Origin of the sequence: Streptomyces sp. NBC_00726 (assembly GCF_045161735.1) — a bacterium.
Taxonomy (GTDB): domain Bacteria; phylum Actinomycetota; class Actinomycetes; order Streptomycetales; family Streptomycetaceae; genus Streptomyces.
In genome coordinates, this window is sequence record NZ_CP108983.1 from 4,330,159 (window position 1) to 4,444,033 (window position 113,875).

The 113,875-nt window shown below is 71.0% G+C and carries 103 protein-coding genes and 1 pseudogene (2 of these 104 running past the window's edge); 65 read left to right on the forward strand and 39 right to left on the reverse strand.

Going from position 1 to position 113,875, the window contains the following annotated elements:
- The 3 genes from OG338_RS19515 to OG338_RS19525 all read left to right on the forward strand — a co-directional run.
- On the forward strand, positions 1-371 hold the 3' end of the coding sequence (locus tag OG338_RS19515) for an arginine deiminase family protein (protein ID WP_405938543.1). The gene continues 745 nt to the left of window position 1, outside the view; the window shows 371 of its 1,116 coding nt (coding positions 746-1,116); its start codon lies off the left edge, out of view; its stop codon occupies positions 369-371.
- Positions 368-1,345: a DMT family transporter gene (locus OG338_RS19520; protein ID WP_405938544.1), complete on the forward strand. Its 978-nt coding sequence runs from the start codon at positions 368-370 to the stop codon at positions 1,343-1,345. The genes OG338_RS19515 and OG338_RS19520 overlap by 4 nt, the downstream gene beginning before the upstream one ends.
- Positions 1,346-1,471: 126 nt before the next feature.
- A complete protein-coding gene (locus OG338_RS19525; RefSeq protein WP_405938545.1) occupies positions 1,472-3,499 on the forward strand; it encodes a thioredoxin domain-containing protein in 2,028 nt (675 codons plus the stop codon).
- A gap of 55 nt (positions 3,500-3,554) precedes the next feature.
- On the opposite strand, the gene trhA is transcribed toward OG338_RS19525, so the two are convergent.
- Positions 3,555-4,253: a PAQR family membrane homeostasis protein TrhA gene (trhA, locus tag OG338_RS19530; protein WP_405938546.1), complete on the reverse strand. Its 699-nt coding sequence runs from the start codon at positions 4,251-4,253 to the stop codon at positions 3,555-3,557.
- 229 nt (positions 4,254-4,482) lie between these two features.
- On the opposite strand from trhA, the gene OG338_RS19535 reads away from it, so the two are divergent.
- The 4 genes from OG338_RS19535 (at position 4,483) to OG338_RS19550 (ending at position 7,948) form a co-directional block, all read left to right on the forward strand.
- A complete protein-coding gene (locus OG338_RS19535) occupies positions 4,483-6,309 on the forward strand; it encodes a phosphoenolpyruvate carboxykinase (GTP) (RefSeq protein WP_405938547.1) in 1,827 nt (608 codons plus the stop codon).
- A 248-nt stretch (positions 6,310-6,557) separates the two neighbouring features.
- Positions 6,558-7,004, forward strand: coding sequence for a hypothetical protein (locus OG338_RS19540; RefSeq protein WP_405938548.1), 447 nt, complete (start codon positions 6,558-6,560; stop codon positions 7,002-7,004).
- Between the two features lie 292 nt (positions 7,005-7,296).
- Complete coding sequence (locus tag OG338_RS19545) at positions 7,297-7,632, forward strand: hypothetical protein (RefSeq protein ID WP_405938549.1); 336 nt, start codon at positions 7,297-7,299, stop codon at positions 7,630-7,632.
- Complete coding sequence (locus tag OG338_RS19550) at positions 7,586-7,948, forward strand: hypothetical protein (protein ID WP_405938550.1); 363 nt, start codon at positions 7,586-7,588, stop codon at positions 7,946-7,948. The genes OG338_RS19545 and OG338_RS19550 overlap by 47 nt, the downstream gene beginning before the upstream one ends.
- A 71-nt stretch (positions 7,949-8,019) precedes the next feature.
- Here OG338_RS19550 and OG338_RS19555 read toward each other — a convergent pair whose 3' ends face one another.
- From OG338_RS19555 to OG338_RS19565, 3 genes are all read right to left on the reverse strand, one after another.
- A complete protein-coding gene (locus OG338_RS19555) occupies positions 8,020-8,415 on the reverse strand; it encodes a hypothetical protein (protein ID WP_405938551.1) in 396 nt (131 codons plus the stop codon).
- Positions 8,416-8,521: 106 nt separating this feature from the next.
- On the reverse strand, positions 8,522-9,733 hold the full coding sequence (locus tag OG338_RS19560) for a pyridoxal phosphate-dependent aminotransferase (protein WP_405938552.1): 1,212 nt from the start codon (positions 9,731-9,733) through the stop codon (positions 8,522-8,524).
- A 547-nt stretch (positions 9,734-10,280) separates the two neighbouring features.
- On the reverse strand, positions 10,281-11,051 hold the full coding sequence (locus tag OG338_RS19565; protein WP_405938553.1) for a transposase family protein: 771 nt from the start codon (positions 11,049-11,051) through the stop codon (positions 10,281-10,283).
- A 199-nt stretch (positions 11,052-11,250) separates the two neighbouring features.
- Here OG338_RS19565 and OG338_RS19570 point away from each other — a divergent pair, with 199 nt between their 5' ends.
- The 4 genes from OG338_RS19570 to OG338_RS19585 all read left to right on the forward strand — a co-directional run bounded on the left by OG338_RS19570 (position 11,251) and on the right by OG338_RS19585 (position 14,959).
- A complete protein-coding gene (locus OG338_RS19570) occupies positions 11,251-12,090 on the forward strand; it encodes a CPBP family intramembrane glutamic endopeptidase (RefSeq protein WP_405938554.1) in 840 nt (279 codons plus the stop codon).
- Positions 12,087-13,277, forward strand: coding sequence for a sensor histidine kinase (locus OG338_RS19575; protein ID WP_405938555.1), 1,191 nt, complete (start codon positions 12,087-12,089; stop codon positions 13,275-13,277). Before OG338_RS19570 ends, OG338_RS19575 begins: the two co-directional genes overlap by 4 nt.
- A complete protein-coding gene (locus OG338_RS19580; protein WP_405938556.1) occupies positions 13,274-13,933 on the forward strand; it encodes a response regulator in 660 nt (219 codons plus the stop codon). Before OG338_RS19575 ends, OG338_RS19580 begins: the two co-directional genes overlap by 4 nt.
- Before the next feature lie 126 nt (positions 13,934-14,059).
- On the forward strand, positions 14,060-14,959 hold the full coding sequence (locus OG338_RS19585) for a serine protease (RefSeq protein ID WP_405938557.1): 900 nt from the start codon (positions 14,060-14,062) through the stop codon (positions 14,957-14,959).
- A gap of 44 nt (positions 14,960-15,003) precedes the next feature.
- Here OG338_RS19585 and OG338_RS19590 read toward each other — a convergent pair whose 3' ends face one another.
- On the reverse strand, positions 15,004-16,614 hold the full coding sequence (locus OG338_RS19590) for an amidohydrolase family protein (protein ID WP_405938558.1): 1,611 nt from the start codon (positions 16,612-16,614) through the stop codon (positions 15,004-15,006).
- Between the two features lie 34 nt (positions 16,615-16,648).
- Entirely contained in the window at positions 16,649-17,938 is a 1,290-nt protein-coding gene (locus tag OG338_RS19595) for an alanine racemase (RefSeq protein WP_405938559.1), read from the reverse strand.
- 146 nt (positions 17,939-18,084) lie between these two features.
- Here OG338_RS19595 and OG338_RS19600 point away from each other — a divergent pair, with 146 nt between their 5' ends.
- From OG338_RS19600 to OG338_RS19615, 4 genes are all read left to right on the forward strand, one after another.
- Entirely contained in the window at positions 18,085-19,206 is a 1,122-nt protein-coding gene (locus tag OG338_RS19600; protein ID WP_405938560.1) for a sugar kinase, read from the forward strand.
- Positions 19,203-19,961: an IclR family transcriptional regulator gene (locus OG338_RS19605; protein WP_365678151.1), complete on the forward strand. Its 759-nt coding sequence runs from the start codon at positions 19,203-19,205 to the stop codon at positions 19,959-19,961. Before OG338_RS19600 ends, OG338_RS19605 begins: the two co-directional genes overlap by 4 nt.
- A gap of 6 nt (positions 19,962-19,967) precedes the next feature.
- Positions 19,968-20,378, forward strand: coding sequence for a RidA family protein (locus tag OG338_RS19610; protein ID WP_405938561.1), 411 nt, complete (start codon positions 19,968-19,970; stop codon positions 20,376-20,378).
- A 106-nt stretch (positions 20,379-20,484) separates the two neighbouring features.
- The gene (locus OG338_RS19615) at positions 20,485-21,960 is read left to right on the forward strand and encodes a GntP family permease (RefSeq protein WP_405938562.1); all 1,476 of its coding nucleotides are present in this window, start codon (positions 20,485-20,487) and stop codon (positions 21,958-21,960) included.
- A 21-nt stretch (positions 21,961-21,981) separates the two neighbouring features.
- Here the strand turns inward: OG338_RS19615 and OG338_RS19620 are convergent, their stop codons facing one another.
- Positions 21,982-23,991 (reverse strand): serine/threonine-protein kinase, encoded by a 2,010-nt coding sequence (locus OG338_RS19620; protein WP_405938563.1) that lies wholly within the window; start codon positions 23,989-23,991, stop codon positions 21,982-21,984.
- Between the two features lie 213 nt (positions 23,992-24,204).
- A complete protein-coding gene (locus tag OG338_RS19625) occupies positions 24,205-25,872 on the reverse strand; it encodes a chitinase (protein ID WP_405940469.1) in 1,668 nt (555 codons plus the stop codon).
- A 395-nt stretch (positions 25,873-26,267) separates the two neighbouring features.
- Between OG338_RS19625 and OG338_RS19630 the strand changes: the two genes are divergently transcribed.
- The 12 genes from OG338_RS19630 (at position 26,268) to OG338_RS19685 (ending at position 35,551) form a co-directional block, all read left to right on the forward strand.
- Positions 26,268-27,104 carry a hypothetical protein gene (locus OG338_RS19630; RefSeq protein WP_405940470.1) on the forward strand — a complete coding sequence of 279 codons (837 nt, stop codon included), beginning with the start codon at positions 26,268-26,270 and terminating at the stop codon, positions 27,102-27,104.
- 57 nt (positions 27,105-27,161) lie between these two features.
- Positions 27,162-27,875, forward strand: coding sequence for a Flp pilus assembly protein CpaB (cpaB, locus tag OG338_RS19635; RefSeq protein WP_405938564.1), 714 nt, complete (start codon positions 27,162-27,164; stop codon positions 27,873-27,875).
- A gap of 7 nt (positions 27,876-27,882) precedes the next feature.
- Complete coding sequence (locus OG338_RS19640) at positions 27,883-29,130, forward strand: CpaE family protein (protein WP_405938565.1); 1,248 nt, start codon at positions 27,883-27,885, stop codon at positions 29,128-29,130.
- 23 nt (positions 29,131-29,153) lie between these two features.
- A complete protein-coding gene (locus OG338_RS19645) occupies positions 29,154-29,555 on the forward strand; it encodes a TadE/TadG family type IV pilus assembly protein (protein ID WP_405938566.1) in 402 nt (133 codons plus the stop codon).
- Positions 29,549-29,920 carry a TadE/TadG family type IV pilus assembly protein gene (locus OG338_RS19650; RefSeq protein WP_405938567.1) on the forward strand — a complete coding sequence of 124 codons (372 nt, stop codon included), beginning with the start codon at positions 29,549-29,551 and terminating at the stop codon, positions 29,918-29,920. The genes OG338_RS19645 and OG338_RS19650 overlap by 7 nt, the downstream gene beginning before the upstream one ends.
- A 55-nt stretch (positions 29,921-29,975) precedes the next feature.
- A complete protein-coding gene (locus tag OG338_RS19655; RefSeq protein ID WP_405938568.1) occupies positions 29,976-31,316 on the forward strand; it encodes a CpaF family protein in 1,341 nt (446 codons plus the stop codon).
- Between the two features lie 31 nt (positions 31,317-31,347).
- The gene (locus OG338_RS19660; protein WP_405938569.1) at positions 31,348-32,286 is read left to right on the forward strand and encodes a type II secretion system F family protein; all 939 of its coding nucleotides are present in this window, start codon (positions 31,348-31,350) and stop codon (positions 32,284-32,286) included.
- A gap of 18 nt (positions 32,287-32,304) precedes the next feature.
- A complete protein-coding gene (locus tag OG338_RS19665; protein ID WP_405938570.1) occupies positions 32,305-33,192 on the forward strand; it encodes a DUF5936 domain-containing protein in 888 nt (295 codons plus the stop codon).
- 232 nt (positions 33,193-33,424) lie between these two features.
- On the forward strand, positions 33,425-33,658 hold the full coding sequence (locus tag OG338_RS19670; RefSeq protein ID WP_405938571.1) for a hypothetical protein: 234 nt from the start codon (positions 33,425-33,427) through the stop codon (positions 33,656-33,658).
- Entirely contained in the window at positions 33,655-34,299 is a 645-nt protein-coding gene (locus OG338_RS19675) for a pilus assembly protein TadG-related protein (protein ID WP_405938572.1), read from the forward strand. Before OG338_RS19670 ends, OG338_RS19675 begins: the two co-directional genes overlap by 4 nt.
- A 29-nt stretch (positions 34,300-34,328) precedes the next feature.
- Positions 34,329-34,928, forward strand: a complete 600-nt coding sequence (locus OG338_RS19680; RefSeq protein ID WP_405938573.1) for a hypothetical protein — start codon at positions 34,329-34,331, stop codon at positions 34,926-34,928.
- Positions 34,925-35,551 (forward strand): OmpA family protein, encoded by a 627-nt coding sequence (locus OG338_RS19685; RefSeq protein ID WP_405938574.1) that lies wholly within the window; start codon positions 34,925-34,927, stop codon positions 35,549-35,551. The genes OG338_RS19680 and OG338_RS19685 overlap by 4 nt, the downstream gene beginning before the upstream one ends.
- 49 nt (positions 35,552-35,600) lie before the next feature.
- Here the strand turns inward: OG338_RS19685 and OG338_RS19690 are convergent, their stop codons facing one another.
- The 5 genes from OG338_RS19690 to OG338_RS19710 form a co-directional block, all read right to left on the reverse strand.
- Entirely contained in the window at positions 35,601-37,265 is a 1,665-nt protein-coding gene (locus OG338_RS19690) for an FG-GAP repeat domain-containing protein (RefSeq protein WP_405938575.1), read from the reverse strand.
- A 146-nt stretch (positions 37,266-37,411) separates the two neighbouring features.
- Positions 37,412-39,055: a TlrC/CarA/OleB/SrmB family ABC-F type ribosomal protection protein gene (locus OG338_RS19695; protein ID WP_405938576.1), complete on the reverse strand. Its 1,644-nt coding sequence runs from the start codon at positions 39,053-39,055 to the stop codon at positions 37,412-37,414.
- Between the two features lie 227 nt (positions 39,056-39,282).
- Positions 39,283-40,020, reverse strand: coding sequence for a YqjF family protein (locus OG338_RS19700; RefSeq protein ID WP_405938577.1), 738 nt, complete (start codon positions 40,018-40,020; stop codon positions 39,283-39,285).
- Entirely contained in the window at positions 40,017-40,445 is a 429-nt protein-coding gene (locus OG338_RS19705) for a hypothetical protein (protein ID WP_405938578.1), read from the reverse strand. Before OG338_RS19705 ends, OG338_RS19700 begins: the two co-directional genes overlap by 4 nt.
- An 85-nt stretch (positions 40,446-40,530) precedes the next feature.
- Positions 40,531-41,034 carry a DinB family protein gene (locus OG338_RS19710; protein WP_405938579.1) on the reverse strand — a complete coding sequence of 168 codons (504 nt, stop codon included), beginning with the start codon at positions 41,032-41,034 and terminating at the stop codon, positions 40,531-40,533.
- 195 nt (positions 41,035-41,229) lie between these two features.
- Here OG338_RS19710 and OG338_RS19715 point away from each other — a divergent pair, with 195 nt between their 5' ends.
- Complete coding sequence (locus OG338_RS19715; RefSeq protein ID WP_405938580.1) at positions 41,230-41,823, forward strand: hypothetical protein; 594 nt, start codon at positions 41,230-41,232, stop codon at positions 41,821-41,823.
- A 24-nt stretch (positions 41,824-41,847) separates the two neighbouring features.
- On the opposite strand, the gene OG338_RS19720 is transcribed toward OG338_RS19715, so the two are convergent.
- Entirely contained in the window at positions 41,848-42,219 is a 372-nt protein-coding gene (locus OG338_RS19720; RefSeq protein ID WP_405938581.1) for a DUF192 domain-containing protein, read from the reverse strand.
- Positions 42,220-42,306: 87 nt separating this feature from the next.
- On the opposite strand from OG338_RS19720, the gene OG338_RS19725 reads away from it, so the two are divergent.
- Positions 42,307-43,113: a prepilin peptidase gene (locus tag OG338_RS19725; protein WP_405938582.1), complete on the forward strand. Its 807-nt coding sequence runs from the start codon at positions 42,307-42,309 to the stop codon at positions 43,111-43,113.
- A 6-nt stretch (positions 43,114-43,119) separates the two neighbouring features.
- On the opposite strand, the gene OG338_RS19730 is transcribed toward OG338_RS19725, so the two are convergent.
- Positions 43,120-43,698 (reverse strand): CGNR zinc finger domain-containing protein, encoded by a 579-nt coding sequence (locus tag OG338_RS19730; RefSeq protein WP_405938583.1) that lies wholly within the window; start codon positions 43,696-43,698, stop codon positions 43,120-43,122.
- A gap of 294 nt (positions 43,699-43,992) precedes the next feature.
- Between OG338_RS19730 and OG338_RS19735 the strand changes: the two genes are divergently transcribed.
- The 8 genes from OG338_RS19735 to OG338_RS19770 all read left to right on the forward strand — a co-directional run bounded on the left by OG338_RS19735 (position 43,993) and on the right by OG338_RS19770 (position 52,620).
- The gene (locus OG338_RS19735; protein ID WP_405938584.1) at positions 43,993-44,421 is read left to right on the forward strand and encodes a cupin domain-containing protein; all 429 of its coding nucleotides are present in this window, start codon (positions 43,993-43,995) and stop codon (positions 44,419-44,421) included.
- A gap of 90 nt (positions 44,422-44,511) precedes the next feature.
- A complete protein-coding gene (locus OG338_RS19740) occupies positions 44,512-44,976 on the forward strand; it encodes a cobalamin B12-binding domain-containing protein (RefSeq protein WP_405938585.1) in 465 nt (154 codons plus the stop codon).
- Positions 44,973-48,146 (forward strand): FAD/NAD(P)-binding protein, encoded by a 3,174-nt coding sequence (locus OG338_RS19745; protein WP_405938586.1) that lies wholly within the window; start codon positions 44,973-44,975, stop codon positions 48,144-48,146. Before OG338_RS19740 ends, OG338_RS19745 begins: the two co-directional genes overlap by 4 nt.
- Positions 48,143-49,858, forward strand: a complete 1,716-nt coding sequence (locus OG338_RS19750; RefSeq protein ID WP_405938587.1) for an AMP-binding protein — start codon at positions 48,143-48,145, stop codon at positions 49,856-49,858. The genes OG338_RS19745 and OG338_RS19750 overlap by 4 nt, the downstream gene beginning before the upstream one ends.
- Before the next feature lie 131 nt (positions 49,859-49,989).
- Positions 49,990-50,520: an HPP family protein gene (locus OG338_RS19755; protein ID WP_405938588.1), complete on the forward strand. Its 531-nt coding sequence runs from the start codon at positions 49,990-49,992 to the stop codon at positions 50,518-50,520.
- 135 nt (positions 50,521-50,655) lie between these two features.
- On the forward strand, positions 50,656-51,456 hold the full coding sequence (locus OG338_RS19760) for a class I SAM-dependent methyltransferase (RefSeq protein ID WP_405938589.1): 801 nt from the start codon (positions 50,656-50,658) through the stop codon (positions 51,454-51,456).
- A gap of 65 nt (positions 51,457-51,521) precedes the next feature.
- Positions 51,522-51,980, forward strand: a complete 459-nt coding sequence (locus OG338_RS19765) for a hypothetical protein (protein ID WP_405938590.1) — start codon at positions 51,522-51,524, stop codon at positions 51,978-51,980.
- Between the two features lie 64 nt (positions 51,981-52,044).
- Entirely contained in the window at positions 52,045-52,620 is a 576-nt protein-coding gene (locus OG338_RS19770; protein ID WP_405938591.1) for a hypothetical protein, read from the forward strand.
- A gap of 274 nt (positions 52,621-52,894) precedes the next feature.
- Here the strand turns inward: OG338_RS19770 and mgrA are convergent, their stop codons facing one another.
- A complete protein-coding gene (mgrA, locus tag OG338_RS19775; protein WP_405938592.1) occupies positions 52,895-53,935 on the reverse strand; it encodes an L-glyceraldehyde 3-phosphate reductase in 1,041 nt (346 codons plus the stop codon).
- A gap of 199 nt (positions 53,936-54,134) precedes the next feature.
- Between mgrA and OG338_RS19780 the strand changes: the two genes are divergently transcribed.
- The 4 genes from OG338_RS19780 to OG338_RS19795 all read left to right on the forward strand — a co-directional run bounded on the left by OG338_RS19780 (position 54,135) and on the right by OG338_RS19795 (position 59,022).
- Positions 54,135-54,896, forward strand: coding sequence for an isoprenyl transferase (locus tag OG338_RS19780; protein ID WP_018100938.1), 762 nt, complete (start codon positions 54,135-54,137; stop codon positions 54,894-54,896).
- 185 nt (positions 54,897-55,081) lie between these two features.
- Positions 55,082-56,404, forward strand: a complete 1,323-nt coding sequence (locus OG338_RS19785) for a PhoH family protein (protein ID WP_405938593.1) — start codon at positions 55,082-55,084, stop codon at positions 56,402-56,404.
- Positions 56,405-56,794: 390 nt separating this feature from the next.
- Positions 56,795-57,502 (forward strand): transglycosylase SLT domain-containing protein, encoded by a 708-nt coding sequence (locus OG338_RS19790; RefSeq protein ID WP_405938594.1) that lies wholly within the window; start codon positions 56,795-56,797, stop codon positions 57,500-57,502.
- A 131-nt stretch (positions 57,503-57,633) separates the two neighbouring features.
- Positions 57,634-59,022: an AI-2E family transporter gene (locus OG338_RS19795; RefSeq protein ID WP_405938595.1), complete on the forward strand. Its 1,389-nt coding sequence runs from the start codon at positions 57,634-57,636 to the stop codon at positions 59,020-59,022.
- Positions 59,023-59,098: 76 nt separating this feature from the next.
- Here OG338_RS19795 and OG338_RS19800 read toward each other — a convergent pair whose 3' ends face one another.
- Positions 59,099-59,632, reverse strand: coding sequence for an alkyl hydroperoxide reductase (locus OG338_RS19800; RefSeq protein ID WP_405938596.1), 534 nt, complete (start codon positions 59,630-59,632; stop codon positions 59,099-59,101).
- A gap of 12 nt (positions 59,633-59,644) precedes the next feature.
- On the reverse strand, positions 59,645-60,199 hold the full coding sequence (locus OG338_RS19805) for a peroxiredoxin (protein WP_014154322.1): 555 nt from the start codon (positions 60,197-60,199) through the stop codon (positions 59,645-59,647).
- Positions 60,200-60,331: 132 nt separating this feature from the next.
- Between OG338_RS19805 and OG338_RS19810 the strand changes: the two genes are divergently transcribed.
- Complete coding sequence (locus OG338_RS19810) at positions 60,332-61,294, forward strand: hydrogen peroxide-inducible genes activator (RefSeq protein WP_405938597.1); 963 nt, start codon at positions 60,332-60,334, stop codon at positions 61,292-61,294.
- 46 nt (positions 61,295-61,340) lie between these two features.
- Here the strand turns inward: OG338_RS19810 and OG338_RS19815 are convergent, their stop codons facing one another.
- The 5 genes from OG338_RS19815 to OG338_RS19835 all read right to left on the reverse strand — a co-directional run bounded on the left by OG338_RS19815 (position 61,341) and on the right by OG338_RS19835 (position 66,325).
- Positions 61,341-63,740 carry an ABC transporter permease gene (locus OG338_RS19815; RefSeq protein ID WP_405938598.1) on the reverse strand — a complete coding sequence of 800 codons (2,400 nt, stop codon included), beginning with the start codon at positions 63,738-63,740 and terminating at the stop codon, positions 61,341-61,343.
- A complete protein-coding gene (locus OG338_RS19820; protein WP_405938599.1) occupies positions 63,737-64,423 on the reverse strand; it encodes an ABC transporter ATP-binding protein in 687 nt (228 codons plus the stop codon). The genes OG338_RS19815 and OG338_RS19820 overlap by 4 nt, the downstream gene beginning before the upstream one ends.
- Positions 64,420-64,944, reverse strand: a complete 525-nt coding sequence (locus tag OG338_RS19825) for a PadR family transcriptional regulator (RefSeq protein WP_073964203.1) — start codon at positions 64,942-64,944, stop codon at positions 64,420-64,422. Before OG338_RS19825 ends, OG338_RS19820 begins: the two co-directional genes overlap by 4 nt.
- A 134-nt stretch (positions 64,945-65,078) precedes the next feature.
- Positions 65,079-65,357 carry a hypothetical protein gene (locus OG338_RS19830; protein WP_405938600.1) on the reverse strand — a complete coding sequence of 93 codons (279 nt, stop codon included), beginning with the start codon at positions 65,355-65,357 and terminating at the stop codon, positions 65,079-65,081.
- Positions 65,354-66,325 carry an SPFH domain-containing protein gene (locus OG338_RS19835; protein WP_405938601.1) on the reverse strand — a complete coding sequence of 324 codons (972 nt, stop codon included), beginning with the start codon at positions 66,323-66,325 and terminating at the stop codon, positions 65,354-65,356. The genes OG338_RS19830 and OG338_RS19835 overlap by 4 nt, the downstream gene beginning before the upstream one ends.
- A 227-nt stretch (positions 66,326-66,552) precedes the next feature.
- On the opposite strand from OG338_RS19835, the gene OG338_RS19840 reads away from it, so the two are divergent.
- Entirely contained in the window at positions 66,553-68,838 is a 2,286-nt protein-coding gene (locus OG338_RS19840; protein WP_405938602.1) for a transglycosylase domain-containing protein, read from the forward strand.
- A gap of 15 nt (positions 68,839-68,853) precedes the next feature.
- The gene (locus OG338_RS19845; protein ID WP_405938603.1) at positions 68,854-69,615 is read left to right on the forward strand and encodes a hypothetical protein; all 762 of its coding nucleotides are present in this window, start codon (positions 68,854-68,856) and stop codon (positions 69,613-69,615) included.
- A 9-nt stretch (positions 69,616-69,624) separates the two neighbouring features.
- On the opposite strand, the gene OG338_RS19850 is transcribed toward OG338_RS19845, so the two are convergent.
- The 3 genes from OG338_RS19850 to OG338_RS19860 all read right to left on the reverse strand — a co-directional run bounded on the left by OG338_RS19850 (position 69,625) and on the right by OG338_RS19860 (position 74,049).
- A complete protein-coding gene (locus OG338_RS19850; protein ID WP_405938604.1) occupies positions 69,625-71,508 on the reverse strand; it encodes a SpoIIE family protein phosphatase in 1,884 nt (627 codons plus the stop codon).
- A 385-nt stretch (positions 71,509-71,893) separates the two neighbouring features.
- Entirely contained in the window at positions 71,894-72,601 is a 708-nt protein-coding gene (locus tag OG338_RS19855; RefSeq protein ID WP_405938605.1) for a DUF402 domain-containing protein, read from the reverse strand.
- Between the two features lie 44 nt (positions 72,602-72,645).
- On the reverse strand, positions 72,646-74,049 hold the full coding sequence (locus tag OG338_RS19860) for a class II fumarate hydratase (RefSeq protein WP_405938606.1): 1,404 nt from the start codon (positions 74,047-74,049) through the stop codon (positions 72,646-72,648).
- 114 nt (positions 74,050-74,163) lie between these two features.
- Here OG338_RS19860 and OG338_RS19865 point away from each other — a divergent pair, with 114 nt between their 5' ends.
- Positions 74,164-75,687: a ricin-type beta-trefoil lectin domain protein gene (locus tag OG338_RS19865; RefSeq protein WP_405938607.1), complete on the forward strand. Its 1,524-nt coding sequence runs from the start codon at positions 74,164-74,166 to the stop codon at positions 75,685-75,687.
- Between the two features lie 82 nt (positions 75,688-75,769).
- Here OG338_RS19865 and OG338_RS19870 read toward each other — a convergent pair whose 3' ends face one another.
- The 3 genes from OG338_RS19870 to OG338_RS19880 all read right to left on the reverse strand — a co-directional run bounded on the left by OG338_RS19870 (position 75,770) and on the right by OG338_RS19880 (position 80,461).
- Positions 75,770-77,071 carry a M18 family aminopeptidase gene (locus tag OG338_RS19870; RefSeq protein WP_405938608.1) on the reverse strand — a complete coding sequence of 434 codons (1,302 nt, stop codon included), beginning with the start codon at positions 77,069-77,071 and terminating at the stop codon, positions 75,770-75,772.
- A 433-nt stretch (positions 77,072-77,504) separates the two neighbouring features.
- Complete coding sequence (locus OG338_RS19875) at positions 77,505-78,704, reverse strand: MFS transporter (RefSeq protein WP_405940471.1); 1,200 nt, start codon at positions 78,702-78,704, stop codon at positions 77,505-77,507.
- Positions 78,705-78,784: 80 nt separating this feature from the next.
- Positions 78,785-80,461: a fumarate hydratase gene (locus OG338_RS19880; protein WP_405938609.1), complete on the reverse strand. Its 1,677-nt coding sequence runs from the start codon at positions 80,459-80,461 to the stop codon at positions 78,785-78,787.
- A gap of 148 nt (positions 80,462-80,609) precedes the next feature.
- Here OG338_RS19880 and OG338_RS19885 point away from each other — a divergent pair, with 148 nt between their 5' ends.
- Together OG338_RS19885 and OG338_RS19890 are read left to right on the forward strand one after the other, a co-directional pair.
- On the forward strand, positions 80,610-81,278 hold the full coding sequence (locus tag OG338_RS19885; RefSeq protein WP_405938610.1) for a DUF1707 domain-containing protein: 669 nt from the start codon (positions 80,610-80,612) through the stop codon (positions 81,276-81,278).
- Positions 81,279-81,434: 156 nt separating this feature from the next.
- Complete coding sequence (locus tag OG338_RS19890) at positions 81,435-81,806, forward strand: WhiB family transcriptional regulator (RefSeq protein ID WP_405938611.1); 372 nt, start codon at positions 81,435-81,437, stop codon at positions 81,804-81,806.
- A gap of 85 nt (positions 81,807-81,891) precedes the next feature.
- Here the strand turns inward: OG338_RS19890 and glpX are convergent, their stop codons facing one another.
- A complete protein-coding gene (gene glpX / locus OG338_RS19895; protein WP_161209672.1) occupies positions 81,892-82,923 on the reverse strand; it encodes a class II fructose-bisphosphatase in 1,032 nt (343 codons plus the stop codon).
- A 143-nt stretch (positions 82,924-83,066) separates the two neighbouring features.
- Here glpX and OG338_RS19900 point away from each other — a divergent pair, with 143 nt between their 5' ends.
- Positions 83,067-83,585 carry a DUF4245 domain-containing protein gene (locus OG338_RS19900; protein WP_405938612.1) on the forward strand — a complete coding sequence of 173 codons (519 nt, stop codon included), beginning with the start codon at positions 83,067-83,069 and terminating at the stop codon, positions 83,583-83,585.
- Between the two features lie 91 nt (positions 83,586-83,676).
- Here OG338_RS19900 and OG338_RS19905 read toward each other — a convergent pair whose 3' ends face one another.
- The 4 genes from OG338_RS19905 to OG338_RS19920 all read right to left on the reverse strand — a co-directional run bounded on the left by OG338_RS19905 (position 83,677) and on the right by OG338_RS19920 (position 87,393).
- Positions 83,677-84,267, reverse strand: a complete 591-nt coding sequence (locus tag OG338_RS19905) for a malonic semialdehyde reductase (protein ID WP_405938613.1) — start codon at positions 84,265-84,267, stop codon at positions 83,677-83,679.
- A 184-nt stretch (positions 84,268-84,451) separates the two neighbouring features.
- Positions 84,452-84,688 carry an exodeoxyribonuclease VII small subunit gene (locus tag OG338_RS19910; protein WP_405938614.1) on the reverse strand — a complete coding sequence of 79 codons (237 nt, stop codon included), beginning with the start codon at positions 84,686-84,688 and terminating at the stop codon, positions 84,452-84,454.
- Positions 84,689-84,761: 73 nt separating this feature from the next.
- Positions 84,762-85,973 carry an exodeoxyribonuclease VII large subunit gene (xseA, locus tag OG338_RS19915; RefSeq protein WP_405938615.1) on the reverse strand — a complete coding sequence of 404 codons (1,212 nt, stop codon included), beginning with the start codon at positions 85,971-85,973 and terminating at the stop codon, positions 84,762-84,764.
- 46 nt (positions 85,974-86,019) lie between these two features.
- Positions 86,020-87,393, reverse strand: coding sequence for an APC family permease (locus tag OG338_RS19920; protein WP_405938616.1), 1,374 nt, complete (start codon positions 87,391-87,393; stop codon positions 86,020-86,022).
- A gap of 73 nt (positions 87,394-87,466) precedes the next feature.
- On the opposite strand from OG338_RS19920, the gene OG338_RS19925 reads away from it, so the two are divergent.
- Positions 87,467-88,456, forward strand: coding sequence for a 4-hydroxy-3-methylbut-2-enyl diphosphate reductase (locus tag OG338_RS19925; protein WP_405938617.1), 990 nt, complete (start codon positions 87,467-87,469; stop codon positions 88,454-88,456).
- Positions 88,457-88,518: 62 nt separating this feature from the next.
- Positions 88,519-89,262 (forward strand): polyphosphate--glucose phosphotransferase, encoded by a 744-nt coding sequence (gene ppgK / locus OG338_RS19930; RefSeq protein ID WP_405938618.1) that lies wholly within the window; start codon positions 88,519-88,521, stop codon positions 89,260-89,262.
- Between the two features lie 43 nt (positions 89,263-89,305).
- Here ppgK and OG338_RS19935 read toward each other — a convergent pair whose 3' ends face one another.
- On the reverse strand, positions 89,306-89,863 hold the full coding sequence (locus tag OG338_RS19935) for a DUF6542 domain-containing protein (protein ID WP_405940472.1): 558 nt from the start codon (positions 89,861-89,863) through the stop codon (positions 89,306-89,308).
- 253 nt (positions 89,864-90,116) lie between these two features.
- On the opposite strand from OG338_RS19935, the gene OG338_RS19940 reads away from it, so the two are divergent.
- The 10 genes and pseudogenes from OG338_RS19940 (at position 90,117) to OG338_RS19985 (ending at position 100,400) form a co-directional block, all read left to right on the forward strand.
- Complete coding sequence (locus tag OG338_RS19940; RefSeq protein WP_405938619.1) at positions 90,117-91,001, forward strand: helix-turn-helix domain-containing protein; 885 nt, start codon at positions 90,117-90,119, stop codon at positions 90,999-91,001.
- 180 nt (positions 91,002-91,181) lie between these two features.
- The gene (locus OG338_RS19945) at positions 91,182-92,045 is read left to right on the forward strand and encodes an ABC transporter ATP-binding protein (RefSeq protein WP_405938620.1); all 864 of its coding nucleotides are present in this window, start codon (positions 91,182-91,184) and stop codon (positions 92,043-92,045) included.
- Between the two features lie 78 nt (positions 92,046-92,123).
- Positions 92,124-93,188 carry an iron-siderophore ABC transporter substrate-binding protein gene (locus tag OG338_RS19950; protein ID WP_405938621.1) on the forward strand — a complete coding sequence of 355 codons (1,065 nt, stop codon included), beginning with the start codon at positions 92,124-92,126 and terminating at the stop codon, positions 93,186-93,188.
- Complete coding sequence (locus OG338_RS19955; RefSeq protein WP_405938622.1) at positions 93,185-95,281, forward strand: iron ABC transporter permease; 2,097 nt, start codon at positions 93,185-93,187, stop codon at positions 95,279-95,281. Before OG338_RS19950 ends, OG338_RS19955 begins: the two co-directional genes overlap by 4 nt.
- 19 nt (positions 95,282-95,300) lie before the next feature.
- The gene (locus OG338_RS19960) at positions 95,301-96,437 is read left to right on the forward strand and encodes a peptidase C39 family protein (RefSeq protein WP_405938623.1); all 1,137 of its coding nucleotides are present in this window, start codon (positions 95,301-95,303) and stop codon (positions 96,435-96,437) included.
- A gap of 69 nt (positions 96,438-96,506) precedes the next feature.
- Positions 96,507-97,760, forward strand: coding sequence for a GNAT family N-acetyltransferase (locus OG338_RS19965; protein WP_405938624.1), 1,254 nt, complete (start codon positions 96,507-96,509; stop codon positions 97,758-97,760).
- Positions 97,761-97,879: 119 nt separating this feature from the next.
- The gene (gene ychF / locus OG338_RS19970; protein ID WP_405938625.1) at positions 97,880-98,968 is read left to right on the forward strand and encodes a redox-regulated ATPase YchF; all 1,089 of its coding nucleotides are present in this window, start codon (positions 97,880-97,882) and stop codon (positions 98,966-98,968) included.
- 307 nt (positions 98,969-99,275) lie between these two features.
- A pseudogene (locus OG338_RS19975) lies at positions 99,276-99,473 on the forward strand (hypothetical protein); the annotation flags it as partial.
- A 139-nt stretch (positions 99,474-99,612) separates the two neighbouring features.
- Positions 99,613-99,699 carry a hypothetical protein gene (locus OG338_RS19980; RefSeq protein ID WP_405940473.1) on the forward strand — a complete coding sequence of 29 codons (87 nt, stop codon included), beginning with the start codon at positions 99,613-99,615 and terminating at the stop codon, positions 99,697-99,699.
- Positions 99,700-100,121: 422 nt separating this feature from the next.
- Positions 100,122-100,400, forward strand: coding sequence for a hypothetical protein (locus OG338_RS19985; protein WP_405938626.1), 279 nt, complete (start codon positions 100,122-100,124; stop codon positions 100,398-100,400).
- A gap of 179 nt (positions 100,401-100,579) precedes the next feature.
- On the opposite strand, the gene OG338_RS19990 is transcribed toward OG338_RS19985, so the two are convergent.
- Complete coding sequence (locus OG338_RS19990; protein ID WP_405938627.1) at positions 100,580-101,020, reverse strand: hypothetical protein; 441 nt, start codon at positions 101,018-101,020, stop codon at positions 100,580-100,582.
- A gap of 365 nt (positions 101,021-101,385) precedes the next feature.
- Between OG338_RS19990 and OG338_RS19995 the strand changes: the two genes are divergently transcribed.
- From OG338_RS19995 to OG338_RS20010, 4 genes are read left to right on the forward strand one after another with little or no spacing between them, the layout of a single operon-like run.
- Positions 101,386-103,818, forward strand: coding sequence for a type I restriction-modification system subunit M (locus OG338_RS19995; protein ID WP_405938628.1), 2,433 nt, complete (start codon positions 101,386-101,388; stop codon positions 103,816-103,818).
- 2 nt (positions 103,819-103,820) lie between these two features.
- A complete protein-coding gene (locus OG338_RS20000; RefSeq protein ID WP_405940474.1) occupies positions 103,821-105,002 on the forward strand; it encodes a restriction endonuclease subunit S in 1,182 nt (393 codons plus the stop codon).
- Positions 104,999-108,091: a type I restriction endonuclease subunit R gene (locus OG338_RS20005; protein WP_405938629.1), complete on the forward strand. Its 3,093-nt coding sequence runs from the start codon at positions 104,999-105,001 to the stop codon at positions 108,089-108,091. The genes OG338_RS20000 and OG338_RS20005 overlap by 4 nt, the downstream gene beginning before the upstream one ends.
- The gene (locus OG338_RS20010; RefSeq protein WP_405938630.1) at positions 108,078-108,806 is read left to right on the forward strand and encodes a M48 family metallopeptidase; all 729 of its coding nucleotides are present in this window, start codon (positions 108,078-108,080) and stop codon (positions 108,804-108,806) included. Before OG338_RS20005 ends, OG338_RS20010 begins: the two co-directional genes overlap by 14 nt.
- Before the next feature lie 844 nt (positions 108,807-109,650).
- On the opposite strand, the gene OG338_RS20015 is transcribed toward OG338_RS20010, so the two are convergent.
- On the reverse strand, positions 109,651-110,232 hold the full coding sequence (locus tag OG338_RS20015) for a TetR/AcrR family transcriptional regulator (protein WP_405938631.1): 582 nt from the start codon (positions 110,230-110,232) through the stop codon (positions 109,651-109,653).
- 155 nt (positions 110,233-110,387) lie between these two features.
- Here OG338_RS20015 and OG338_RS20020 point away from each other — a divergent pair, with 155 nt between their 5' ends.
- Positions 110,388-111,203, forward strand: a complete 816-nt coding sequence (locus tag OG338_RS20020; protein WP_405938632.1) for an SDR family NAD(P)-dependent oxidoreductase — start codon at positions 110,388-110,390, stop codon at positions 111,201-111,203.
- A gap of 55 nt (positions 111,204-111,258) precedes the next feature.
- Here OG338_RS20020 and OG338_RS20025 read toward each other — a convergent pair whose 3' ends face one another.
- Positions 111,259-111,978, reverse strand: coding sequence for a lytic polysaccharide monooxygenase (locus OG338_RS20025; protein ID WP_405938633.1), 720 nt, complete (start codon positions 111,976-111,978; stop codon positions 111,259-111,261).
- A gap of 287 nt (positions 111,979-112,265) precedes the next feature.
- Positions 112,266-113,875 carry the 3' portion of an AAA family ATPase gene (locus OG338_RS20030; protein WP_405938634.1) on the reverse strand. It continues 1,234 nt past the right edge of the window, so the window shows 1,610 of its 2,844 coding nt (coding positions 1,235-2,844); its start codon lies off the right edge, out of view; it ends in the stop codon at positions 112,266-112,268.

Here is a 113,875-nt window from a genome sequence, read left to right on the forward strand (position 1 = left end):
TCGGCCCCGGCCTCGCCCTCGTGGCCGAGGACCGGCTGGACGACGCCGACGTATCGGCCGTCGTGCACCGAGGCCCGGACGAGTCCGGCACCGCGACGACCCTCCGCGAGGCACTGCACGCGACGGGCACCGACGTCGTCCCCCTCTCGGCCGGACAACAACTCCTCTTCGCCGCCAACAGCTTCTTCCTGCCCGACGAGCGGACCGTCCTCACCTCGTCGGCCGCGCACAAGGAACTGGCGCCGCTTCTGGAGCCGCGGGGCATCGAGGTGGTGAGCGTGCCCTTCGGCCATCACCACAAGCTCTTCGGAAGCGTCCACTGCGCACTCAACACCGTTCGCGTTCCGGAACAGGAGAACGAGACTCCATGACGACGGCGCCCGAGACGGGTCCGCACACCACACGAACCGAGCGAGTACGGGGGCAACTCGCCCTCGCCGCCAGCGTCGTGGGGATCGGCTCGGCCTTCATCTTCGTACGCCTGAGCGAGGTGGACCCCACCGCGACGCTCATGCTGCGCATGCTGGCCGCTTCGATGCTGATCGGTGCGGTCCTCGCACCGCGCAGCGCCGCGGTGCGCGTACGGGACATCCGGGGCCGGGACATGGGACTCCTCGTGCTGGCCAGCATCGTCTCCGGACTCGACCTGCTGGCCAACCAGTGGGCCGTCAACTACACCACCGTGGCCAACACCGCGTTCCTGATGAACACATCGCCCGTGTTCGTACTGCTCATCGCCTGGCTGGTGTACCGCGAACGCGTCGCCCGGATGAAGACGGTGGCGGTGGCCGTCGCGCTCGTCGGGGGCACCCTCGTCGTGGCCGGCGGCGGGGACCGGGCACCGAGCAGCCTGCACGCCCTCGGCGACGGCCTCGCCCTGACGTCCGCCGCGCTGTACGCCGTCTTCCTCCTCATGACCAAACGCCTGCGGGAGCGCATCCCCACGACCGTCATCATGCTCACCAACTCACTGGTGATCATGGTGATGCTGGCCCCCGTGGCGATCGCGACGAGCGATCCCCTGCTGCCGAAGACCTTCGCCGGCTACGCCCTCGTCTTCGGCTACGCCCTCGTCAGCCAACTGCTCGGACACGGCCTGATGACCTACGCGCTCCGCACCGTGGACCCCGCCCTCGCATCCATGTCCGGCCTGCTGCGCCCCGTCGTGGCCGCCATCCTGGCCTGGCTGATCCTCGGCGAGGGAATGGGCCCGCTCCAGTTCCTGGGCGGCGCCGTCATGCTGTTCGCGCTCTACTGCTTCCAACGCGCGGACGCGAACACGCCCGCCCCCGCACCCACCACCACCGAGAAGGAGCCACGGCTCAGCCCTGCGGACGACGTGTGAGCGGCCGCCCGGGAAGACGGGAGACTTTCGCCCGGCGTCCGCGGTCCCGACTCCTCTCACCTGCCCCTTCACACGCAGCCCCGTGGCGCAGCCCCGTCGTGGGGGCCGGTGCGCAAGGATTGGGGCATGGCGAACCGACTTGCGCAGTCCACCTCCCCGTACCTGCTTCAGCACGCGGACAACCCCGTCGACTGGTGGGAGTGGTCACCCGAGGCATTCGCGGAGGCCGAGCGGCGGGACGTGCCGGTGCTGCTCAGCGTGGGGTACTCGTCCTGTCACTGGTGCCATGTCATGGCGCACGAGTCGTTCGAGGACGAGGCGACCGCCGCGTACATGAACGAGCACTTCGTGTCCGTCAAGGTGGACCGTGAGGAACGGCCCGATGTGGACGCGGTGTACATGGAGGCGGTGCAGGCGGCCACCGGGCAGGGTGGGTGGCCGATGACCGTGTTTCTCACCGGGGACGCGGAGCCGTTCTACTTCGGGACCTACTTCCCGCCCGAGGCGCGGCAGGGGATGCCGTCGTTCCGGCAGGTGCTCGAAGGGGTCGGCGCCGCCTGGAACGACCGGCGCGACGAGGTCGGGGAGGTCGCCGGGCGGATCGTGCGGGACCTGTCCGAGAGGAGTCTCGCGCACGGCGGGGACGGGGCGCCCGGGGAGGCGGAGCTCGCGCAGGCGCTGCTGGGGCTGACCCGGGACTACGACGAGAAGCGGGGCGGGTTCGGCGGGGCGCCCAAGTTCCCGCCGTCCATGGCGCTGGAGTTCCTGCTGCGCCACCACGCCCGCACCGGCGCGGACGGCGCCCTTCAGATGGCCGCCGACACCTGCGCGGCGATGGCCCGGGGCGGGATCTACGACCAGCTCGGCGGCGGGTTCGCCCGGTATGCCGTGGACCGGGACTGGGTCGTCCCGCACTTCGAGAAGATGCTGTACGACAACGCGCTGCTCTGCCGCGTGTACGCCCACCTCTGGCGGTCCACCGGGTCCGAGCTCGCCCGGCGGGTGGCCCTGGAGACCGCCGACTTCATGGTGCGCGAGCTGCGGACGCCCGAGGGCGGCTTCGCCTCCGCGCTCGACGCCGACAGCGAGGACGCGCACGGCAAGCACGTCGAGGGCGCGTACTACGTGTGGACGCCGGAGCAGCTGCGCGAGGTGCTGGGCGAGGAGGACGCCGCGTTCGCCGCCGCGCACTTCGGGGTGACCGAGGAGGGCACCTTCGAGGAGGGCTCCTCGGTGCTCCAGCTGCCCGGTGGCCCCGACGGCCTCCGCGACCCCGACGACCCCCGCGCCGCCGCCGTACGGGAACGGCTGCTCGCCGCCCGGGAGGAGCGCCCGCGCCCCGGGCGCGACGACAAGATCGTCGCCGCCTGGAACGGGCTCGCCATCGCCGCCCTCGCGGAGACCGGAGCCTTCTTCGACCGGCCCGACCTGATCGAGCGGGCCACCGAGGCCGCCGACCTGCTGGTGCGGGTGCACATGGGCCCCGTCGCCCGGCTCGTACGGACGTCGAAGGACGGGCGCGCCGGTGACCACGCCGGGGTCCTTGAGGACTACGGGGACGTCGCGGAGGGCTTCCTCGCGCTGGCCGGGGTCACCGGCGAGGGGGCGTGGCTGGAGTTCGCCGGGTTCCTGCTGGACATCGTGCTCCAGCACTTCCGGGGCGAGGGCGGCCAGCTGTACGACACGGCGGACGACGCCGAGCGGCTGATCCGGCGCCCCCAGGACCCCACCGACAGCGCGACCCCGGCCGGCTGGACGGCCGCCGCCGGCGCGCTCCTCTCGTACGCCGCGCACACCGGCTCCGAGCCGCACCGGACCGCCGCCGAGGAGGCCCTGGGTGTCGTGAAGGCGCTGGGCCCGCGCGCCCCGCGCTTCATCGGCTGGGGGCTCGCGGTGGCCGAGGCGCTGCTCGACGGGCCGCGCGAGGTGGCCGTCGCCGGGCCGGTCGGCGGGGAGCTGCACCGTACGGCCCTGCTCGGACGGACGCCCGGCGCGGTCGTCGCGGCGGGGGAGTCGGGCGGGGCGGAATTCCCGCTGCTGGCCGGCCGGCCGATGGCGGGCGGTGCGCCGACCGCGTACGTCTGCCGGCACTTCGTCTGCGACGCCCCGACGACGGACCCGGAGGCGCTGGCCCGCGCACTCGGCGGGGCGTGACGCCTGTGCGGGGGCGCCCCCGAGGCGCCCCCGCATGAAAACCCCCGCGAAGACGTCAGCTGTGGGTGTACGCCACCAGCGAGATGCCCACGTAATGCACCACGAACGCGGCCAGCGTCAGCGAGTGGAACACCTCGTGGAAGCCGAACCAGCGCGGTGACGGGTTCGGCTTCTTGATGCCGTAGATGACGCCGCCCGCGCTGTAGAGCACGCCGCCGACGACCACGAGCACCAGCACCGCGATCCCGCCGGTCCGCATGAAGTCCGGCAGGAAGAAGACCGCCGCCCAGCCCATCGCGATGTAGCACGGCGTGTACAGCCAGCGCGGGGCGCCGACCCAGAAGACCCGGAAGGCGATACCCGCGAGCGCCGCCGCCCACACCGCCCACAGCAGCGGGGTCCCGGTGGACTCGGGCAGCAGGAGCAGGGTCAGCGGGGTGTACGTCCCCGCGATGATCAGGAAGATGTTGGCGTGATCGAGCCTGCGCAGCACGGCTTCGCCGCGCGGCCCCCACGTACCCCGGTGGTAGAGCGCGCTCACACCGAAGAGCAGGCACGCCGTGACGACGTAGATCGCACAGGCGATCCGGCCCCGGGTGCTGTCCGAGAGCGCGACGAGCACGATGCCCGCGATGACCACGGCGGGGAACATTCCGGCGTGCAGCCAGCCGCGCATCAGGGGCTTCAGCGGGGCGTCGGCGAGCGGGGCCGTGGGGGGGCCGGCGTTGTCGGGTGCGGCAGCGGCAGCAGTCATTCCCGCATCGTACCTACGGGCCCGTAGGTACCGGATATGGGCCGGAGCCAAGTGTGGATGCTCACATGGGCGGCCCTCTGGACATATGGGCGCGAGGGTCGGATGATCAAATGAGTGCGGTCGGCACCGGATGAGCGCCAGGGGAATTCGAAGGGGTACACGCATCCGGGTCGCAGCCCCCACGGGGCAGCAGGGCACCAACCGAATACACCCTCATCAAGGAGCGATCGTGGCGCGCGACATCGCGGCTCCCCTCACTGTTCCCACCAACCACCAGGAGCTGATGTCCTGGGTGGACGAGATCGCAGCACTCACCGAGCCGGACCGGGTGGTCTGGTGCGACGGTTCCGAGGCCGAGTACGAGCGCCTGTGCGGGGAGCTCGTCGCCAAGGGCACCTTCACCAAGCTGGACGAGATCAAACGCCCGAACTCCTACTACGCGGCCTCGGACCCCAGCGACGTCGCCCGCGTCGAGACCCGTACGTTCATCTGCTCCGAGAAGGAGGAGGACGCCGGTCCGACGAACCACTGGAAGGACCCCGCCGAGATGCGGGAGATCTTCACCGGTGAGCAGGGTGTCTTCCGCGGCTCGATGCGCGGCCGCACGATGTACGTCGTCCCGTTCTGCATGGGCCCGCTCGGCTCGCCGCTGTCCGCGATCGGCGTCGAGATCACCGACTCCGCGTACGTCGCCGTCTCGATGCGCACCATGACGCGCATGGGGCAGCCGGTGCTGGACGAGCTCGGCTCCGACGGCTTCTTCGTGAAGGCCGTCCACACGCTGGGCGCCCCGCTGGCGGAGGGCCAGGAGGACGTCCCCTGGCCCTGCAACGAGACCAAGTACATCTCGCACTTCCCGGAGGCCCGCGAGATCTGGTCGTACGGCTCCGGCTACGGCGGCAACGCGCTGCTCGGCAAGAAGTGCTACGCGCTGCGCATCGCCTCCGTCATGGCCCGCGACGAGGGCTGGCTCGCGGAGCACATGCTGATCCTGAAGCTCACGCCCCCGCGTGGTGAGTCGAAGTACGTGGCGGCAGCCTTCCCCTCCGCCTGTGGCAAGACCAACCTCGCGATGCTGGAGCCCACGATCTCCGGCTGGACCGTGGAGACCATCGGCGACGACATTGCGTGGATGCGGTTCGGCGAGGACGGCCGGCTGTACGCGATCAACCCGGAGGCCGGCTTCTTCGGCGTCGCGCCCGGCACCGGCGAGCACACCAACGCCAACGCCATGAAGACGATGTGGGGCAACTCCGTCTTCACCAACGTCGCGCTCACCGACGACGGCGACGTCTGGTGGGAGGGCATGACCGAGGAGCCGCCCGCGCACCTCACGGACTGGAAGGGCAACGACTGGACGCCCGCGTCCGGGACGCCGGCCGCGCACCCCAACGCCCGCTTCACCGTCCCGGCCGGGCAGTGCCCGATCATCGCGCCCGAGTGGGAGGACCCGAAGGGCGTGCCGATCTCGGCCATCCTCTTCGGCGGCCGCCGCGCCTCGGCCGTCCCGCTGGTCACCGAGTCCTTCAACTGGCAGCACGGTGTCTTCCTCGGCGCCAACGTCGCCTCCGAGAAGACCGCCGCCGCCGAGGGCAAGGTCGGCGAGCTGCGCCGCGACCCGTTCGCCATGCTGCCGTTCTGCGGCTACAACATGGGCGACTACATGGGCCACTGGCTCAAGGTCGGCGCGGACAAGCCGGACCAGTCGAAGCTGCCGAAGATCTACTACGTGAACTGGTTCCGCAAGAACGACGCGGGCAAGTTCGTCTGGCCCGGGTTCGGTGAGAACAGCCGCGTCCTGAAGTGGATCGTCGAGCGCCTGGAGGGGAAGGCGGAGGGCGTCGAGACGCCGATCGGCATCCTTCCCGCGAAGGGCTCCATCGACACCGAGGGCCTGGACCTCTCCGAGTCCGACCTCGACTTCCTGCTGAAGGTCGACAAGGAGGTCTGGCGCGAGGAGGCGGCGCTGGTCCCCGAGCACCTGAACACCTTCGGTGACCACACGCCGAAGGAGCTGTGGGACGAGTACCGCTCGCTGGTCGAGCGTCTGGGCTGAGTCCCCGCGTACGTACGGCGATGGCCCCCGAAGCCGCTTCGGGGGCCATCGGCCTGTCCAACGTGCCCTGTTCGTAGTGGTGTTGTGACCCTGCGGCGCTACGGGGCTGAGCCGCGCGGCCGTACGGTTGACCCGGCCGCGCCGCAGGTGCGCGGCGGCGGAGGGGGGCGCTCGGCATGCAGTATCCGCCGTACCCGAAAACGTCGGAGGGCGGTCCTCCGCTCTTCCCCGGGCGCCGGATGGGCGGCATGACGATCGTCCTGATCACCGTGGGCGGGCTGGTCGCCCTCGCGGCGGTGGGCGGGCTCGTCGGCATGATCCTGTTCGCCCACGCGTACGGCGAGGTCCACGCGGACATGCGGTACCCGTACGACGATGTCACCGTCACCTCCTGCCGGATGGACGAGGAGACGCGCCGCCCCGTGGCGGGGGTGCGGATCACGAGTGGGGCGGCGCGGCGCGGGACGTACACCGTGCACCTCGTCTTCCGGGACCGCGCGGCCGGGAGCGGGAAGGACGCGGCCGCCGGGAAGCGCACCCTGACCGTGGAGGACCTAGCGGTCGGCGCCACGGTGTCGGAGCGGGTCGTCGGGCCCACCGCGGTGCTGGGGCCGCCGGAGTGCGAGGCCGACGACGTGACGTTCCAGTCGACGGCGGGTGCCGCGACGGTGTCGCCGCACCCGTCCGCGCCCTGAGCCCTGCGCCCGGCGGCCCGCGCCGCCATTCGGCCGCCGTTGCGGCGTGTCCTGGGTGGGCCGAGCAAGCGTCATATCCTGTTTTCTTATGTTTTTTTATGCGCAAATATGAACGGCTGCTTCACGTTCCGGCAGTGGCGGCCACCGCCTGTGCGGGGACGGCGCTGGGGCTCCTGCTGACCACCGCCTCCGGGGTCGACCAGTCCGCCGGCCCCGCCTCACCGAGGCCGACGTCGTCGACGACACCTTCACCAACACGGCCACCGCGCAGGGCGCGGCAGGCGACAACGAGGTGACGTCCAACGAGTCCTCCGCGTCCGTGCCGGTCGAGCAGCTGGACCAGGTGCTGGACATCTCCAAGACGGCCGAGCCCGCCGAGGCCGAGCCGGGCGACGCCATCACCTACACCGTGACCGCCACCAACAACGGTGAGACCACGCTGGGCCCCGCCCACCTCACCGACGACCTGTCCGGCGTCCTGGACGACGCCTCGCTCACCACGGGGCCCACCGACCACCGGCACCGCGCAGGTGAACGGCGACACGCTCGACTGGTCCGGCGAGCTGGCCCCCGGGGCCGCCGTGAAGATCACCTACACGGTCACCGTGGACGACCCGGACGAGGGTGACGCGGTCCTGCGCAACGCGGTCACCTCCGACACGCCGGGCGCGCGCTGCACCACGGAAGGGGCACCCGAGCTGCCCTGCGCCACCGAGGTCCCGGTGACGAACCCGAGCCCGTCGCCGCACCCGTCGCACACGCACACCCACGGACCGGGCCCGTCCTGGACCCCCGGCCCGTCCTGGACCCCGGGGCCGCACCCGCACGGGGGGCACCACGGCGGGGGTGGCGGCATGGCCGACACCGGCAGCGCGGCCGTACTCCTGCTGCTGGCCGGCATCGTCACCGTACGGATGAAGTCCGGGCCGCGCGGCCGGCACTGATGTGCACGCGTGACAACTGAGCACGGTTGGCACCCGGTCCACGCGCCTCTGCGGTGCGTGGACCGGGGCCGTCAGTGGGCGCCGACCGGCGTCCGCGCCTCGGCCGTGAGCGCCTCGGTGTGCGCGTCCATGCGCTCGGCCGAGAGGATCGCGACCGCCGTGTCGGCGCGCGAGGCCGCCACCACCAGGGCCCGGCCCGCGAGGGTGTGGGCGCGGCGGTGGAGGGCGGGCGCGGGCGCGGCGCTCAGTCCGGCGTGCCGGGCGGGCGGAGCGCCGCGCAACCTGGCGACCTGCCCGGCGATGCGGTCGCCCGCCTCGCCGAGACCCAGCTCGTCGGTGACCGCGAGCAGGGCGGCCAGGTGTCCGGCGAGCTGGATGTCCAGCTCCTCCTCGCGGGTGCGGTGCGGGAAGTCGCCGGCGTGGTCGGCCGGTGTGTGGACCGATTTGGTGCGGATCGGTTCGTACATGGATGGCCTCCTGGTGACACTGAGAGAACCATCCTACCTTGGATTTAGTCTAAAGTTATTCCTCTTCGAGGAAGGCTTGAGCGAGGAAAGCCTGAGCGGAGATCCGCTACACCTGGCTGTAGCCGTCCAGGAAGTGGGCGATCCGGCCGATGGCATCGGTCAGATCCTCGGCCGAGGGCAGCGTCACCACGCGGAAGTGGTCGGGATCCGGCCAGTTGAACCCCGTGCCCTGCACCACCATGATCTTCTCGGCCCGCAGCAGGTCCAGGACCATCTGCCGGTCGTCCTTGATCTTGTAGACCTTGGGGTCGAGCCGGGGGAAGAGATACAGCGCCCCCTTCGGCTTCACGCAGGTCACGCCCGGGATCTGCGTCAGCAGGTCGTACGCCGCATCGCGCTGTTCCAGGATGCGGCCGCCGGGCAGCACCAGGTCGTTGATCGACTGCCGGCCGCCGAGCGCGGTGGCCACTGCGTGCTGCGCGGGCATGTTGGCGCAGAGCCGCATGTTGGCCAGGATCGTCAGCCCCTCGATGTACGAGGTGGCGTGCGCCTTGGGGCCGCAGACGGCCATCCAGCCGGAGCGGTAACCGGCGACCCGGTAGTTCTTGGACAGCCCGTTGAAGGTGAGGACCATCAGGTCCGGGGCGATCGTCGCGGTGGGGGTGTGCGTGGCGCCGTCGTACAGGATGCGGTCGTAGATCTCGTCGGAGCAGACGACCAGGTTGTGCCGGCGGGCGATCTCCGTGAGGCCGCGCAGCATCTCGTCGTCGTAGACGGCGCCCGTCGGGTTGTTCGGGTTGATGATCACCATCGCCTTGGTGCGGTCGGTGATCTTGCGTTCGATGTCGGCGAGGTCGGGCATCCAGTCCGCCTGCTCGTCGCAGCGGTAGTGCACGGCCGTGCCGCCCGCCAGTGAGACCGAGGCCGTCCACAGCGGGTAGTCCGGGGCCGGGACCAGTACCTCGTCGCCGTCGTCCAGCAGTGCCTGCATCGACATCTGAATCAGCTCGGAGACGCCGTTGCCGAGGTAGACGTCCTCGACGTCCAGGTCGATGCCCTTGGTCTGGTAGTGCTGCATCACCGCCCGGCGCGCGGACAGCAGCCCCTTCGCGTCGCCGTAGCCGTGCGCCCCGGCGAGGTTGCGCAGGATGTCCTCAAGGATCTCGGGCGGGCACTCGAAGCCGAATGCGGCGGGGTTGCCGGTGTTCAGCTTGAGGATGCGCTGCCCGGCCGCCTCCAGCCGCATCGCCTCCTCAAGCACGGGGCCGCGGATCTCGTAGCAGACGTTGGCGAGCTTCGTGGACTGGATGACCTGCATGTCGGCGAGCTTACGACTGTGTTTCACGGGCCGCCCGGGCTTTGCCCGCCGGTTGGCCCGCCCGGGCGGCGGCCCGCCTCCGCCCGGGCTTTCATCGCCATGCGCCCGCCTCCCGCGAGCCGTGGGAACGCCGGTCACGGGGGGCCCGGGGCTTGGATTGGGGTGGCGCGGCGGTGTGACGGACCGGAACGGGTGAGATACGCCACGGAGTGGTGTGCGCCGGGGCTCACGCGGGAAGAGGCGCGCCCTCCGGCAGGTGCGGCGGAAGGGCTCCCGGGGCGCGCGGTCCCGGCCCGTCCTGGCCCGCCCGTACCTCTGAAGCAGCTCAACAGCCGTATGCGCCCGGGTGCTCCGGGGGAGGGGCGGTACATGATCGGAAACGGGAAGAAGGACATGGCCGTGATCGTGGTGCGGGACGCGGACGCCGTGGCCGCCGCGCTGCGTGAGGAGCTGGCGCGGGAAGCGGCGGGGGTGGCGGCGAAACCCTAAAGCGTGTTGCAGAAGTCTGGCGTCGGGCAGGTGAAGCCGGGTTCTGTGCCCTTGTGGATCATGCGGCCAGGGCGTGGTTGTGGAGTGTGGCGACGGCTTGGGCGGCGTAGTGGAGGCCGTTGCCGCGTTGCCGGCAGTCGCGGAGGATCTTGTAGTGCTTCATGCGGGCGAAGGCATGCTCCACGCGGGCCCGCACGCGTCGGTGCTCGGCGTTGTCGGATTCCTCGCCGGGCAGGAGTGGGCGGCCGGGCCGTTTGCGGTGTGGGATGACGAGTCCGGTGTTGATGTAGGCGCCGTCACCGAGCACGGTCACGTCCTGGCATACATCGGCCGGACCGGAGTCCCGCCACGCTTTGGCATCCGCGGTGTTGCCGGGCACCGGACGGGCCGCAGCGATCACGAGTTTGGTGTCGGCGTCAATGATGACCTGCACGTTCGCAGAGAAGCGGTAGTTGCGTGAGGACGCGCCGACCTTCCGGTCCCGGACCGGGATCAAGGTTCCGTCCACGATCCACAGCCGTTCGACAGCATCAGCGGGGCGGGCAGCCGGCTCGATCGCCAGCAGTGGCCGCAGCCGGTGAATGACCCTGCACACGGTGGCCGGCGAACAGCCGAACAGCGGCGCGAGCTGCCGCATCGTTAGGTTGGTCCGGTAGTAGACGGCCACCAGCAGGACCCGGTCCGCCAGTGGCAGGCACCACGGCCGACCCCCGCCAGGACCGTTCCCACCCCGTTCACGCACGACCTTCAGCAGCCGGTCGAACTGCCGCATCCGCAGCCCAGTGAACGTTTCCACCCACAACGCCTCGGCCCGCAACACCCCACCCATACAGGAGAAATACCCACCTCGCAGCCTTCTGCAACACGCTTTAGGGCGTGTCCGCAAAGTCCCGCCCGGCCCCGCCCGCGTTGTCCCCCGTGCGAGCTACGCGCAGGTGTCCACCCGGCGGTGACGCTTTCGGCGCCGGACGTTCATAGCGTTCAGGGGCAGTCGCGGCAGGCCGCCGCGGCACGTCGAAGGGGGACTCATGAGAGTGGTCCGGCAGCTTCTCGCCGTCGTGGCGGTCTGGGCGATCGGTGGTCAGTGCGTCAGCGCGGTGGACGGGAATCCGTGGCTCACGCTCGTGCTCGGCCTGGTGACGTCGGTGCTCGCCGTCCTGGTCTACCGGTGGGTGGTGGGGCGCACCGAGCACCGCCCGGTCACCGAGCTCGCCCGGGAGGGCGCGGGGCCGGCTCTGGGGCGCGGCGCGCTGATCGGGCTGGTGCTGTTCGTGGCCGTCATCGCGAACATCGCCCTCCTCGGGGACTACGAGGTGAACGGCCTGGGGTCGGTCACGGGTGCGGTCGGGTTCGTCGGCTTCATGGCCGCTGCCGCCGTCACCGAGGAAGTGGTGTTCCGGGGCGTGCTGTTCCGGCTGGTCGAGGAGCGCGCCGGGACCCTGATCGCGCTGACGTCGACCGGGTTGCTGTTCGGGCTGATGCACCTGGCCAACCCGGACGCGAGCCTCTGGGGCGCGCTCGCCATCGCGATCGAGGCGGGCGGCATGCTCGGCGCCGCGTATGCCGCCACCCGCAGCCTGTGGCTGCCCATCGGCCTGCACTTCGCCTGGAACTTCGCCGCGGCGGGAATCTTCAGCTCGGAGGTCTCGGGCAACGGCGCCTCGCAGGGTCTCCTGGACTCGACGGCCACCGGCTCCGAACTGGTCACCGGCGGCGACTTCGGGCCGGAGGCGAGTGTGTACTCCGTGGTCTTCGGGGTGCTCGTGACGCTCGCGTTCCTGTGGCTGGCCCGCCGGCGCGGCCATCTGGCGCCGCGTGGTGGACGGCGCGCCGCCCCGGCCCCGGCCGCCACTACAGTGCCCCGGTGACCGGTCTTCGTGAAGTACCGGCCCGGTGGCGGCGGCTGGACACCGCCGCCCGGTGGCCGGTGCGGTGGCAGCGGCTCGATCCCGTCGTCCGCGACCTGCCGTTCGGGCTGCTGCTCCTGGCCATGTCGCTCGTTCCCGCCCTGCACCGGCACGGGACGGATCTCGGAGCCGTGGCGGAGCGTCCGTTCGACGTGTCGGCCGCGGTGGCCGCCGTACTGGAGAGCCTGTCGCTCGCCCTGCGGCGGCGGTGGCCGGTGATCTGCCTGGCCCTGGTCTCACTGGGCTTCGCCGTCGACCAGCTGGGCGGCTACCACCTGGTCGCCGGGACCGCGCTGCCCCTCGCCGTACTGAGCGCAGGGGCCCACCTGGACCGCCACCGCCGCGTCGCCGCGGTCGCGTTCACCGCCGCGTACGTGCCGCTGGCGCTCGCCCTGTACCGGTACGGCACCGAACCGGCGGGGGAGTTCCTGACGTTCTATCTGGTGCTGGTCCTCGTCTGGGGCGTCGGGGCGTGGCTGCGGGCCACCCGGGCCGCCGAGGCCGACCGCCGGCTCCGGGTCGCTGAGGAGAGCCGTGCCGCCGAACGGACCCGGATCGCCCGCGAGTTGCACGACGTGGTGACCCATCACGTGACGGCGATGATCGTCCAGGCCGAGGCGGCTCGCTATCTGACCGCCGCGCCCGACCGGCTCGACAGCGCCCTCAGCAGCGTCACCGACACCGGGCGGCGGGCCGTCAACGACCTGCGCCACCTGCTCGACCTGCTCGACCCGGGTCACGGCGCCGGGGCCAGGACACCGGCCGCCGGCCGCATCCGTGGCCTGGTCGAGCAGGCGCGGCAGGCGGGGCAGGACGTGGACTTCAGCGAGGAGGGCGTCCCCGCCGAGTCCACCGGGAGCGCCGATCTCGTGGCCTACCGTGTGGTCCAGGAGGCGCTGACGAACGCCCTCAAGCACGCCCAGGGCGCCCGGACTTCGGTGCGCGTGCGGCACGGCGGAAGAGAGATCACCGTGGAGGTCGGCACGGACGGCTCCGGGGGGCGCGCCAAGGTGCCCGCGGGCAGCGGGCGGGGGCTCGCCGGGCTGCGCGAGCGGGTCGGAGTGCTCGGCGGCGAGTTCCGCGCGGAGCCCGGTCCGGACGGCGGCTTCACCGTGCGGGCCCGCATACCTTCCGGGAGCGCCTCGTGACCGCACCGGTCCGCGTCCTCGTCTGCGACGACCAGGTGCTCGTCCGCACCGGCCTCGCCACGATCATCGACGCCCAGCCGGACCTGGAGGTGGCGGGCGAGTGCGGGGACGGGCGGACCGCCGTCGAGATGGCCGGGCGGCTGCGCCCGGACGTCGTGGTGATGGACATCCGCATGCCCGAGCTCGACGGCATCGAGGCGACCCGGCTGCTGGCCGGGGCGGGTGTGGAGCGGCCCGCCAAGGTGCTCGTGGTGACCACTTTCAACCTGGACGAGTACGTGTACGAGGCGCTGCGCGCCGGGGCGAGCGGGTTCCTGCTGAAGGACGCCCCGCCCGACCGGCTGCTGCACGGCATCCGGACCGTGCACTCGGGCCAGGCGCTGATCGACCCGGAGGTGACGCGCAGGCTGGTCGGCCGCTACGCCGCCCGGATCCGCCCCACCGGGGACTCCTCGTCCGACATCCCGCTGACCCCGCGCGAACTGGAGGTCCTGCGCCTCATCGCGGACGGCTTCTCCAACAGCGAGATCGCGGCCGCGCTCGTGATCAGTCAGGAGACCGTGAAGACGTTCGTCTCACGCATCCTGGCCAAGCTCGGGCTCCGTGACCGCGTCCAGGCGGTCGTCTACGCGTACCGCCGGGGCCTGGTGACCTGAACGCGCGGCCGGAATCCGCCCCTTGTGCGCCCCCTCTCCATGCGCCAGCATGCGCATGTCAAACCGAAGGAACTTCGGTCGCAGAGGCCAGTCGTGCTCTGTTCAGTCGCAAGAGGGGACCCCCACATGAAAAAGCCTCTCGTCGGTGCACTCTTCGCGGTGCTGCTCCTCGGGGCGGGCATCGCACCCGCGACCGCGGCCACGAGCCACGGCGCGGCACCGGCCGGCACGGTCGGGGCCTCGGCCCCGTCCGGTCACACCGCGGTCGGGGCCGAGAAGGCGGTACGGCCCAAGGCGGTCAACTTCGCCGGGACCGTGGCGCTCAGCAACTGCTCCGGCTCGGTCGTCCGCACGCCCTCCTCGCAGCCGGGCGACCCCGCCCTCGTGCTGTCCAACGGGCACTGCCTGGAGACCGGCTTCCCGGCCCCCGGCGCGGTCGTGTTCAACCGCTCGTCCAGCCGCGGCTTCACCCTGCTCAACGCCTCGGGCAGCGGTGTCGGCACGCTCCGGGCCAGCAAGATCGCGTACGGCACGATGACGGACACCGACATCTCGGTGTACCAGCTCACCTCCACGTACGCGCAGATCGAGAGCCGTTACGGCATCAAGGCGCTGGAGCTGAGCACCACGCATCCCGTCGCGGGCACCGCGATCACCGTCGCGTCCGGGTACTGGAAGCGCACCTACAGCTGCAACGTGGACGGCTTCGTCTACCGCCTCAAGGAGGGCGACTGGACCTGGAAGGACTCGGTCCGCTACACCTCCGCCTGCCAGACCATCGGCGGCACCTCCGGCTCGCCCGTGATCGACAACGCCACCGGCAAGGTGGTCGCCGTCAACAACACCGGTAACGAGGACGGCCAGCGCTGCACGGACAACAACCCGTGCGAGGTGGACGAGAACGGCCGGGTGACGGTCCGCCAGGGCATCAACTACGCCCAGGAGACCTATGGCATCGCCGCGTGCATAGGCACCGGCAACGTCTTCGACCTGGACCGTGCGGGGTGTGCGCTGCCCAAGCCGTGATCCGTCGTACGTGACGCGGGGGCGGGGCCGCGGCGGCCCCGCCCCTACACCGCGCCCGCCGCCGAGCGCACCGACCGCCCCGCCAGCACCTGGGTGCGGCGGCCGTCCTCGATGACGAAGCGGCCGTCGATCAGTACGTGCGGGATGCCGGCCGGCAGGGTGCGCGGCGCCGCGAACGTCGAGCCCGCCGCGACCGTCGCCGGGTCGAAGAGCACCAGGTCGGCGCGGTAGCCCTCGCGTACGAGACCCCGGTCGGGGAGGCGGAGCCGGGCCGCCGGGCGGGACGTGAGGTGGGCGACGCACTCCTCCAGGGAGAGGATGCCCAGCTCGCGTGCGTAACGGCCCAGGTAATGGGGAAAGGTGCCGTACGCGCGAGGGTGCGGCTTGTCGCCCTGGAGGATGCCGTCGCTGCCGCCCGTGTGCACCCGGTGGCGCATGATCTGCCGGACGTTCTCCTCGTGGCCGACGTGCTGGAGGATCGTCGTCCCGAGCCGGTCCTCCACCAGCAGCCGCCGCGCGGTCACCCAGGGCTCCTCGCCCCGCAGCGCCGCCGACTCGGCCACCGTACGCCCGACGTATCCGGCGAGGCCGGGCGTTCCGGTGCCCGAGATCTCGATGGTGTCCCACTCGATCGGCACCCCGTGGCAGCCGTCCGACCCCACGGTCTCCAGGTCGTGCCGGATGCGGGCGGCCGTCTCCGCGTCGGCCAGCCGGGCCAGCACCGCCTCCGGACCGCCCTCGCTCGCCCAGCTGGGCAGCATCGCGACGAGGGTTGTGCAGCCGGGGGTGTACGGGTAGGTGTCGAGGGAGATGTCGGCGCCCGCGTCCAGCGCGTCGTCCAGGAGGGCGAGCAGGTCGGGGGCGCGGCCCTCGTTGACCCCGAAGTTCATGGTCGCGTGGGCCAGATGCAGGGAACAGCCCGCGCTGCGGGTGAGCCGCACCATCTCCTCGTACGCCTCCAGGGCGCCTGCCCCGTACGAGCGGTGGTGCGGGCAGTAGTAGCCGCCGTGGGCGGCGACCACCCGGCACAGCTCGGTGAGCTCGGCGTCGTCCGCGTACATGCCGGGGGTGTAGGTGAGGCCCGAGGACATGCCGACCGCGCCCTCGCGCATGCCCTGGTCCACGAGGTGCCGCATCCGGTCCAGCTCGGCGTCGGTCGCGGGGCGGTCGTCCCAGCCCACCGCGTACATCCGGACCGTGCCCTGCGGGATGAGATAGGCGGCGTTGACCGCGATGCCCTGGCGGTCGAGGCGGTCCAGATAGCCGCCGACGGTCCGCCAGTCGAAGTCGATGTCCTCGCCGTCGCCGTTCCACCCGGAGATGGAGCGGCGGACCTGGGCGAGCGTGCGGTCGTCCACCGGCGCGTACGACAGGCCGTCCTGGCCCAGGACCTCCAGGGTGACGCCCTGGGCGGCCTTCGCGCTGTGGTCGGGGTCGCGGAGCAGCGCGAGGTCGCTGTGGGCGTGCATGTCGATGAAGCCGGGGGAGAGGGCGAGGCCGTCGGCGTCCAGGGTGCGGGTCCCCGTGGGGCGGGGGCCGGGGGAGTCCTCGCGGTGGATCTCCGCGACGCGGCCGTCGGTGACGGCCACGTCGGCGCGGTAGGAGGGCGTGGCGGTGCCGTCGATGACGGTCGCGTCGCGGATGACGAGGTCCATGGGGCCTTGGCCTTTCTCGGAGGGCTGGGCCTGATCAGAAGAACGTGCGGACGAAGTCCGTGACCGTGCCGTCCGCCTCCACGAGCGGGATCAGCTGCCACTTGTCGAAGCTGGTGCACGGGTGGGACAGCCCCATCCCCACCCAGTCCCCGACCTCAAGCCGCGCGCCCTCGTCCGTGCGGACCCAGGTGTGCTGGTCGGACAGGCCGGTGACGGTGATCCCCTCGGCCGGCCGCTCCGAGCCGTCCCGGCCCGACCGCACCACCTGTGCCTCCGGCAGGTCCAGGTCGTACGCCGCGTCCCGCTTGCCCGCGTTGAGGAACGCCTGCCCGGCGGACGGGCGCGACACCACCTGCGCCCACAGCCGGAACGCCGGCTGCAACGCGCCCTCCTCCGGGACGCGGTTGAACGGGGTGAGATGGCGGTAGTGGCCGTCGTCGTGCGAGACGTACGCCCCCGAGCGCAGCAGCTTGAGTACGGGGGCGGAGAGCGCGGGGATCTCGGCGAACACGTCCGCCACCGCGTCGAACCACGCGCTGCCGCCGGCGCTGATCACGATGCGCTCACCGGCCCCCAGCGCGCCGAAGCGGCCCGCCGCGTCGAAGTCCGCCGCCAGCGCGACGAGCCGGCGCAGCCAGGCCCGGACCCGGTCGCCGTCCGCGTCCGGCACCTCGCCCTCGTAACCGGCGACGCCGACCAGGCGCAGGGTCGCCGCGTCCGCCACCGCGTCGGCCACGGCCGCGCAGTCCGCCTCGGTCCGGGCGCCGGTGCGCGCGCCCTCGCCCGCGCCCAGCTCCGCGACGACGTCGACCGGGCGGGAGGCGCCCGCCGCGCGCAGGGCCTCGTCCATCAGCTCGGCCCCGCGCACGGAGTCCACGTAACAGACGAAGGCGAAGTCCGGGTCGGCGTCCAGCTCGCCCGCCAGCCAGCGCAGCGCGGCGGCGTCGACCAGCTCGTTGGCGAGGAAGATCCGGCCGATCCCGAACGCACGGTAGACCCGCGCCTGGTGGGGAACGGCGGCCGTGATGCCCCAGGCGCCGTGTGCCAGCTGGCGGGCGAAGAGCTGCGGGGACATCGACGTCTTGCCGTGCGGGGCGAAGGCGAGGCCGTGGCGTTCCGCGTACGTCTCCAGGAGCGCGAGGTTGTGCGCGACGGACTCGGCGGACAGGGCGAGCACGGGGGTGGTGAACCCGCCGCCGAAGAGATTGCGGCGCTCGGCCGCCAGGGCGCCGACCGTCAGGCCCTCGGCGTCGGGCGGGAGGCCCTTGAACCGGTGATCGACCGGTTCGTCGGCGAGAGCGGTCACGTCGTGCGCGGCGGCCATGGGGTCTCCTCGGTCCGGGTCCGTCATCGGGATTGCAACATGTGCAACACCCATTGCGTATATCGCTCAGGGCTGTCTAACATCCGAGCCGACGCCCGGTCAATGGTGAGTGCCGGTGCCGCCGCCCGACTGCTGAGGAGCCCCGCGTGTCCGGAACGACGCCCGCCGATGTCGTGTGCCTCGGTGAGTCCATGGTGACGTTCCTGCCCTCCCGGCCCGGGCGCCTCGCCGATGTGCCGTCCTTCGACCGCGGCATCGGCGGCGCCGAGTCCAACGTCGCCTGCGCGCTGGCGGCGGCCGGGCACCGGGCCGCGTGGGTGAGCCGGGTCGGCGCGGACGGCTTCGGCGACCACCTCGTGGAGGCGGTCGCCGCGTACGGCGTGGACACGTCCTTCGTACGGCGCGATCCATCGCGGCCGACCGGGATCTACTTCCGCACGGCCACGGACCGGGCCACGGATGTCCACGAGGTGGCGTACTACCGGGCCGGGTCCGCGGCCTCCGCGATGTCGCCGTCCACCGTGCCGTACGACGGGCTGCCCGCCGGGCGGATTCTGCACCTGTCGGGCATCACGGCCGCCCTCTCGCCGGACTGCCTGGCGCTGCTCCACGAGCTGACCGCTCCGCGCGCGGGGCGGCCGCTGATCTCCTTCGACGTGAACTACCGGCCGGGGCTGTGGCGCGGGGAGTCCGCCGGGGTCCTGCTGGAGCTGGCGCGGCGGGCCGATGTGGTGTTCGTGGGGGAGGACGAGGCGGAGGCGGCGTGGGGGGTCGTGGGGGCTGCGGCGATCCGGGAGGCGCTGCCGGGGCCGGGGGTGGTCGTGGTGAAGCGCGGCGCCGACGGGGTGACGGTGTTCTCCTCGGATACCGGACAGCCCGAATTTCAGCCCCTCCGGCGTTTGAGGAGCGGGGTCCGGGGCGGAGCCCCGGTTCGGGAAGGGGCGGGGTGGGGAGAGGCCCCGCGCAGCGGCCCCGACACCGTCACCCACGTCCCCGCCCTCCGCGTGGACGTCATCGCCCCCGTCGGCGCCGGCGACGCCTTCGCCGCCGGGTTCCTCTCGGGCACGCTGCGGGGACTTTCCGCGCGGGAGCGCGCCAGGCACGGCCACCTCATGGCCGCAGCCACCCTCACCGTCCCCGGCGACCTCACCGCACCCCCCGCCCGCGAGCACGCCGACCGGCTCACCGCACTGGACGACGACGCGTGGGGGAGACTGCGTCTCGGCCCCGGGTGGACGGGGGACGACACGGAGGTACGTACGCCATGAGCCAGACCGTCGACCGCGCGCTGAGCATCCTGCCGCTCCTCGCCCAGGGCCCCGCCGACCTCGGACAGGTCGCCGACCGCCTCGGCGTCCACAAGTCCACCGCGCTGCGCCTGCTGCGTACGCTCCACGAGCACGGGCTCGTCTACCGGCAGCAGGACCAGCGCTACCGCCTCGGCGCCCGGCTGTTCGCGCTCGCGCAGGAGGCCGTCGAGAATCTCGACGTACGGGAGATCGCCCACCCGCACCTCGTGGAGCTGAACGAGCAGTGCGGGCACACCGTCCACCTCGCCGTGTACGAGGAGAACGAGGTCCTCTACATCGACAAGGTCGAGAGCCGTTACCCGGTCCGGATGTACTCGCGGATCGGCAAGCCCGTCGCGATCACCGTCGCCGCCGTCGCCAAGCTGCTCCTCGCCGACCTGAGCGAGGCCGAGCGGCGGGCCATCGCCGACAAGCTCGACTACCCCATGTACACGTCCCGTTCGACGCCCGGCGCCGCCGCGTTCCTCAAGGAGCTGGCCGCCGTACGCGAACAGGGCTGGGCCACCGACCTCGGCGGCCACGAGGAGTCCATCAACTGCGTCGGCGCCCCGATCCGCGGCGCCGACGGGCGCGTCGTCGCCGCGATGTCGGTCTCCGCGCCGAACGTGGTCGTCACGGCCGAGGAACTCCTCACCCTGCTCCCCCTGGTCCGTCGCACCGCCGACACCATCAGCCGGGAGTACTCCGGCAGCAACCGACCCAAGAAAGCCTGATCCGCCATGACCGACAAGACCGCGCTCACTCCCAGCACCCACACCACCCCGCCCGCGAAGTTCTCGCACGGCGTGCGCAAGGGCAACATCCTCCAGGTCGCCGGCCAGGTCGGCTTCCTGCCCGCCGTCGAGGGCCAGGCGCCCACCCCGGCCGGCCCCACCCTGCGCGAGCAGACCCTCCAGACCTTCGCCAACGTCAAGGCGATCCTGGAGGAGGGCGGCGCGAGCTGGGACGACGTGATGATGATGCGCGTCTACCTCACGGACGTGGACCACTTCGCCGAGATGAACGAGATCTACAACGCGTACTTCGGCGAGCAGAACCTCAAGGAGGCCCCGGCCGCGCGCACCACGGTCTACGTCGGCCTCCCGAAGGGCCTCCTCATCGAGATCGACGCCCTCGCCGTCCTGGGCTGACCCATACCCGTAATCCGCACCCTTCCCGGCACGGCGCCGTACAACACTGTGGCGCCGTGCCGCGGTCCCCCCTGCCCGGAAACATGGACGAACAACGGAGTTACCCATGCAGCTCGCCGCAGGCCCCACCCCGCCCGAGACGCCACCCCACACCGGTGGACTCCTTCTCCTGATCGACGGCACGCCCGGTCTGCTGACCGTCGCCGTCCTCGGTATCGCGCTCCTCCTCTTCCTGATCATCAAGGTCAGGCTCCAGCCGTTCGTCGCGCTGCTCGCGGTCTCCATAGTCGTCGGCCTGGGCGCGGGGCTCTCGGTGACCGAACTCTTCGGCACCGTGCAGAAGTCCGCCGCCGTCTCCGTCATCGAATCCGGGATGGGCGGCATCCTCGGCCATGTCGCGATCATCATCGGCCTCGGCACGATGCTCGGCGCGATCCTGGAGGTGTCCGGCGGCGCCGAGGTGCTGAGCGCCCGGCTGCTGCGGCTCTTCGGCGAGAAACGCGCCCCGCTCGCGATGGGTCTGACCGGTCTGATCTTCGGTATCCCGGTCTTCTTCGACGTCGGCATCTTCGTCCTCGCGCCGATCGTCTACGCCGCCGCCAAGCGGTCCGGCAAATCGATCCTGCTGTACTCCATGCCGCTGCTCGCGGGGCTCTCCATGACCCACGCGTTCCTGCCGCCGCACCCCGGCCCGGTCGCCGCGGCCGGTCTCTTCCACGTCTCGCTCGGCTGGGTCATCCTGATGGGCGCCCTCGTCGGCATCCCGTCCGTGCTGGCCGCCTGGGGTTACGCCGCCTGGATCGGCAGGCGGATCTTCGTGGACGTCCCGCAGGACATGGTGGAGGCCGCCGAGGAGGCGAAGGCCGCCGTCGTCGCCGAGCAGCGGGCCGCCGGGGTCACCCCGCACGAGGCACCGGTCGCTCTCTCCACCGTGCTGGCCATCATCGGCACCCCGCTGGTGCTGATCCTCGCCGCCACCTTCTCCTCGATCGCGATGGACCCCTCGACGGGCCGCTCGGCCATCGAGTTCTTCGGCAACCCCTTCGTCGCCCTGACGATCGCGCTGCTCCTCGCGTACTACCTGCTCGGCATCCGGCGCGGCTGGTCCCGCAAGTCCCTGGAATCCGTGTCCACTTCCTCGCTGAAGCCGGTCGGAAACATCCTGCTCGTCGTCGGCGCGGGCGGCATCTTCGGCGCCGTGCTCAAGGGCAGCGGCATCGCGGACGCGCTCGCCGACACCTTCAACGACGTCGGCCTGCCCGTCATCCTGCTCGCCTGGCTGATCTCCGCCGTGCTGCGGATCGCCCAGGGCTCGGCGACCGTAGCCATCGTCACCACCGCCGGCATCGTGGTCCCGCTCGTGGAGAACCAGGGCTTCTCACAGGCCCACCTCGCGCTGATCATCATGGCCATCTCGGCCGGCTCGATCATCGCCTCGCACGTCAACGACGGCGGCTTCTGGATGGTGTCGAAGTACTTCGGCATCTCCGAACGCGACACCCTGAAGTCCTGGACCGTGCTCGAAACCGTCCTGTCGGTCGCCGGGTTCGTCGTCGCCGCGCTGCTCAGCCTGGTGATCTAGGGCCTCTCGTCCGCGTACGGCTCACGCGGCCGAGGCGCAGATGATGCTGCGGCCCTGGTTGACCTGCCAGTACCAGAACCGCTCGCCGGGCCCCGCCGGACAGGTCCAGTTCCGGCCCTTCTTCGGGGCCCGGTAGAAGCCGGTGATCCGCAGGATCGACTGCCCCGCCTTCGGCACCTTCGAGGCGTTGCACTTCCAGACCACCGTCAGGTCCGCGTTCGTCTCCCCGTTCACCTTCGCCGGGAAACACTGACCCGCCCTGTACACCCGGTCCAGGCACAGTGTCCGGGTGATCCCGTCGTCGCCCGACCGGCTCCACCAGGTGAAACCCGCCCCCGTGTCACAGGAACCGGACGCGCCGGTGCGGGTGCTTACCCGGTTGACGTGCATGTACGCATTCGAGGCGGCGCACTTCACCCGGATCGGGCGGCTCGCGCTCATGTTGTCGTAGCCGTCGTTGTACACGTTGAGGCAGTCACCCGCGTGCACGGCGGCGAAGGCGCGGTCGGTGGAGTCCATGGTGGGTGTCGGGGTCGGGGTGGGGGTCGGCGTCGGGTCTTCGGTGACTGTGCCGGCGGTCGTGCTGTCGTCCGTGTGCGTGTCGAGGCCGGTGCCCGAGGTGACGGAGCCGGACGCGCTGCCGCCCGACGCGGAACTTCCGCCCGCCTTCTCCCAGGGCTGCCACGTCAGCAGCCCCGCCACGGCGATCAGCGCGAGCAGCCAGCCCAGGACGGCGGCGCCGGAGGACGACGAGCGGATGCGGGGGCGCGCCGGTGCGGGGGCCGGGAAGGGGGCCGGAACGAAGGGGGCCGGGGCGGGCGAGGCGGCCCGGGCCGCCCGTTCCGCGCGCTCCCGCTCGGCCCGCACCCGGGCCGCCCGTTCCGCCTCCAGGCGCGCGGCCCCCGCGCGCGCCCGCTCCGCCTCCTCGCGCTCCGACTGCTCCCGCTCCGCGCGCTGCCGGTCGGCCAGCTGGGCGAGGGCCGCCATCTCGCGGCGGGTCCGGTCGCGGTCGGCCCGGGCCTGCCGCTGCGGCGAATACACCAGCGTCGGGGGCGGCTTCGGCACCGCGCGCGTCCGCGGCGTCACCGGCGGGACGTGCGACGGGCCACCCGGGGGCCGGCCACCCGCCCATTCCCGGCCCTGGTGCACGTACGCGTCGATCAACGCCGTCCAGCGCGGCGGCAGCCAGCGCGTGCCGCTCGTCGTCATCGGCAGCCCGGCCTGCTGCTCGCGGAAGCGGGCCAGCAGCTCGGCGGGGGTCGGACGGTGCCGGGGCTGCACGGCCAGGCACGGCCGGATCGTCGCGACCAGCTCCTTGGGCAGCCCGGTCGGATCGAGCTCGCCGCGCTGCACCCGGGCCAGCAGCCGCAGCGTGTCGCCGTCCGCGCGGTAGGGTGCCCGGCCGGTGGCCAGCAGGAAGAGCGTGGCACCCAGCGAATACACGTCGGAGGCGGCCGTGGACTCCTCGCCGCGCGCCTGCTCCGGCGAGGTGAAGGCGATCGTGCCGAGCGTGAGGCCCGTCAGGGTGAGGTCGCTGGCGTGCGAGATGCCGAAGTCGATGACCCGGGGCCCGGCCAGCGGCAGCAGCACGTTCTGCGGCTTCACATCGCGGTGGACGATCCCCACCCCGTGCAGGGTGACCAGGGCCTCGGCGGTGCCGGCCGCTATCCACCGTACGGCCGACGCGGGCAGCACACCGCAGGACCGGACCAGTTCGGAGAGCGGGGGCGCGGCGATGTAGTCGATGGCCATCCAGGGCCGCTCGGCGTCCGGATCGGCGTCCCGTACGCGCGCGGTGTAGGCGCTGTCCACCCGCTGGGCGACCGCCACCTCACGGGCGAAGCGCCGCCGGTCGGTGTCGCCGACCCGGCCCTCCGCGAGGAGCGTCTTCACGGCGACGAGCTCCCGGCCGCCGGTCCGGGCCAGATAGATCCGGCCCATCCCGCCGGACGCCAGCCGCCCGAGCAGCCGGTACGGCCCGAGTGTCACCGGATCGTCCCCGCCCAGCGCTTCGATCCGCGCCCCGGCCATGTCACTCCCCCTGTCGCCCCAGCACCGCGCCCACAACGGTGCCACGGACCGGCGCGGACAGCCATGCGGTGGCACAACTCCCCTACAGGACTGTTGCGTTACCGGTATCGAAGCCGGTCCCGCCGGCACCGGCCCGTACACGCAGCAGCGCCGCCGGGGGAGCGGCGGCGCTGCTGGTCGGGACCGCCGGCGGGGAGGCCGGCAGACGGTGGTCTACGAGAGGCCGTGGACGTGCGGGGCGACCGCGTTCGACCAGGCGTTGCCGGCCGTGGCGTCCCAGTTGGTCGACCAGGTCATCGCGCCGCGCAGGCTCGGGTAGGTCTTCGACGGCTTGAAGGTGCCGCAGTTGGTGCCGGCCGTCAGGCAGTCCAGGGCCGCGTTCACGACCGAGGGGGCCACGTAACCGCTGCCCGCGCCACGGGTGGAGGCGGGGACGCCGATCCCGACCTGCGACGGGTCGAGGCCGCCCTCCAGCTGGATGCAGGCGAGCCCGGTGAGGAAGTCCACCGAACCCTGCGAGTAGACCTTGCCGTCGCAGCCGAGCATCGCACCGCTGTTGTAGTACTGGGTGTTGACGACGGTCAGGATGTCCTTGATGTTCAGCGCCGTCTTGAAGTACTCGGTGCCCGTCGACTGCATGTCGAGGGTCTGCGGGGCCATCGTGATGACGAGGCCGGAGCCCGCCTTCTGCGACAGCGAACGCAGCGCCTTCGTCATGTACGTGGAGTTGATGCCGTTCTCCAGGTCGATGTCGACCCCGGTGAAGCCGTACTCCTGCATGATCGAGTAGACCGAGTTGGCGAAGTTGGTGGCGGAGGCGTCGCTGTTGACCGCGACCGACCCCTTCTCGCCGCCGACCGAGATGATGACGTTCTTCCCGGCGGCCTTCTTCGCGGCGACGTCGGCCTTGAACTGGTCGACGGTGTAGCCGTTCAGGCCCGCCGAGTCCAGGTTGAAGGTGACGGCACCGGGCGTGGTCGTGGCGTCGGCGAAGGAGACCGCGATGATGTCGTAGTTCGCGGGCACGTCGCTGAGCTTCTGGACGGTCGCGCCGTTGTTGAAGTTCTGCCAGTAGCCGGTGACCGCGTGCTTCGGCACGGAGGTGCCCGGGTTCGGCTCGGTGCCACCGGACTTGGCGGTCCGGCCGCTGACGGTCGCCGACTTCACGGACTCACCGGCCGCGTTGGTGGCGGTCACCGCGAACTGGTACGCGGTGTCGGCCGCGAGATTGGTGACCGTCGCCGAGGTGCCGGTGGAGGTGGTCGCTTTCACGCCGTCCTTGTAGACGGTGTAGCCGGTCGCGCCGGACACCGAGTTCCAGGTCAGGTCGATGGAGGACGTGGTGGTCGAGCCGACCGCGAGCCCGGCCGGGGCGCCGGGGATCGACGGGCCGGGGTCGGTGCCGCCGCCCCCGTCGGGGCCGGTCACCGAGAAGTCGTCCACGAAGTAGGCCGCCTGGCCGTACCAGCCGTGCGTGTACACGGTGACGGACGTGGTGTTCGCGCCGGTCGTGAAGCTGGTCTTCAGCTGCGTCCAGTCGGAGGAGCCGGGCGTCCACGTCGAGACGTCGGTGGTTCCGGTGCCGCTGGCGCCCAGGTACGCGTAACCGCCCTGGACCCAGGAGCTGAGCTGGTACGTGGAGTTGGGCTTGACCGCCACGGTCTGCGAGCACTTGGCGTTGTCCTGGCCGGCCGGGGTGGCCTTCAGGGCGGAGGTGCCGCCGTGCACGGGGGAGGAGACGGTGGTGCCGGAATTGCCGGTACACGTCCAGTTGGCGAGGCCCGATTCGAAGCCGGCGTTCTTGGCGACGTTGACGTCGGCGGCCTCGGCGCTGGTCACGAGCCCGGTGAGGGTCAGGGCGCCGGCCGCGACGACGGCCATGGCGGAGCCGAGGAGCGGACGGGTACGGCGTCTTCTGCGGCTCGGGGCGGGGGAACGATCCACTTGCTGCCTCCGGGGGGAGTCGGGGATGGCGGGGGGCGGCACGGGGGGTGCCGGGGGTGTGGAATCGAGGAACGGTGGCCACCGCTGGCCGATAAACTGGTCCAGACCAATCAAGTTGTCAAGACCTCTGGCAGCCTCCGGTCGCCCCGGAGTCCCCCGATGACCTCATCACCCGTGCTTCGCGGGCTTCTTGAAAGTGTTCTCTGTCCTGCCGTACGTGGATAAAGTGCTCAGGTGGGAGCGTCCGGGCGGAAGCACCCGGCGGGAGCGAGTGCGGCCGGCGGTACGCGGCGGCCCGAGGAACGGGGAGCGGCGTGCCGACAGCCATAGCAGTGACCGGTACCGGCCTCGTGCTGCCCCCGCAGGACCGCCAGACGCCCCCGGCGGTCGTCCTGCGCGGCCCCGGCGAACAGTCCCTGGACCAGGCGCTGGAGGACATGCGGCGCCTCCTTGAGCAGCACGGACACGTCATCGCCGTCTACCCGGCCGGCATCCCCGCCGCGCACGAACGCCGGCTGCACACCGTCCGCGCGATCCTGGAGAGCGACCGGATCGCCCTGCTCAAATCGGACCTGCCGCCGCTCGGCGTGGCCGTACTGGTGCGCCAGTTACGGCAGTTGTCCGTCTGCGACTTCAGCGCCGGAGTGATCGCCTCCGCCGTGCGGCTCCTGTCCCACTACGTGCACGCCGGCGCCCTGCTGCACTCCGTGACCCGGCTCGACCGGGTGCCCGTCAGCCTCAAGTCGCACGCCAAGTCCTGGGTCCCCGGCGCCCAGTTCGGTGTGCTCGCCAACCCGGAACCCCAGCTGGTCAGAGCCGGTACGGGGGAGCTTTCCGGCCCCCGTTTCGCCACCCACCTCCTGGTCGCCCGGGGGCAGTCCACGTCCGAGTGGGTGACCGGAACGCTGGCCCCGGCCTGGCAGGTCCAGGCGGTGCACGAGGCCGTCCTGCCCGACGAGTCCCCCGGCTGGTGGGGCACTCCGAAGATGATCGAGTTCGCGGCCTATCTGCCCGACATCTCACTGATCTACCAACTGGTCTCCTCGGTGCGCAGAGAGGTCTGTACCTGGTGCGGAAACGAACTCATCGGCGACCGCTGCGGGCTCTGCAACGCCCCCTTGAACCCGCCCGAGGACCGCACGCGCGGCCCCGCCGCCCTGAACCCCTGAGGTCAACCGCCCCGCCCCGACCACCGGCCCACATACCCCAACGAGGTCGCTCCGCCCATGAATTCACGGCAACGCCGCGGCGTCATCCTGCTCGTCCTGTCGGTCCTGTGCGCCCTCGCCGCCTTCGCCGGTGTGATCTCGGTGATCGGTGATGTGAACGCGAAGGTGGGCCCCGAGGTGACCGCGTACCGGGTGAAGACCACCATCGCGCCCTACAAGCCGCTGGAATCAAGCCAGTTCGAGAAGATCTCGATGCCCGAGCGGTGGCTGTCCAAGAGCGCCGTCACCGACCTCTCCGCCCTCCGCGGCAAGATCGCCGTCACCGAACTGCACCCGGGCTCCCTGCTTCAGGAAGACATGCTGGTCGACCGCCCGAAGCTGAAGAGCGGGCAGCAGGAGATCGCCATCATGATCGACGCGGCGACCGGTGTGGCCGGCAAGATCAGGCCCGGCAACCTCGTCAACATCTACGCCACCTTCGCCGGCCGCACCGACAAGGAGAAGCCCACCTCGCGCGTCATCGTGGCCAACGCCCGGGTCATCGACGTCGGCCGGCTCACCTCCCTCGAACCCAAGCCGGCGGACCGCGGCGACGGCCCCACCGAGGCCGTGCCGATCACCTTCGCCCTGAACACCGACGACGCCCAGCGCGTCGCCTACGCGGAGTCCTTCGCCGAACACGTACGCCTCGCCCTGCTCCCCGCCGACAGCCCGACCACCCTGCGCCCGGGCGAGGGCAGCTACGACCTCGACGAAGACAAGAACAAGTGAGGACCGGATGAGCACACGCATCCTCCCGGCCGTCGGTGACGCCGACGCCGCCCGCGCCGTCTCCGGGCTCCTCGGCCAGCTCCCCGACGCGGAGCCGGCCGCCCCGCTCGGCGACTCGACCTCACTGCTCGACACCCTCGCCCGGCTCGCCGCCGAATCCCTGGACGAGCTGCCCGAGGTCGTCCTCGTGCACGAACGGATCGGCCCGGTCCCGGCCCTGGAGCTGATCCGGGAAGTGGCCCTGCGCTTCCCGGCCGTCGGCGTCGTCCTCGTCACCGCCGACACCAGCCCCGGGCTCTACTCCGCCGCCATGGACTCCGGCGCGCGCGGCCTGGTCGGCCTGCCCCTCTCGTACGAGGAACTGGCGCAGCGCGTCCAGGCCGCCGCCGGCTGGTCCGTGGGCGTCCGCCGCCACCTCGGGGCCGGTGCCGAGCTGCACACCGGACCCGGCGGCACCGTCGTCACCGTCAGCGGCGCGAAGGGCGGCGTCGGCACCACGGTCACCGCCGTCCAGCTCGCCCTGGCGGCCGCCGCCTCCGGGCACACCGTCGCGCTGGCCGACCTGGACCTCCAGTCGGGGGACGTCGCCTCCTACCTGGACGTGCAGTTCCGCCGGTCCGTGGTCGACCTCGCCACCATCCAGGACATCTCGCCCCGGGTCCTCCAGGACGCCCTGTACAACCACGAGTCCGGCGTCGCCCTGCTGCTGGCCCCGGCCGACGGCGAGCGCGGCGAGGACGTCACCGACCGCGTCGTACGCCAGACCGTCAGCGCCCTGCGGCACCGCTACGAGGTCGTCGTCATCGACTGCGGCACGTATATGAACTCGGCCAACGCCGCGGCGGTCGAGATGGCCGACCGCACCGTGCTCGTCACCACCCCGGACGTGATCACCGTCCGGGCCGCCAAGCGCATGGTCCGGCTCTGGGACCGGCTCCAGGTCCGCAAGGCGGAGGAGACCGTCACCGTCGTCAACCGCCACACCCGCCACACCGAGATCCAGCCCGCGCTGATCGAGAAGATCACCGCCACCAAGGTCGCCCGGATCGCCGTCCCGGCCAACTTCAAGGAGCTCCAGACGGTCGTGGACGCCGGACGCCTCCAGGACCTGGACGCCAGGTCCACCGTGAAACAGGCCCTGTGGGGGCTGGCCGGCGACCTCGGTCTCGTCAAGCACGCGGAAGCGGCCGCCCGAGGGGGCAGGCTCAAGGGAGAGCGCGGCACGTCGGGCGGCCGGCGGGCGCGCGCGAAATGACCACCGAGGGGGAGTGCCGTGCCATGAACCTCTTACGCGCGGACGTGCGCCGTGACGCCCGCTCCGACCGGGGCCAGACCGCCATCGAGTTCGTCGGCACCCTGCCCCTGATCCTGCTCACCCTCGCCCTGCTCTGGCAGGCGGGGCTCGTCTGCTACACGTGGATCCTGGCGGGGAACGCCGCCGACAAGGCCGTCCGGGCCGCCGCCGTCGCGGAGGGCGACCCGGGGGCGGCCTGCGAGCGGGCGGTGCACGAGGACGTCCCCGGTGCCTGGTCGACGGTGGTGCGGTGCGACGGCTCGGGCGAGCTGGTCACCGCGACCGTGCGCATCGACGTACCCCTGCTGTTCCCCGGGGCGTTCAGCGTGCCCATGCACGCCACCGGCGAGGCGAAGGCCAGGAACGAGCGGCGGGACGCATGGTGACCCGGACGCCCGGTTTCGGCTCCCGGCAGCGCGGGCAGGCCGTCGTCGAGTACGTGGGTGTGCTCACCCTGCTCCTCGTCGTCGCGCTCGCCGTCGCCCAGCTCGGCATCGCCGTTTACGCCGCCCAGCAGGCGGGTACGGCCGCGCGGACCGCGGCCCGGGTGGCGTCGACCGAGGGCCAGCAGGGCCGGGGGGCCGCCGTCGCCAGGCAGTCCATGAGCGGCTGGCTGGCCGACGGGGCCTCGGTCACCCAGGAGACCGGCGGCGAGGCCGTCACCGTACGGGTGCGCGTGCGCATCCCCAGCCTGCTGCCGATGCTCTCCTTCGGCTCCGTCGAGAAGAGCGCCACGATGCCCCGCGACTGACCCGGACCGAAGCGGCGCCGACCGGAATCGATGGAGTTTCGAAGGAGTTGAGCACATGAGCCTGCGGGCACGCATCACCAGCCCCGAACCCGCGAACGGGATGAGCGAGGAGAGCCGGCTCGTCGGCGCCTACCGCGCCAAACTGCTGGAGGAGATCGACCTCGCCGAGATGTCCGCCCTCCCCGCGGCCGACCGCAGGGCCCGGCTCGAACGCGTCCTCGGCCACATCATCAGCCGCGAGGGCCCCGTCCTGTCCTCCGTGGAACGCTCACAGCTCATCCGCCGGGTCGTGGACGAGGCGCTGGGCCTCGGCATCCTCGAACCGCTCCTGGAGGACGCCTCCATCAGCGAGATCATGGTCAACGGCCCCGAACAGGTCTACGTGGAGCGCGGCGGCCGCCTCGAACTCCTCCCGATGCGCTTCTCCTCGCACGAACAGCTGATGCAGACCATCGAACGCATCGTCTCCACGGTCAACCGCCGCGTGGACGAGTCGAATCCGATGGTCGACGCCCGGCTGCCCTCCGGCGAGCGCGTCAACGTGGTCATCCCGCCGCTCTCCCTGTCCGGGCCGATCCTCACCATCCGGCGCTTCCCCCGCGCCTTCACGCTCCAGGAGATGATCGCGCTCGGCTCGCTGGACGAGCCCATGCTGCTCCTGCTCGCCGGCTTCGTCCGCGCCAAGTTCAACGTGATCGTCTCCGGCGCCACCGGCACCGGCAAGACCACCCTGCTCAACGCGCTCTCCGGGCTGATCCCCGACGGCGAGCGCATCGTCACCATCGAGGACTCCGCCGAACTCCGCCTCCAGCAGTCCCACGTCATCACGCTGGAGAGCCGCCCGCCCAACGTCGAGGGCAAGGGCCGGGTCACCATCCGCGACCTCGTCCGCAACTCCCTGCGCATGCGGCCCGACCGCATCATCGTCGGCGAGGTCCGGGGCGGCGAGACCCTCGACATGCTCCAGGCCATGTCCACCGGCCACGACGGGTCCCTCGCCACCGTCCACGCCAACAGCGCGGAGGACGCGCTGATGCGGCTCCAGACCCTCAGCTCCATGTCCGAGGTCGAGATCCCGTTCGCCGCGATCCACGACCAGATCAACAGCGCCGTCGACGTCATCATCCAGCTCACCCGGCACGGCGACGGCTCCCGCCGGGTCACGGAGATCGCCGTCGTGGACTCGTACGGCCGCGAGGACTACCGCATCGTCTCCGTCTGCCGCTTCGACGCCCTCCCGATGGCGGCGGACGGGCGGGTGTACGGGCAGTTCGCCTACTTCCCCGTGCCCCGCCGGGTCGCGGACCGCTTCTACATGGCGAACGAGACCGTCCCGCCGGCGTTCGGGGTCGCCCACACGGACGAGCAGCTGCTCACCCGTACGCCCACGGCCTGACCCTCTCACCCCTTGGAAGGCGCTTCCCGACATGGACAACCTCCCGCTCCTGACGGTCGGCGTGACCCTGCTCGCCGGTGTGCTCGCCGTCGTCGGCCTGCATGTCTTCGCCTCCGGCAGGGAACAGCAGCGGGCGCTCATCGACCGCCTGTCCCGGACCGGCCCCCCGGCGATCGAGGGGCGCGCCCGGCGCTTCCGGGCCGTCGACCGCCGGCTGCGGCGGACCGGCCTCGGCAAGCGGATCGAGCGGAAGCTCGCCGTCACCGGGCTCGACCTCACCCCCGGTGAGTACGCGGTGTACGTTGCCGCCGCCCTGCTCGGGCTCTACCTCGTCACCGCGGCCGTCTTCGCCCCGTTCTTCGGGCTCCTCGCCGTCCTCATCGGTGCCTGGGGCGGCAACGCCTTCCTCAACTGGCAGCGCGCCAAACGCACCGAGGCGTTCATCGGCCAGCTCCCCGAACTCACCCGCGTCCTCGCCAACGCCACCCAGGCCGGACTCGCCCTGCGCACCGCGATCTCCATGGCCGTCGAGGAGCTGGACGACCCCGCCCACGAGGAACTGCGGCGCGTCGCCGACCGCCTGGCCATCGGGCACTCCCTGGACGACGCCCTCAACGAACTGGTGGAACGGCTGCCCTCCCGCGAGCTGACCGTCCTCGTCTCGACCCTCATCCTCTCCAACCGGGCGGGCGGCACCATCGTCTCCTCGCTGCGCAACCTCACCAACACGCTGGAGGAGCGCAAGGAGACCCGGCGCGAGGTCACCACCCTCCTCTCCCAGGTGAAGGTCACCGCCGTCGCCGTCCCCGTCCTCGGGCTGCTCTTCCTGCTCCTCATCAACACCATGCGGGGCGGCGCACTGGACGACATGGCCGCCGCGACCCCCGGCCGCATCGCGATCGTCGTCGCCGCCGGGCTCTACGGGCTCGGCTTCTTCCTGATCAACCGCCTGACGCGCGTCCGCATCTGAGGGCCGGAGGAGACACACATGGAGATCCTGCTCGCCGCCGTCATGGGACTCGCCGTCCTCGGCGCCTTCCAGGGCGTGCGCATGTACCGCGCGGACGCCAAGCTCCCCGGCGACCTGGTCCTCGCCCTGGAGGTCGGCGCCAGCCGTACCAGCGCCACCGGGTCGGCCATCGACCGCATCGGCATGCGGTACGCGCCCCGGGTCCTGTCGCTGATGGGCCCCCGGCGCGTCGACCGCATCCGCCGCAAGCTCGACATGGCCGGGAACCCGCGCGGCCTGACCGTCGACCGCTACGCCGCCCGGCGCGCGGTCTTCGGCGGGCTCGGCATCCTGGCCGCCCTGGCGATGCTGATGAACGGTCAGGTGGTCCTGGCCGTCATCCTGCTCGTCTACGGCCTGTTCTGGACGGACGTGATCCTCCGGGCGGCCATCGCCCGGCGCAAGGACGACATCGAGCGCACCCTGCCCGACTTCCTGGACGTCCTCGCGGTCGTCGTCTCGGCCGGCCTCGGCTTCCGGCAGGCGCTGGAGCGGGTCTCGGAGAAGTACACCGGGCCGTGGTCCGACGAGCTCCGCATCACCCTGCGCCAGATGGACATGGGCGTCAGCAGACGCGACGCCTTCGACCAGCTCCGCCGCCGCAACGAGTCCGAACAGGTCTCCATGTTCGTCTCCGCCCTCCAACAGGGCGAGGAGCTGGGCGCCCCCATCGTCGACACCCTCATCCAGATCGCCAACGACATGCGCCGCACGGACGCCCAGAACGCCCGCCGCAAGGCCGCCAAGGCGGTCCCCAAGGCCACGCTGATCGTCACGAGCTTCATGCTCCCGGGCACGATCATCCTGATCGCGGTGGGCTTCTACTACGCGGCGAACGTCAACATCAACGAAATCTTCGGCAGCTGAGCCTGCGAAGTGCCCTCCCCAGAGGGCTATTTGTGGGACATTCAGAGCAGAGGAAGGGGCGGGAGAGGCGGCATGGCTGAAAGCGATACGTCTGACGAGCCCCCGGAGTGGGAATGGGCCCGGCAGCCCACGACGAGGGCCACCGCACCGACGTACTTTGCCCGCGACACACGAGTTTATGGATCAACGTCGACCGATTCCCGGTCGGTCGAACCCGGAGGGGGACATCGCCATGAAGGACATCGCGCTCAGGGCGGCGGTGCGGACGCAGACTTATGTGACCCACTGGGCGCACACCACCGCGGACCGCATGACGCGCCGGAAGGACAGAGGGCAGGGGGCGATCGAGTATGTCGGCATCACGATTCTGGTGGTGGCGATCGTGATTGCCTTGCTGAACACAGACATGGGCTCCACCATCGGGAACAAGTTCACGGCGAAGATCAACTCAGTTCTCAACAGGTGATTGGCTGGCGGAAAGCCGAAGCAGGGCAGGCTGCGCCGCTCTACATCGCGGCGGTGGTGGGCGTGCTCTTCGTTGCGCTGGTTCTATTCGCGTTCGGAGAAGCCGATATTCGCCGCAATGGCGCACAGAGCGCGGCAGACGCCGCCGCGCTGGCGGTCGCTAAGGAATCGCGCAGCCTTCTGGAACCAGATCTGAAGGCACACCTCGCGGACCCAAAATTCTTCGAATCTGTGTTTAGCGCGTCCTACCTCGGGAGAACGGGCAATGTTTGCCGGAAGGCATCGGACTTCGCTGCTCGGAACAAGGCGGACGGCGTCCGATGCCGTCCACTGGCCGATGGCAGATGGGGCTACGAAGTCCGTCTGAAGTCGGCCAAGGGAATGAGCACGGACATCGTGCCGGGCACGAAAGGAAGAAAGGCGGAGGCTACGGCCGTGGCCGTGATCGAGCCCCGTTGTGCCTTTGTTCCGGCCGAGACCTCAGCCCTCGATTCCGACCCGGACGCGGACGCGGATCCGCCATCCGTACCGATCGGCAGGATCCACTGTGACGGCGGCCCGGATTGGTCGGTTGACCCGGAGGATCCGTCGCTCGTGCCGGACGTGGTCGACCTCTTCACCGTACGCCTGGCCGAAGACTGACTGAGACTGACCGCAAAGGATAGGGATCGATGACTGCTCGGTACGTGAGGAAAACGCGCCGGACCGGTGTTGCCGTGCTCCTGGTGGTGACACTGGCCTTCTCCACGGCCGCGTGCGGCGGCGATGACGACGGCAGCGGCCAGGACAAGGGGGCGTCGAGCCCTACGACGCCACGGGATTCCGGGAAGGCGAAGAGCAAGTCCGGTGAGACGGCTCCGGAAGCCGACACGGTCCTGGCGAACGTCAAGGGGGACTCGGGCGTGGAGATGGTCATCACTTCAGCGATGCGAGACTCGGGTGGATTCCTGACGGTGAACGGGCAGTTCAAGAACGCTGGGAGCGGTGCCTACACCACACCGATTCAATGGAGCGGCCGGGAAACCGCGGTTGCGGCCAATGGCCGGTCTCTCGCAGCGATGACGCTGGTGGATTCCAAGGCGAAGAAGCGCTACTACGTCCTCCGTGACACGGACAACCGCCCGCTGACGACGAGCGGTTACGAGCCGAGTATCGAGGCCGGTGCCACCCTTACGTTCTTCGCGCAGTTCCCCGCGCCCGAGGCGTCCACCCACGAAGTGGGTGTGCAGTTCCCCGGCTTCCCCAACGCGACGATCGAGATCTCCGGATGACCCCCCGCCGCGTCACGACGACCCTCCTCGCCGGGGTGGTCGCCCTGGGGGGCGTCGGGGCCATGGCCCCGGAGGCGGTTGCCGGGGACAGTCCCTATCCGTCCGCGTCCGCCGAACCCCCCGTCGAGATCGACCCCCACGACACCGACCTGAAGCTCCCCGAGGGCGCCACCCTCGCCCCGCCCAAGGTCCTCGACATCAAGTCCGTCATCGAGGACCTCGGCGGCGAGGAACGCCGCGAGGACACCAACGCCGACATCAAGTTCGCCCTTCAGGCGGAAGTGCTCTTCGGCAAGGACAGCGCCAAGCTCAGCGGTGAGGCCAGGGGCCGGATCAACGCCATCGCCGAGGAGATCAAGCGGCAGGACGCCAAGAAGGTCAGGGTCTTCGGGTTCACCGACGACCTCGGCTCGTCCGAGCACGGCGACGTGCTGTCCAAGAAGCGCGCCGAGGCCGTCCACAACGTGCTGGACGAGGCCCTCGGCGGCTCCGGGATCACCTTCGAGATCCGGGGCTACGGCGAGGACTACCCGATCGCCAGCAACGAAGACGAGGAGGGCCGCCGGAAGAACCGCCGCGTGGAGGTCTCCTTCCAACGCGGGGAGAGCGGCACGCAGAGCTGACCGGGCCCGTGCGGCGGCGGCACAAGGACCGCCGCCGCACGGGGGGGCATCAGTACAGCGCCTTGTACGTGTTGAAGCCGTAGCCGATCCGTACGCGCTTGTTGATCTTGCCCGTCCCGGTCGACGTGTACCGGTACAGGTCGCCGTAGCCGTTGACCCCGACCAGGTCGGCCTTGCCGTCCCCGTTGAGGTCGCCGATCGCGGCGAACTTGTTGTAGATGTCGAAGCCGTAGCCGATCTTCACGCGTGCCTTCAGCGGCGCGGACGCCTTGCCCGTGCCCTCGTACAGGTACAGCGTGCCGTCCTCGGCGATCCCCACCACGTCCGCCCGGCCGTCCCCCGTGAGGTCTCCGGCGCCGACGATGTGGCGGTACGAGCCGTAGCCGTAGCCCACCTTGATCTTCGCCGCGAGCGCGGTGCCCTTGCCGTTCCCCTGGTACAGGTAGAGGTCGCCCTTGGCGTCGCGCGCGAGGAGGTCGCCCGCGCCGTCACCGCTCAGGTCGCCGGGGCCGATGAGGTTGTTGTAGACGCCCCAGCCGCTGCCGATCCGCGCGCCCGCGATGTACAGCACGCCGTTGTCCACCCAGAGGTTGTCGGCCTGCCCGTCGTCGTTGAGGGAGGCGGCGAGCCACCCCTCGGGCTGGGGGAACCGGCCCACGCGGCTGAAGAGCTCGCCGTTGTTCTTGGAGTCGTACCAGTATCCGTCGCCCTTGGCGTTGACACCCAGGATGCTGCGCTTGGCCGCGCCCGGATTGCCGCCCGCCCCGACGAACACGGCGGCCTTGTGCCACCCGAAGGTGCCGGGGATCCTCATCCGGAGGTGGCCGTTGGAGAGGGCGCGGTAGATGTACGTGTCGCCGTTCTCCTTGCGGCCCATGAGGTCGCCGAGACCGTCCCCGTTGATGTCGTCGAGACCCACGAGCTGGTTGTAGGTGTCGAACCCGTAGCCGATCATGAACGGTGCCTTGAAGGGCTTGGCCGGGTTCCCGGTGCCGGCGTGGAAGTACAGATATCCGTCGGGGGTCCGGGTGACGACATCGCCGATCCCGTCGGCGGTGGAGTCGTTCATGCCGACGATCTGGTCGTACGCATCCCAGCCGGAGGCCACCTTGACGGCGGGTTCGAAGGGCTCGCCGTCGATGCGCCCGGTGGAGACGTAGAGGTAGAGGTCGCCGGCGGGCGTGCGCGCGATCAGGTCGTTGTGACCGTCGCCTGTCAGGTCGCCCGGTGCGACGATCTTGTTGTACTTCTGCCAGCCCTTCCCGGACCAGGTGGGAGTGCCCCCCGTCGGGTCCATGCCCACCATCGGGTGCAGGGTGAGCGTGCCGGACTCCGTCAGGGTGAGGAGCTCGACCTGGCCGTCTCCCTGGAGATCACCCGGAGCGATGATGTCCTTGTACACGAGCTGTTCGTCGGGGTCGTCGGGGTCGTTGAACCCGACGGGGTAATCCGCCACCGGCGCGCCCACCGACTGCATCAGGCGGCCCTGCCGGTTCTGGTAGAGGATGTCGCTCTCGCCGTCGCCGGTGATGTCCATGCGCGGCGTCGAGCCGACGGCTTTCGGCGCCTCGGCGCCCTTCGCGTCGTCGGCCGAGGCCGGGGCCGCCAGCAGCACGCCGGCGGAGAGGACGAGCGCGGTGCAGGCCGCGATCCGGCTCGCACGCTTCGAGTACGCGCGGCCGGTGCGGCCGGATTTCAGTGCGGACAGATGCAAAGCCCCCCCAGGGGTCGTCTATGAGCCGGCTGTCGATAAGTCGGCTGGTGTTCATATGACTGGTACTGGATTCCTTTGGAGGGGGCTGTTTTCGGCCGTCCGGATGGGGTTGCTTTCAGCCGTCAAACCAGTGCCCTATCGGCCGCTCAAGCCGCCTCCGTACGTTCCACCACCCGCCCACCGTCCAGCTCCAGCCGCCTCCCGCGGAAGCGTTCCCGCAGGCGCCGGTCGTGCGTCACCACGACCACCGCACCCCCGAACCCGGCCAGCGCGCCCTCCAGCTCCTCCACCAGCGCCGGGGAGAGGTGGTTCGTCGGCTCGTCCAGCAGGAGCAGGTCGACGGGTTCGCCGACCAGGCGGGCCAGTTCGATGCGGCGCCGCTGCCCGTAGGACAGCTCGCCCACCCGCAGGCGCAGGTCCGCCGGGCCGAACAGGCCCAGCGACAGCAGGTGTTCCGTGTGCGCGTCGAGGTCACCGCCGCGCCCGTGGGCGTAAGCCTCCGGGAGCGTCAGAGCGGCCGGCCACGGCGTCTCCTCCTGGCGCAGGTACCCGACCCGCCCCCGCGTCCGCACGGTCCCCGCGTCCGGCCGCAGCTCACCCGCGAGCACCCGCATCAGCGTCGACTTGCCGGCCCCGTTCGCCCCCGTGACCAGCAGCCGTTCCGCGCCGCCGATCCGCAGCGCGGGCACGGCGAGACGGCGGCCGACGCGGATTCCGGCCAGCTCCGCCGCGACCCGGGGGGCGGACGCCTCCGCGGCGGTCACCCGGGCGGCGAGCACCAGCGGATCCGGCGGCGGCGCGACCGGCCGCTCCGTGAGCCGTTCGACGCGCTCCTTCGCGTTGCGGATGCGGACCATCGCCCCGTGCCCCCGCCCCCGCGCCCGGAACCCGCCGTGCCCGAACACGGTGAGCGGCACCTTGCGCGGGATCGCGTCCAGCCGGGCCACGTTGGACGCGGCCAGCTCGCGGTTACGGGCCAGCTCGGCGCGCCAGTCCGCGTACTCCCGCAGCCGGCGCCGGCGATCGGCGGCCTTCGCGGCGAGGTAGCCCTCGTAGCCGTCCCCGTACCGCGTCACCCGGCCCTCGCCGACCTCCAGGATCGTCGTGGTGACCCGTTCCAGGAACACCCGGTCGTGCGTCACCGCGAGCACGGTGCCCCGGTGCGCCCGCAGGTGGGTTTCCAGCCAGTCCACCGCCCGGTCGTCCAGGTCGTTGGTCGGCTCGTCCAGCAGCAGCAGCCCCGGCCGGGAGGCCAGCGTTCCCGCCAGCGCCAGCCGCGACCGCTCGCCGCCGGACAGTGTGGACAGCGGCCGGTCCCGGTCCAGGCCGGGCAGTCCGAGACCGTGCAGGGCGATGTCCACCCGCGCGTCGGCCTCGTAACCGGCCCGCGCCTCGTACCGCGCGACCAGCCGCGCGTACGCATCGAGCGCGGCCGTCAGCTCCGCGCCCGCCAGGTCCGCGAGCCCGGCCTCGGCCCGGCGCATCCGGGCCTCCAGCTCCCGCAGCCCGGCGAGCGCCGCGTCCACCGCGTCCTGGACGGTGGCCCCGGCGGGCAGGCCGAGCGCCTGCGCGAGATGGCCCGTGCCGCCGGGCGCGACGACGGTCAGCTCCCCGTTGTCGGGCCGGTCGAGCCCGGCGATCAGCCGGAGCAGCGTGGACTTGCCGGCCCCGTTGTCGCCGATGACGCCGGCCCGTTCGCCGGGCCTGACGGTGAAGGTGACGTCGTCCAGCACGACGCGGTCGTCGTAGCGGCGGGTGACGTTCTGAAGTGTGAGTTGTCCGGTGTGCATGAAAAGCCCCTGTTTCTCGGCCCGTGCACGCCGACGACGCGCCGTGGCCGTGCCGGAAGGGCAGGTGTCACGGAGCTGCGAAGGCGTGGGGGTGCGGATGCGCGGGAGAACGCGCTACTGCGGAGCCGGGCTCAACGCAGGCGCAGGGGAAGTATCACAGAGAACCCATGCGCCCCAAGGTAGGCAGGGGATTGAGCGCCTGCAAGCGGATTTTGGTCGGCCGGTGATCACTTCCGGTCGCGTACGACGCCGAGACGGACCGGCACACCGGGGGAGTAGAGCACGCTGATGGGGGCCCCGCTCGGGGCCGGCAGGCCCGCCGTCTCGATCAGGTTCTCCTCGCAGCGGAGCAGGTCCGCGCGGTGCAGTGGCCAGCGGGGGTGGTCGTTGCGGAGATAGGCGGTGCGGCCGAGGAGGGACTGGTGCAGGCCCCATCGTGCGGTGAGGAAGTGCTCCAACTCGGTCGGCCGGTCTATGCGTTCGCCGGGGCGCACGGTGATGCGGCTGTACGTGCCGCGCGGGCCGGGTATGCGGCGCGAGCTGGTGTAGTCGATCGTGTCGCCGGCCGCCGCCACCCGCATCCGGGACCACACGTACGGCAGGCCGAAGCCCAGCCGGCCCATCGCCGCGGGGACCAGCCGGGAAGCGTCCAGCGAACGGAAGACGACCCCGCGCCGCCCCCGCTCGTCCACCGAGTACAGGCGGACGTTCGTCTCGGGGAACGAGCCGAGATACGGCACCCCGGGCAGCCCCAGCCACCCCACCCGGTGCATCCGGAAGGCCACCAGACCGACGTACGTGACCCCGTCGAACGTGTCGGGCACCGTCCCCGCCGGCAGCAGCCGCGCCACCGCGGCCGGCTCCGCGGCCCAGTGGACGAAGCAGAGGTCGAGCCACTGCTGGGTGAGCAGCGGGCGGCGCAGGATGCCGGGGGCATCGGGTGTCACGGGCGAGGTCGTCGTCACGGGCCAAGCGTGGCACGGCCGTCCGGCGCGCCCTCCACCGCGTCCGGGACCGCCGCGAACTCCGCCATGAGGTCCGGATCGCGCATCCCGGGCAGCTCGTAGCCCTTGGCCTCGTCCCACTCGACGTCCAGGTCGTCCATGTGCACACGCCAGTCGGCGTCCGGCAGCGCCCGGCGCAACTCCGTGACCGAGTCCAGCACATGGGCGACCACCGGCAGCAGCCGGCCCGGGTCGAACGGCATCTTGGTGGAGCCGTCGAGGACGGACTCCGGCTCCGCCGCCCGGGGGTCGTACACATACAGGCTCTCCTCGTCCTCGTACGGGAACGACGCCTGGCGTGCGGTGACGATACGGGCGACGGCGGCCGACTCGGACCCGGTCAGCGGGGTCGCGCGGCGCGCGGTGTAGTAGAGGGAGACGCTCATGAGGGGAGCGTACGGGCGGGGTACGACAACGGGGTCCGGGCGCGGCGGCCGCGAACGTGCCCGGCATGATCCGAACCGAAACGCTCTAGTCCCCGGTCGTCCCGTCCACGATCTCGCGGATGATGTCGATGTGGCCGTTGTGACGGGCCGTCTCCTCGACGAGGTGCAGCAGGATCCAGCGCAGGTCGGGGGCCGAGCCGCTGGAACGCTTCCGCACGGCCCGGGTGTCCAGGTCGTGGGACGCGACCAGCTCGCGGTAGCGGGCGGACTGCTCCTCGTACTCGCGCAGTACATCGGCGAGCGGCATGTCGACGGCGATCCGCATCTCGCGGTCCGGGTCCTCGTCGGTCCACGGGCCCTCGTCCTCGCCGCCGAGGAGGACCACCTCGAACCAGTAGTACTCGACCCAGCGCAGATGGTTGACCACCCCCGCGATGGTCATCAGCGGGGAGCCGGGCAGGGGCGCCCGCACGGCGTTCTCCTGCGAGAGCCCTTCGCACTTGGCGACCGCGGTGGCGCGGGTGTAGTCGAGGAACGTGGTCAGCTGGGTGCGCTCGTCCCATGCGGGAGGCGTGTCGGTGCGTGTCATCGCCGCACAGCTTTCCCGGGCGGAAGGGGGATGTCCATCGCTTATGCGGTGAGGCGAAGGCCCCGGACCCGCGCCCCGGACCACGGGTTGCCCGTACGCTCGGATACCGACCACCCGCCGGCCCCCCACGCCGCCGCCCCGTGCGGTGCCGCGGGCGGGGCGGGCAGCCACCACGAGTACCGAGGTGACGCGCCGATGAGTGACGGTTTCTTCTGCTCGTACCACCTGTGCTGGAGCCGCCCCGACGCCGAGTCGCTGCTCGGCGACCTGGAGGCGGCGGGGGTGCGGGCGGACCATCCGGTCACCCGGCGCATCACCCTGGTCAGCCCCGGGGCCGACCCGTCCGGTACGCAGTCCTGGGTGAGCCGGGACCAGCTCGTGCTGCTCGCCGGGCTGCAACGCCTGGACCGGGTCGACTTCCTGCTCTGGCTGCCCGGCGGCGAGGAGATACGGGCCAGGGTCGGCCGGGGCGACGACGGCACGGTGGAACTGCGCTTCGGCCTCGGTGCGCTGGACCGCGACGACCGGGAACGGGTGGTCCGCGCGGTGCGCGAGGCGATAGGGCGGGCCTCGCTGCTCTGCGTGGGCTTCGTGCTCGACCGCGAGGGCGCGTCGGCGGCCACCGACTGGGCGGGCTTCATCGTCAAGGGATCGGTGTACTTCGACTGCTGGCCGGACACGCTCGCCCTGCTCCCCGAAGTGGCCGCCGCACAGCCGCAGTTGTCCGGCGTGAACTCGTTCCAGCAGTCGCCGTGGGTCGTCTACGGGAGCGATGTGCCCCGCAGATAGGCCATGTGCGCAGACCGTGCGTGCTTACGGTGCCTGCTCGACCCGGACCTGTACGCCCGGCCGCATCCCCCACGCCGCCATCGCGCCCGCCTCCGCCTCGATCACATGCCGGCCGCGCGGCCGGGGCAGGCCGAGGCGGCCCGGCTTCATCGTGTGGACCGCCAGCACGTTGAACTTCCGGTCCAGATAGGCCACATCGATCGTGAACCGCATCCGGAAGGAGTGCACACTTCCGCACGGCGTGATCATCAGCGCCCCGTCGACCCCGTCCCGGCCGAGCAGCCCGCGCGCCCGGTGCCGGTAGGAGGCCGCGATCCGCAGTGGCACCCGGGTCTCGGTCACCCCGTCCCGGTCCGTGATCGTCAGCGTCCCCGCGCCATCGCGCCATCGAGCCATGGCCCGACGGTAGCGGCGCGGGCCCGCCGCCGGGCCGGAATCCACAGGCCCAACCCCGGCCGGCCCATGCCGATTAGGATCGATCGGGTGTACGCCATGCTGACAGGGGTCGCCGCGCTCTGGGGCGTCGCGACCGGGCTCCTGGTCCCGCGCGCCGCCTACCGGTTCTCCGTCCCGCCCGGCGAACCCCGGCGGGACGCCTGCCCGGCGGGCCACCCGCTCACCGGCCCCGCCCGCGCCTGGCTCGGCGCGGCGCGCTGCGGCGGATGCGCGGAGGGGACGGTCGCGGAGGGAGCGGTCGCAAAGACGCGTGCGGGCGGCCCCGGCGCGGACACACCCCCGCCCACCCCCCGTTACGCCCCCCACCGCCTCGCCCCCGTCGTCACCGCGCTCGCCTGTGCCGCGCTGGCCCGGTCCACCGGCACGCGCCCCGAGCTGGCGGCCTGGCTGCTGCTCGCCCCGGTCGCCGTGCTCCTCGCGAGCATCGACCACCGCGTGCACCGGCTGCCGGACGGGCTGACCCTGCCGGCCGCCGGAGCCGCTGTCGTACTTCTGCGCCTGGCGGCACTGCTGCCGGAACACGCGGGCTCCTGGCCCTCGGCCCTGCTCGGCGGGCTCGTCCTGGGCGCGTTCTACTTCCTGCTCTTCCTCGTCAACCCGCGCGGCATGGGCTTCGGTGACGTCAAACTCGCCCTCTCCCTGGGCACGGTCCTCGGCTGGTACGGCTGGCCCGTCGTCTTCGCGGGCGGCTTCGCGGGGTTCCTGTTCGGCGCGGTGTACGGGGCGGGGCTCGTCGCGCTGCGCCGCGCGGGCCGGAAGACGGGCATCCCGTTCGGTCCGTTCATGATCGCGGGGGCGTTCCTGGGCCTGCTGTCCGGGGGCCTGGCGGCCTGACCGCCCTCAGCGCGTCTTGGCGCTGTGCCGTGCCACCCGGGCGCGGTTCCCGCAGGCGGGGCTGCACCATTGCTGGCCGGTGCGCAGAGCCGTGAAGAACAGGACACAGCTGGGCGCGGGACACCGGCGCAGCAGGTCGCGCCGAGGCGACGTCAGCAGCCGGACCGCCGACGCGCACACCTGCGCGGCAACGATGTCCATCGTCCTTACGCCGTCGGGCCATTCGAGCTGCGGACCGGCCGGCGGCCAGATGACCCGCGCCTCCTGGACACGCTGGGCCCGCTCGGTCACCAGAGCCAGGGAGGCGGCGGGCGGCCGCGCCGCGTCGACCAGTGCGTCGAGCAGGTCGCGGAGCGCTCCACGTACGGCGAGAGCGGTCGTCACGTCGGCGGCGCCGACGTCCACCGGTGTGCCGGCGCCCATGCCGAGGCGCGAACGGTAGGCGCCGACCCAGTGGGCCAGCCCCTGCGGGGTGTTCACCTCGTCGATCAGGACACCCGCCTCGTAATGCCATGAACTGATGAATTCCACCGCCAGTGGCTCAAGGAGGCGGATTTCGAGAGTATCCCTGCCATGTGTGGTCATTCCGACTCCCTCTCGGATACCGAGACGTAGCCCCATGTGGCGGATTCTTGATGTATCGTCACTTCCAACGGCTAACGTTCAAGCCATTAGCCCCGGAAGGGCTTGGCCTGAGTTCCCGTGGGGGGATTTCCTGTGGCGGCGTCGCGATAACGCCCGCCTTCTTTGTGCCTGTCTTCTTCGTGCCTGTCCGCGCTGCCCGCATGTTCTCTCTGCGTGGCGTGTGCCCGCGATGACGCGTGCCTTCTTCTCCGCCTGCCGTACTTCGTACTCCATTCCTTCTCTGGGAGAGACTTCATGTCCGATATCGAAGTGATCCGCAATGTCTTCCGTAGCGGTTTCAGCCTCGACCAGCTCGACTGGGTCTCCTGGGTCGAGCCGGGCCGGACGGGCGTCGACCACTACCCGCTGTGGGCCCCGGACGGCGCCGAGGAGGATTCCGTCGGCCTCCTCCTGCGGTTTCCGGCCGGAGCGCACGGAGACTTCCACGAGCACCTCGGTTACGAGTTGATGCTGGTTCTCGACGGCACTCTCGACCACAGCGACGGAAGCTCCTTCGTCAAGGGCGATCTGGTGGTCGAACGCCCTGGTACGCGACACCAGATGTCCAGCGCCACGGGCTGCACCGTCCTGGCCATACGCACTCGACCTGCGGCGCCGCGCGAGGCGCGGGGCGATGAGGTTGCCGACTCGCGAGCGGAAGTCTACGCCGCGCAGCAACGCTGAGGCACCGCTCCCTCCGGATGTGGGGCTACCGGGTTACGGACGGTAGCCCCCAGCCGGTGCAGGCCGCACCGAACGAATCAGGAAAGGGAAATGACCGCACCCGCAAGACGGCCCAGGCGCCGTGTACTGCTTTCGACCGTGTCCTCGGATTCGCATACCTGGAACCTGGTTTTCCTACAGCTCCTGCTGGAGGAGAGCGGGAACGAGGTGACCAATCTCGGATCCTGTGTTCCCGACGACGTCATCCTCGACGCCGTGCGCGCCGAGCGGTTCGACGCCGTGGTGATCAGTTCGGTCAACGGCCACGGTTTCCTTGACGGCCGACGCGTCATCAAGAAGCTCCGGAGCATTCCGGAAGGCCGCACTTTACCGGTCATGATCGGCGGAAAGCTCGGGATTCTCGGCGACGGGAACGACCGCTACTCCGACGAACTCGTCGCGGCCGGATTCGACGCCGTGTTCACCGACAGCACGTCTCCCGAAGCCCTCACCGACTATCTGCGCGGGCTCCCGGACGCCCGGCCGCACGAACTCGTGGGAGGGCGGGTCACATGACCGAAGTCATATCGCCCGGCCTCGACGGCCACGTGGCCAGATCCGCCCGCGACGGACGGCTCGTCGTGCAGCCGCGCATGGGAATGGCACTGCCGGCGGACATGGCGGCCGGACTGCGCTCCGTCGCGGACAGCGGCCTCCGCGCCGTCGGCACCATCACACTGGACAGCTACACCCGCGTCGGGGACCACACGGGCGCCCGCAAGGCGCTCGACGAGGCGCTTCCGCTGAACGGATTTCCCCTGGTCGCCCACGGCCCCGAGGTCACGAGAGCCGTCGCACGGGCGGCGGGGCCCCTCCCCGTCCAGATCCGGCACGGCTCCGCGAAGCCCGCCGACATCTTCGCCGTCATGGCCGCATCCGGACTCTCCGTGAGCGAAGGAGGGCCGGTCTCCTACTGCCTGCCGTACGGGCGCACTCCGCTCGCCGAATCCGTCGCCTGCTGGCGGGACGCGAGCACCCAACTCGCCGACGACTGCCGCGCCCAGGGGCTCGCAGCCCATCTGGAGACCTTCGGCGGATGCCTGCTGGGCCAGCTGTGCCCGCCCTCGCTCCTGGTGGCGATGAGCGTCCTCGAAGCCCTCTTCTTCGCACAGTGCGGGGTGCCGTCCGTCAGCCTGAGCTACGCGCAGCAGACCAGCCCGGCCCAGGACATCGAAGCGCTGGCCGCGATGCGCGTACTCGCGGACGAACTGCTTCCGCCGTGGGTGGAGCGGCACCTCGTCCTCTACGCGTACATGGGTGTCTTCCCCCGCAGCCTGCCCGGTGCGGAACTCCTCCAGGCGACCAGTGCCGAGGTCGCGGTACGCGGCGGAGCCGAACGGCTCATCGTGAAGACCTCCGTGGAGGCACACCGCATCCCCAGCGTCGAGGAGAACCTCGCCGCCCTGCGCCTCGCCGACGCCGTGGCACGCAACGCCCGGCACGAGAGCGCGCTCCCGTGGCACGGCCAGGCCGACCCGGACGACATCCTGCGGGAGGCCCGCGCGCTCATCGCCCCCGTACTGGAGGCGGGCGACATCGGCGCCGGACTGCTGTACGCGTTCCGCGAGGGCCTGCTCGACGTGCCGTACTGCCTGCACGTGGACAACAAGGGCCTCACCCAGGGGGCCATCGGGCCCGAGGGACGCCTCCAGTGGGCCAGGACCGGAAACCTCCCCCTGCCCGGCCGGGCGGGCAGGAGCAGCCTCGTCTCCCACGAACTGCTGCGCATGCTCAACCACACGGCCGACCGGTACGACCGGCAGGCACTGCACGAGGAGAGAGCAGTGACATCCGACGCGACACCGCTGCGCGCGGCGATCGTGGGCGCCGGCCCGCGCGGTCTGGCCGTGCTGGAGCGCCTGGTGGCCCGTGCCGCCGCCGACGAGGAAGCCCGCGGGACGCACGTCGACGTCATCGACGACCACCAGCCGGGCGCCGGGCGCGTCTGGCGGACCGACCAGCCCGGAACGCTGCTCATGAACACGCCGGCGGGCGAGGTCACCATGTTCTCCGGGCCCGCCGACGACGGCCCCGCCCGCGCGGGCGCCGGCCCCTCGCTGGGGGAGTGGTGGCAGCGGACCCACCCGCGCGAGGGCGACCCGCTCGGCTACGCGCCGCGCGCGGTCTACGGGGAGTACCTGCGGTTCGTCCTCCACGCGGTCACGGCCAACGCCCCGGCACACGTGAAGGTGTCCTGCCGCACGGACCGGGTGGTGGACCTGCTCCCCGGCGAGGACGCGGGCCGCCGGCTCGTACGCCTGGCGAGCGGCGAGGACCTCGCAGTCGACCGGGTCGCTCTCACCACCGGCCACGCCGTGCCCGAACTGCTGCCGGATCAGCGGCTGCTGGCCGAGTTCGCCGAGGGGCGGCCGCATCTGCGCCATGTGCGCGGCGACTCCGCGGCCGACATGGCCCTGCGGGACGTGCCGTCGACCGCCACCGTCGGGGTGCTGGGCCTCGGCCTGGCCTTCTACGACGTCATGAGCCTGCTCACCGAGGAGCGCGGCGGCCGCTACGAGGAGGACGCGCACGGAGTGCTCCGCTATCTCCCGAGCGGGCGGGAGCCGAAGATCGTCGCCGGTTCCCGCAGCGGAGTGCCCCTGCCGGCCCGCGGCCGCAACCAGAAGACCCACGACCACTCCTACCGGGCGCGGATCTTCACCAGGGAGCGGGTCCGGACCCTGGCCGAGACGGGGAAGCTCGACTTCGAGCGCCAGGTGCTCCCGTGGATCATGGCCGAGGTCAACCTCGTCTACTTCGAGACCCTGATCCGGGCCGGACAAGGGCCCCGGGCCGCCGCGGCCTTCGTGACGGAGGCGACCCGTGCGGCCTCCGTGGACGCCGCGCCGGAGTTCGCCGTCGCCCGCAGAGCCCGCCGCTTCGGCGTGAAGGACCCGGGCGTGGACCTGTTCGCGTGGGCCCGGCCGTTCCGGGACGAGGTCTTCGCCGGCCCGGACGCTTACCGCGAGCGGCTGACGGAGCTGATCGAGGACGACCTCGCCCACGCGGAGCAGGGCAACCACGACGGCCCCGTCAAGGCGGCGCTGGACACGCTGCGGGACGTGCGTTCCACCATCCGGCTCGCCGTCGACCTCGGGGGCCTCACCGCCCGCTCGCACGAGGTGGACTTCCTCGGGCGGTTCGTCCCGGTCAGCTCCCACCTGGCGGCCGGTCCACCGCGTGAACGGCTGCGTCAGGTGCTGGCCCTGATGGAGGCGGGCGTGCTGCACATCCTCGGCCCCGGCGCCGAGTTCCGCGCCGACCCGGAGCGCGACACCTTCGTCGCGGCGTCCCGGCAGGTGGCCGGTTCCGAGCTGCCGGTGGACGTGGTCGTGGACGCCCGCATCCCCACGACGGACATCCGCCGGGACGGCAGCCCCCTCATGACCGCGCTTCGCGAACGGGGGCTGGTCACCAGCTACGCCAACGTCGACGACGAGGCGGTGTTCGACACGGGCGGCCTCGCGGTCACCGGCGCCCCCTTCCACCCGGTCGACGCGCACGGTCAGCCGGTGGCCGGACTGTACGCGCTCGGCATACCCACCGAGCACGCCCGCTGGTTCACCCAGGTCGGCAGCAGCCGGCCCGGTGCCTGGGGCGAGTTCATGGCGGACGCCGACGCGATCGCCCAGGACATGCTCGCCCGGCGCGCCGTGCCGCAGCTCACCGGCCGGGAGGCGCGGTGACCGCCCAGGCCGGCCCGTACTGGACGCACCGGCGGACACCGGCCCACCAGGAGTTCCGCACCGCCCGCGACACCCTGCTGGCGCACCGGGACGACCACGACGCGGCGTACACGGCCTTCCGCTGGCCGCGCCCCCGCCACTTCAACTGGGCGCTGGAGTGGTTCGACGTCATCGCCCGGGGCAACGAGGCGACGGCCCTGTCGCTCGTGCGGGCCGACGGAACGGCGTCGGACAGCACCTTCGACGCGCTCTCGCGCGAGTCCGACCGCACCGCCAACTGGCTGCGGGAGCTGGGCGTACGGCGCGGTGAACGCGTTCTGCTCCTGCTGGACGCCCGCCCCGAGCTCTGGGAGATTCTGCTCGCCTGCCTGAAGACCGGCGCCGTCGTCATCCCCGCGTACACCAGCCTGTCCGGGCCGGAGATCCGCGAGCGCGTCGAGCGCGGGCGCATCCGGCACGTGATCTCCGAGGAGCACACCGCCGCCGAGGTGCCCGCCGTTCCCGGCGCGCGCGTCCTGGTCGAGGGCACCGCCGCGGGCTGGCTGCGGTACGCGGAACGCGAGTCCATGCCGGACCGCTTCGAACCGGACGGCCCCACCCGGGCGGACGACATCGCGTTCTGCTACTTCACCTCGGGCACGACCTCCGCGCCGAAGCTGGTCGCGCACACGCACACGAGCTACCCCATCGGCCATCTGTCGAGCATGTACTGGAACGGGCTGCGCCCCGGCGACAGGCACCTCAACATCTCGGCACCCGGCTGGGCCAAGCACGCCTGGAGCGGCTTCTTCGCCCCGTGGAACGCGGAGGCGACGATCGTGGCCCTGGCCCCCGGGGCGTTCGGCGCGGCGGAGTTCGGCGCGACGGCCGACCGGCTGCGGGTCACCTCGGTCTGCGCGCCGCCCAGCGTCTGGCGGCTGCTGATGCCCCATCTGGACCGGCGCCGGCCCGGCCTGCTCCGGGAGGCGACCAGCGCCGGCGAGCCGCTGACGGCGGCCGAGGCCGCGGTGGTCGGCACCCACTGGGGCGTACGGCTGCGCGACGGGTACGGGCAGAGCGAGGCCACGGCCATGGTCGGTACGACTCCGGGCCTGCGCGGCCCGGACGACCGGCTCGGCAAGGCGCTGCCCGGTTACGCGCTCATCCTGATGGGCGAGGACGGCCCGACGGACCACGGCCCCGGGGAGCTGTGCGTCGACGTGACGGCGGGCCCCGCCGGGCTGATGGCCGGTTATCTCGACGACACCGGGGAGCTCCGCCCCGCCGTCGAGTCCGGGCTCTACCGCACCGGTGACATCGCCGTGCGGGACGCGGAGGGGTTCGTGCGCATCCTGGGCCGGGCGGACGACGTCTTCAAGTCGTACGACCACCGCCTCTCCCCCTACGAGATCGAGGCGGTGCTGCGCCGGCATCCCGCGGTGCGCGAGGCGGCGGTCGTGCCGCAGCCCGATCCCGTCGGGGGCGCGGTGCCCGTCGCGTATCTGGAGACGCTGCCCCAGGCGGTGGCGGAGCCGGAACTGGGCAGGGAGCTCGCGGAGTTCTGCGCCGGGCGACTGGCCCCGCACACCCGCCCCCGGGCCTTCTCCGTGGTCGAGGCGCTGCCGCGTACCACGTCGGGGAAGGTCAGACGGGCCGTCCTCGCCGAGCAGGCCCGCGAGCTGCCGCTGCCCTGCGGCCCCGATCCCTTCGGTGAGGCGTCGCTCGTCGGCTGATTCCCGGCCCGTACTCCCGCAACCGGCCGCACGGGCGGCCGGTTGCGGGTACATTCATCCCGTCAGCGCTAATGGGTAAGCCATTAGGCGGCGGTCGTGCACCACTCAGTGACTCGAAAGGAATCGACACAATGACGCAGACCAGGCCCACGGCCGAGGTCCCCGCCCCCACGCGTCCGTGGCACGCGACACAGGCACCGCCCCGGCCGCCGGTGCTGACGATGGCGGTCGCCACGGCGAGCAGCGTGATCGCCCTGACCCTCCTGGTGGCCATCGGGGAGTGGTCGCACCAGATCCTCCTCATCCCGCCGCTCGCGGCGAGCATGGCGCTGATCGCCGGCGCCAGCCAGACGCCGCTGGGGCAGCCCCGCAGCGTGATCGGGGGCCAACTCGTCTCCGCGGTCACCGGGTTCCTCGTCCTGGCCGTCCTCGGTCAGGGTGTCTGGGCCTCCGGCATCGCGGGCGGTCTCGCGCTCGGCGCGATGATGCTGCTGCGGGTCGCCCACTCACCCGCCGCCGCGACCGCCGTCATCGTGGCCGCCACCGGCCCCTCGTTCGCCCCCTTCCTCGCCCTGCTCGCCGCGGCCACGGTCATCCTGGTGCTGGTGGGCCTGGTCGGTAACCGCGTCAACAAGCAGCCGTATCCCGTCTTCTGGTGGTGATCCGGCCCCGGACGGCAGCCGCGGTGCCATGGACGTGTTCGTGCGACGTCCATGGCACCGTCCGCATTCGGCCCCCGCTCCGACGGGCCCGTAATGCAGTCGCGGTCGCCCCCGCCCGGCTGGGACGATGGGGGCATGCCCGCCGAATCCGACGCCACCCCGCCCACGCCCGGTGAAGCCGCCCGGTTCGACGCTCTGGTCGCGGAGGCGGACAGCGTCTCCGTCGACGGGTGGGACTTCTCCTGGCTCGACGGACGGGCCACCGAGCAGCGGCCCTCCTGGGGGTACGCGCGGGCCATGGGGGAGCGGATGGGGCGGGCGCGGGCCGCGCTCGACATCCAGACGGGCGGGGGCGAGGTGCTGGCCTCCGTGCCGGAGCTGCCGCCGCTCGCCGTCGCCACCGAGTCCTGGCCGCCGAACATCGCACGCGCCACCGCGCTGCTGCACCCGCTCGGGGTGGCCGTCGTCGCGGACGCGGACGAGCCGCCGCTGCCGTTCGGGGACGGGGCGTTCGACCTGGTGGCCAGCCGGCACCCGGTGACGACGTGGTGGGACGAGATCGCCCGCGTACTGACCCCCGGCGGCACGTACTTCTCGCAACAGGTGGGCCCCGCGAGCGTCTTCGAGCTGGTCGAGTTCTTCCTCGGGCCGCAGCCCCCGGAGGTGCGCGGCGAGCGTGACCCGGAGCGGGCGCGGGCCGACGCCGAGGCGGCCGGGCTCGACGTCGTGGACCTGCGGGCGGAACGGCTGCGCACCGAGTTCTCCGACATCGGGGCCGTCGTCTACTTCCTGCGCAAGGTGGTCTGGATGGTGCCCGGCTTCACCGTCGAGCGGTACCGTCCCCGACTCGCCGCGCTCCACCACCGGCTGGAGACCGAGGGTCCGTTCGTTGCCCACACCACCCGCTTCCTGATCGAGGCCCGTAAACCCGAGTGAGACCAACGCCCCCTCGGGGCCCGAAGGATGGCACTCTGGTCGCGAGCGCTCGGGAAGGAGCTGGCATGGACCTCGGCACCGACGGGGATGCCGCGCGCGGCCCGCGCCGGGGTGGCGCCGAGTGGCTCAAGGGGGCCAGGATCGTCGGCGTCCTCGGGATCTTCTACCGGCCCGAGGGCCGGATGGGCGAGCCGGAGGCCGTTTCGTTCGTGCTGGACGACGGCCAGTCGGTCTGCCTGACCTGCGCATCCGACGGCACCCTGCACGTGGGTGCCGGCACCTGGCCGCAGCTGCCCGACTGGTGTGTGCCCGCCGCTCAGTGGGAGTTCGCCGGGCCGGCCGGTCTGCCGCAGCCGCCGGAGGGCGGCTGGACCGTGCTCAGCACCGACGAGCGCAGGGACGAGCGGGGCGAGGTCCACGAGGCGGTGATCCGTTGCGAGGGCGGGCGGTTCGTGGTCGTCGGCGGGGACACCGTGGGCGTCCGCTTCACCCGGGGCCACCGGGGCGCGGCGGCCCCGACGTGACGGATCGGCATCGGAGGCCGACTCCCGCCGCCGCGCGCCGGGTTGCCGTCCCATACTCGTACCCATGACCTTCGCGAGGCGTACCGCCGCCCTGCTCCTGACCGCCGCCGCCCTCACCGGCTGCGGCGAAGTCCGGGCCACTCCCGGCGAAGCGGCACCACCCGCCGCCCCCTCGGCCCTGCCCACCGCCCCCTCGACGCCGCCCGCTGAGCGACCCACCGGGCAGCCCACCGAGCGACCCGCCGGGCAGCCCACCGGCCGGCCCGTCCAGCAGGGCGGCGACGCCAACCCGCACTACGCCGAGAACCACGCCTTCCAGTCCACCCTCGACCTGTCCGACGCGGACCGCGCCCGGGGCGAGGCGGAGGTGAGGCGGGTGAAGCAGGGGCTCGCCGCGCTCGCGGAAGGGGGCGAGTCCACCGAGGACACGGTCTTCCAGGCACTCCAGGCCCTCGGATACCCGGACGGATCGGTCACCACGAGCACCTTCGGCACCCACCGCACCTCCTTCACCGTGTCCCTCGGGACCCTCTGCGTGGACGGCTCGCTGGACGGCGAGGTCAACGGACTCGTCAACGCGGAGGTGCATGGCCGTTACATGGAGGGAACGGGCTGCGTGAAGCCCAGGGGCGGCCACTGACGAGCGGAATGTGGACATCCTGTGGACGTCTCGGGCGTGTCCCCGGCGCCCATTCGGGGGTGGGTCGTATCGCCGCAGGTCACAGCCGTAAAGCGGCCGCCAGGGCTGGGTCCGGAACGAAGCCGTTCACTCTCGGAGAGTAATTATTTCGCGCCGCGGCACCCAGCATCACTTACGAAGGGTTATGGTGGAAACCCCCCCTCGGGCCGGTCCGTAACCCCCCCCCACGGACCGGCCCGTTTTTTGTGCCCGGCGCCGGGCCGGACACGCTCGCTCAGCCCCGCGCGGCCCAGATGTTCGTGCCCTCGGTGTCGACGGCGAAGACGTCGATCTCCTTCAGCTCCTCGGCCGACAGCTCCGGGCCCGCCAGCGCCGCCACGTTCTCCTCCAGCTGCCCCACGCTCGACGCGCCGATCAGGGCGGACGTCATCCGGCTGTCGCGCAGCACCCATGCCAGGGCCAGCTGGGCGAGCGACTGGCCCCGGCGGCGCGCGATGTCGTTCAGCCCGTTCAGCCGGCGCACCACCTCCTGCGACAGCAGGTCCGGGTCGAGCGACTTGCCCTGCGTGGCCCGCGAGCCCTCCGGGATGCCGTTCAGATACTTCCCGGTCAGCAGCCCCTGGGCCAGCGGCACGAAGGAGATGCAGCCCATCCCGGCCGCCTCCAGTGTGTCCAGCAGCCCGTCGTCCTCGGTCCAGCGGTTGATCATCGAGTAGGACGGCTGGTGGATCAGCGCCGGTACGCCCATCTCCCGCAGCAGCCGCGCCGCCTCGGCGGTCTGTGCCGAGTTGTACGAGGACACCCCCGCGTACAGCGCCTTGCCCTGCTGTACGGCGGAGGCCAGCGCCCCCATCGTCTCCTCCAGCGGGGTCTTCGGGTCGAAGCGGTGCGAGTAGAAGATGTCGACGTAATCCAGGCCCATCCGCTTCAGCGAGGCGTCCAGCGACGACAGCAGGTACTTCCGCGAGCCCCACTCCCCGTACGGCCCGGGGTGCATCTCGTACCCCGCCTTGGTCGAGATCAGCAGCTCGTCCCGGTACGGGGCGAAGTCCTGGCGGAAGAGCTTGCCGAAGTTCAGCTCGGCCGAGCCGGCCGGCGGGCCGTAGTTGTTGGCCAGGTCGAAATGGGTCACACCGAGATCGAAGGCGCGGCGCAGGATGGCCCGCTGGGAGCCGAGCGCCCGGTCGTCGCCGAAGTTGTGCCAGAGGCCGAGCGAGACGGCCGGCAGCTTGAGCCCGCTGCGTCCGCTGCGGCGGTACTTCATGGTGTCGTAGCGGGTTGCGGCGGCCTGGTAGGGGGAAGAGGAATCAGTCACGATTCTCTCCTTATCACGGACTTGTGACAGGCCGGGTTGGGTGCGTGCGGGGCCCGCGCAGTAATGTGGCCTGACGGGACTGCCATGACACGGCGGGGCGATCCGCCCCCTTCCAGTGCGGCGATCCGATCCCCAGGGGACGACCCCGGACCCCTGATCCGGGGCCGGCGGGCCCGCATGGAACCGAGAGGTGGACTCAGTGAACTTGCGCGACCTGGTGTACGGGCTCTACGCGCGCCGGGTGGAAGCCCGCCTCGACCACTCCCAGGTGCCCAAGCACATCGGCGTCATCCTCGACGGCAACCGGCGCTGGGCCAAGGCGTCCGGCGGCACGGCGGCCGAGGGCCACCAGGCCGGCGCCGACAAGATCAAGGAGCTCCTCGGCTGGTGCAGCGAGACCGACGTCGAGGTCGTCACGCTCTGGCTGCTCTCCACCGACAACTTCGACCGGCCCGAGTCCGAGCTGACCCCGCTCCTCGGCATCATCGAGAACACCGTGCGCGGCCTGGCCGCGGACGGCCGCTGGCGGGTCCACCACGTCGGCACGCTCGACCTGCTGCCCGCCCACACCCAGACCGTCCTCAAGGAGGCCGAGCAGGCCACCGTCGGGGTCGACGGGATACTCGTCAACGTCGCCGTGGGCTACGGCGGCCGGCAGGAGATCGCCGACGCCGTGCGCTCCCTGCTCCTCGACCACTCCGCCAAGGGCACCTCCTTCGAGGACCTGGCCGAGATCGTCTCCACCGACCTGATCTCCGAGCACCTCTACACGCGCGGCCAGCCCGACCCCGACCTCGTCATCCGCACCAGCGGCGAGCAGCGCCTGTCCGGCTTCATGCTCTGGCAGAGCGCCCACTCCGAGTACTACTTCTGCGAGGTCTTCTGGCCGGCCTTCCGCCGCGTCGACTTCCTGCGGGCCCTGCGCGACTACGCCGCCCGCCACCGGCGCTACGGGGGCTGAGCCCGGCGGGGTCCGCCCCGCCGTTCCCCGGAAGAGATCCGGTCGGCATGGCCGGCCGGGTAAGAGGGCATATCCCTGACAGGCCGGCGCCCGGTCACCAGCCAGGTGGGCGCCGATGACAAGCGGGATGCTCCGCGACGGCCCGCCGTCGCACGCCAGCCTCTTCCGAGGGGGTACGTCCTTCCGTGGTGACCAGCACAAAGCGCCGCCTGCCCGACAGGCGCACCTACGTTCTCGACACCAGCGTCCTGCTGGCCGATCCGAACGCCATGGCCCGTTTCGACGAGCACGAGGTCGTGCTCCCCGTCGTCGTGGTCACGGAACTGGAGGCCAAACGGCACCATCCGGAGCTCGGCTACTTCGCCCGCCAGGCCCTGCGCCTGCTGGACGACCTCCGGGTCCGCCACGGCCGGCTGGACGCGCCGATCCCCCTCGGGGATCTCGGCGGGACGCTCCGCGTCGAGCTCAACCACTCCGATCCCGGCGTCCTTCCCGCCGGCTACCGGTTGGGGGACAACGACTCACGCATCCTCGCGGTCGCGCGCAACCTTCAGGCCGAGGGGTACGACGTCACGGTCGTCTCCAAGGACCTCCCGCTGCGCATCAAGGCGTCATCGGTCGGCCTGCTCGCCGAGGAGTACCGCGCGGAGCTGGCGATCACCGACTCCGGCTGGACGGGCATGGCCGAACTGTCCCTCGCCGCCGACCAGGTGGACCTGCTCTTCGCCGAGGAGACGCTGTACGTCCCCGAGGCCGCCGAGCTGCCCGTGCACACCGGCCTGGTCCTCCAGTCCGAGCGCGGCAAGGCGCTCGGCCGGGTCACCCCCGAGGGCAATGTGCGGCTCGTCCGCGGCGACCGGGAGGCGTTCGGCATCCACGGCCGCAGCGCCGAACAGCGGATCGCCCTGGACCTGCTGCTCGACCAGGAGGTCGGCATCGTCTCGCTGGGCGGCCGGGCCGGCACCGGCAAGTCGGCGCTGGCGCTGTGCGCGGGGCTCGAAGCGGTGCTGGAGCGCGGGCAGCACAAGAAGGTGATGGTCTTCCGCCCGCTGTACGCGGTGGGCGGGCAGGAGCTCGGCTATCTCCCCGGCAGCGAGGCCGAGAAGATGAGCCCCTGGGCGCAGGCCGTCTTCGACACCCTCTCGGCCGTCTCCGGGCGCGAGGTCATCGAGGAGGTGCTGGGGCGCGGGATGCTGGAGATCCTGCCGCTCACCCATATCCGGGGCCGCTCCCTGCACGACGCCTTCGTGATCGTGGACGAGGCCCAGTCGCTCGAACGGAACGTCCTGCTGACCGTGTTGTCCAGGATCGGCACGAATTCCCGGGTCGTCCTCACGCATGACGTGGCCCAGCGGGACAATCTCAGGGTCGGCCGGTACGACGGAGTGGTCGCCGTGGTCGAGAAGCTGAAGGGGCATCCGCTCTTCGCCCATGTGACGCTCACGCGTTCGGAGCGATCCCGCATTGCCGCACTGGTGACCGAAATGCTGGAGGAAGGTCAGATCTGATACGGGTTGGGACGTTGACGCCGCCCGGCGGGCCAAGCAGCCTAGCCGGGCGGCGGCGTGTTGCGGCGCCTTTTCCGTAATTAAGGTCCGCCAAACGAGGTGTGACCTTTCACACTCAGCGGAGAATTGCTTCCCGCGGTCCCGTTCCGGCAGAGTCTTGCTTCCGTCAGGCCCCGCATACGGCACACCGGCACCTCCAGAGGCGCCACGCACCACACAACTCAACAACCGCCGTCCGTATGCCGCCCGCGAGCACCACGCGGCGCTTCCTCCGGGGAGCCGCCCACCGGGCCCGTGCCTTCCCGTGACCCAAGCAGTAGGGAGGCCAGTGCCAGGGGCACGATTGCGCCCGCGAGGTCACCTAAGCGGGCGATGCTGGAAGGACACCGTGTGAGCCGGATTTCGGTCCGGGGGTTCGCCGTGGCATCCGCCACCGCGGTCACCACCGTAGGCGCCGTCGTAGGCGTTGCATCGGGCAGCACCCCTGCTGCCGACGACAACAACTTCGAGGCGACCGCAGCCGACACCACGCTGCTCGCAGACATCCCCGCGGGCCAGCAGGCCCAGGTCCAGACCGCTTCGCTGACGCAGCAGGCCGACGCCCAGGCGTCCGCGGCCGACGCCGCCGCGAAGAAGTCCGCCGAGGAGACCGCCCGCGTCCAGGCCGCCAAGGACGCGAAGTCCAAGAAGCAGGCCGCCGAGGACAAGCTGGAGCGCGAGCGCCAGGCGAAGAAGGACAAGGAAGCCCAGGAGCGCGCAAGCCGCTCCGAGGTCCGCTCCACCTCGTTCGCCGTGCAGAGCTCCTACACCGTGGCCGAGGTCCAGGCCATGGCGCGGCAGATCGTGCCGGCCGACCAGTTCCAGTGCTTCAGCAACATCGTGAACCACGAGTCGAGCTGGAACTACCGGGCGAGCAACCCGGGCTCGGGTGCCTACGGTCTCGTACAGGCCCTCCCCGGCTCCAAGATGGCTTCGGCCGGTGCCGACTGGATGACCAACCCGGCCACCCAGATCAAGTGGGGCCTCAGCTACATGAACAACCGCTACAAGAGCCCCTGCGGTGCCTGGTCCTTCTGGCAGGCCAACCACTGGTACTAGAACCAGGGTTCACCAGCTCAACCTCGTGAGGCCCCCCGCCGTCCTTCGGTGGGGGGCCTCACGCGTGTACGGTCGTGCGGAACGCTCCCGGGGGAGCGGTGGGGAGAGCGGACGGGGGTAGAGGAAGCGTTATGTCGAAACTGCCGGGGTGGCTCGGACAAGTGGGCGCCGAACTGAGCAGGCTGAGCGAGCGCCTTGACGAACGACGGGCCGAGACGGAGGCCGACGACCCCCTGCCCGCCGACGCGGACCCGCACGCGCGGGTCCCGGCGGAGCCGGGGAAGGACGAGTCGGCCCACGTCGACCAGGTGCCCGCCCCGCCCAGCTACGCGCCCACCGTGGCCGCGCGGCCCGATCCGGTCGCGGCGATCCCGTGGGGGATGCGGGTCGCGGCCGAGGCGGGCTGGCGGCTGCTGGTGCTGGCGGGGACCCTGTGGGTGCTGATGCGGGTCATCAGCGCCGTACAGCTGGTCGTGCTGGCCTTCGTCGCCGCGCTGCTCGTCACCGCGCTGCTCCAGCCGACCGTGGCCCGGCTGCGGCGCTACGGGCTGCCGAGGGGCCTGGCGACCGCCGTCACCGCGATCTCCGGCTTCGTCATCATGGGCCTGGTCGGCTGGTTCGTGGTGTGGCAGGTCATGGACAACATCGACACCCTGTCCGACAAGGTGACGAAGGGGATCGACGACCTCAAGAACTGGCTGCTGGACAGCCCGTTCCATGTGACCGACAAACAGATCAACGACATCGCCAAGAACCTCAGCGACACCGTCGGCACCAACACCGAGGCGATCACCACCGCGGGGCTCCAGGGCGTCACCGTGGTCGTGGAGTTCATGACCGGCGCGCTGCTCGCGATGTTCTCGACGCTCTTCCTGCTCTACGACGGCGCGCGCATCTGGCAGTGGGTGCTCAAGCTGGTGCCCGCGCAGGCGAGGCCCGGGGTCGCCGGAGCCGGTCCGCGCGCCTGGCGGACGCTGACCGCCTATGTGCGCGGCACGGTCATCGTGGCCCTGATCGACGCGATCTTCATCGGGCTCGGAATCTACTTCCTCGACGTGCCGATGGCGGTGCCGCTGGCCGTCTTCATCTTCCTGTTCGCCTTCATCCCGCTCGTCGGCGCGGTGGTCTCCGGGGCGCTGGCGGTGGTCGTCGCGCTCGTCACGGAGGGCGTGTTCACCGCGCTGATGGTGCTGGCCGTGGTCCTCGCCGTGCAGCAGATCGAGGGCCATGTCCTCCAGCCGTTCATCCTGGGCCGGGCGGTGCGGGTGCACCCGCTGGCCGTGGTCCTCTCGGTCGCGGCGGGCGGCATGATCGCCGGGATCGGCGGTGCGGTGGTGGCGGTGCCGCTGGTCGCGGTGACCAATACGGTGGTCGGCTATCTGCGCAGTTACGGGCAGGAGGAGTCGCGCCGCCACTCGCCGCCCCCGCACGGGTCGACCGCGCTGGACGCGGCGCCCACCCCGGCCGCCGCAAGCCCGCCGGGCAGGGGTGGGGACGAGCCGTCACCGGACGCCTCGTAGCGCGTACGCACAGGAAGAAGGGCCCCTCGGACGGTCGGTCGTCCTCGGGGCCCTTCCCGTATTCAGAGTACGGTGCCTACTCGGCGAGCACGCCCTCGGCGTCGAGGGTCACACCCACCGCCTGGATCACCGAGGCGATCTTGACGGCTTCCTGGACGGTCTCGCGGTCCACGCCGGCCTTGCGGAGCACCTGCTCGTGCGAGTCGAGGCACTGGCCGCAGCCGTTGATCGCGGAGACGGCCAGCGACCACAGCTCGAAGTCGACCTTCTCCACGCCCGGCTTGCCGATGACGTTCATCCGCAGGCCCGCGCGCAGGTTCCCGTACTCGGGGTCCGAGAGCAGGTGGCGGGTGCGGTAGAAGACGTTGTTCATCGCCATGATGGCGGCGGCCGACTTCGCGGCGGTGTACGCCTCCGCGGAGAGGTTGGCCTTCGCCTCCGGCTCCAGCTCGCGCAGCACCTTCGGCGAGCGCGAGGCGATCGCGCAGGCCAGGACGGTGCCCCAGAGCTGCTGCTGAGGGAGCTCGCTGTTGCCGATGACCGAACCGAGGTTCAGCTTCAGGTCCTTGGCGAAGTCCGGTATGGCGGACTTCAGTTCATCGAGAGCCATGTCGGTATCAGCTCACTCGCCCGAGAGGAGCGCGACCGGGTCCAGGGTGTTCTCGCCCTTGGTCCAGTTGCACGGGCACAGCTCGTCGGTCTGGAGGGCGTCGAGGACCCGCAGGACCTCCTTGGGGTTACGGCCCACGGAACCGGCGGTCACCATCGTGAACTGGATCTCGTTGTTCTGGTCCACGATGAAGACGGCGCGCTGCGCGAAGCCGTCCTCGCCCTCGATGCCGAGGTCACGCATGAGCTCGTGCTTGGAGTCGGCCAGCATCGGGAAGGGCAGGTCGGTGAGGTCCGGGTGGTCCTTGCGCCAGGCGTGGTGCACGAACTCGGAGTCGCCGGAGAAGCCGAGGACCTGGGCGTCACGGTCGGCGAACTCGTCGTTCAGCTTCCCGAAGGCGGCGATCTCGGTGGGGCACACGAAGGTGAAGTCCTTCGGCCACGCGAAGACGATCTTCCACTGACCCTCGTAGGTCTTGTGGTTGATCTGCTCGAACTCCTTGCCGCTCTCCAGCGACACACAGGCGGTCAGGTCGAACTCGGGGAACTTGTCACCGACAGTGAGCACGCGCTCTCCTTGCAGCGTAGGTTCTCCCTTTTTGAGGGAGTTCCTGGGGGTTGGACGATCTCCACCTTGGCACAGAGTGCATTGATCGCGGAAATAGCTACACTCGGTCGTGATGATCGGAGGTGCCTATCAGTGGCGCAGAGTAATCCGGGCAACCGGCTCAAACAGCCCAGCCTCTCGCAGCTGCGCGCCTTCGCGGCCGTCGCCGAGTATCTGCACTTCCGGGACGCGGCAGCCGCAATCGGGATGAGTCAGCCCGCGCTCTCCGGGGCGGTGTCCGCGCTGGAGGAGGCACTGGGTGCCCAGCTCATCGAGCGTACGACGCGCAAGGTGCTGCTCTCGCCCGCCGGGGAACGGCTCGCGGTCCGGGCGCGCGTCGTGCTCGACGCCGTCGGCGAGCTGATGGAGGAGGCCGAGGCGGTCCGCGCCCCCTTCACCGGAGTGCTCAGGCTCGGCGTGATCCCGACCGTCGCCCCGTATCTGCTGCCGGCCGTGCTGCGGCTGGTCCACGAGCGCTATCCGGCCCTCGACCTCCAGGTGCACGAGGAGCAGACCTCCTCGCTGATCGAGGGACTGGGCGCCGGACGGCTCGACCTGCTGCTGCTCGCCGTGCCCCTCGGTGTCCCCGGCGTCAGCGAGCTGCCGCTGTTCGACGAGGACTTCGTGCTCGTGATGGACCGCGGCCACCCGCTCGGCGGGCGCGCCGACATCCCCCGCGACGCGCTCCGGAGGCTCCCGCTGCTGCTCCTGGACGAGGGGCACTGCCTGCGCGACCAGGCCCTCGACATCTGCCGCGAGGCCGGCCGTACGGAGGGCGCCCCGGTCACCACGACCGCGGCCGGGCTCTCCACACTGGTGCAGCTGGTCGCCGGGGGCCTTGGGGTCACGCTGCTGCCGCGCACCGCGGTCACCGTCGAGACCGCCCGCAACGAGGCGCTGACCACGGGGTATTTCGCGGACCCGGCGCCGACGCGGCGGGTGGCGCTGGCGATGCGGACCGGGGCGGCGCGGCAGGAGGAGTTCGAGGAGCTGGCGGCGGCGCTGCGCGAGACGATGCGGGCGCTGCCGGTACGCGTGACGGGCGGCCGGGCCTGACTCGTACGGCCGTACGAACCGGGCCCGGCCGCCCGCGAGGTGAGGGCTACTCGCTGCGCAGCCCGTCCGGGCGCATCATGCGCCACAGCGGCGGCAGGGACAGCAGCGTGACCAGCAGGATGAGCGCCCCGCCCGCTCCCGCGAGCGGCAGGAACACCAGCCAGTCATCGACCGGCTTGTCGACCATCCAGCACAGCGTCGCGCCCAGCGAGAGGCCGCCGGCCACCGCCACCGCGAGCCCGATGACCACCGGCAGCGCGGTCTGCCAGAGCACCGACCAGGCGAGGGTGGCCCGCCGGGTGCCGAAGGCGACCAGGACCGAGAGCAGCCGCTTGCGCTCGCGCAGCTGTTCCAGCTGGGAGACCAGCATGGAGGCCGCGATCAGCAGCAGCGTGACCGTGGCGCCGACCTGGAGGCCGGTCTGGATGCTGGCGTACTGGCGGTCGCGTGAGACGGACGTCAGGGTGACCAGTCGCATGCCGGGGTCGATGCGGGCCGCCGTGTTGCGTACGTACTCGGCGGCGTCCGGGACGCTCTCGTCGATGCGGATCTGCGAGACGGTCGTCGCCCCCGGCAGGGTGGTCGCGTCGATCGCCCCGGGGGTCACCATGATCCCCCAGCGGTCCTCGCCGACCGGGTCCTTGCGGCTGACCACGGTCTTCGCGTCGGCGGGCAGCGTCCAGCGCAGCTTCCTGCCGCTCTCCGACTCGAACTCGACCTCCTTGCCCTTGCGGGCGGTCTTGTCCATCCAGCCGGCCATGTCCTTGTCGTTCCTGGGGTGCACGACGAACGAGTCGCCGTCCTCGCAGGAGTCGATGCGGGCGACCTCGCGCAGGGTGGCGCAGTCACCGACGTTCAGCGAGGTGGTGGGCTGGATGTCGTCCTCGGCGTACTTCCCCGGCTTGGTGACGTACGCCTCGACCATGCCGATGACCTGGGTGACGCCCTTGGTGGCGCGGAACTCCTTGATGGTCTCCACGGCGGCGTTGCCGTTGACCTTCTCCGACACGGCGTAGAACTGGGCGCGGGTGGGGTCCTGCCCGGTGGCCTTGTTGAAGTCGGCGTTCATCGAGGCGAACAGCATCTGCACGGCCACCGCGCCGGCCACCGCCACGGTGACGCCGCTGACGGCACGGGAGGCGGTCCCGCTGCTCAGCTGGAGCCTGCGGGTGGCGAGCTGCCAGGGCACCGGGCCGCCGCGCAGCCGGTTCACGCACGCCTCGACCAGCCAGGGCAGCAGCAGGGCGAGTCCGACGAGGACCAGGACCGCGCCGGTGGTGATCGAGTAGGGGTCGACTTCCTTGTACTCGCCGGTCGGGCGGGTGAGTACGAGCACGCCGAGTCCGGCGAGCGGCAGCAGCAGCCGCCACCACAGCCGGCGCTTGCGGGTCCGGTTGTTGCGTACGACCCCGAGCGGCTCGATGACCACCGAGCGCATCGCGGACAGCGTGACCAGCACCGCGGTCAGCGGGACGGCGACCGCGATGAGCAGGCACAGCCGCAGGTCGGGGGCGAGGTCCGAGGGGAAGGCGCTGACGTCCCAGACCTCGATGTGGCTCACGAACCGCCGCCCCACCAGGAAGAGGGCGAGGCCGATGAGCAGACCGAGCGCGGAGCCGAACAGGGCCTCGCCCGCCGCGATTCGCCGGGTCGACCTGATGTCCGTACCGACCAGGCGCAGCGCGGCCAGCCGGCGGTCGCGGCGGTCGCCGCCGAAGCGCACGGCGGTGGCGATGAAGATGGCGACGGGCGCGAGCAGCACCACGCAGACCATGATCACCAGCACCACGAGCAGCGGGGCGAGCGGCGGGGTCGGCTCGGGGTCGCCGTAGCCGGTGACGCGGTGGCCGCCCGTGCTCGGGGTCAGGGTGTCGCTGCCGGCGTAGAACATCAGCTCGTTGGGTGAGCGCAGTCCGCCGTCGGCGATGGTGCCGGTGATCTTGTACGGGTAACGCTCCTTGAGCAGGGCGTTGTCCGGGTCGTTCAGCAGGTCCTCGAGAGCGGGGGAGACGATCATCTCGCCGCCCGCGGGCATGGCGTCGATGCCCGGCGGGAGCACCGGGTGGCCGCCCTCCGCGCGCATCAGATAGCCGGTGATGCTGCGGTCGTGGTACTCGGTGTCGGCCCCGATCCGCAGGACCGAGGTGTCGGACTTCTTGCCCTGCGCGTCCGGGTTCTCGGAGATCCTGGTCTCGCTGCGCGCCGTGTCGCGGTCGTTGCGCGCGTCGAGCGCGTGCGGCACCGAGGCGGCGAGGAACAGCAGCGTGACGCCGAGGCCGACGCCGATCGCGGTGAGCATCGTGCGGGTCCAGCCCTCGCGCCCGCCGGCGGCGGCGAACCGGACGCCGAGCGCGAGATCGCGCAGCCAGGGCGCGGTGCGCGATGCGCGGGCCGGCGGCGGAGTGGGCGCGGGGGCCGGGGTCCGCTTCTCGTCCAGGAGCGTCATACGGCGTGCTCCAGGTCACGGGCCCGGCCGTCGCGCACGGTGACGTCGCGGTCGGAGTAGGCGGCGACGCGGGCCTCGTGGGTCACCAGGACCACCGCGACGTTGGAGGAGCGGGCGGCGTCGGTGAGCAGCTGCATGACCCGCTCGCCGTTGAGGGAGTCCAGTGCGCCGGTCGGCTCGTCCGCGAAGATCACCTTCGGGGACGCGGCGAGCGCGCGGGCCACGGCGACGCGCTGGCCCTGGCCGCCGGAGACCTCGCCGGGGCGCTTGGCGCCGATGTCCTCGACCTCCAGGCGCTCCATCCAGGAGCGGGCGGTGCGCTCGGCGTCCTTGCGGCGGGTGCCGGCCAGCCGGAGCGGCAGGGCGACGTTCTCCACGCAGGTGAGCTCGGGCACGAGCTGGCCGAACTGGAAGACGAACCCGAAGTCGCTGCGGCGCAGGGCGCTGCGCTCCGCGTCGGACATGGCGGACAGCTCGCGGCCGTCGTAGGTGATGGTGCCGGAGTCCGGGGTGATGATCCCGGCCAGGCAGTGCAGCAGCGTGGACTTGCCGGAGCCGGACGGGCCCATCACGGCGACGACCTCGCCGGGGTGGACGGAGAACGAGGCGCCGTCGAGCGCGGGGGTCGAGCCGTAGGTCTTGTGCAGGTCGTGCGCGGAGAGCAGGGAGCCGGCGGGGGTCACGGGGCCACCACTTTCTGGAGCTGGCCGAGGCGGGCGGCGGTCAGTTCCAGCCAGCGCAGATCGGCTTCGAGATGGAACAGGGCGTGGTCGCAGATCAGCTGATCGGCGAGGTCGCCCCGTCGCTTGCGGTCGGTGAGTATGCGCATCAGGCGCAGGTGTTCGGAGCGCTGGGCGTCCAGCACGTCGGCCGCGTTGCGGCCGGTGAGCATGGCCAGGACGACCTTGGTGTACAGGGTCGACTGGAGGTACGGCTCCGGCTTCTCGGGCTGCGCGAGCCAGGAAGCGACATCGGTGATGCCGGCGTCCGTGATCGCGTAACGCTTGCGCTCGGGGCCACCCCCGCTCTCCACGCCGTCGACCTCGACAAGGCCGTTCTTCAGCAGCCGGGACATGGTCGAGTAGACCTGCCCGTAGTGCAGGGGGCGGTCGTGCCCGAACTTCTCGTCGAACGTCCGCTTGAGATCGTAACCGTGGCGTGGGCCGGACTCCAGGAGCCCGAGCAGGGTGTGGCCGATAGACATGCGGAGCACTCTACATGGTGTGTATACCTGCCGTGTATACGCGGGGGGTACATCCGAACGGCGCAGGTGAAAGGGGGTGGGGGCAAGCGGCAGGCAGGCGAAAGGCCCGCCCCTGGCGGGACGGGCCTCGGGTCCTACTCTTCGCCCGGCGGCTCCGGCGTGGGCTCCGATACGGGCTTCGGGGGGCGGCCCCGGCGGGGGATGGGGGCCGCGCCGCCCGGCAGCCGGCCCGCCTCGGCGAGCGCCCGGCGCAGCAGGAATTCGATCTGCGCGTTCGCGCTGCGCAGCTCGTCCGACGCCCAGCGGGCCAGCGCGTCGTGCACGGCGGGGTCCAGCCGCAGCAGCATCTGCTTGCGCTGTCGCGGCCGGGCGCGGGGCGCTTCCCGCGCTTCCCCCGGGCTCTCCCCGGTCACTGGTAGAGCGTGCCCGTATTGAGGACCGGCTGGGCGGCGCGGTCACCGCACAGGACCACCATCAGATTGCTCACCATGGACGCCTTCCGCTCCGAGTCCAGCTCCACGATGTCCTGCTCGGCGATCCGGGTCAGCGCCATCTCGACCATGCCGACCGCGCCCTCGACGATCTGCTGCCGGGCCGCCACGACCGCGCCGGCCTGCTGGCGCTGGAGCATCGCGGAGGCGATCTCGGGGGCGTACGCGAGGTGGCTGAAGCGCGACTCGATGATCCGCACGCCCGCGGCCTGCACCCGGGCGGTCAGCTCGACGGCCAGTTTCTCGGTGATCTCCTCGGCGTTGCCCCGCAGCGACAGGCCGCCCTCCTCGTGGGCGTCGTACGGGTACTCCAGGGCGATGTGGCGGACGGCGGACTCGGTCTGGGTGGCCACGAACTCCAGGAAGTCGTCCACCTCGAAGAGCGCCTGGGCGGTGTCCTCGACCTTCCACACGACGATCGCGGCGAGCTCGATCGGGTTGCCGTAGGCGTCGTTGACCTTGAGGACGGCGGTCTCGTGGTTGCGGACCCGGGTGGAGATCTTGCGGCTGGAGGTCAGCGGGTTCACCCAGCGCAGTCCGTCGGTGCGGATGGTGCCCACGTACCGGCCGAACAGCTGGATCACCCGAGCCTCGCCCGGTGCGACCATCTTCACACCGCCCATGCAGAAGAACGAGGCGATGGCGAGCAGGACGCCGAGGATGCAGAGCGGGATGCCCACGGCGTTGTTCCCGTTCGAGCCGATGACGCCCCCGACGATGGCGAGGGCGATGCCGGCGATCACCCCGAGCACGGTCAGCAGCAGGCCGAGGCCGCCGCCGATGCTGTGCGCCTTCATCTCCCGGACCTGCGGTTCCGGCATCTCGGGCGCGTCCGGGGCGAGTCCGGCGGACGGCTGGGCGGCGGTGGTGGGATGGTGCGGATCGGTCATGGTGGCCCCCGTCATGGTCAGCTAGCCGGTCGCTAGCAATGTGATTACACATTAACGGTTTTCGCAACCTTGCGCACCCCTCGGGAGTCGGTTCCATCGAAGACGGGTGCTGATTCTCACGTCGGTGAAACCTCGGATCGTCGGCTTTTCGGCCTTGCCGACGGTGTTAGCTGGCAGGTCCGGGTTGAATCGGCGGAGCAGAGCAGAGAAACGGGAGCGACCAAGCGATGGGTCGAGCGGAAGCGCGACGAGCCCAGCGGCGGGCTGCGAAGAGCGGCGGTATACGCGGGCTCTTCACCTGGCGCAAACTACTGGGCACCGCCCTCGGGGTGATCCTGCTGGGCATGGGCGCCTTCGCCGTGCTCTACATGCTCGTGGACGTGCCCGAGGGCAATCCCAAGGCGGAGATGCAGGCGAACGTCTACAAGTACGCCGACGGGACCCTGCTGGCCAGGACCGGCGCGGTCAACCGCGAGATCGTGAGCCTCGCCGAGGTGCCCAAGGAGGTGCAGGACACCTTCGTCGCCGCCGAGAACAAGTCCTTCTACAAGGACCACGGCGTCGACTTCAAGGGCACCGCGCGCGGTCTGCTCAACACGCTGTCCGGCAAGGGCAAGCAGGGTGGCTCGACCATCACGCAGCAGTACGTCAAGAACTACTACCTGGACCAGGACCAGACGGTCAGCCGGAAGCTCAAAGAGCTGGTCATCTCGCTGAAGCTGGACCAGAAGAAGTCCAAGAAGGAAATCCTCGCCGGGTACATCAACACCAGCTACTACGGCCGCGGTGCCTACGGAATCCAGGCCGCCGCGCAGGCGTACTACGGCGTGGACGCCAAGGACCTGGACGTCTCGCAGGGCGCCTACCTCGCCGCGCTGCTCCAGGCGCCGAGCCAGTACGACTGGGCCGTCGCCGGTCCGAACGGCAAGCGGCTCGTCAAGGCGCGCTGGGCGTACACCCTGGACAACATGGTCGAGGAGGGCTGGCTCGACTCCGGCAAGCGGCAGGGGCTGACGTTCCCCAAGCCGCACGACCCCAAGCCGCTGAATGGGACGGCCGGCCAGAAGGGCTACATCGTCCAGGCGGCCCGCGAGGCCGTGATCAAGCAGGCGGGCATCACCGACGACCAGTTCGACCTCGGCGGCTGGACGATCACCGTCAACATCGACAAGAAGAAGCAGCAGCAGCTGGAGAAGTCGGTCGAGGCCAAGCTGCTCGACAAGCTGGACACCAAGAAGCGCAAGCTCGACAAGGACATCCAGGCGGGCGCCGCCTCGGTCGACCCGAAGACCGGCGCGGTCCTCGCCCTGTACGGCGGACGCGGCCAGAGCGAGCACTGGATCTCGAACGCCGGGCGCAGGGACTACCAGCCCGCGTCCACCTTCAAACCGGTCATCCTCGCCTCCGCCCTGGACAACGAGTCGAAGACGCAGGACGACGAGAAGATCACCGCGAGCACCCGCTACGACGGCACCAGCAAGCGCCCGGTCGTCGGCGGTGACCGGTACTTCGCGCCGGAGAACGAGGACGACCACAACTACGGTCAGATCACCGTCCAGACCGCGATGAACGCGTCCGTCAACTCCGTCTTCGCGCAGATGGGCGTGGACGTCGGCATGGACAAGGTGCTGGCGACCGCGGGCAAGCTCGGCATGAACGTGAAGGACCTGGAGGCCGCACCCGCGATGACCCTCGGCTCCATGGGCGCCAGCCCGCTGGAGATGGCCGGGGTCTACGCCACGCTCGACAACCACGGCAGGCAGGTCACCCCGCAGATCGTGAAGTCGGCCGCGCACCAGGGCGACTCCCCGCTGAAGATGCCCGACGCGATCGGCGACCAGGTGATCTCCCGCCAGGCGGCGGACTCCGTGACGTCCGTGCTGACCGGCGTGGTCGACGACGGTACGGCCCGCGGCTCGGTCCGCAACGCGGAGGGGCTCTCCGACAAGGACATCGCCGGCAAGACCGGTACCTCCGACGACAACAAGTCGGCCTGGTTCACCGGCTACACCCCCGACCTGGTCACCTCGGTCGGCCTGTTCGGCGAGGCGGCCTTCGACCGCACCGGCGACGACGGCAAGAAGATCAAGAAGAGCGCGCAGGTGACCCTCCAGGGCGCCGGCGGCGGAGGCCGCGTCAACGGTGGCGGCTTCCCGGCCGAGATCTGGGCCGACTACATGGGCCACTCCGTCGGCAAGGCCCGCGAGTTCGACCTCGACACGGACATGGGCGCCGCGGTCAGCCCGCCGCCCGAGTCCCACTCGCCGAGCCCCAGCATCTCGCCCTCCGACGACCCGACGCCCTCGGACTCGCCGACCACCCGGCCGCCGTCCTCCGAGCCGCCGCCGGTCAGCGAGTCCCCGCAGAGCTCCCCGCCCGCCTCGCCCACGGGCGGCCCGACGAGCGAACCGCCGCCGGACCCGTCGACCAACCCGGACCCGGACCCCTCGTCCACCGTGGAGCTCCCGGACATCACGGGGGACCGGCGGCCGGACAACAGCGACGAGCGGTGACCGGATGATCCGCGGATGACATCGGTCCCGGGCGGTCCGGTGGTGGCGGGGCGGGTTCGCCGTCGCGCCACCACCGGCTGCCTCCTGCTGCTGATGATCCCGGCCGCGCTGCTCGCGTACGCCGGTTACGCGACCCGGCACGCGGACCGGGTGAACGACCGGCGGGAGGAGGCGGCGGTGGCCTCCGTCCGCGCACAGGCCCGGCGCACCTCGGACGCCACGGCCCGCGCGCTGTCGGCCGGTCACGCCACCGCCCCCGACGCGCTGGTCGGCGTCATCTGGCGGCACACGCACGCCCCGGTCATCGCGTACGACCCGGAGCACGGGACCTACACCGCCACCGCCGCGTTCTCGTCGGACCACGACGAGAAGGGGTTCCCGCTCGCCGCCGGGCCCGTCCGGACGGAACGCTGTTTCACCCTCACGTTCACGTGGAAGGCGCCCGCCACGGAGTGGACCGCGACCCACGCCGAACGGGACGACAGCGCGTGCCGGAGCGGCCGGGTCGTCGGCTTCGACGTGACGCTCGCGCGCAAACGCCTCGCGGCCATGACCGGCCGGGTGACCCCGGCCGAGGCGGCCCGGGTCCTCGACCCCGCGCACCGGCAGCGCCCGTACACCGTCAGGAAGGCGGAGCGGTCCGGCGGCGCGGACGTCATCACGGTGCTCGTCCGGGAGAGCGTCGACGGCGCACCCGTACAGCAGTGCTACGCCTTCACCCGCGGCCGTGCCACGGACGCCGCCGCGGTGACCGCGGTGCCCGTGGCCACCTGCTGAACCGGCGGGTCACCGCCCCCCGGTCGGCATCTCGAACCACACCACCTTGCCCGTCGACAGGCGGGTCGCGCCCCAGCGGCGGGCCAGGCGGTTGACCAGGAACAGGCCGCGCCCGTTCTCGTCCATGTCCTTGGCGCGGCGCTGCCGGGGCAGCTGCGGGGAGTCGTCGCCGACCTCGCAGCGCAGCGTCTCGGTGCGCAGCAGCCGCAGGGTGACCGGGCGCTCCGCGTACCGCACGGCGTTGGTGACCACCTCGCTGATCAGGAGCTCCACCGAGTCCGACAGGTCGTCCAGGCCCCATCGGCCGAGCGCCCTGCGCGCCAGCCTGCGGGCCCGGCCGGGGGCGGACTCGTCCGGGTCCAGGAACCAGTAGGCGACGTCGCTCGGCGCGATCCCGTCGAAGCGGGCGGCGAGCAGCGCGATGTCGTCGTCGCGGTCACCCGGGCCCAGCATGTCCAGCACGTCGTCGCACAGGGCCTCCAGCGGCGGCGAGTGGTCCGGGCCGGTCAGCCGGGCGGTCGCGGCGAGCCGTTCCCGCAGCAGCTCGATGCCCGTCCACACGTCCCGCAGCCGGGACTCGACGAGACCGTCCGTGTACAGCAGCAGCGTCGCGCCGGCCGGGGCGTCCAGTTCGACGGCCTCGAAGTCCACTCCGCCGACGCCGATCGGGGCGCCCGGGGGCACCCGCAGGACCTCGGCGCGGCCGCCCAGGTGGAGCAGGACGGGCGGCGGGTGGCCCGCGTTGGCGACGGTGATGCGGTGCGCGACGGGGTCGTACACCGCGTAGAGGCAGGTGGCCATGCGGTCGCTGCCGAGGCGCTGCGCCTGCTCGTCCAGATGGTGCAGGACCTCCTGCGGGGGCAGGTCGAGCCCGGCCAGGGTCTGCGCGGTGGTCCGGAGCTGGCCCATGATCGCGGCGGAGGTCATGGAGTGGCCCATGACGTCCCCGACGACCAGGGCGACCCTGCTGCCGGGCAGCGGGATCGCGTCGTACCAGTCGCCGCCGACCCGGGCCGTCTCGGCGGCCGGGAGATAGCGCGAGGCGAGTTTCACACCGGTCGGCTGGGGAAGCGAGTCGGGCAGCATCGTGCGCTGGAGCTCGTCCGCGATGTACGCCTCGCGCCCGTAGAGCACGGCCTTGTCGATGCCGAGGGCGGTGTGCGTGGCCAGCTGGGCGGCGACCAGGAGGTCATTGGCCTCGAAGGCCGGGCGCTCGGCGCCGCGCAGGAAGACCGCCGCCCCGATCACCCGACGCCGGCCGCGCAGCGGGGCCAGGATCACCCGGTGGCCGGACGGCACCGAGCGGTCGGCGCCCAGCAGTTCGGGCAGCGCGACGCGGGCCGCCGCGGAGTCGCCGAAGACCGGCCGCACCCCGCGCAGCACCTCGGCGAGAGCGCTCCCGGGCCGGACCTCGCACAGCTCGGCGGCGGGCATCAGGTCGGCCTGCGGGTCGACGGCGGGCAGCCGCAGCCGCTCCGTCTCCGACGGGCTCTCCGTCTCCTCGTCGGTCAGCCGCAGCCGGTCCGAGCGGCGCAGCCGCAGCACGAACGGGTTGACCGGCCGCTCGTCGCCGACGGGTAGCGGGTCGCGGAGGTAGACGAGTATGGCGTCGGAGAACGTCGGCACACTGGCCCGGCACAGTCCGAGCACGATCTCGTCCAGATCGATGCCCCGGGCGATCCGCCGGGTCGCGGCCCCCACGAAGCGCAGCCGGTCGCCCTCGCGCCGCGTCGCCGCCTGTGGATCGGGCGCGGGGCCCTTGGCGGGTGCCGGGATCGCCGTGGCGGCAGCGGCGGCCGCCACGGCGGCGTCCCGCTGCCGCGGCCGGGTGCGTTCCTGCGGCCGGGCGGCGAGAGGCTGCCGGCCTTCGTGGGAGGTGGGGTGCTCCGTCACGCGTGGGATTCCGTCCGTCCGGGCCGGTTGTATGAGGCAATCACCTTGTGGGGCGCTACTGTGCCCCGGCAGGAGCGGCAATAACAACGGCTGACATCGCCTTCCCCGTCGTACGGGGCCGAAACGCGATGTCCGATCAGGATGCCGGTGACAACGTTTCCATGGGGGCGGCAGCGGCCAGCCGACACGTCTCCACCCCCTCGTAGTGGCTCATGCGATGCGGGCAACTCGTGCGACTCGTGACGCCGATGCGACCCTTGAGGGCGCGGTCCACGCGACGAGCCGATGACTTGCGGTCAGGCCCTGCACCCCGCCTGCCGGTTGGGGCCGGGCCGCGCTCCTCGGGACGATCCTACGTTTGCCCCCCTGGGGTGCATCAAGGGTCTCATGACGGCATGGCGGAAGCCCGACGGTCCGAACCGTCCGGCCGGCGGTCCCAGTCGTCCGGGAGTTCGGGCACCCGCCACGCCGGATCGGGCCGCCAGTCCTCCCAGCCGTCCCGGAACGGCGCCCCCCAGGAGCGGATCAGCCCGACCGCCGCGCGCCCCGCCTCGCGCACCCGGCGCGCCGTGTCCGGCGTGATCAGGCCGACCCGCTGGGCCTGCTCGAACTCGTCCTCGTCGCGCCAGAGCCAGCTGCGGTCCGGGTAGACGGAGATGTCCAGGAAATGGTCCTCGGAGTCGGAGCCCCCGGCCCACCTGGTGCGCGGTTCCTCCAGGTTCACGTACCAGCTGCGGAACTGCCAGCCGCGCTCCCAGAACAGCCAGACGGACCAGGGCTCGCCGGGTCTGGCCAGCTTCAGCACGCCGTTGCCCAGCCACAGCGAACGGGCCGTCGTGCGCGGGGCGGTGTACCGGGTGGCGAGCGGTTCGGCGTGCACCTCGGTGCCGTCCGCGAGGACCGGCTTGACGCACTCGGTGCCGGGTGCCACCCACACCGCCAGCAGCTCCTCGGTGTCCTGGACGACCGTGACCGGGCGGCAGATGTGGAACGCGTGAGCGGCGGAATCCGGCCGTTCGGGGCCGTTGCCGCGGTAGCGCCACAGAATCTGGTCACCCGGCGCCCAGCGCCCGGCCTCTCCGGTACCCGTCATGGAGAGATCCTACGGAGCGCGCGGCCCCGGCCCGGCGGCGCCCGTCACGGACGGGTCATGCGCAGTACGTCCAGGGCCTCGTCCAGCTGCTGTTCGGTCAGGTCTCCGCGCTCCACATAGCCCGCTTCGAGGACGACCTCACGGATCGTCCGGCGTTCCGCGAGCGACTTCTTGGCGACCTTGGCCGCTTCCTCGTAGCCGATGTACTTGTTCAGCGGGGTGACGACGGACGGCGAGGACTCGGCGTACTCCCTGGCCCGCTCGGCGTGCGCCGTGATCCCGTCCACCGTACGGTCCGCGAGCAGCCGCGAGGCGTTGCCGAGCAGCCGTACGGACTCCAGCAGGTTCTTCGCGATGACCGGGAGCATGACGTTCAGCTCGAAGTTCCCGGCGGCGCCCGCGGCGGCGACCGTGGCGTCGTTCCCGGTCACCTGCGCGGCGACCATCAGGACGGCCTCGGGGATGACCGGGTTGACCTTGCCCGGCATGATCGAGGAGCCGGGCTGGAGGTCGGGCAGGGAGATCTCGGCGAGGCCGGTGCGCGGTCCGGACGCCATCCAGCGCAGGTCGTTGCAGATCTTGGTGAGCGAGACACCGATGGTGCGCAGCTGGCCCGAGGTCTCCACCAGGCCGTCCCGGGCGCCCTGCGCCTCGAAGTGGTCGCGGGCCTCGGTGAGCGGAAGGCCGGTGGCGCGGGCCACCTCCGCGATGACGGCGGCGGAGAAGCCGGGCGGGGTGTTGATGCCGGTGCCCACGGCCGTGCCGCCGAGGGGGAGTTCGGCGAGGCGGGGGAGCGAGGCGCGCAGCCGCTCGACGCCGTGGCGGATCTGGGCGGCGTACCCCCCGAACTCCTGGCCGAGGGTGACGGGCGTGGCGTCCATCAGATGGGTGCGCCCGGACTTCACCACCGTCGCGAACTCCGCCGCCTTGCGCTCCAGGGCGGCGGCGAGGTGGTCCAGGGCGGGGATCAGGCCGGCGGTGACCGCGGCGGTGGCGGCGATGTGGATCGAGGAGGGGAACACGTCGTTGGAGGACTGCGAGGCGTTGACGTGGTCGTTGGGGTGGACCGGGCGGCCCAGGCGCTCGGTGGCGAGGGTGGCCAGGACCTCGTTGGTGTTCATGTTCGAAGAGGTGCCCGAGCCGGTCTGGAAGACGTCGACCGGGAACTCCGCGTCCCAGCGCCCCTCCGCGACCTCACCGGCCGCCTCCTGGATCGCCTTCGCGATGTCCGGGTCGAGGACCTTCAGCTCGGCGTTGACCTTGGCGGCGGCGGCCTTGATGCGGGCCAGGGCCTCGATGTGGGCCCGCTCCAGGCGCTGGCCGGAGACCGGGAAGTTCTCCACGGCCCGCTGCGTCTGGGCCCGCCACTTCGCGTCGGCGGGCACCCTGACCTCGCCCATCGAGTCGTGCTCGACGCGGTAGCCCTCGGCCGTTCCCTGATCCGTCATCGTTCAACCTCTCTGAAGTCACCCAAAAAGATGAGCACTTGTCTTGTTCGATGTATTCCCAAGACGCCTACCGGCCAGTAAATACCGGGGGTAACCACAACCCGGGGAGGCGCAATGAGGCGCACCAGGCACAGAATCCGCTGTATCGTCGCGGCCGCCGCGGCCATCGCGGCGGCGTTCGGCGGGATGACCGCGGCAACGGGTACGGCCGCCGCCGCGTCCGGTACCAGCAGTACCGCATCCACCCCCCTGTCGCCCGAACTGGAGGCCATCCGCGCCGCGGAGGCCACCCGGCTGTACGGCGACCCGGCCGAACGCCCGCTCGCCGAACGCAAGACGGGGCTCATCTCGCTCGGCGACAGCGAGATCTCCGGCGAGGGCGTCGGCACGTACGAGGCGGGCACCAACGGCCCCGACAACTGGTGCCACCGCTCGCCCGACGCCGCCATCCACCGTACGGGCATCCCGGCCGACGTCACGTACAACGTCTCGTGCTCCGGCGCGTACACCGGGAACATCGTCATCGGCGGCTCGAAGCAGTACGCCGACGAGCTGGTGCAGAGCGACAATCTGGCCATCAAGGCGCGCAACACCCGCATCAAGATGATCGTGCTGGTCGCGGGCGCCAACGACGACCTCCAGTTCGGCCCGGTCATGACGGACTGCGTGGAGCGCTGGATCCTCATCCAGGGCCCGTGCCAGTCGAAGTACGAGGGCGGCTGGCAGGCCCGCGTGGACGGGCTGGTCCCCAAGGTCGAGAAGACCGTGCGCGACCTGCGCACCGTGATGACCGGCGCCGGTTACGCGGACAGCGACTACAAGCTCGTCGTCATGGGCTACCCGAGCCCCATCGGCCCGGACTTCTACGACAACCCGAACTTCCCCGGCAAGCTTCCCGGCGGCTGCGCGGGGTACGACTCCGACGCCACCTGGGGCCGCAACACCGCCGTTCCCGCGTTCGAGCGCGGTATGCGCGAGGCGGCGGCCGACACCGGAGCGGTCTACCTCGACAACTCGCGGCTCTTCCACGGCCACGAGGTGTGCAGCGAGTCCACCTGGGCGCGCGGCCTCTACATCGACCTGTCGCACTTCCCGCCGGACTCCAACTCGGTGCGCCAGTCCTTCCACCCGAACGCGGCCGGGCACGGCGCCTTCGCCTCGTGCCTGACGCAGATCTACGACTCCGGCCTGCGCGAGGCGAGCTGCGCCGACCCGGCGAGCACCGGGCAGCCCGTCCTTCAGCCGGTCGCCTGGGACGACGTCTTCAAGCCGCTGCGCGGCGAGGCGACGGACACCTGCCTGGACGCCCCCGCCTCCGTCACCCGTAACGACACCGGGGTCACCGGCTGGGAGTGCCACGGCGGGCGCAACCAGGGCTGGTGGTACGACTCCGGCACGCAGACCCTGCGCACCGAACTGAGCCACGACCGCTGCCTGGACGTCCCCGGCGCCGACTACAAGGCCGGTGCCTCGCTCATCCTCTACAACTGCTCGGGCGCCGCCAACCAGCGCTTCGTGAGCCAGTCGGGCACCCTGCGTCCGGCCGCCGCCACGGGCCTGTGCGCGACCCTCGCGGGCGCCCATGACCCGCTGAGGCTGCAACCCTGCGACGGCACCGCGAAGCAGCGCTTCGCATGACCCGCCGCTGACATGGGTACGGGGAGGGGCCCGCGCGGCCCTTCCCCGTACCGCCGTTCCTCATGCAGACGTCACGAACGCCTTACGCAGACGTCACGAACGCCGTCAGGATCGACGCCAGATGACCCGGGTCCCGCGCCCCGCACAGCTCACGGGCCGAGTGCATCGAGAGCCCCGGCACCCCCACGTCCACCGTCGGCACACCGAGCCGGGCCGCCGTCAGCGGGCCGATCGACGTGCCGCACGGCATCGCGTTGTTGGAGACGAACGGCTGCCACGGCGCCCCCGACCGCTCGCAGGCCGACGCGAACAGCGCGATCCCGGTCGAGTCGGTGGCGTACCGCTGATTGACGTTGACCTTGACCGTCGGGCCGCCGTTGGGCAGCGGCTGGTGGCCCGGGTCGTGGCGCTCCGCGTAATTCGGGTGCACCGCGTGCGCCATGTCGGCGGACACGCAGTACGCACCGGCCAGTGCCCGCGACCAGTCCTCCGAGCTGCCGCCCCGGGCCGACACCGAACGGCTCAGCACCCGCTCCAGCATCGGGCTCTGCGCCCCCGTGTCCGAGCCGCTGCCGACCTCCTCGTGGTCGAAGGCCGCCAGCACCGGGATGTACGCCGGCGGCTCGGCGGCCGTCGCCGCCGCGGTCAGCGCGGTCACCCCGGCGTGCACCGACACCAGGTTGTCCAGCCGCGACGACACCAGGAACTCCCGCTCCGCGCCCAGATGGCCGGGCGGCTGCACGTCGTGCAGCATCAGGTCCCAGCCCAGCACCTCGCCCGGCTCCGCCTCGGCCGCCGCCGCGACCCGGCGCAGCAGCGCGCCCTCGTCGGCCGCGCCGAGCGACCAGATGGGCGCGATGTGCCGCTGCCGGTCCAGGGCCAGCCCGTCGTTGACGGTGCGGTCCAGGTGGATCGCCAGCTGCGGCACCCTCAGCAGCGGCTCGTCGATCTGCACCAGCCGGGACTCGGTCCCGCCGCCCGGTGCGCGCAGCGCGAGCCGGCCCGAGATGCCCAGGTCGCGGTCGAGCCAGGTGTTGAGCGGCACCCCGCCGTAGATCTCCACCGCCACCTGCCGCCAGCCCGCCGAACTCGTGTCGGGCGTCGGCTTGATCCGCAGGTTCGGCGAGTCGGTGTGCGTGCCGATGATCCGGAACGGGGTGTGGGCGGGCAGCGAACCGGGAACGTACCAGGCGATCAGCGCGCCCCCGTTGACCACGAAGGTGCCGCCCGTGGTGCCCGTCCAGTCGTCGGTTCCGCGCAGTTCACGAAAGCCCGCCTTCTCCAGCCGCTGGGCCGCACTCGCCACGGCGTGGTACGGGGAGGGGCTGGCGGAGATGAAGGTGAGCAGGTCGTCGGCATGGCTGCGGTGGGGGACCGGGATCATGCGGTGTCCGCCTTTCCGGAGTGGGACGGTGAGGGTGGCACTGCCGCCCGGGATTCGGACGGGGTCGGCAGGGGGCGAGGACGGCCGCGGACCCGTGGGGGCGCCCGCTTCCGACGGCGGCACCGGGCCGGCCGCCCGGCGGTGCGGAGTTCTCCGGCAACGCCGGACAACCCACCGCATTCGTGTGCTGCCCCGCAAGTCCGGCGGGCGGCCCGGTGCGCGAAAGCGGCGGTGCGCCGCAGGGCGCCGCGAAGGCCGGGCGGGCGTTCGGGGCCCCGCTCCGGTCCCTGCCGGGTCCCCGCGGGTCCGGCCGGCGCCGTGGCGCGGGCGTCGCGCCGGTTACGCGAGATTGGCTGATTTCCGATGTACGTGTAGGGGCCCCGCGTCCGGCCGGGGCCGCTGTCCCGCCATGACCGCCAGGTCCGTCACGCCGTCACGGCGCCGGTGCGGCCGCCTGTGCCCGTCGCGTTCCCGCCGTGCGCACCAGGAACACCACCGCGACGGCGAGGGCCGCGCCGTGCGACCAGCCGACGACCGCGAGCGGGCTGAAGTGCTCCAGGGCCGCCGCCACGGCGATCATCCCGGCCCCGAAGCCCAGGTTCTCCACCGTCGCGGACAGCCCGAAGGCGTGCGCCCGGGGCCCGGCCGGCAGGGTCTGGAGGTGCGAGGTGTACGAGACCTCGGTCAGGCCGTCCGCCGCGCCCGCCACCAGCGCGATCACGGCCGTGGCCGCCACCGGGAACCCGGCGAACGCCAGGATGAACGCCGCCGACATCACACAGGTGCCGTAGCCGAAGCCCGCCGCGCCCACGGACCGGCCGGTGCGCCGCCCGTACCGCTGGATCACCTGCTGCGCCACGATGTTGCCGACCGCCCACAGACACCAGAACGCGCTGACGAACAGCGCGGGGTGCGCGTCGTCCAGCGCGGCGGAGTGCACCGGCAGCGCCGCGTTGTGCGACGAGGAACCGAGCGCGTCCACCCCGCGCAGCCCCACCATCAGCCCGAGCCCCGGCACCGCGGCCAGCGCGGCGAAGGCGACCGGGCTCCGCCGCCGGGGCTCGTCCTCCTTCGCGGGCGCCGTCTCGGCGCGCCCCTTCCCGCCGCCCGCGACCGGCAGCAGCGCCACCGTCAGCGCGCAGACGGCGAAGGTGCACAGGTCCACCACGAACGCGGCGGTGTACCCCACCAGCGACACGACCACACCCGCCGAGGCGAAGCCCGCCACCATCGCCAGCGAACGCCCGGTCACCGACAACGAGTTCGCCCAGGAACGCCGCTCCTCGCCCACCATCTCCGGCACCGAGCTGCGCAGGGCCACCGTGAACAGCGTCCCGCAGGCCCCGACGACCACGGAGACGGCGAACAGCGCGGGCGTCCGCCAGCCGTCCGGCGCGACGATCAGCGGCACCATCACGGCGCCCTGCGCGATATTCGTCCAGAGCATCACGCTCTTCGCCGTGCGGCGCGCGAGCAGCCCGCCCGCGAACAGCCCGGCGAGGAATCCGGCCCCCAGCCGCAGGGCCATGAACAGCCCCATCGCGAGCGCCCGCCCCGTCGTCTCGTAGACGAAGAGATTGAGCGCCACCATATTGAGGAACGTGCCGTACGAGGAGACCGCGTACCCGGCCACCATGGAACGGAAGGCGCGCTCACCGCGCGCGGCGCCGGCCATCGCCCCCCCTGTCACCGGATACCGTCTCGCCGCGGGGCTCAGCCCAGGCCCGGGCCGCGCACCGGAATGCTGGTGAACGTGGGCGCCGGGGCGGGCTCGGTGAAGAAGTCGTTGCCCTTGTCGTCCACGACGACGAACGCGGGGAAGTCCTCCACCTCGATCCGCCAGACCGCCTCCATGCCCAGCTCCTCGTACTCGACGACCTCGACCTTCTTGATGCAGTCCTGCGCGAGCCGGGCCGCCGGGCCGCCGATCGAGCCGAGGTAGAAGCCGCCGTGCTCACCGCACGCGTCGGTGACCTGCCTGGAGCGGTTGCCCTTGGCCAGCATCACCTTGGAGCCGCCCGCCGCCTGGAACTGCGCGACATAGCTGTCCATGCGGCCGGCCGTCGTCGGGCCGAACGAACCGGAGGCGTAACCCTCGGGGGTCTTCGCCGGACCCGCGTAGTACACCGGGTGGTCCTTCAGGTACTGCGGCATCTCCTCGCCCGCGTCCAGGCGCTCCTTGATCTTGGCGTGCGCGATGTCGCGCGCCACGACCAGCGGACCGGTCAGCGAGAGCCGGGTCTTGACCGGGTACTTGGTCAGCTCCGCGAGGATCTCGTCCATCGGCCGGTTCAGGTCGATGCGGACGACGTCGCCCTCGGTGTCCAGATGCTCGTCGGTGGTGTCCGGCAGGAAGCGGGCCGGGTCCTTCTCCAGCTGCTCCAGGAAGACGCCATCGGCGGTGATCTTCGCGGTGGCCTGGCGGTCCGCCGAGCAGGAGACGGCGATGGCGACGGGGAGCGAGGCGCCGTGCCGGGGCAGGCGCACCACGCGGACGTCGTGGCAGAAGTACTTGCCGCCGAACTGCGCCCCGATGCCGATCTTCTGCGTCAGCTCGAAGACCTTCTGCTCCAGCTCCTTGTCGCGGAAGCCGTGCCCGGTGGGGGAGCCCTCGGCGGGCAGCTCGTCCAGGTAGTGCGCGGAGGCGTACTTCGCGGTCTTCAGCGCGAACTCGGCGGACGTGCCGCCGACGACGATCGCCAGGTGGTACGGCGGGCAGGCCGCGGTGCCCAGCGAACGGATCTTCTCCTCCAGGAACTTCATCATGGACGCCTCGTTGAGGACGGCCTTCGTCTCCTGGAAGAGGAACGACTTGTTGGCCGAGCCGCCGCCCTTGGCCATGAAGAGGAACTTGTACGCGCCGCCGTCGGTGGCGTACAGCTCGATCTGCGCGGGAAGGTTGGAGCCGGTGTTCTTCTCCTCCCACATGTTCAGCGGGGCCATCTGCGAGTAACGCAGATTGAGCTTGGTGTACGCGTCGAAGATGCCGCGCGACAGGGCCTCCTCGTCACCGCCCTCGGTCAGCACGTTCTGCCCGCGCTTGCCCATGACGATCGCGGTGCCGGTGTCCTGGCACATCGGCAGGACACCCGCGGCGGCGATGTTCGCGTTCTTCAGCAGGTCGAGTGCGACGAACTTGTCGTTGGACGAGGCTTCCGGGTCGTCCACGATCCGCCGCAGCTGCGCCAGGTGCGCGGGCCGCAGATAGTGCGAGATGTCGTGCATGGCCTCGGCGGCCAGGGTGCGCAGCGCCTCCGGCTCGACCTTGAGGAACGTACGCCCGTCGGCCTCGAAGGTGGACACACCCTCGGCGGTGACCAGACGGTACGGCGTGGTGTCCTCTCCCAGAGGGAGCAGATCGGAGTACGCAAACTCTGGCATTACGGCCATTCCTCACTCGGCAGACAGCGGCTGGCCACCCTTGGACAGCGCACCCACCAGGGTAGGACGCGCCGGAAGCGGCGGGCTTGTGAGGTAGGGCTCACCGAAGGACCCGCCACCCCTGTCGCGATCTATCGCGTTTCGGTAAGCTGGGCCGGTGGACCTCGACAAGCAGCCCCAGCAGCCCACCGCACCGGCGGACGCCGACGCCATCCGCGCCTCCGACGCGGACCGCGACCGGATCGCGGACATCCTGCGCGAGGCGCTGGCCGAGGGCCGGCTGACCGCCGAGGAGCACGCGGAGCGGGTCGACTCCGTCTACCGCGCCAAGACCGTCGGCGAGCTCGAACCGCTCGTACGGGATCTGCCGGCACCGGGCGGTGCGCCCAGGACCGCCGCCGGCACGCCTTACGGGTACGGCCCCGAGCCGGCCGCCGGTCCCGCCGACAATCTGGTGGCGATCTTCAGCAGCTCCACCCGCAAGGGCCGCTGGCGGGTGGGCGCCCGCACGAATGCGTTCTCGCTGTTCGGCAGTGTGGAAATCGACCTGACGGAGGCGCTTTTCGGCCAGCGTCTCACCGTCATCAACGCGACCTCCGTCTTCGGCAGCGTGGAGATCCGGGTCCCCGAGAACATCTCGATGCGCGGCAGCGGGACGGGCATTTTCGGCAGTTTCGAAGTCCGCACGCTGGAATCCGCCGACCCCGAGGCGCCGGTGGTCGTCGTCAACGGATACTCGGTGTTCGGCAGCGTGGAGGCGAAGCCGAAACGCGGCAAGTTCATCGCGGACCTCCAGGACCGGCTGCGTAAACACCTCGGCCGCTGAGCCTCGGTCGCCGAGCCGTTTCATCCGGCCGGAAGAGCACTCGACCGCACATACGTGAAACGGACTTGAGTACCACTCAGTGCATAGGCGCGCGCACAGCGGGTAGGGACTGCTGCATCGCCCCTCGCTCGCGAAGCCTGTCGTCAGGAGTGGACCGTGCTGCAACTGCCGCATCAGCCCCTGGAGGTCGCCGCCGTCCCCCCGCAGCGGGTCCCCGCTCGGGAGGATCAGGCAGGCCCCTGGCATTCGGAGGCGGTGTGCCGCCGGGACGAGGCCGGGCTGTTCTTCGCCCCGTCGAAGGAGCCGACCGCCGCCCGCCTCTCGCGCGAGGAGTCCGCGAAGCGGGTCTGCGCGCGCTGCCCCGTGATGGTGGAGTGCCGCGAGCACGCCCTGATGCAGCCCGAGCCGTACGGGGTGTGGGGCGGCCTGACGGCCGCGGAGCGCCGCGTGGCGCTCGCCCGGCGCCGGCGGCGGGATGTGGAGCTGAAGGCCGCGGGCGCCTCGGGCCGGGTGGCCGCGGCGGGCTGACCGGGCCGCCGCTCCCGTATCCGCACATACGAAGAGGCGCCCCCACCGCACATGGGGGGCGCCTCTTCGGGCGGGTGCGAAGTCGCTACTTCGCGCGGTCGAAGTCGATGGCGCTGTAGGCGCGCAGCTTCGACAGCCGGTGGGTGGAGCTGATCGTCCGGATGGTGCCGGACTTGGACCGCATGACGATGGACTCCGTGGTCGCCGTCTCCGAGCGGTAGCGCACCCCGCGCATCAGCTCGCCGTCGGTGATCCCGGTCGCCACGAAGAACACGTTGTCCCCGCTGACCAGGTCGTCGGTGGACAGCACACGGTCCAGGTCGTGCCCGGCGTCCAGGGCGCGCCGCCGCTCGGCCTCGTCCTTCGGCCAGAGCTTGCCCTGGATGACGCCGCCGAGGCACTTTATGGCGCAGGCCGAGATGATGCCCTCGGGCGTGCCGCCGATGCCCATGAGCAGGTCGACGCCGGTGCCCTCGCGGGCGGCCATGATCGAGCCGGCCACGTCGCCGTCGGAGATGAACTTGATGCGGGCGCCGGTCTCCCGGATCTCCTTGACGATGCCGTCGTGGCGCGGGCGGTCCAGGACGACGACGGTGACGTCCTCGGGCGTGGAGTTCTTCGCCCGGGCGACGCGGCGGATGTTCGCCGAGACCGGGGCGTTGATGTCCACGAAGTCGGCCGCCTCCGGGCCGGTGACCAGCTTGTCCATGTAGAAGACGGCGGACGGGTCGAACATCGCGCCCCGGTCCGCGGCGGCCAGGACGGCGATCGCGTTCGGCATGCCCTTGGCGTTGAGGGTCGTGCCGTCGATCGGGTCGACGGCGATGTCCACCTCGGGCCCGGTGCCGTCCCCGACGTGCTCGCCGTTGAACAGCATGGGCGCCTCGTCCTTCTCGCCCTCACCGATGACGACGACGCCGTTCATGGAGACGGTGGAGACCAGGGTCCGCATGGCGTTCACGGCGGCGCCGTCGGCCCCGATCTTGTCCCCGCGGCCGACCCAGCGCCCGGCGGCCATGGCGGCGGCCTCGGTGACCCGGACCAGCTCCAGGGCGAGGTTGCGGTCGGGGGCCTCCGGGGAGACCTCCAGCTGGGACGGCAGATGATGCTCGGACATCGGAGCGCACCTTTCTGTACGGCGACGACCGGATGAGGGTGATCTGACTCTATCGGCAGGCCGATAAAATGAGCAGACCGGGTCACGTTTGAGCGGGGTGGCCCCCGGTTCGGGCGCACGGAGGCTGATGCGACGATGGGGGCGTGGCAAGCAAGCAAGGCAAGCAGACCGTCCGGGACATGATCCTGTCGCTGTTGGCGATCGCCGCCGTGGCGGGTGTCGTCTACATCTTCATCCCGCACGACGACAAGGCCGACCCGGTCAAGGCGGTCGACTACCGCGTCGAGCTCCTGACCGCGCGGCGCGCCGCGCCGTACCCGGTGGCGGCCCCCGACGGCCTGCCCGCGGGCTGGAAGCCCACCTCGGTCACGTACGAACGGGACAAGGGCAACAGCTGGCACCTGGGCTTCCTCGACCCGGACGGCAAGTACGTCGCGGTGGAGCAGTCCACGGCCCCGGCGAACTCCTACATCTCCCAGGTGAGCCAGGAGGCCAAGAACACCGGGCGCACCCAGGAGGTCGCCGGGCAGACCTGGCAGCGCTGGGAGGGCCCGAAGTACGACGCGCTGGTGCGCGAGGAGAAGGGCGCCACGACCGTGGTGACCGGCTCGGCCCCGGCGAAGCGGCTGGCGGAGATGGTGGCGGCGCTCAAGACGTCCTGACCGCAGTACGGCGTACGGAAAAACGGGGAAGGCCCCGGAGCGGGTGCTCCGGGGCCTTCCCCGTGTTCAGCCGTTCGGAAACGTCCGTGACTCAGACGGTCTTGACGACCTCGTCGAACGCCAGGCGCGGCAGGCGCGGGAACCAGGCGTCCTCGCCCGGCTTGCCGATGTTGACGACCATCAGGACCTTGTGGTCACCGTCCAGGAACTCCTTCTCGATGCCCGCGGCGTCGTAACCGGTCATCGGGCCGGCGGCCAGACCGGCGGCGCGCACGCCGATGATGAAGTACGCGGCCTGGAGGGCGGCGTTCAGCGAGGCGGCGGACTCGCGGACCGGGCGCTCCGAGAAGAACATGTCCTTGGCCTGCGGGAAGTGCGGCAGCAGGGCCGGCAGCTCCTCGTGGAACTCGTTGTCCGCGGCCAGGATCGCGACCAGCGGCGCGGTCGAGGTCTTGGGCTGGTTGCCCTCGGCCATGTGCTGCACCAGACGCGCGCGGGCGTCCTCGGAGCGCACCAGGACGACGCGCAGCGGCGACTGGTTGAAGGCGGTCGGGCCGTACTTGACCAGGTCGTAGATGGCCTGGACCTGCTCGTCCGTCACCGGCTCGTCGGTGAACGTGTTGGCGGTGCGGGCCTCGCGGAAGAGGAGGTCCTGGGCTGCGGGGTCAAGAACGAGGGACATCGTGCGTATTACCTTCCGGACGAACACGGGGGGATCGGGCCACGGACACGGGGGAACCGGCCACGACGATCACGGTACGGCGGAAGTGCATTAACTTTCAACTAAATGGGAAGTGGGGAGACTCACGCGGGAAAGCCGGAATAAGCCCGTGCCTCGCCCGTGCCTCGCCCGCCTCGCCCCGCGGCTACGCCTCGTCCTCCGGCGGCCCCGCGAGCGCGGCGTCGAGCCGGGCGCGGGCGCCCTCCAGCCAGTGCCGGCACACCTTCGCCAGCTCCTCGCCGCGCTCCCAGAGCGCGAGGGAGTCCTCCAGCGAGGTCCCGCCCGCCTCAAGGCGGCGCACCACCTCGATCAGCTCGTCGCGCGCCTGCTCGTAGCCCAGCGGGCTCGTCGCGGCGGCGGCCGCCGTCCCGTCGTCCGTCATGTCTTCCACCCTATGCGTCGTCATGTGTCCGGCCTCTGCGCCGATTCCCGCCCCTGGGGGCCCGGGGCCCGCCCTACTCCGCGACCCGCACCGCGAACTCGCCCCCCGACACCCGGGCCCGCAGCGGCTCCCCGGCCGCGCCCGCGTCCGCGGGCTCCCGCACCACATGCCCGTCCGGGCGCTGGAGCACCGCGTAACCGCGCTCCAGGGTCGCGGCCGGTGACAGCGCGAGGACCCGGGCCCTGGTGTGGGACAGCTCCGAATCGGCCCGGTCCAGCAGATGGCCCAGCACCCGGCGGGCGCGCCCGGCCAGCGCGTCGACGTCCGCCTCGCGCTCGTCCACCATCCGCTGCGGGTGCTCCATGCAGGGCCGCCCCAGCGCATGGGCCAGACCCCGCTCCTCCCGGTCGAGCAGCCCCCGTACCGTCCGCAGGGCCCGGTCCCGCAGCTGCCGCACCCGGTCCAGCTCCTCGCCCACGTCGGGCACGACCTTCTTCGCCGCGTCCGTGGGCGTCGACGCCCGTACGTCCGCGACCAGGTCCAGCAGCGGGGAGTCCGGCTCGTGCCCGATCGCCGAGACCACCGGCGTACGGCAGGCCGCGACCGTACGGATCAGCTCCTCGTCCGAGAACGGCAGCAGGTCCTCGACGCTGCCGCCGCCGCGCGCCACGACGATCACGTCCACGTCCGGGATGCCGTCCAGCTCCTTGACCGCCCGCACCACCTGGCTGACCGCGTGCACCCCCTGCACGGCGGTGTTGCGGACCTCGAAGCGGACGGCCGGCCAGCGGCGGCGGGCGTTCTCCAGGACATCGCGCTCGGCCGCCGAGGCCCGGCCGCAGACCAGGCCGATCAGCTGCGGCAGGAAGGGCAGCGGCCGCTTCCGGTCCAGGGCGAAAAGACCCTCGGAGGCCAGGGACTTCTTCAGCTGTTCGAGCCGCACCAGCAGCTCGCCGATGCCCACCGGCCGTATCTCCGTCGCCCGCAGCGACAGCTGCCCCCGGGGCGCGTACCACTCCGGCTTGGCGAGGACGACGACCCGCGCGCCCTCCGAGACGACATCGGCGATCCGGTCGAAGACCTGCCGGAAGCACGTCACGCTCACCGAGATGTCGTGCGACGGGTCGCGCAGCGTCAGGAACACCACCCCGGCACCGGGCCGCCGGGACAGCTGCGTGATCTGGCCCTCGACCCAGACCGCACCGAGCCGGTCGATCCAGCCGCCGATCAGCCGCGACACGTCACCGACGGGCAGCGGCGCTTCCGGGGAAGTGTTCAGAGCCATGCGAGCGAGCGTAACGGCCGGGACCGACAACGGGCCCCGTCACGCCTTACGGGGCCACGCCCCGCCGCCCCCGCTGCACCAGCAGCACCACCAGACCCACGGCCAGCCAGCAGGCGCCCACCACCTGCGCGCTCCCCGTCGCCTCCACGATCACCGCGACCAGCACCCCGGCCCCCACCACCGGCACCACCAGATGCCGCCACCAGCTCGGCTCGCCCGCCATCCGCCGCACCACGAACCAGCCGACCACCGACGCGTGCAGCAGCACGAACGCCGTCAGCGCGCCGATGTCCACGACCGAGACCAGATGATCGAGCCCGTCGTCCCGCCGCGCCGCCCACACCGCCGCCACCAGCGTCACGACGGCCGCCAGCAGGATCGCCACCCGGGGCACCCCCGAACGCGGATCGACCCGCGACAGCAGCCCCGGAAGCCGCCGCTCCCGGGCCATCGCGAACAGCAGCCGCCCCGCCGCCGCCTGCCCCGCCAGCGCCGCGAACGCCGCCCCGATCGCCTTGCTGATGGCCACCAGATCGTGCAGCCAGGTCCCCACCGAGGCGTCCACCGTGTCGTAGAACGCCGAGCCCTGCGCCCCCGGATCGGCGGTCAGCTCCGCCGAGGTCATCGGCTCCAGCAGGGCCGCCAGATACGCCTGCGCCACGAACAGCGTCCCCGCGAGCACCAGGCAGAACAGCACCGCCCGCGCCACCTGCGCCGAGCCGCCCGTCACCTCCTCGGCGAACGAGGCGATGGCGTCGAACCCGAGATACGAGAGCACCGCCACGGACACCGCGCCCAGCACCGCCGTCGTGGAGAACCCGGAATCCCCGGTGAGCGGCGACAGCCAGCCGCGCTGCGCCCCGTCCCGTACGAGCACCACCACGGCGGACGCCACGAACACCAGCAGCACCACGATCTCCATCGCCAGCACCGCGAAACCCACCCGGGCGGCGGCCCGCACGCCCCACAGATTGAGCAGCGTCGTCACGACCACCGCGAGCGCCGTCCATACCCACCGCGAGACCCCGGGAACCAGCGAGTTCATCGCGATCCCCGAAAAGAGGTACGCCACCGCCGGGATCAGCAGGTAGTCCAGCATCGCCATCCACCCCGCGATGAAACCCGGCCCCTCCCCGAGCCCCTTGCGGGCGTACGCGAACACCGACCCGGCCATCGGGGCGACCCGCACCATCTGTGCGTAACTTAACGCGGTGAACGCCATCACGACGGTCGCGGCGACGTACACCAGTGCGACCGCCCCGTCCGACTTCGCGTCCAGCGTCCCGAACACGCCGACCGGGGCCATGGGGGCGATGAAGAGCAGCCCGTAGACCACCAGGTCCCGGAAGCCGAGGGTCCGCCGCAGCCGCGCCCGCTCCGTGGAGCCGGCACTGTCGGATCGCGTACCGCTGTCGGCCATGAGCCCTCCGTAGTCGGCGTCCCTCCAGTCTCCCGACCCGCCCCTCCCTCCGCCCGTCCGGTACGGCCTTACGATGGGACGCATGACTGCTACGACCCCCCGACGCGTCCTCCTCGCCGCTCCCCGTGGCTACTGCGCGGGCGTGGACCGTGCCGTGATCGCCGTGGAGAAGGCCCTGGAGCAGTACGGCTCCCCGGTCTACGTGCGCCACGAGATCGTCCACAACAAGTACGTCGTACAGACCCTGGAGAAGAAGGGCGCGATCTTCGTCGAGGAGACGGCGGAGGTCCCCGAGGGCTCGATCGTGATGTTCTCCGCGCACGGCGTCGCCCCGACCGTGCACCAGGAGGCGGCAGAGCGGAAGCTCGCCACGATCGACGCGACCTGCCCGCTGGTCACCAAGGTCCACAAGGAGGCCGTCCGCTTCGCGCAGGACGACTTCGACATCCTCCTCATCGGCCACGAGGGCCATGAGGAGGTCATCGGCACCTCCGGCGAGGCCCCCGAGCACATCACCCTGGTCGACGGCCCCGAGGACGTCGAGAACGTCGAGGTGCGCGACCCGTCGAAGGTCGTCTGGCTCTCCCAGACCACCCTTTCCGTGGACGAGACGATGGAGACGGTCGGCGCGCTCAAGGAGAAGTTCCCGCTGCTCATCTCGCCGCCCAGCGACGACATCTGCTACGCCACGCAGAACCGCCAGACCGCGGTGAAGCAGATGGGCGCCGACGCGGATCTGGTGATCGTCGTCGGCTCGAAGAACTCCTCCAACTCGGTCCGCCTGGTCGAGGTCGCCCTCGGCGCGGGCGCGGGCGCCTCGCACCTGGTCGACGGCGCCGACGAGATCGAGGAGGCGTGGCTGGACGGCGTCTCCACGGTCGGCGTCACCTCCGGGGCCTCCGTGCCCGAGGTGCTGGTCGACGGCGTGCTGGCCTGGCTGGCCGAGCGGGGTTTCGAGGACGTCGAGATCGTGAAGGCCGCCGAGGAGTCGATCGTCTTCTCGCTGCCCAAGGAGCTGCGCCGCGACCTGCGCGCGGAGGCGGCGGCCCTCAAGGGCGAGTGACCGGCGTCCTTCGGATGCCGTTCCGGGAGTGAGCGCGCGCCGCTGCCCGTACCGTGGATCACATGGAGATCTTCGGCGTGGACATCGGCGGATCCGGGATCAAGGGCGCTCCCGTGGACCTGGACCGCGGAGACCTGGCGCAGGAGCGCCACAAAGTGCTGACACCGCACCCGGCGACCCCTGAGGACGTCGTCGGGTGCGTGGCCGAGGTCGTCGGCCACTTCGACTGGAAGGGCCCGGTCGGGATCACCTTCCCGGGCGTCGTCACGGACGGCCTCACCCGCACCGCGGCCAACGTCGACAAGGGCTGGATCGACCAGGACGCCCGTCATCTGCTCGGCGAGAAGCTGGGCCTCCCGGTCACCGTGCTCAACGACGCGGACGCGGCGGGCATCGCCGAGATGACGTTCGGCGCGGGCCGGGGCCGCAAGGGCACGGTGATCATGCTGACCCTCGGTACGGGGATCGGCAGCGCGCTCTTCACCGACGGCAGGCTCGTCCCCAACACGGAGCTCGGCCATCTGGAGCTGGGCGGCCACGACGCGGAGAAGCACGCCTCCACGAAGGCCAAGGAGGACGAGGACCTGGGCTGGCACCACTGGGCCCGCCGCCTCCAGAAGTACCTGGCCCATGTGGAGATGCTGTTCTCGCCCGAACTGTTCATCATCGGCGGCGGAATCAGCCGTAAAGCCGAAAAATTCCTGCCGCTGATCGAGCATGTACGGGCGGAGATGGTCCCGGCGGAGCTTCAGAACAACGCGGGGATCGTGGGCGCGGCGATGGCCGCGAAGGCGGCTTCGGACTGACGGCTCGGCGCGGGGGAGGCCCGTTCGGCGCGAGGGCCCCGGCTCAGCGCTGCGAGGGCCGGCGGGGTGTCTGCCCCGCCGCTCGCCCCGCCGCTCGCCCCGCCGCGCGGCCCGCCGGCGCCGGTGAGGCGGTGGCGGCGGCCGGCCGGGCGGTGTGCGCGGCCGGCAGCAGCCGCCGCTGCCGGGCCCTCATCAGCCGCACCTTGCGTACGGAGGCGATGAGGCCCGCGACGAGGGTGCCGCCGTACAGCCAGCCGGCGTGCACGGCGAGCGCGGTGACGACGGCCATCGTCCGGCCGCCCAGGCCGCCGGTGCCGCCCGCGATGGGGGCGATGCCGAGCGCGAAGGCGATGGGCACGCCGATGGGCGCGGTCACCAGGTCCGCAGGCCGCACCCAGAGCGCGGTGAGCGCGCTGACAGGCAGGAACAGCACGCCGAACACGACCGGCGACTCATCGAACAGCAGCCAGTCCAGGCACCCGGTCAGGAACATCGCGGCGGCCGCGAAGAGCCCGGCGCCGATCCCGGTGAGCCGGGGATTGGGCAGCCGGCGCAGGACGCCCGCGGCGGGCGGGACCGGCCGCCCGGCGGGCGCGCGCATCACCCGGTAACCGAGGGCCCCCGCGCCGTCGGCCTTCCGGGCTCCCTTGGCCGTCCCCAGCGGGGACAACGGGGCCTGCCGGGTCTGCCTGCGCTGCGGGGGACGTGTCCTGTGCTGCTCCACCGGGACAACGTAGGTCGCCGGGAGGCCGGAATCAGGTACGGGACACGCCCTTTGGCCGACCTTGGCGATGAGTTCGATGCCACACGGCGCAACGGGAACCGGATCGGGGTGGCCGCTTAGACTCGCTCGTATGGTCCGGTCGCAGTCCCCTGAGGTGAGCCCGGGGCTCTGGCGCCGCGAGGCGGGCACGGTCGTACGCCGGGCCGGGGCGCTGCCCGAGCGGGCGACGGACTCCGGCGCCGTCGTCGCCGAGTTCCGGATCGTCCCCGCCCCCACGGAGTGGACCCAGCACGCGCACCGGCTGCACGAACTCGTCTGGGTGCGCGGCGGCACGCTGACGTCCCGGGTGGGCGACCGGGTCTTCACGGTGTTCGAGGGGCACGGGCTCTGGATGCCCGCCGGGGTGGTGCACGCGGGCCGGGCGACGGAGGGCGCCCGCTTCCACAGCGCCTTCTTCGCCCCCGCCCGCACACCCTTCGCCTTCGGGGAGCCGAAGGCGATCGCGATGACTCCGCTGCTCGTATCGCTGCTGACGCACCTGTCGCGCACGGACCTCGCCGAGGCCGCCCGGCTGCGGGCGGAGGCCGTGGTCTTCGACGTGATCGAGCCGTCGGAACACCAGCTGGCGCTGCGGCTGCCCGGCGACCCCCGGATCGACGCCATCGCCGAAGCCCTGCTGGACGATCCCGCCGACGGCCGCTCGCTGGAGGAGTGGGCGCGCTGTCTGGGCACCAGCGACCGCACGATCACCCGCGCGTTCCGCCGGTCGACCGGGCTCTCCTTCGCACAGTGGCGGCAGATGCTCCGGGTGCACCGGGCACTGATGCTCCTGTCCGACGGCTTCGATGTGATGTCCGTCTCCGAACAGCTCGGCTACGCGCAGCCCAGCTCCTTCATCGCCGCGTTCCGGCGCGTCATGGGCACCACGCCCGGCGCGTTCTCCGGGGCGGCTGCGGCCTCCGGGGATGTCCGGAATCCCGTATCGGGTGGCGAGAACACCGGATTGTCTGCATGACAAGCGGAATATAGTCTTCTTCGAGTTAGGTAACCCTTAGTTGTTGCTCGCCGTGCGCGGTGCTGCCCGCGCACGCCCGGATGCGGTGCTGTCCGCGTACGGGAGAGCGCGCGGCCCGGCCCGTGAAGGCCGGGCGGGGGGTGCCCCACACCGCGCCCCTCCGATCACCCGGACCTCGTCATGTTCACAAGCCCCTTCCGCCGTGCCGGAAGACTCCCGGACGGCCCCGCCGCACCGGCGTCCGCGCTCCACGGGCGCGACCTGGTGCTGCGTTACGGCGGCGAGCCGGTCGTCCACGGCGTCTCGGTCACCCTGGAGCCCGGCCGCGCGACCGCCCTCGTCGGGCCGAACGGCAGCGGCAAGTCCACGCTGCTGCGCGCGCTGTCCCGGCTGCACCAGGTGGACGGCGGCCGGGTCACCCTCGGCGCCGCCGACGGGACGGCCGAGCGCGACGCGGCCCTGCTCAGCCCGCGCGGATTCGCCCGCGAGGTCACCCTGTTCTCCCAGTCGCGGCCCGCACCCCAGGGGCTGACGGTCGCCGAGGTGGTGGCCTTCGGACGCCACCCCTACCGGCACGGCTTCGCCGGACCCACCCCCGAGGACGGTGCCGCCGTCGACCGCGCCATGGGCGTCACCGGCGTCCGGGACATGGCGGACCGGCAGGTCGGGGAGCTCTCCGGCGGCGAGATGCAGCGCGTCTGGCTCGCGGCCTGCCTCGCCCAGGACACAGGCGTCGTGCTGCTGGACGAACCGACCAACCACCTGGACCTGCGCTACCAGTTCGAAACGCTCGACCTGGTGCGGGACCTCGTGGAGCGGCACGGCCTCGCCGTCGGCATCGTGCTCCACGACCTCGACCAGGCGTCCCGGATCGCCGACACGCTCGTCCTCATGCACGCCGGCCGCATCCACGCGGCGGGCACCCCCGCCGACGTGCTCACCGCCGAGAACATCGGCCTGGTCTACGACATCCGCGTCGACGTCGCCCTCGACCCGCGTACGGGCCGGCTGCGCATCGACCCCCTCGGGCGCCACCTCACCTGACGAGGCCCCACCCCTTCCCGGAGCAGCCGTGCCGCGCTCCGCCGCATCCCCCGAACATTTTGAGAAAGAGGACCCTCCATGAACCGCGTCAGCCGCCTGACGGCCGCAGCCTCGACCGGGCTCGCCCTGTTCGCCCTCACCTCCTGCGGTACGACCGACGCCGACGACGTCACGGCCAAGAGCAGCACCAGTGCGGCCCCGGCGTCCAAGAGCTGCGCCGACGACACCACCACCACGTCGACCGGTCCCGTCTCCCTCACGGACGGCGTCGGCCGGCAGGTGAAGCTCGACAAGCCCGCGAAGCGCATCGCCGTCCTGGAGTGGCAGCAGGTCGAGGACGCGCTGACCCTGTGCGTCACCCCCGCCGCCGTCTCCGACGCGAAGGGCTACAGCACCTGGGTCAGCGCGGAGAAGCTGCCCGACGGGGTGACCGACATCGGCACCCGCGAGGAGCCCGACCTCGACACCCTGTACGCGGCCAAGCCCGATCTCATCGTCGTGGAGGCGTTCGACGCCAAGGACGAGATGATCAAGAAGCTGGAGAAGCGCGGCGTCCCCGTACTCGCCACGCGCGGCGCCAACCCGAAGGACCCGATCGGGAACATGCGCCAGGTCTTCAGCATGATCGGCCAGGCCACCGGACGCACCGAGCGCGCCGACCAGGTCCTCAAGGAGTTCGACGCCCACCTCGCGAAGGCCAAGCAGCAGGTCACCGACGCCGACCTGCCGACGAAGGACTTCGTGTTCTTCGACGGCTGGCTGGAGGGCAACAACCTCACCGTCCGCCCCTACAGCGACGGCGCCCTCTTCACCGAGCTGGGCAAGGAACTCGGCCTGAAGCCCGCATGGACCAGCAGCGTCAACAAGGAGCACGGCGACGGCGGCGTCGACCCCGCCTACGGCCTCGCGCAGACCGATGTCGAGGGCCTTGTCGCAGTGGGCGACGCCAACCTCTTCTACGCCAACGACGAGGGCGCCGGCGGCTACGTCGCCGCGCTCCAGAAGAACCCCATCTGGAAGAAGCTCCCGGCCGTCAAGGAAGGCCGCGCCCACGCCTTCCCGGCCCGGGTGTGGGGCGCCGGCGGCCCCCGCTCCAACGAGCAGGCGATCGACGCCTACGTCGACGTACTCGACAAGAAGTGAGCGCCGTACCCACCGAGGGAGCGTCCACACACCCACTCAAGGAACGCGGCGGCGCTCCCGCCGGGGCGGCCGTCCTGGCGGTCCTCCTCGCCGCGACCGTCCTGGTGGGCCTGTGGCACCTGACCCAGGGCACCTCGGGCGTCGGCTTCGGCGACCTGGTGCGCCACCTCGCCGGGGAGCGGGACAGCGCCGACGGCGCGCCGGTCGGCGAGATCCTCACCGGCTCCCGGCTGCCGCGGCTCTTCGCGGGCGTCGCGGTGGGCTTCGCCCTCGGCTGCGCCGGCACCCTGCTCCAGTCCGTCACGCACAACGCGCTGGCCTCGCCCGACACCCTCGCGGTGTCGGCCGGGTCCTACTTCGCCGTCTCGCTCGTCGCCGCCTTCGGCCTCTCCGTACCGCTGTGGGCCTCGGGTGTCGTCGCCTTCGCCGGCGGCCTGGCCGCGGCGGCGCTCGTGCTGCTCCTCGCGGGCCGGGCGGCGGGCACCTCGGGCACCCGTCTCATCCTCGCCGGATCGGCGCTGGCGATGGCCCTGGACTCCGCGACCGGGATGCTCCTCATCCTGTTCAAGCAGAACACCACCGGCCTCTACGCCTGGGGCAGCGGTTCGCTCTCGCAGCTCGACATCGACGCGTCGCTGCGCGCCATCCCCCTCGTCGCCCTCGTGCTCTGCGCCGCCCTCGCCCTTTCCCGGCGGCTCGACGTGATGAACCTGGGCGACGACACCGCCGCCACCCTCGGCGTGCCGATCCGGAGCACCCGGGTGTTCGCCGTGGTCTGCGCGGTCCTCCTGACCAGCACCTCGGTCACGCTCGCGGGCCCGATGGCCTTTGTCGGCCTCGGCGCCCCCGTCCTCGCCCGCCTGATCGCCGGGCGGGTCCGCGCGCTGCGCCGGCACCTGCTCCTGATCCCCGCCGCCGGTCTGCTCGGCGCGCTGCTCATCCTGCTCGCGGACGCGGTCCTGCGCGCGGTGCAGGGGGCGGACGGGGCGGCCTCCATCCCGACCGGGGTGCCGACCGCGCTGCTCGGCTCCGTCGTGATCGTGGTCCTCGCGCTGCGGCTGCGCGACACCGGCCGCATCCAGCAGCCGCCACGGGCCCGGGTCGCCGCCCGCACCCGGCGCGCCTACCTCCTCGTCGTGACCGGCGCGGCGGTCCTGCTGGCCGTGGTCGCCCTCGTCGGCACCCTGGCGGGGAGCCTCTGGCTGAAGACCGGGGATGTCGCGCTCTGGCTCCAGGGCACCGCCCCCGACCTGATCGGGGCCGCCCTGGACGACCGGGTGCCCCGGGTCACCGCCGCGATCCTCGCCGGCATGGCGCTCGGACTCGCCGGATGCGTGGTGCAGGGCACCGTACGCAACCCGCTCGCGGAGCCGGGAATCCTCGGCATCACGGCGGGCGCCGGTCTCGGCGCTGCGGGCGTCGTCACCTCGGGGCTCGGCGGCGGACGGACGGTGCTCGTCGCGGTCGCCGTCGCGGCCGGGCTCGCCACCTTCGCGGTGATCGCCCTGCTGGCCTGGCGCGGCGGCTTCCTGCCCGACCGCTTCGTACTGATCGGCATCGGTGTGGGGTACGGCCTCAGCGCCGTGACCACGTTCCTGCTGCTGCGCGCCAACCCGTACAACACGCCCCGCATCTTCACCTGGCTCTCCGGCACCACCTACGGCCGTACGTTCTCCGACACGGTCCCGGTAGCCGTGGCCCTGGCCCTCGTCCTCCCCGTACTGCTGGCCATGCGCGAACGGCTCGACCTGCTCGCCGTGGACGAGGACACCCCGCGCATCGTCGGCGTCCGGGTGGAGCGCACCCGCTTCGCGGCCCTGGCCATAGCCGCCGTGCTCGCCGCGCTCAGCGTGATCGCCATCGGCGTCGTCGGCTTCGTCGGGCTCGTGGCCCCGCACCTCGCCCGTTCGTTGGTCGGCGCCCGGCAGGCCCGCGCGATCCCGGTCGCGATGCTGCTCGGCGGGGTGCTGGTGTGCGTGGCGGACGCGCTCGGGCGCACGGTCGCGGCCCCTTCCCAGGTGCCGGCGGGGCTGATGATCGCGCTGGTCGGCGCGCCGTACTTCGTGTGGGTGCTGAAGCAGTCCCGCGCGTGACTTTCCCTGGAGCACTCGCATGCCATCGTCCCCCGCCGCGCAAGAAGGGTCCCTGCCGTCCGTGAACAGCGTCGTCATGCCGTACGAGCCCGGCCTCGCGTCCGCACTCCCTCCGGAGGTGGCGGAGCGCTGGGACACGGTCGACCGCTCCGCCCACGCCCCGCAGATCGTCGCCGTCCCCGGTGCCGGCGAGGAGTGGACGGGCGCCGCGCTCGTGACCGCCCGCCCTGGCACGGCGTATCTGAAGATCGTGGATGCCGTGGGTGACGTACCGGCCGTCATGGAGGCCGTCGCCGTGCACGCGCGCGAACAGGGCCTCGTACAGCTGAAGTGGGAAGGCTGGACGGTCACGCCGGAGGAGGCGGCCGCCGAGGGCTTCGCGCCTCTTGACCCGCCGCTCTCGCAGTCGGCGGGCGCGAACGGGCCGGCCAGTGGTTACGTCCGGTGGCTCAGCGAGGACGCGGTGACCACGCCTCCGTACTGCGGGCGCGCGGTGACCGAGCCTCCGTACTACGGGCGCGAGGTTACCGCGCCTCCGTACTACGGGCAGACCACCCACTTCAGCTGCGGTGCCGTCACCGCCCTCGTCGCGCAGGTGCACGCGGGCGCCCTGCCGCGCGAGGCGCTGGACCGCGGTGCGGAGCTGACGCTGTGGCGGGACGCGACCAACTTCATGGCGTGCGAGCCCGTCGGCCTGGGCGTCGCCCTGCGCCGCGCGCAGCCGTCGTGCGGGGTGACGGTCCACCTGGACACGGACCGGCCGGTCATGCTCGACCACCTCGACCCGGGCGAGGCGGAGTGGCGCGCGCTGCTCCAGCGGGAATCCCGTACGGAGGCCGGGCGCATCGGCGTACCGGTCGACCCGGACCACCTCCCGCTGAGCGCGGTCCGGGACGCGATCGGCCGGCAGGACCACGTACTCCTGCTGCTCTCGCTCGCCGCGATGCAGGGGTTCGAGGTGCCGCACTGGGTCCTCTGCCACGGTGTCGTGCCCGGCGCCGTGGTGATCGACGACCCGTGGGCGAACGGCGCGACCGGGGACACCTGGGTCGACGCCCACCTGCTTCCGGTGCCGGACGCGTCGCTGGACGCGATGTCGAGGATGGCGCCGGGGGGCTTCCGCGGGGCTGTGACCCTGCGCTCCGTCCGCCGGTAATCCGGTGCGCCCGGCGCGGGGTCACCCGTACCCTGAGCCCCTTTCCGACCCCGAGGAGAAAACCCAGTGATGGAGATCCGTCCCACGACCGACGAGGACTTCCAGGTCTTCGTGGAGACCGTCCACACGGCCTTCGGACAGTTCCCGGAGACCCCGATCGCGGACGGCGGACGCTGGTGGTCGGCCCTGGAGATGGACCGCGGCCTGCTCGCCGTGGCACCGGACGGCAAGCCCGTGGGCACCGCCGCCGCGCACTCCTTCGAGCTGACCCTCCCCGGCGGCGAGCTCGCCCCGGCCGCCGGAGTGACCGCCGTCGGCGTCCTGCCCTCGCACCGGCGGCGCGGCGTGCTCAGCGCGATGATGCGCCACCAGCTCGCCGAGGTGCGGGAACGGGGCGAGTTCCTGTCGGTGCTGCTGGCGTCGGAGGCGCGGATCTACGGGCGGTACGGGTACGGCCCGGCGACGATGACGGCGCGGCTGACGGTGCAGCGGCACCGGGCGGAGTGGGCGGAGCCGCGGGGCGGTGCGGCCGAGGACGGGTCCGGCTCCGGGACCAGCTCCGGTTTTGGTTCCGGCTCCGGTTCCGGTTCCGTGGAGGTCCTGCGGCGGGCCGACTGCGGCGAGATCCTCGAAGCCGTCTACGACCGGTACCGCCGCGCGCAGCCCGGCGCGCTGTCCCGGCCGCACCACTGGTGGGACCTGGGCGCGGGCCAGCCCCCGGTGTCCCGTGCGCCCCGCTATGTGGCCGTCCACCGGGACGCGGACGGCACACCGAACGGGTACGCGAGCTACTCGACCGAGTCCGGCACCCTGACGGTGGACGAGACCATCGCCGCCGACGACGCGGCCTTCACCGCCCTGGCCCGGTACGCCCTCGGGCACGACCTGGTCTCCCAGGTCGTGTTCCGGCACGTCCCGCCGGAACACCCGCTGCGCCGGCAGCTCGCGGACATCCGGGCCGGCGAGGTCGGCGGCCACACGGACTGGCTCTGGGTGCGCCTGCTCGACGTACCGCGGGCGCTGACGGCGCGCGGCTGGTCCACGGACGGGGAGCTCGTGCTGGACGTGGCCGACCCGTTCCTGGGCGAGCACGGCTGCTACCTGCTGACCGTGCGCGACGGCAGGGCGGAGTGCGTGGCCACGGACCGGCGGCCCGACCTGTCGCTGGACGTACGGGACCTGGGCTCGGTCTACCTCGGCGGCACCCGGCCGAGCACCCTCGTAAGGGCCGGACACATCCGGGCGCACGACCCGGCCGCCGCCGCCCGCGCGGACGCGCTGTTCGCGAGCGACGTCGCCCCGCACTGCCTGCACTGGTTCTGACCGGGGAGAGCTACGCACCCTTGTCCCTGTACCGTGATACGCGCACGTGGACGATGGCGCGCCTGGGCCGCCGTCGCGGCCGACCCCACCCTTCTTGATCCTGAGCGGACGTTTGTGGCATGAGTACTAGTATCGGAATCGTCGGACTGCCGAATGTCGGCAAGTCGACCCTGTTCAACGCCCTGACCAAGAACGACGTGCTGGCGGCCAACTACCCGTTCGCCACGATCGAGCCGAACGTCGGCGTGGTCGGCGTCCCGGACCACCGTCTGGACGCCCTGGCAAAGATCTTCGGTTCGCAGAAGATCCTGCCGGCGACGGTGGACTTCGTGGACATCGCGGGGATCGTACGGGGCGCGAGCGAGGGCGAGGGCCTGGGCAACAAGTTCCTCGCGAACATCCGCGAGTCGGACGCGATCTGCCAGGTCATCCGCGCCTTCAAGGACGAGAACGTCGTCCACGTCGACGGCAAGGTCTCGCCCAAGGACGACATCGAGACGATCAACACGGAGCTGATCCTCGCGGACCTCCAGTCCGTCGAGAAGGCGATCCCGCGCCTCCAGAAGGAGTCCCGCCTCCAGAAGGAGAAGGTCGCGGTGCTCGCGGCGGTCGAGGAGGCGCAGAAGATCCTCGAAGCCGGCGACACCCTCTTCCACGCGGGCATCACCGCCTCCACGGAGAAGGGCCGCCTCCTCCACGAGCTCCACCTCCTCACCACCAAGCCCTTCATCTACGTGTTCAACGTGGACGAGGACGAGCTGGTGGACGAGGACTTCAAGAACGAACAGCGCGCCCTGGTCGCCCCCGCCGAGGCCATCTTCCTGAACGCCAAGATCGAGTCCGAGCTGATCGAGCTGGACGACGACGAGGCCCTGGAACTCCTCCAGTCCATGGGCCAGGAAGAACCCGGCCTCGCCACCCTCGGCCGCGTCGGCTTCGACACCCTCGGCCTCCAGACGTACCTCACCGCAGGCCCCAAGGAAACCCGCGCCTGGACCATCAAGAAGGGCGCCACCGCCCCCGAGGCCGCCGGCGTCATCCACACCGACTTCCAGAAGGGCTTCATCAAGGCAGAGATCATCTCCTTCGAAGACCTGACCGAAACCGGCTCGGTAGCCGAAGCCCGCGCAGCGGGCAAGGCCCGCATGGAGGGCAAGGAGTACGTGATGCAGGACGGGGACGTGGTGGAGTTCCGCTTCAACGTGTAATGCCTGATTCCTTGATCGCCGAAAGTGGCTGGTCGTAGTAGGAAACCCCAGGTCAGGGGCCAGATCTTCGGGTTTGGTCCCTTCCTGTTTTCTCCGGTGGATTCAGGCATTTTCCGGGTTGTGTGCTGACTTCGTGCTGACTCTGGGGAGGTGGTTGGGGCGGTGATGACCTGGGCTTTCGAAGGGGCATCGCAGGTGCCGGGATGACTCTGGCGAGGGAAAGAGGACGGGAGTCCTCAGTGGCCCGCTCGCAGGCCCTCTTTATGCAAGAACGCGCATGGTCGCGAGAGTGCGTAGACGGCCGTGCATGACGTCCGCACCGTCGTTCTGGGCGGCTTCCGGCGGGGCTGCGGACTTGGGGGTTCACGGGAGCGTGTTGCGGGAGGCAGCCCTGCTCTTGGCTGGTGAGAAGTGGCAGGCGAAGTTCAGCGAGTTCACGAGCGGGGCTTGGCGGCTGGAGACACCCCCCGTCTACCGCGTCCCACAGGAGGCTGACGAGTTCTCCCGGTTCGCAGGGGAGCGGTTTCCCGGCCCCTACGAGGATGACTGGACGGCGCTGATCCGCATCCTCGACGTCACGGACCGGACGAACCCTGGGAGGTGTCGACGACTTCTGGATGTTCGACCGCTCCACGGTCGTCCTGATGAAGTACGCCGACGACGGGACGCAGATCGAGCGGGAACTGTACGAAGGTGATCCCGCCCCGTTCCTGGAGTACGTGACTGCGTGACGTTCGAGCCCGAGCAGCTCGGCCAGTCCGCTCAGGAACTCGCCGCCACGCTGGTGAGCCGTATCGGGAACGGCAGGGTGCGCCCCACTCTGGTGGACATAGAGTGCCTGCTCACTGCCCTGGAAGCCCCGTCGGCCCTGGTGGCCGAGGTATCGGCGTTGGCCCCTACATGCTCACGGCTCTGCTGTCGACCCCGGAGTACATCCGGGCCGGCTGGAGCACATCCCCGGTGACCACAGCCGGGCGGCGGCGAAGAAGCTGGAGCGGCAGGACGTCCTCTACGACCGCCGCAAGCAGTTCACGTTCCTCGTCACCGAACAAGCTGCGCGCTCCCCCTTCGTCCCTCCGGACGCCATGCCGTGCAACTGGACCGGCTGGCGTCGCTGACCCACCTGCCGGGCTGCCCTCTGAACACGTTCACCATGTACGACGAGCGCTTGGTGACGGTGGAGACAACCACCGGGGTCATGGTCTTCCGCGACCCACGGGACATCCGGATGTACCTCGACGAGTTCGCCGGATACGAGGAACTGACGCTCTTCGGCGAGGATGCCGTGACATCGGAGAACCTAGGCGGGGAGACGTACGAGATGCACGAGACGTACAAAACACAGACGATGGTGGCCAGGATCGATAGCGATGAGAGGCATGACTTGTTGAGTGGAGAGGTCCGTCCGAAGTCGCGGGTGGTGGAGGTATGACCCCTTGAAGCCCGCTTCATCGGCCGCCACGTCTTAGCAGCTCAGGTTCTGCCACGGTTCCAAGACCGACGAGAGCCTCCCAGTGCACCTCGTCAAGGTCAGCATTCCATTAGGTCAGTGGGGGCAAGAGCGTCTCGGGGGCCTCTGCCGGCACTGTGCGGAGCCCCTCACCCGGACGCTCAGGCTGCGGTCTCGTAGAGCCACCGGCTAACCAGGGTGTAGCCGTCAGGAAGCTCACCCCCATCCGTCAGCTCCCTGTATCTCTCCCTGGCCTCCGGGCTGGCTTGCTGGCCACGGGGGAGCCTTCGCAGGAAGGGGTCGCGATCGGGGTCTGGGTGGGACTGGCGGGTCTGGCTCGCGGCTTCAGGATCGGAGAAAGGCTCCTGCGCCTCGCCGTCCTCGGCGTACCCGGCATCCTCGGCTTCGTCTTGCGCCATACCGTCCGACTTGAAGGCCATGACGGCGACAGCCACTCCCGCAGCGACGCCCACGGTCACGGCCATGGTTTTGACGACCTGGATCGTCCTCGGGTGCTTCTCGGCCCAGCCCTTCGCCCGCTCGCGGAAAGAGGTGGGTTCGCCATCGTCGGCGGTGGGCTCGCTGGGCGTGGAGTCAGTCACTCACACAGATTTACCGGACGCAGCCCTCAACAGTCAGGCAATCAGCTGACATTGCCCGATCAGGTTCCGTGGCGCTCGTACGTCTTCAGGTCTTGCGAAGGTGCATCCTTTGGCCACCGCAGACCTGATTGCCGTCTTCGCTCTGTGACCCGTCGGGCTGCCCTGCTGGCGGGGACCGCAAGTCGTCTCTCTTCCCGTACAGGGCAGCTCGGTCGCTTTCTCTACTACGCTTCCCGCGTGGACTCGGCCGCCGCACGCGTGGAACTCGCATCGATGGCTGGGAACGGCCGCGCGACGTGCTTCACGCCGCAGGCATCAGGGTTGGCGGCCCGCGCGACCGCCATGACATACCGGGAAGAAGAGCCTTGGCCCTCAAGAAGACAGACCTCTACAGCTCGCTCTGGAAGAGCTGCGACGAGCTGCGCGGCGGGATGGACGCCGGCCAGTACAAAGACTACATTCTCACGCTGCTCTTCGTGAAGTATGTCTCAGACAAGGCCAAGGCGGACCCCGACAGTCTCATCGACGTCCCGCCGGGCGGTTCCTTCGACGACATGGTCGCCGTCAAGGGGGACAAGGAGATCGGCGACCGCTTCAACAAGATTATTAGTCGGCTCGCCGAGGCGAACGGCCTGCGCAACGTCATCGACCTCGCCGACTTCAATGACGAGGAGAAGCTCGGTAAGGGCAAGGAGATCCAGGATCGGCTCTCAAAGCTCGTCACGATCTTCAGCGACCTGGACTTCCGCGGCTCCCGAGCTGAGGGCGACGACCTCCTTGGCGACGCCTACGAGTACTTGATGCGCCACTTTGCCACGGAGTCCGGCAAGAGCAAGGGCCAGTTCTACACCCCCTCCGAGGTGTCCCGCGTGCTGGCCAAGGTGGTCGGCATCACCAAAGCCACCCGCCAGGACCAGACGGTCTACGACCCGACCTGCGGCTCCGGCTCGCTTCTCCTGAAGGTCGCTGCCGAGACATCACGCGGCATCACGATCTACGGCCAGGAGAAGGACAACGCCACGTGGGCGCTCTCCAAAATGAACATGATCCTGCACGGGCACGAGGACGCCGGGATCCTCAAGGGCGACACCATCACAAGCCCTCAGTTCACCAACGGGAACGCACTCCAGACATTCGACTTCGCCGTGGCCAACCCACCGTTCTCGATCAAGTCCTGGAGCAACGGACTGGAGCAGGAGTACGGCCGCTTCGAGTATGGCCGGCCGCCGGAGAAGAACGGCGACTATGCCTTCCTGCTGCACATCCTCAAGTCGCTCAAGAGCGCGGGCAAGGCAGCCGTCATCCTTCCGCACGGCGTGCTCTTCCGCGGCAACGCCGAAGCCGACATCCGGCGACGCCTAATCAAGCAAGGGTTCATCAAGGGCATCATCGGCCTCCCCGCGAACCTCTTCTACGGGACTGGCATTCCCGCCGGCATCATCGTTTTGGACAAGGAGAACGCCGTCGGCCGCACAGGCGTCTTCATGATCGATGCGTCTAAGGGCTTTATCAAGGACGGCAACAAGAACCGCCTCCGCAGTCAGGACATCCACAAGATCGTCGATGTCTTCACGCGGCAGACCACGATCGAACGCTACTCGCGCATGGTCCCGCTGTCGGAGATCGCAGATCCGAAGAACGACTACAACCTCAACATCCCCCGCTACATCGACTCCTCCGAACCCGAGGACATCCAGGACCTCCACGCGCACCTGCACGGCGGCATTCCTGACCACGACCTCGACGCGCTCGGGGGCTACTGGGACGCCTTCCCGCAGTTGCGGGGCCGGCTGTTCGAGCCGAACCGCCCTGGCTACAGCGATCTGACCATCGAGGTTAGCCAAGTTCAGCAGGCCATTCTTGATTCCCCCGAGTTCCAGAAGTTCACCCAAGAGGCCCGGGAGCTCAATACTGAGTGGTTCGAGACTCATCGCGAGCAGCTCGAAGGGATCGACGAGACTACTCGGCCGAATGATCTCATCGCCGCCCTTGGCGACGACTTGCTCGCCCGCTTCAAGCGGGTGCCCCTGCTGGACGAGTACGACGTCTACGAGCAACTTATGACGTACTGGCACGACGTCATGCACGACGACGTCTTCATGATCATGAATGAGGGCTGGCTCGGCGCTGCCAAACCGCGCGCCATCGTGGTGGACAAGACTCGCAAGCTCTCCGAGGCGCCCGACCTCGTTGTGGGCACCGGCCGCGGCGCCACCAAGTACAAGACGGACCTCATCCCGCCGGCCCTGATTGTGGCGCGCTACTTCGCGAAGGAACGCGCCGAGGCCGATGGGCTGGTGACGGAAGCGGAAGACGCCGGTCGTGCCGTCGACGAGTACGTCGAGGAGCATGCCGTCGAGGATGGGCTCCTGGCGGAAGCCCTGGACGACGGAAAGATCACCAAGGCCCTCGCGTCGGACCGCCTGAAGAAGGCCCGCCACGAGAAGGCCGACGCCGAGGAAATCGCGGCTCTCGCGCATCTGGTCAAGCTCTACAACGCGGAGGCAGTAGCCAAGAAGGCGAGCAAAGAAGCAGAGTCGACGCTCGGCCTCGCCGTGCTGAAGAAGTACGGCGAGCTCACGGACAGCGAAGTACGGACGCTGGTGCTGGCAGACAAGTGGCTGGGGACGCTCACCACGCGGGTGACCTCTGAGGTCGAGGGGCTCACCTTGGGTCTGGTCAAGCGGATGCAGGAGCTTGGCGGCCGCTACGGGCAGACCGTGGACGCGCTCAAGGCCGCAGCGGACGAACTCGAAGACAGCGTCGCCACGATCCTCGCCCAGCTGGGGGTCAAGTGACCATGGAATCGGGAAACGCTGCTCATGTTCCGGACGGATGGGTGGAGCGATCCCTTGGGGAGCTCTGCGATGTCATCACCGATGGGACGCACCACACTCCCACCTACGTGCCACGCGGCATTCCGTTCTTCAGCGTCGAAAGCGTCACGAATGGCGAATTCGTCAATGTGAAGCACATCTCCCCGGAAGAGCACCGTCGGTTGATCTCGCGCTGCCGGCCGCAGCGCGGCGACATTCTCATGACGCGAATCGGATCGCTGGCCGACACGAAACTTCTCGACTGGGATGTCGAGGCCAGTATCTATGTCAGCCTGGCCCTGCTGCGGCCCGGCCCGAAGATTGACGGCCGATATCTGTACGTCTTCACCAAATCCCGCCGATTTGTGAAGGCGGTGGAGGATCGATCTCTCCTCTGGGCCATCCCCAAGAAGATCAATATGGGAGACATCGCCCACGTACCTATCTGCCTTCCCGTCGATCCGTCCGAGCAGAAGAGGATCGCGGACGCCGTCTTCACCGCCGATGAGTACGTACAGAGGCTGAGCCGTCTTCTCGTGAAGAAGCAGCAGATCGCGCAAGGTCTCGCCCAGCAACTGCTCACCGGGTCCACGCGGCTTGCCGGATTCTCCGCACCTTGGGGCGAGGCCCGACTCGGCGATGTCGCACGGATCAAGACCGGCTCTCGAAACAACCAGGACAAGACCCCTTCGGGGCCGTATCCGTTCTTTGTGCGCTCGGCAAATGTGGAGCGGATCGACTCGTACTCCTACGACTGTGAAGCGATTCTCGTCCCCGGAGAAGGCGGCATCGGATCGATCTTCCACTACATCGTCGGCAAGTTCGAGGCGCACCAGCGCGTATACGTGATCAATGATTTCGGTGATTCTGTAAACGGGCGCTTCGTATTCCAGTACATGAAGCACTACTTCGGCGCGCACGCCATGGAGAACAGCGTCAAAGCGACCGTTGATTCCCTTCGACTGCCCACCTTCAAGATGTTTCCGCTGGCCGTTCCGGAGCTGGCGGAGCAAGAAGCCATCGCACGCGCTCTCGACGACGCCGGTGCCGAGATCCGTGTGTTGACAGAGCGGCTCACCAAGGCGAGGGCCGTCAAGGTCAGCCTGATGCAGGAACTGCTCACCGGACGAACCCAGTTGCCGGTGGGAACGGAGGAAGCCAAGTGAGCGATGTCGGACAGCTCGAGCGCGAGACCCAGGACCGGGTCGTCCGGCTGTTCAGGGAGCGGCTGCGCTACCGCTACCTTGGCAGTCGTGAGTACCGCACCGGCAACTCGAACATCGAGGTCGAGCTACTGGAGTCGAACCTCCGAGCTCGCGGTTACGACAGCGCCCTCGTGAGCAAAGCAATCGACCAGCTGATGAAGGCCGCCGCGCTCGGCGGCGGTCGCGACCTGTACGAAGCGAACCGTGCCGTTTATGGCTTGCTGCGCTACGGGGTCGGGGTCAAACCGGGCGCCGGTGAGCGGTACGAGACGGTCAAGCTCATCGACTGGGACGACCCGCAGGCCAATGACTTCGTCGTCGTGGAGGAGGTGACGATTGTCGGGAAGCAGACGAAGCGGCCCGACATCGTGCTTTACGTCAACGGTCTGGCTCTGGTGACTCTGGAACTCAAGCGCTCCCGGGTGGCGGTGAGCGAGGGCATCCGGCAGACCATCGGCAACCAGAAGCCCGGGTTCATCCGGCCGTTCTTCTCCACTGTCCAGCTCGTGCTCGCCGGCAACGACGTGGAAGGTCTGCGCTACGGCGTCATCGACACGCCTGAGAAGTACTGGTTGCAGTGGAAGGAGTCCTCCGACGTCGAGGAGCCGCTGGACCGCGCCCTGATCCAGATGTGCGGCAAGGAGCGACTGCTTGAGCTGATCCATGACTTCACTGTCTTTGACTCCGGCGTCCGTAAGGTGTGCCGTCACAACCAGTACTTCGGTGTCAGGGCCGCGCAGGAACGTATCGGTCGACGCGAGGGCGGCATCATCTGGCACACCCAGGGGTCGGGGAAGTCGCTCACGATGGTGTGGCTGGCGAAGTGGATCCGGGAGCATCAGAAGGACGCGCGAGTCCTCCTGATCACCGATCGCACCGAGCTGGACGAGCAGATCGAGAAGGTCTTCAACGGCGTCAACGAGCAGATCTATCGCACCAGTAGCGGCGTGGATCTCCTGGACACTCTGAACAAATCCACCGAGTGGCTCATCTGCTCTCTCGTCCACAAATTCGGTAGCTCAGCGGATGGTGCGGACACAGCCGAGGCGAGTAACGAGTTCATCAAGGAGCTCAAGGCCAGGGTTTCCAAGGGCTTCAAGGCCAAGGGCAACCTCTTCGTGTTCGTCGATGAGGCCCACCGCACCCAGTCAGGCAAGATGCACGACGCGATGAAGGACCTGCTGCCGGGCGCCATGTTCATCGGGTTCACAGGAACGCCACTGCTCAAGGCGGACAAGGCCACCAGCATGGAGACCTTCGGGTCGTTCATCCACACGTACAAGTTTGACGAGGCCGTCGAGGACGGCGCTGTACTTGATCTGCGCTACGAACCCCGTTCCATTGACCAGCACCTCACGTCGCCGGCGCAGGTGGACAAGTGGTTCGAGGCCAAGACCAGAGGCATGACCGACCTGTCCAAGGCGGAGCTGAAGAAGCGCTGGGGCACGATGCAGAAGGTCGTCTCCTCCGAGCCCCGGGCGAAGCAGATCGTGCAGGACATCCTTCTCGACATGGAGACCAAGCCCCGGCTGATGGACGGGCGGGGCAACGCGATGCTCGTGGGCGAGAGCATCTACCAGGCGTGCAAGTTCTACGAGCTGTTCTGCAACGCGGGCTTCCGGGGGAAGTGCGCCATCGTCACCAGTTACGCCCCGCGTCCCGGCGACATCTCCAAGGAGGACTCCGGCGCAGGCCAGACGGAGAAGCTCCGCCAGTACGACATCTATCGAAGGATGCTCGCCGACCACTTCGCAGAGTCCGAAGACGTCGCCATGACGAAGGTCGAGCAGTTCGAGAAAGAGGTCAAGCGGCAGTTTGTCGAAGAGCCGGGCCGCATGCGCCTGCTCATCGTGGTCGACAAGCTTCTGACCGGGTTCGACGCCCCGAGCGCGACGTACCTCTACATCGACAAGAAGATGAGTGACCACGGCCTGTTCCAGGCGATCTGCCGAGTCAACCGCCTTGACGGGGACGACAAGGAATTCGGCGGCATCGTCGACTACCGGGACCTTTTCAACTCGCTCCAGGACACCATCAACGACTACACCTCCGGTGCACTCGACGGGTACGAGCCGCAGGACATCGAGGGCCTGCTGACTGACCGGCTCGGTAAGGCGCGGGAAGCTCTCGACGAAGCGCTGGAACGGATCCGCGCGCTCTGCGAGGTGGTCGCGCAGCCCCGGCACACGCTCCAGTACCAGCAGTACTTCTGCGCGGCAGAGCCGGGCAACGCCGGGCAGCTGAAGGCTAACGAGCCCAAGCGGGTCGAGCTCTACAAGGCCGTGGCTGCCGTCACACGGGCCTTCGCTAACCTGGCGAACGACATGGAAGCCGCCGGGTACACGCGCCCGGAGGCCGAGGGCATCCGGGCTGAGATCCGTCACTACACGGCTGTCCGCGACGAGGTGAAGCTCGGGGCCGGCGAGGACGTCGACTTCAAGCAGTACGAGGCCGGCATGCGGTTCCTCCTGGACACCTACATCCAGGCGGACGCGTCCGAGGCCCTGTTCGACTTCGAGGAGGCCGGTCTCGTCCAGCTCATCGTCGAACTCGGTGCCGGAGCCCTCGATAAGCTGCCGAAGGGAATCAGGAGCAGTCCTGAAGCGGTTGCCGAGACGGTCGCCAACAATGTGCGCAAACTGATCGTTGAAGAGCGTGCGACGAACCCGAAGTACTTCGACAAGATGTCGGAGCTCCTCGACGCCATAATCGAGGAACGGCGCAGGGGTGCGATCGAGTACCAGGACTACCTTGCCAAATTGCTGGAGACTGCTGCGCAGCTCGGTAGGGGTGATTCCGGTGACGGCTACAAGTACCCTGCCTGGGCCACCAATGAGGCGAGGCGGGCCCTGATTGACTTCTTCCTCCCGGACGAGCATCTGGCCGTCGGGGTCGATACAGCGGTGCTCCACTCCAAGCCGCATGCCTGGGTGGGAAACCAGTTGAGGGAGCGCAAGGTCCGCAATGCGATCAAGCGAACACTTCCCGATGACTTCGACCGGCTGGATGAGCTTTTCGAACTGGTGAAAGCACGGCATGAGTACCACTAGCGCCCGCTTCGCTGTCCGAGGCATCGACGTCGATGTGATCTACAAGGACATCAAGAACCTGCACATCGGCGTATACCCGCCCATGGGGCGTGTCCGGGTGGCTGCTCCTCGGCAGCTGGATGACGATCAGGTCCGCCTGGCCGTCATCCAGCGGTTGCCGTGGATCAAGCGCCAACAGGATCAGCTGCGCGCCGCCCAGCGGCAGTCGGTACGCGAGATGGTCAATGGTGAGTCGCACTACGTCTGGGGTGTACGACGTCGCCTGAAGGTCATCGAGCGCCCGGGACGCCCGCATGTGGAGATCGACGGTGACCGGATGCTGTTGTACGTGCCGGCCGGCACGAGTGAGGAGCGCCGCCGCGACCTGCTCGACCAGTGGAGTCGCCAGCAGCTCCGGCAGGCGATCCCTGCGCTCATCGAACGCTGGGAGCCCAAGCTAGGGGTGTCGGTCCCGTGGTGGGGCATCCGGCGAATGAAGACCAAGTGGGGCTCCTGCAACCGGGAGACCCACCGCCTGTGGTTCAACTCCGAGCTGGCAAAGAAGCATCCCGAGTGCGTCGAATACGTCGTCGTGCACGAGATGGTCCACTATCTCGAACGAGGGCACGGTCAGCGCTTCACTCAGCTGTTGGACAGCTTCTTGCCGAACTGGCGCAGCCGTCGCGATGGCCTGAACGCCGCACCGCTTTCTGACGAGCTGTGGGCGGGGCGTTGAGTGTGGCGAGGGCTGCTCGGGACTGGTCGGAGCCTTCGCTGCGGCAAGAATCCCGCGCCTGACCTGGAGTCCACACTTCACGGCGTACCTCTCCTGGTCAGGGTTCGAGGACGAAGCGGTCGGCGACCTTGCCTTTGCCGATTGGGCACCCGAAGGGCCCGCTGCCGAGGTGTTGGCCGAAGCTCGGGAGCGCATGCGTGTGCACTTCCGTTCCCGTGCAGACGAGCGGCGTCAGGAGCTCGTCGACTCGTGGCGCGCGGAAGGCTTCTACCCATACGCGGGCGAGCCTGCCAACGATCAGGTGATCAAGGCGTCGACAGTGACGACGGGACGCCTCGATTTTCTTCCGCCTTCTCGGCCGGGACACACCGGCTCCGGCGGCTGTGCTGAGGGAGGACGGTAGCCGGGGGATCGTCGACATCGCCCATCAGCCGGACCGGATGCCCGGCTGTGCTGTCAACCAGCCCGTCTACCGGATCTGGAAGAGTCCGGGCTGTATGTGGATGAGATCGTCCGCGATGCCGGGCCAGTAGCCAGAGTCCCCAGGGTCCTCGACGGGGAACAGGTCACCGAGTCTTCCGGAGCACTGGCTGCCCGAGGAACTCGGTCGCGCCGTTGATCAGCGCAATCCCCGTCTCCGCCGCTCGGCCGGGGCCGAGGCCGTCATCGGGCCGCCGTCCAGCAAGGCCAGCGGAATCTTCGCGCGCGTGCGATCGCCGATGAGTGCGGCAACAGCAGCCAGGTCGGGTGAGCCGGTTACCTCGTGAAGGTACCGACCCGAGGGCCACGGGAGTCACCCGCCCGGCCCGGACGCGGTGGTACGCAACAGGCCACCGGAGGGCCGTCAGCCCCGCGCCCCCGCCCCGTGCAAGAACGTCTCCACCACCCGTGCCGCCATCGCGTCCGGGTCCGTCACCGGGTCGTTCGGGTTGCCGTGGAGGGTTTCGCCGAGGAGGGCGTAGTAGACGCGTTGGAGCCAGGGGAGGTCGGCGGAGGGGGTGATGAGGTGGTCCTCGCGGGCGCGGGCCAGGACGGTGAGGCAGTGTTCGGTCATCGTTCCGTGGAGGGCTGCCGCCTCCGTGCCGGGGGTGGCGGGGAGGCTCAGGGCGAAGGTCCAGGCGCCCTTGACCTCCAGGACGTTGGCGGTGATGCGGTGCAGGGCCACCAGGGGCGGGGCGGTGCTGGGGCGGCCGTCGTCCACCGCCTGGGCCAGCTGGCGGGCCGCCGACAGGGCCAGGGCGTCGATCAGTGCCTGGCGGTGTGCGAAGCGGCGGTGGATCGTCGTGCGGGACACGCCCGCCTCGGCCGCGATCTGCTCCATCGAAGCGCCCGGGTCCTTGGACAGCAGGCGTTCCGCCGCCTCCAGGATCAGGCGCATGCTGCGCTCCGCGTCCGCCCGCAGCGGCTTTGCCGTCGTGTCTCCCATGGCGCCTCCCGTGTCGGCCCTGAACCCTCGAAACGATACAGGGGTGCGCCACCTCTGGGTTAAGTGAGACTTACCCGTTGCAGTTAGTTGGGAAAGGTGTACGGTGATGTCTCAGTTACTCGTTCAGTCCGGCCAGTCCAGCGAAGGGACCTCCCATGCCCGCAACCGCCCTCGTCACCGGTGCCTCCTCCGGGCTCGGCGCGGAGTTCGCCGCCCAGCTCGCCGCCCGTGGGCACGACCTCGTCCTGGTCGCGCGTTCGGAGGACCGGCTCACCGCCCTCGCCGCGCGGCTGGAATCCGAGCACGGCGTCCGCGCCCACGTCCTGGTCCAGGACCTCGCCGAGCCCGGCGCCGCCCGCGCCGTCGCCGGCCGGCTCGACGCGCTCGGCCTGCGGATCGGACTGCTGGTCAACAACGCGGGGTTCGGGACCTGCGGCCGCTTCGAGGACATCGACGCGGAGCGCGACCACGACCAGCTGATGGTCAATGTCGTCGCGCTCGTCGGCCTCACCCACGCCCTGCTCCCCGGCATGCTGGAACGCGGCACCGGCGCCGTCGTCAACGTCGCCTCCACCGCGGCCTTCCAGCCCGCCCCGTACTTCGCGGTCTACAGCTCGGCCAAGGCGTTCGTGCTGAACTTCGGGCTGTCCCTGCGCCAGGAGTGCCGCGGCCGCGGCGTGCGTGTGCTCACCCTGTGCCCCGGGCCCGTGGACACCCCGTTCTTCGAGGCGATCGGCACCCGTGAGGCAGCCGTCAACGGGTCGATGAGCACCCCGGAGCCGGTCGTGCGCGCCGCGCTGGCCGCCCTCGACCGCGACCGCGCCTATGTCACCCCGGGGTTCGGCAACTCCCTGTCCGCGCACCTGCTGCCGCGCCGGCCGCGCGCCCTGGTCGCCGCGATCGCCGAGCGGGTCACCCGTAAGGTCCTCGCCTCCGGGGGCAGCGCGCGGAGCGAGTCGTACGCGGCATGAGCCCGGCCCCGTACGTACCTCTCCGCGAGGCCGGAGCCCCGCGGAGAGACGCGCGTCAGCAGGTGCCGAGGTCCTCCCAGACGCCCCACTCGCCGGTCGTGCCGGGCTGGTCGCCCTGGACCCACCACTTGGCGCGCCAGGTGTGCCCGTTGTACGAGACCGTGTCGCCGCCGTTGTACACGCGGCCGGCGTCCCACGCCGAGGCGGCGCAGTCGCCCGGGTCGCCGCCGTCGCCGTCACCGTCGCCGGGGGTGCCGCCCCCGCCGATCTGGAGGTCGATGCAGGCGTAGAACGCGTTGGCGGTGTCCGCGATGTTCCAGACGGCCAGTACCTTCTGGCGGCCGGAGTAGCCGCCGAGGTTCACATGGTGGGTCTTGGTGGCGCCGGGCTGGGCGCCGTTGTCGTTGAACTCGGCGATCTTCGAGCCGCCGATGTAGTACTGCCAGGTGCTCGTGGCGTGGCGGGCCGTCAGCGTCCAGGAGAAGTCGGCGGAGCTGCCGACCGGGGTCGCCTTCCAGCCCTTGTTGTCGTTGTCCAGCTCGGCGAACTGCGCGTTGCCTCCGCTACAGCTCATCAGGCCCTTGGGGCCCTCGACGCTCTGCGGCTCGTACTTGATCTGGCCGCAGTCGACCACACCCGACGCGCACTGCGCCTGGCGGCTCGGCGGCGAGGAGACGTAACCGTGCGCACTGGCCGTGGTGGCCGGCAGGACCACCGCGAGCAGGGGGGCGACTCCCGCACCGAGCACGAGGGCCAGTTTTCGCTTCGCGTTCATGCCAACTCCTTCGCTGGGGACTGCCGTGGGGTGACGGCAGCGGTCGGACATGCCCGCACCGGGCAGCGGCCCGTGTCTGGGGGGTGCCGGCGCGGTGGGGGCAGGGGTACGGCCGGTGGCGAGGGGGGCGCCGCCCGCAGCCCCCGCGCACGCCGACGACCGCCCGGGGGCGACCACGGCTCACCTTAGGTCTAGACCATACCCACGGGCGTGTACTCGTCAATAGTTCTGTACGTAATAGGGCCCGGGTGTGAACATGGCTTGTACGTAAGAATCTTGACGAGACGTCATATCGCAGGGCGGGTCATCACGATCCGCGCGATCTCCACCCGGGACTTCGCCCCCAGCTTGCGATAGGACCGGGTGAGCGCCGCCTCCACGGTCTTCACGCTGAGCGTCAGGCCCGCCGCGATCTCCCGGTTCGTCGCCCCCTGGGCCACCCGCGTCACCACACTGCGCTCCGTCGAACTCAGCCGCTCCGGCCACGCCTGGTCGTCCAGATGCAGCAGCGGCGCCTCGTCCGACCGGTCCCGCTCCGCCCGTACCCCCGCGACCCAGGCCCGCGCCCCCGCCGCCGTGAACACCCGCAGCGCCTGCGTGAACGCGGCATGCGCGCCGCCCTCGTCCCCGAGACGGCGGCGGACCCGGCCCAGCGCCACCCGGGTCCGCGCCTCCTCCAGGGCATACCCGGCGGCCCGCAGCCGTGCCGCCGCCTCCTCGTACCCCACCGCCGCGGCCCCGAAGCCCCCGCGCTCCTCGCACACCGCCGCGGCCGCCCGGTCCAGGGTCGCCAGAACGCCGGTGCGGCCGAGCCGGGCAGCCTGGGCGCGGGCCCGGTCGATCACCGAATCCGCCTCGTCCACCGCCCCGGAGCGCGCCAGGGCCTCCGCGAGATCGGCGTGCCAGCGGCGGGCCGCCGGATCGCCCTGACCCTGGGCGCTCTCCAGCTCCGCCGTACGGCGCAACAGCCCGGCCGCCCGCCCGAACTCACCGCCGAACAGCCTGATCCGGCCCTCCGCGTGCAGCGCCCTCGGCAGGAACAGCCGGTCGTCGTCGTCCTCGCTGTGCCGCCTCGCCGCCTCTGCCGCCGCCAGGGCCTGGCTCAGGCTGCCGCCCGCGGTCTCGGCCAGCGCCACCACGTACCAGGCGGGCCCCTGGCTCAGCCCCGCGTGCTCCGTGATCCGCAGGCTCTGCCGGGCCATCGACAGCGCCTGGCGGCACCGCCCGCGCTGGATCTCCAGCTGGGCGAGACCGATCAGACACTGGCTCAGACAGTCCGCCGAACCCCGCTGCCGCAGCGTGTACACCAGCGTCCGCAGCTCCGCCCGCGCCTCGTCCAATTGGTCGTGTGCCAGGTGGAAGCGGTGCTTGAGGTAGATCGGCCCGTTGTGGTGGCTCATCGCGTACGCGTCGTGCGGCGCGGCCAGCGCGGCGGCCAGCGTCGACTCCGCGTCGGGCCGCCCGAGGAACAGCTCCAGGGACGCCTGCTGGGTCAGCGCCAGCACCTCGGTCCGCCGGTCGCCCGCCCGCGCGGCGAGCCCCGCGGCGCGCGCGGCGTGATCGCGGGCCCGCTCCGCCGAACCGCCCACCATCCAGGCGTGCCAGCTCATCCGGTAATGCAGCGGCGCCAGCAGCCCGGGGTCGTCGCCCGCGTCCCGTACCGCCTCCGGGAACACGTCCGCGATCTCCGACATCGCCTGCCCCGAGGCGTCCACGACCACCGTCCAGGCGCGCACCCGGTCGGCGGGCCGGACCGCGTCGCCCAGCACCTCGTACGCCAGCTCCCGGGCGAAGTCCAGATCGCCCGCGTCCAGTGCGTCCTCGGCGGCGGTCAGCCGGCGGGCCGTGCCGGTGTGCCCGGAGCCGGCCGGGGTGTGGCGCGCCGCGAGCCGCCCGA

Excerpts from the sequence above, each read along its gene's own strand:
- OG338_RS19520 (WP_405938544.1), top strand. The coding sequence starts at position 368 with ATGACGACGGCGCCCGAGACGGGTCCGCACACCACACGAACCGAGCGA.
- OG338_RS19525 (WP_405938545.1), top strand. The coding sequence starts at position 1,472 with ATGGCGAACCGACTTGCGCAGTCCACCTCCCCGTACCTGCTTCAGCAC.
- trhA (WP_405938546.1), bottom strand. The coding sequence starts at position 4,253 with ATGACTGCTGCCGCTGCCGCACCCGACAACGCCGGCCCCCCCACGGCC.
- OG338_RS19540 (WP_405938548.1), top strand. The coding sequence starts at position 6,558 with ATGACGATCGTCCTGATCACCGTGGGCGGGCTGGTCGCCCTCGCGGCG.
- OG338_RS19555 (WP_405938551.1), bottom strand. The coding sequence starts at position 8,415 with ATGTACGAACCGATCCGCACCAAATCGGTCCACACACCGGCCGACCAC.
- OG338_RS19560 (WP_405938552.1), bottom strand. The coding sequence starts at position 9,733 with ATGCAGGTCATCCAGTCCACGAAGCTCGCCAACGTCTGCTACGAGATC.
- OG338_RS19565 (WP_405938553.1), bottom strand. The coding sequence starts at position 11,051 with ATGGGTGGGGTGTTGCGGGCCGAGGCGTTGTGGGTGGAAACGTTCACT.
- OG338_RS19570 (WP_405938554.1), top strand. The coding sequence starts at position 11,251 with ATGAGAGTGGTCCGGCAGCTTCTCGCCGTCGTGGCGGTCTGGGCGATC.
- OG338_RS19585 (WP_405938557.1), top strand. The coding sequence starts at position 14,060 with ATGAAAAAGCCTCTCGTCGGTGCACTCTTCGCGGTGCTGCTCCTCGGG.
- OG338_RS19590 (WP_405938558.1), bottom strand. The coding sequence starts at position 16,614 with ATGGACCTCGTCATCCGCGACGCGACCGTCATCGACGGCACCGCCACG.
- OG338_RS19595 (WP_405938559.1), bottom strand. The coding sequence starts at position 17,938 with ATGGCCGCCGCGCACGACGTGACCGCTCTCGCCGACGAACCGGTCGAT.
- OG338_RS19605 (WP_365678151.1), top strand. The coding sequence starts at position 19,203 with ATGAGCCAGACCGTCGACCGCGCGCTGAGCATCCTGCCGCTCCTCGCC.
- OG338_RS19610 (WP_405938561.1), top strand. The coding sequence starts at position 19,968 with ATGACCGACAAGACCGCGCTCACTCCCAGCACCCACACCACCCCGCCC.
- OG338_RS19615 (WP_405938562.1), top strand. The coding sequence starts at position 20,485 with ATGCAGCTCGCCGCAGGCCCCACCCCGCCCGAGACGCCACCCCACACC.
- OG338_RS19620 (WP_405938563.1), bottom strand. The coding sequence starts at position 23,991 with ATGGCCGGGGCGCGGATCGAAGCGCTGGGCGGGGACGATCCGGTGACA.
- OG338_RS19625 (WP_405940469.1), bottom strand. The coding sequence starts at position 25,872 with ATGGCCGTCGTCGCGGCCGGCGCCCTGACCCTCACCGGGCTCGTGACC.
- cpaB (WP_405938564.1), top strand. The coding sequence starts at position 27,162 with ATGAATTCACGGCAACGCCGCGGCGTCATCCTGCTCGTCCTGTCGGTC.
- OG338_RS19640 (WP_405938565.1), top strand. The coding sequence starts at position 27,883 with ATGAGCACACGCATCCTCCCGGCCGTCGGTGACGCCGACGCCGCCCGC.
- OG338_RS19645 (WP_405938566.1), top strand. The coding sequence starts at position 29,154 with ATGAACCTCTTACGCGCGGACGTGCGCCGTGACGCCCGCTCCGACCGG.
- OG338_RS19650 (WP_405938567.1), top strand. The coding sequence starts at position 29,549 with ATGGTGACCCGGACGCCCGGTTTCGGCTCCCGGCAGCGCGGGCAGGCC.
- OG338_RS19655 (WP_405938568.1), top strand. The coding sequence starts at position 29,976 with ATGAGCCTGCGGGCACGCATCACCAGCCCCGAACCCGCGAACGGGATG.
- OG338_RS19660 (WP_405938569.1), top strand. The coding sequence starts at position 31,348 with ATGGACAACCTCCCGCTCCTGACGGTCGGCGTGACCCTGCTCGCCGGT.
- OG338_RS19665 (WP_405938570.1), top strand. The coding sequence starts at position 32,305 with ATGGAGATCCTGCTCGCCGCCGTCATGGGACTCGCCGTCCTCGGCGCC.
- OG338_RS19670 (WP_405938571.1), top strand. The coding sequence starts at position 33,425 with ATGAAGGACATCGCGCTCAGGGCGGCGGTGCGGACGCAGACTTATGTG.
- OG338_RS19680 (WP_405938573.1), top strand. The coding sequence starts at position 34,329 with ATGACTGCTCGGTACGTGAGGAAAACGCGCCGGACCGGTGTTGCCGTG.
- OG338_RS19685 (WP_405938574.1), top strand. The coding sequence starts at position 34,925 with ATGACCCCCCGCCGCGTCACGACGACCCTCCTCGCCGGGGTGGTCGCC.
- OG338_RS19695 (WP_405938576.1), bottom strand. The coding sequence starts at position 39,055 with ATGCACACCGGACAACTCACACTTCAGAACGTCACCCGCCGCTACGAC.
- OG338_RS19705 (WP_405938578.1), bottom strand. The coding sequence starts at position 40,445 with ATGAGCGTCTCCCTCTACTACACCGCGCGCCGCGCGACCCCGCTGACC.
- OG338_RS19710 (WP_405938579.1), bottom strand. The coding sequence starts at position 41,034 with ATGACACGCACCGACACGCCTCCCGCATGGGACGAGCGCACCCAGCTG.
- OG338_RS19715 (WP_405938580.1), top strand. The coding sequence starts at position 41,230 with ATGAGTGACGGTTTCTTCTGCTCGTACCACCTGTGCTGGAGCCGCCCC.
- OG338_RS19720 (WP_405938581.1), bottom strand. The coding sequence starts at position 42,219 with ATGGCTCGATGGCGCGATGGCGCGGGGACGCTGACGATCACGGACCGG.
- OG338_RS19730 (WP_405938583.1), bottom strand. The coding sequence starts at position 43,698 with ATGACCACACATGGCAGGGATACTCTCGAAATCCGCCTCCTTGAGCCA.
- OG338_RS19735 (WP_405938584.1), top strand. The coding sequence starts at position 43,993 with ATGTCCGATATCGAAGTGATCCGCAATGTCTTCCGTAGCGGTTTCAGC.
- OG338_RS19740 (WP_405938585.1), top strand. The coding sequence starts at position 44,512 with ATGACCGCACCCGCAAGACGGCCCAGGCGCCGTGTACTGCTTTCGACC.
- OG338_RS19745 (WP_405938586.1), top strand. The coding sequence starts at position 44,973 with ATGACCGAAGTCATATCGCCCGGCCTCGACGGCCACGTGGCCAGATCC.
- OG338_RS19755 (WP_405938588.1), top strand. The coding sequence starts at position 49,990 with ATGACGCAGACCAGGCCCACGGCCGAGGTCCCCGCCCCCACGCGTCCG.
- OG338_RS19760 (WP_405938589.1), top strand. The coding sequence starts at position 50,656 with ATGCCCGCCGAATCCGACGCCACCCCGCCCACGCCCGGTGAAGCCGCC.
- OG338_RS19765 (WP_405938590.1), top strand. The coding sequence starts at position 51,522 with ATGGACCTCGGCACCGACGGGGATGCCGCGCGCGGCCCGCGCCGGGGT.
- OG338_RS19770 (WP_405938591.1), top strand. The coding sequence starts at position 52,045 with ATGACCTTCGCGAGGCGTACCGCCGCCCTGCTCCTGACCGCCGCCGCC.
- OG338_RS19795 (WP_405938595.1), top strand. The coding sequence starts at position 57,634 with ATGTCGAAACTGCCGGGGTGGCTCGGACAAGTGGGCGCCGAACTGAGC.
- OG338_RS19800 (WP_405938596.1), bottom strand. The coding sequence starts at position 59,632 with ATGGCTCTCGATGAACTGAAGTCCGCCATACCGGACTTCGCCAAGGAC.
- OG338_RS19815 (WP_405938598.1), bottom strand. The coding sequence starts at position 63,740 with ATGACGCTCCTGGACGAGAAGCGGACCCCGGCCCCCGCGCCCACTCCG.
- OG338_RS19825 (WP_073964203.1), bottom strand. The coding sequence starts at position 64,944 with ATGTCTATCGGCCACACCCTGCTCGGGCTCCTGGAGTCCGGCCCACGC.
- OG338_RS19835 (WP_405938601.1), bottom strand. The coding sequence starts at position 66,325 with ATGACCGATCCGCACCATCCCACCACCGCCGCCCAGCCGTCCGCCGGA.
- OG338_RS19840 (WP_405938602.1), top strand. The coding sequence starts at position 66,553 with ATGGGTCGAGCGGAAGCGCGACGAGCCCAGCGGCGGGCTGCGAAGAGC.
- OG338_RS19845 (WP_405938603.1), top strand. The coding sequence starts at position 68,854 with ATGACATCGGTCCCGGGCGGTCCGGTGGTGGCGGGGCGGGTTCGCCGT.
- OG338_RS19855 (WP_405938605.1), bottom strand. The coding sequence starts at position 72,601 with ATGACGGGTACCGGAGAGGCCGGGCGCTGGGCGCCGGGTGACCAGATT.
- OG338_RS19860 (WP_405938606.1), bottom strand. The coding sequence starts at position 74,049 with ATGACGGATCAGGGAACGGCCGAGGGCTACCGCGTCGAGCACGACTCG.
- OG338_RS19865 (WP_405938607.1), top strand. The coding sequence starts at position 74,164 with ATGAGGCGCACCAGGCACAGAATCCGCTGTATCGTCGCGGCCGCCGCG.
- OG338_RS19870 (WP_405938608.1), bottom strand. The coding sequence starts at position 77,071 with ATGATCCCGGTCCCCCACCGCAGCCATGCCGACGACCTGCTCACCTTC.
- OG338_RS19880 (WP_405938609.1), bottom strand. The coding sequence starts at position 80,461 with ATGGCCGTAATGCCAGAGTTTGCGTACTCCGATCTGCTCCCTCTGGGA.
- glpX (WP_161209672.1), bottom strand. The coding sequence starts at position 82,923 with ATGTCCGAGCATCATCTGCCGTCCCAGCTGGAGGTCTCCCCGGAGGCC.
- OG338_RS19905 (WP_405938613.1), bottom strand. The coding sequence starts at position 84,267 with ATGTCCCTCGTTCTTGACCCCGCAGCCCAGGACCTCCTCTTCCGCGAG.
- OG338_RS19910 (WP_405938614.1), bottom strand. The coding sequence starts at position 84,688 with ATGACGGACGACGGGACGGCGGCCGCCGCCGCGACGAGCCCGCTGGGC.
- xseA (WP_405938615.1), bottom strand. The coding sequence starts at position 85,973 with ATGGCTCTGAACACTTCCCCGGAAGCGCCGCTGCCCGTCGGTGACGTG.
- OG338_RS19920 (WP_405938616.1), bottom strand. The coding sequence starts at position 87,393 with ATGGCCGACAGCGGTACGCGATCCGACAGTGCCGGCTCCACGGAGCGG.
- OG338_RS19925 (WP_405938617.1), top strand. The coding sequence starts at position 87,467 with ATGGGACGCATGACTGCTACGACCCCCCGACGCGTCCTCCTCGCCGCT.
- ppgK (WP_405938618.1), top strand. The coding sequence starts at position 88,519 with ATGGAGATCTTCGGCGTGGACATCGGCGGATCCGGGATCAAGGGCGCT.
- OG338_RS19935 (WP_405940472.1), bottom strand. The coding sequence starts at position 89,863 with ATGCGCGCGCCCGCCGGGCGGCCGGTCCCGCCCGCCGCGGGCGTCCTG.
- OG338_RS19940 (WP_405938619.1), top strand. The coding sequence starts at position 90,117 with ATGGTCCGGTCGCAGTCCCCTGAGGTGAGCCCGGGGCTCTGGCGCCGC.
- OG338_RS19945 (WP_405938620.1), top strand. The coding sequence starts at position 91,182 with ATGTTCACAAGCCCCTTCCGCCGTGCCGGAAGACTCCCGGACGGCCCC.
- OG338_RS19950 (WP_405938621.1), top strand. The coding sequence starts at position 92,124 with ATGAACCGCGTCAGCCGCCTGACGGCCGCAGCCTCGACCGGGCTCGCC.
- OG338_RS19960 (WP_405938623.1), top strand. The coding sequence starts at position 95,301 with ATGCCATCGTCCCCCGCCGCGCAAGAAGGGTCCCTGCCGTCCGTGAAC.
- OG338_RS19965 (WP_405938624.1), top strand. The coding sequence starts at position 96,507 with ATGGAGATCCGTCCCACGACCGACGAGGACTTCCAGGTCTTCGTGGAG.
- ychF (WP_405938625.1), top strand. The coding sequence starts at position 97,880 with ATGAGTACTAGTATCGGAATCGTCGGACTGCCGAATGTCGGCAAGTCG.
- OG338_RS19980 (WP_405940473.1), top strand. The coding sequence starts at position 99,613 with ATGAAGTACGCCGACGACGGGACGCAGATCGAGCGGGAACTGTACGAA.
- OG338_RS19985 (WP_405938626.1), top strand. The coding sequence starts at position 100,122 with ATGTACGACGAGCGCTTGGTGACGGTGGAGACAACCACCGGGGTCATG.
- OG338_RS20000 (WP_405940474.1), top strand. The coding sequence starts at position 103,821 with ATGGAATCGGGAAACGCTGCTCATGTTCCGGACGGATGGGTGGAGCGA.
- OG338_RS20010 (WP_405938630.1), top strand. The coding sequence starts at position 108,078 with ATGAGTACCACTAGCGCCCGCTTCGCTGTCCGAGGCATCGACGTCGAT.
- OG338_RS20015 (WP_405938631.1), bottom strand. The coding sequence starts at position 110,232 with ATGGGAGACACGACGGCAAAGCCGCTGCGGGCGGACGCGGAGCGCAGC.
- OG338_RS20020 (WP_405938632.1), top strand. The coding sequence starts at position 110,388 with ATGCCCGCAACCGCCCTCGTCACCGGTGCCTCCTCCGGGCTCGGCGCG.
- OG338_RS20025 (WP_405938633.1), bottom strand. The coding sequence starts at position 111,978 with ATGAACGCGAAGCGAAAACTGGCCCTCGTGCTCGGTGCGGGAGTCGCC.